This is a genomic window from Microbacterium sp. zg-Y818, assembly GCF_030246905.1.
Taxonomy (GTDB): domain Bacteria; phylum Actinomycetota; class Actinomycetes; order Actinomycetales; family Microbacteriaceae; genus Microbacterium.
This window is the reverse complement of the sequence record NZ_CP126741.1, coordinates 692060-803762: the sequence shown is the minus strand read 5'-3', so window position 1 is coordinate 803762 and position 111703 is coordinate 692060. Positions and strand designations below refer to the sequence as shown.

The 111703-nt window shown below is 71.3% G+C and carries 107 protein-coding genes, 1 tRNA gene and 1 riboswitch (2 of these 109 cut by a window edge); of the genes, 47 read left to right on the top strand and 61 right to left on the bottom strand.

Translation table 11 applies throughout. The annotated features are described in order from the left end of the window. Positions 1 to 904: the 3' portion of a cysteine synthase A gene (gene cysK, locus QNO21_RS03560; RefSeq protein ID WP_257519443.1), read on the top strand. The gene continues 35 nt to the left of window position 1, outside the view; only the last 904 of its 939 coding nucleotides appear in the window; its start codon lies off the left edge, out of view; its stop codon occupies positions 902 to 904. A gap of 127 nt (positions 905 to 1031) precedes the next feature. After that, positions 1032 to 1613 carry a serine O-acetyltransferase EpsC gene (gene epsC, locus QNO21_RS03555; RefSeq protein ID WP_257519587.1) on the top strand — a complete coding sequence of 194 codons (582 nt, stop codon included), beginning with the start codon at positions 1032 to 1034 and terminating at the stop codon, positions 1611 to 1613. 12 nt (positions 1614 to 1625) lie between these two features. On the opposite strand, the gene QNO21_RS03550 is transcribed toward epsC, so the two are convergent. The 12 genes from QNO21_RS03550 to QNO21_RS03495 form a co-directional block, all read right to left on the bottom strand. Next, positions 1626 to 2396 (bottom strand): DUF8692 domain-containing protein, encoded by a 771-nt coding sequence (locus tag QNO21_RS03550; RefSeq protein WP_257519444.1) that lies wholly within the window; start codon positions 2394 to 2396, stop codon positions 1626 to 1628. A 190-nt stretch (positions 2397 to 2586) separates the two neighbouring features. Further along, positions 2587 to 3939: an HNH endonuclease signature motif containing protein gene (locus QNO21_RS03545; protein ID WP_257519445.1), complete on the bottom strand. Its 1353-nt coding sequence runs from the start codon at positions 3937 to 3939 to the stop codon at positions 2587 to 2589. A gap of 217 nt (positions 3940 to 4156) precedes the next feature. Then, positions 4157 to 4567, bottom strand: coding sequence for a hypothetical protein (locus tag QNO21_RS03540; protein WP_257515807.1), 411 nt, complete (start codon positions 4565 to 4567; stop codon positions 4157 to 4159). A gap of 52 nt (positions 4568 to 4619) precedes the next feature. Beyond that, entirely contained in the window at positions 4620 to 5693 is a 1074-nt protein-coding gene (gene prfA, locus QNO21_RS03535; protein ID WP_257519588.1) for a peptide chain release factor 1, read from the bottom strand. A gap of 28 nt (positions 5694 to 5721) precedes the next feature. Continuing rightward, complete coding sequence (rho, locus tag QNO21_RS03530) at positions 5722 to 7926, bottom strand: transcription termination factor Rho (protein ID WP_374211415.1); 2205 nt, start codon at positions 7924 to 7926, stop codon at positions 5722 to 5724. A gap of 157 nt (positions 7927 to 8083) precedes the next feature. Beyond that, positions 8084 to 9058 (bottom strand): homoserine kinase, encoded by a 975-nt coding sequence (thrB, locus tag QNO21_RS03525; protein WP_257519446.1) that lies wholly within the window; start codon positions 9056 to 9058, stop codon positions 8084 to 8086. Then, positions 9055 to 10140 (bottom strand): threonine synthase, encoded by a 1086-nt coding sequence (thrC, locus tag QNO21_RS03520; RefSeq protein ID WP_257519447.1) that lies wholly within the window; start codon positions 10138 to 10140, stop codon positions 9055 to 9057. Before thrC ends, thrB begins: the two co-directional genes overlap by 4 nt. 1 nt (position 10141) lies before the next feature. Then, the gene (locus QNO21_RS03515; protein ID WP_257519448.1) at positions 10142 to 11485 is read right to left on the bottom strand and encodes a homoserine dehydrogenase; all 1344 of its coding nucleotides are present in this window, start codon (positions 11483 to 11485) and stop codon (positions 10142 to 10144) included. Then, positions 11482 to 12894 carry a diaminopimelate decarboxylase gene (gene lysA, locus QNO21_RS03510; RefSeq protein ID WP_257519450.1) on the bottom strand — a complete coding sequence of 471 codons (1413 nt, stop codon included), beginning with the start codon at positions 12892 to 12894 and terminating at the stop codon, positions 11482 to 11484. Before lysA ends, QNO21_RS03515 begins: the two co-directional genes overlap by 4 nt. A gap of 147 nt (positions 12895 to 13041) precedes the next feature. Beyond that, positions 13042 to 13884, bottom strand: a complete 843-nt coding sequence (locus QNO21_RS03505; protein WP_257519451.1) for an LmeA family phospholipid-binding protein — start codon at positions 13882 to 13884, stop codon at positions 13042 to 13044. Between the two features lies 1 nt (position 13885). Beyond that, positions 13886 to 15553, bottom strand: coding sequence for an arginine--tRNA ligase (locus QNO21_RS03500; RefSeq protein WP_257519452.1), 1668 nt, complete (start codon positions 15551 to 15553; stop codon positions 13886 to 13888). A 39-nt stretch (positions 15554 to 15592) separates the two neighbouring features. Beyond that, positions 15593 to 16435, bottom strand: coding sequence for a transglutaminase-like domain-containing protein (locus QNO21_RS03495; protein ID WP_257519453.1), 843 nt, complete (start codon positions 16433 to 16435; stop codon positions 15593 to 15595). 114 nt (positions 16436 to 16549) lie between these two features. Here QNO21_RS03495 and QNO21_RS03490 point away from each other — a divergent pair, with 114 nt between their 5' ends. The 4 genes from QNO21_RS03490 (at position 16550) to QNO21_RS03475 (ending at position 18929) form a co-directional block, all read left to right on the top strand. Further along, positions 16550 to 17353: an SGNH/GDSL hydrolase family protein gene (locus QNO21_RS03490; RefSeq protein ID WP_257519454.1), complete on the top strand. Its 804-nt coding sequence runs from the start codon at positions 16550 to 16552 to the stop codon at positions 17351 to 17353. 80 nt (positions 17354 to 17433) lie between these two features. After that, on the top strand, positions 17434 to 18237 hold the full coding sequence (locus QNO21_RS03485; protein WP_257519455.1) for an SDR family oxidoreductase: 804 nt from the start codon (positions 17434 to 17436) through the stop codon (positions 18235 to 18237). Positions 18238 to 18280: 43 nt separating this feature from the next. Further along, the gene (locus QNO21_RS03480; RefSeq protein WP_257519456.1) at positions 18281 to 18700 is read left to right on the top strand and encodes a glucose-6-phosphate dehydrogenase; all 420 of its coding nucleotides are present in this window, start codon (positions 18281 to 18283) and stop codon (positions 18698 to 18700) included. A gap of 70 nt (positions 18701 to 18770) precedes the next feature. Further along, positions 18771 to 18929 (top strand): hypothetical protein, encoded by a 159-nt coding sequence (locus QNO21_RS03475; RefSeq protein WP_257519457.1) that lies wholly within the window; start codon positions 18771 to 18773, stop codon positions 18927 to 18929. Positions 18930 to 19025: 96 nt separating this feature from the next. Here QNO21_RS03475 and QNO21_RS03470 read toward each other — a convergent pair whose 3' ends face one another. After that, the gene (locus tag QNO21_RS03470) at positions 19026 to 21992 is read right to left on the bottom strand and encodes a DEAD/DEAH box helicase family protein (protein ID WP_257519458.1); all 2967 of its coding nucleotides are present in this window, start codon (positions 21990 to 21992) and stop codon (positions 19026 to 19028) included. Between the two features lie 202 nt (positions 21993 to 22194). Between QNO21_RS03470 and QNO21_RS03465 the strand changes: the two genes are divergently transcribed. The 3 genes from QNO21_RS03465 to QNO21_RS03455 are packed head-to-tail and all read left to right on the top strand — an operon-like array spanning position 22195 to position 23399. Then, the gene (locus tag QNO21_RS03465; protein ID WP_257519459.1) at positions 22195 to 22440 is read left to right on the top strand and encodes a hypothetical protein; all 246 of its coding nucleotides are present in this window, start codon (positions 22195 to 22197) and stop codon (positions 22438 to 22440) included. Further along, on the top strand, positions 22437 to 22997 hold the full coding sequence (locus QNO21_RS03460; RefSeq protein WP_257519460.1) for a hypothetical protein: 561 nt from the start codon (positions 22437 to 22439) through the stop codon (positions 22995 to 22997). The genes QNO21_RS03465 and QNO21_RS03460 overlap by 4 nt, the downstream gene beginning before the upstream one ends. Positions 22998 to 23054: 57 nt before the next feature. Beyond that, positions 23055 to 23399 carry a DUF6804 family protein gene (locus QNO21_RS03455; RefSeq protein ID WP_257519461.1) on the top strand — a complete coding sequence of 115 codons (345 nt, stop codon included), beginning with the start codon at positions 23055 to 23057 and terminating at the stop codon, positions 23397 to 23399. Between the two features lie 4 nt (positions 23400 to 23403). Here the strand turns inward: QNO21_RS03455 and QNO21_RS03450 are convergent, their stop codons facing one another. Continuing rightward, on the bottom strand, positions 23404 to 23808 hold the full coding sequence (locus tag QNO21_RS03450) for a DUF6157 family protein (protein WP_257519462.1): 405 nt from the start codon (positions 23806 to 23808) through the stop codon (positions 23404 to 23406). Between the two features lie 49 nt (positions 23809 to 23857). On the opposite strand from QNO21_RS03450, the gene QNO21_RS03445 reads away from it, so the two are divergent. After that, positions 23858 to 24709 carry a helix-turn-helix domain-containing protein gene (locus tag QNO21_RS03445; protein WP_257519464.1) on the top strand — a complete coding sequence of 284 codons (852 nt, stop codon included), beginning with the start codon at positions 23858 to 23860 and terminating at the stop codon, positions 24707 to 24709. Between the two features lie 146 nt (positions 24710 to 24855). On the opposite strand, the gene QNO21_RS03440 is transcribed toward QNO21_RS03445, so the two are convergent. The 5 genes from QNO21_RS03440 to QNO21_RS03420 all read right to left on the bottom strand — a co-directional run bounded on the left by QNO21_RS03440 (position 24856) and on the right by QNO21_RS03420 (position 28119). Then, positions 24856 to 24931 (bottom strand) — tRNA-Arg (locus QNO21_RS03440). Positions 24932 to 25171: 240 nt separating this feature from the next. After that, on the bottom strand, positions 25172 to 25492 hold the full coding sequence (locus tag QNO21_RS03435) for a DMT family transporter (protein WP_257519466.1): 321 nt from the start codon (positions 25490 to 25492) through the stop codon (positions 25172 to 25174). Between the two features lie 10 nt (positions 25493 to 25502). Continuing rightward, positions 25503 to 25567: riboswitch (guanidine-III (ykkC-III) riboswitch) on the bottom strand. A gap of 42 nt (positions 25568 to 25609) precedes the next feature. Then, positions 25610 to 26482, bottom strand: a complete 873-nt coding sequence (locus tag QNO21_RS03430) for a CPBP family intramembrane glutamic endopeptidase (protein ID WP_257519467.1) — start codon at positions 26480 to 26482, stop codon at positions 25610 to 25612. After that, positions 26479 to 27237 carry a tRNA (guanosine(46)-N7)-methyltransferase TrmB gene (trmB, locus tag QNO21_RS03425; protein ID WP_257519469.1) on the bottom strand — a complete coding sequence of 253 codons (759 nt, stop codon included), beginning with the start codon at positions 27235 to 27237 and terminating at the stop codon, positions 26479 to 26481. The genes QNO21_RS03430 and trmB overlap by 4 nt, the downstream gene beginning before the upstream one ends. Before the next feature lie 42 nt (positions 27238 to 27279). Next, positions 27280 to 28119, bottom strand: a complete 840-nt coding sequence (locus QNO21_RS03420; protein ID WP_257514441.1) for a DUF3097 domain-containing protein — start codon at positions 28117 to 28119, stop codon at positions 27280 to 27282. A 192-nt stretch (positions 28120 to 28311) separates the two neighbouring features. Here QNO21_RS03420 and QNO21_RS03415 point away from each other — a divergent pair, with 192 nt between their 5' ends. The 4 genes from QNO21_RS03415 to QNO21_RS03400 all read left to right on the top strand — a co-directional run bounded on the left by QNO21_RS03415 (position 28312) and on the right by QNO21_RS03400 (position 32491). Further along, a complete protein-coding gene (locus QNO21_RS03415) occupies positions 28312 to 30297 on the top strand; it encodes a TPM domain-containing protein (protein ID WP_257519471.1) in 1986 nt (661 codons plus the stop codon). 68 nt (positions 30298 to 30365) lie between these two features. Continuing rightward, complete coding sequence (locus QNO21_RS03410) at positions 30366 to 31106, top strand: PspA/IM30 family protein (RefSeq protein ID WP_257517129.1); 741 nt, start codon at positions 30366 to 30368, stop codon at positions 31104 to 31106. A 117-nt stretch (positions 31107 to 31223) separates the two neighbouring features. Beyond that, positions 31224 to 32039, top strand: a complete 816-nt coding sequence (locus tag QNO21_RS03405; RefSeq protein WP_257519472.1) for an arginase family protein — start codon at positions 31224 to 31226, stop codon at positions 32037 to 32039. After that, positions 32036 to 32491 (top strand): Fe-S oxidoreductase, encoded by a 456-nt coding sequence (locus tag QNO21_RS03400; RefSeq protein ID WP_257519473.1) that lies wholly within the window; start codon positions 32036 to 32038, stop codon positions 32489 to 32491. The genes QNO21_RS03405 and QNO21_RS03400 overlap by 4 nt, the downstream gene beginning before the upstream one ends. Before the next feature lie 9 nt (positions 32492 to 32500). Here the strand turns inward: QNO21_RS03400 and QNO21_RS03395 are convergent, their stop codons facing one another. The 3 genes from QNO21_RS03395 to QNO21_RS03385 are packed head-to-tail and all read right to left on the bottom strand — an operon-like array spanning position 32501 to position 34209. Further along, positions 32501 to 32962 (bottom strand): SIP domain-containing protein, encoded by a 462-nt coding sequence (locus tag QNO21_RS03395; RefSeq protein WP_257519474.1) that lies wholly within the window; start codon positions 32960 to 32962, stop codon positions 32501 to 32503. A gap of 48 nt (positions 32963 to 33010) precedes the next feature. Continuing rightward, complete coding sequence (locus tag QNO21_RS03390) at positions 33011 to 33736, bottom strand: tyrosine-protein phosphatase (RefSeq protein WP_257519475.1); 726 nt, start codon at positions 33734 to 33736, stop codon at positions 33011 to 33013. Next, entirely contained in the window at positions 33733 to 34209 is a 477-nt protein-coding gene (locus tag QNO21_RS03385) for a carboxymuconolactone decarboxylase family protein (RefSeq protein ID WP_257515322.1), read from the bottom strand. Before QNO21_RS03385 ends, QNO21_RS03390 begins: the two co-directional genes overlap by 4 nt. A 214-nt stretch (positions 34210 to 34423) precedes the next feature. Here QNO21_RS03385 and QNO21_RS03380 point away from each other — a divergent pair, with 214 nt between their 5' ends. The 7 genes from QNO21_RS03380 to QNO21_RS03350 are packed head-to-tail and all read left to right on the top strand — an operon-like array spanning position 34424 to position 40771. After that, positions 34424 to 35929, top strand: coding sequence for an ABC transporter substrate-binding protein (locus tag QNO21_RS03380; protein ID WP_257519476.1), 1506 nt, complete (start codon positions 34424 to 34426; stop codon positions 35927 to 35929). Further along, positions 35926 to 36876: an ABC transporter permease gene (locus QNO21_RS03375; protein WP_257519477.1), complete on the top strand. Its 951-nt coding sequence runs from the start codon at positions 35926 to 35928 to the stop codon at positions 36874 to 36876. The genes QNO21_RS03380 and QNO21_RS03375 overlap by 4 nt, the downstream gene beginning before the upstream one ends. Further along, entirely contained in the window at positions 36873 to 37790 is a 918-nt protein-coding gene (locus tag QNO21_RS03370; protein WP_257515325.1) for an ABC transporter permease, read from the top strand. Before QNO21_RS03375 ends, QNO21_RS03370 begins: the two co-directional genes overlap by 4 nt. After that, positions 37787 to 38575, top strand: coding sequence for an ABC transporter ATP-binding protein (locus QNO21_RS03365; protein WP_257519478.1), 789 nt, complete (start codon positions 37787 to 37789; stop codon positions 38573 to 38575). The genes QNO21_RS03370 and QNO21_RS03365 overlap by 4 nt, the downstream gene beginning before the upstream one ends. Then, the gene (locus QNO21_RS03360; protein ID WP_257519479.1) at positions 38572 to 39396 is read left to right on the top strand and encodes an ABC transporter ATP-binding protein; all 825 of its coding nucleotides are present in this window, start codon (positions 38572 to 38574) and stop codon (positions 39394 to 39396) included. The genes QNO21_RS03365 and QNO21_RS03360 overlap by 4 nt, the downstream gene beginning before the upstream one ends. Before the next feature lie 9 nt (positions 39397 to 39405). Further along, complete coding sequence (locus QNO21_RS03355; RefSeq protein WP_257519480.1) at positions 39406 to 40458, top strand: M4 family metallopeptidase; 1053 nt, start codon at positions 39406 to 39408, stop codon at positions 40456 to 40458. Beyond that, a complete protein-coding gene (locus QNO21_RS03350) occupies positions 40451 to 40771 on the top strand; it encodes a protealysin inhibitor emfourin (protein ID WP_257519481.1) in 321 nt (106 codons plus the stop codon). The genes QNO21_RS03355 and QNO21_RS03350 overlap by 8 nt, the downstream gene beginning before the upstream one ends. Here QNO21_RS03350 and QNO21_RS03345 read toward each other — a convergent pair. Both QNO21_RS03345 and QNO21_RS03340 read right to left on the bottom strand, forming a co-directional pair. Beyond that, positions 40746 to 41369: a GNAT family N-acetyltransferase gene (locus tag QNO21_RS03345; RefSeq protein ID WP_257519482.1), complete on the bottom strand. Its 624-nt coding sequence runs from the start codon at positions 41367 to 41369 to the stop codon at positions 40746 to 40748. The two genes, QNO21_RS03350 and QNO21_RS03345, sit on opposite strands and share 26 nt — an antisense overlap. Before the next feature lie 4 nt (positions 41370 to 41373). Then, complete coding sequence (locus tag QNO21_RS03340) at positions 41374 to 42081, bottom strand: uracil-DNA glycosylase (RefSeq protein WP_257519590.1); 708 nt, start codon at positions 42079 to 42081, stop codon at positions 41374 to 41376. A gap of 165 nt (positions 42082 to 42246) precedes the next feature. Between QNO21_RS03340 and QNO21_RS03335 the strand changes: the two genes are divergently transcribed. Continuing rightward, positions 42247 to 43662, top strand: coding sequence for an HNH endonuclease signature motif containing protein (locus QNO21_RS03335; protein ID WP_257519483.1), 1416 nt, complete (start codon positions 42247 to 42249; stop codon positions 43660 to 43662). A 36-nt stretch (positions 43663 to 43698) separates the two neighbouring features. Here the strand turns inward: QNO21_RS03335 and QNO21_RS03330 are convergent, their stop codons facing one another. Continuing rightward, a complete protein-coding gene (locus tag QNO21_RS03330) occupies positions 43699 to 44502 on the bottom strand; it encodes an alpha/beta fold hydrolase (RefSeq protein WP_257519484.1) in 804 nt (267 codons plus the stop codon). Positions 44503 to 44560: 58 nt separating this feature from the next. Further along, on the bottom strand, positions 44561 to 45343 hold the full coding sequence (locus tag QNO21_RS03325; RefSeq protein ID WP_257519485.1) for an SDR family oxidoreductase: 783 nt from the start codon (positions 45341 to 45343) through the stop codon (positions 44561 to 44563). A 121-nt stretch (positions 45344 to 45464) separates the two neighbouring features. On the opposite strand from QNO21_RS03325, the gene QNO21_RS03320 reads away from it, so the two are divergent. Continuing rightward, entirely contained in the window at positions 45465 to 46787 is a 1323-nt protein-coding gene (locus tag QNO21_RS03320) for a bifunctional o-acetylhomoserine/o-acetylserine sulfhydrylase (RefSeq protein ID WP_257519486.1), read from the top strand. 36 nt (positions 46788 to 46823) lie between these two features. Next, positions 46824 to 47816, top strand: coding sequence for a DUF2332 domain-containing protein (locus tag QNO21_RS03315; protein ID WP_257519487.1), 993 nt, complete (start codon positions 46824 to 46826; stop codon positions 47814 to 47816). Between the two features lies 1 nt (position 47817). On the opposite strand, the gene QNO21_RS03310 is transcribed toward QNO21_RS03315, so the two are convergent. Next, positions 47818 to 48759 carry a hypothetical protein gene (locus QNO21_RS03310; RefSeq protein WP_257519488.1) on the bottom strand — a complete coding sequence of 314 codons (942 nt, stop codon included), beginning with the start codon at positions 48757 to 48759 and terminating at the stop codon, positions 47818 to 47820. A gap of 73 nt (positions 48760 to 48832) precedes the next feature. Between QNO21_RS03310 and metX the strand changes: the two genes are divergently transcribed. Beyond that, the gene (metX, locus tag QNO21_RS03305) at positions 48833 to 50038 is read left to right on the top strand and encodes a homoserine O-acetyltransferase MetX (RefSeq protein ID WP_257519489.1); all 1206 of its coding nucleotides are present in this window, start codon (positions 48833 to 48835) and stop codon (positions 50036 to 50038) included. Positions 50039 to 50042: 4 nt separating this feature from the next. On the opposite strand, the gene QNO21_RS03300 is transcribed toward metX, so the two are convergent. The 4 genes from QNO21_RS03300 to QNO21_RS03285 are packed head-to-tail and all read right to left on the bottom strand — an operon-like array spanning position 50043 to position 53208. Continuing rightward, positions 50043 to 50723, bottom strand: coding sequence for an NUDIX hydrolase (locus QNO21_RS03300; RefSeq protein ID WP_257519490.1), 681 nt, complete (start codon positions 50721 to 50723; stop codon positions 50043 to 50045). 5 nt (positions 50724 to 50728) lie between these two features. Then, positions 50729 to 51061: a thiamine-binding protein gene (locus QNO21_RS03295; protein WP_257514684.1), complete on the bottom strand. Its 333-nt coding sequence runs from the start codon at positions 51059 to 51061 to the stop codon at positions 50729 to 50731. A gap of 15 nt (positions 51062 to 51076) precedes the next feature. Continuing rightward, complete coding sequence (locus tag QNO21_RS03290) at positions 51077 to 52333, bottom strand: glycosyltransferase 87 family protein (protein WP_257519491.1); 1257 nt, start codon at positions 52331 to 52333, stop codon at positions 51077 to 51079. Positions 52334 to 52365: 32 nt separating this feature from the next. Then, the gene (locus QNO21_RS03285) at positions 52366 to 53208 is read right to left on the bottom strand and encodes an ADP-dependent NAD(P)H-hydrate dehydratase (protein WP_257519492.1); all 843 of its coding nucleotides are present in this window, start codon (positions 53206 to 53208) and stop codon (positions 52366 to 52368) included. A 30-nt stretch (positions 53209 to 53238) separates the two neighbouring features. Between QNO21_RS03285 and QNO21_RS03280 the strand changes: the two genes are divergently transcribed. Then, on the top strand, positions 53239 to 54321 hold the full coding sequence (locus QNO21_RS03280; protein ID WP_257519493.1) for an NADH:flavin oxidoreductase/NADH oxidase: 1083 nt from the start codon (positions 53239 to 53241) through the stop codon (positions 54319 to 54321). Positions 54322 to 54341: 20 nt separating this feature from the next. On the opposite strand, the gene QNO21_RS03275 is transcribed toward QNO21_RS03280, so the two are convergent. The 3 genes from QNO21_RS03275 to guaB1 all read right to left on the bottom strand — a co-directional run bounded on the left by QNO21_RS03275 (position 54342) and on the right by guaB1 (position 58276). Further along, complete coding sequence (locus QNO21_RS03275) at positions 54342 to 55397, bottom strand: hemolysin family protein (protein ID WP_257514688.1); 1056 nt, start codon at positions 55395 to 55397, stop codon at positions 54342 to 54344. Continuing rightward, a complete protein-coding gene (locus QNO21_RS03270; RefSeq protein ID WP_257514690.1) occupies positions 55390 to 56715 on the bottom strand; it encodes a hemolysin family protein in 1326 nt (441 codons plus the stop codon). Before QNO21_RS03270 ends, QNO21_RS03275 begins: the two co-directional genes overlap by 8 nt. Positions 56716 to 56806: 91 nt before the next feature. Then, positions 56807 to 58276: a GMP reductase gene (guaB1, locus tag QNO21_RS03265; protein ID WP_257519494.1), complete on the bottom strand. Its 1470-nt coding sequence runs from the start codon at positions 58274 to 58276 to the stop codon at positions 56807 to 56809. Positions 58277 to 58449: 173 nt separating this feature from the next. Between guaB1 and QNO21_RS03260 the strand changes: the two genes are divergently transcribed. Then, on the top strand, positions 58450 to 62118 hold the full coding sequence (locus tag QNO21_RS03260; RefSeq protein ID WP_257519495.1) for a multifunctional oxoglutarate decarboxylase/oxoglutarate dehydrogenase thiamine pyrophosphate-binding subunit/dihydrolipoyllysine-residue succinyltransferase subunit: 3669 nt from the start codon (positions 58450 to 58452) through the stop codon (positions 62116 to 62118). Between the two features lie 66 nt (positions 62119 to 62184). On the opposite strand, the gene QNO21_RS03255 is transcribed toward QNO21_RS03260, so the two are convergent. Continuing rightward, positions 62185 to 62427: a zf-HC2 domain-containing protein gene (locus QNO21_RS03255; RefSeq protein ID WP_257519496.1), complete on the bottom strand. Its 243-nt coding sequence runs from the start codon at positions 62425 to 62427 to the stop codon at positions 62185 to 62187. After that, positions 62424 to 63086, bottom strand: coding sequence for a sigma-70 family RNA polymerase sigma factor (locus QNO21_RS03250; RefSeq protein ID WP_285178414.1), 663 nt, complete (start codon positions 63084 to 63086; stop codon positions 62424 to 62426). Before QNO21_RS03250 ends, QNO21_RS03255 begins: the two co-directional genes overlap by 4 nt. Positions 63087 to 63136: 50 nt before the next feature. Between QNO21_RS03250 and aroA the strand changes: the two genes are divergently transcribed. From aroA to bcp, 3 genes are read left to right on the top strand one after another with little or no spacing between them, the layout of a single operon-like run. Continuing rightward, positions 63137 to 64486, top strand: coding sequence for a 3-phosphoshikimate 1-carboxyvinyltransferase (gene aroA, locus QNO21_RS03245; RefSeq protein ID WP_257519498.1), 1350 nt, complete (start codon positions 63137 to 63139; stop codon positions 64484 to 64486). A 22-nt stretch (positions 64487 to 64508) separates the two neighbouring features. Next, on the top strand, positions 64509 to 65573 hold the full coding sequence (gene rsgA, locus QNO21_RS03240) for a ribosome small subunit-dependent GTPase A (protein WP_257519499.1): 1065 nt from the start codon (positions 64509 to 64511) through the stop codon (positions 65571 to 65573). Positions 65574 to 65582: 9 nt separating this feature from the next. Then, a complete protein-coding gene (gene bcp, locus QNO21_RS03235) occupies positions 65583 to 66047 on the top strand; it encodes a thioredoxin-dependent thiol peroxidase (RefSeq protein ID WP_257516138.1) in 465 nt (154 codons plus the stop codon). A gap of 6 nt (positions 66048 to 66053) precedes the next feature. Here the strand turns inward: bcp and QNO21_RS03230 are convergent, their stop codons facing one another. Continuing rightward, the gene (locus QNO21_RS03230; RefSeq protein WP_257519500.1) at positions 66054 to 66470 is read right to left on the bottom strand and encodes a histidine kinase; all 417 of its coding nucleotides are present in this window, start codon (positions 66468 to 66470) and stop codon (positions 66054 to 66056) included. A 258-nt stretch (positions 66471 to 66728) separates the two neighbouring features. Between QNO21_RS03230 and QNO21_RS03225 the strand changes: the two genes are divergently transcribed. Next, positions 66729 to 66977: a WhiB family transcriptional regulator gene (locus QNO21_RS03225; RefSeq protein ID WP_191718336.1), complete on the top strand. Its 249-nt coding sequence runs from the start codon at positions 66729 to 66731 to the stop codon at positions 66975 to 66977. Positions 66978 to 67050: 73 nt separating this feature from the next. Here QNO21_RS03225 and QNO21_RS03220 read toward each other — a convergent pair whose 3' ends face one another. From QNO21_RS03220 to QNO21_RS03210, 3 genes are read right to left on the bottom strand one after another with little or no spacing between them, the layout of a single operon-like run. Beyond that, positions 67051 to 68544, bottom strand: coding sequence for a sensor histidine kinase (locus QNO21_RS03220; RefSeq protein WP_257519501.1), 1494 nt, complete (start codon positions 68542 to 68544; stop codon positions 67051 to 67053). A gap of 24 nt (positions 68545 to 68568) precedes the next feature. Next, positions 68569 to 69840: a CpaE/TadZ family protein gene (locus QNO21_RS03215; protein ID WP_257519502.1), complete on the bottom strand. Its 1272-nt coding sequence runs from the start codon at positions 69838 to 69840 to the stop codon at positions 68569 to 68571. Then, complete coding sequence (locus tag QNO21_RS03210) at positions 69837 to 70469, bottom strand: hypothetical protein (RefSeq protein WP_257519503.1); 633 nt, start codon at positions 70467 to 70469, stop codon at positions 69837 to 69839. The genes QNO21_RS03215 and QNO21_RS03210 overlap by 4 nt, the downstream gene beginning before the upstream one ends. A gap of 98 nt (positions 70470 to 70567) precedes the next feature. On the opposite strand from QNO21_RS03210, the gene QNO21_RS03205 reads away from it, so the two are divergent. After that, on the top strand, positions 70568 to 70849 hold the full coding sequence (locus tag QNO21_RS03205) for a helix-turn-helix domain-containing protein (protein WP_257516719.1): 282 nt from the start codon (positions 70568 to 70570) through the stop codon (positions 70847 to 70849). 4 nt (positions 70850 to 70853) lie between these two features. On the opposite strand, the gene QNO21_RS03200 is transcribed toward QNO21_RS03205, so the two are convergent. Continuing rightward, positions 70854 to 71450 (bottom strand): hypothetical protein, encoded by a 597-nt coding sequence (locus tag QNO21_RS03200; protein ID WP_257519504.1) that lies wholly within the window; start codon positions 71448 to 71450, stop codon positions 70854 to 70856. Between the two features lie 137 nt (positions 71451 to 71587). On the opposite strand from QNO21_RS03200, the gene QNO21_RS03195 reads away from it, so the two are divergent. Then, the gene (locus tag QNO21_RS03195) at positions 71588 to 72019 is read left to right on the top strand and encodes an Rv3235 family protein (protein ID WP_257516716.1); all 432 of its coding nucleotides are present in this window, start codon (positions 71588 to 71590) and stop codon (positions 72017 to 72019) included. Between the two features lie 23 nt (positions 72020 to 72042). Here QNO21_RS03195 and QNO21_RS03190 read toward each other — a convergent pair whose 3' ends face one another. The 3 genes from QNO21_RS03190 to secA form a co-directional block, all read right to left on the bottom strand. After that, positions 72043 to 72390: a hypothetical protein gene (locus QNO21_RS03190; RefSeq protein WP_257519505.1), complete on the bottom strand. Its 348-nt coding sequence runs from the start codon at positions 72388 to 72390 to the stop codon at positions 72043 to 72045. Positions 72391 to 72460: 70 nt separating this feature from the next. Next, positions 72461 to 73687, bottom strand: a complete 1227-nt coding sequence (locus QNO21_RS03185) for a pyridoxal phosphate-dependent aminotransferase (RefSeq protein ID WP_257516383.1) — start codon at positions 73685 to 73687, stop codon at positions 72461 to 72463. Positions 73688 to 73726: 39 nt separating this feature from the next. Next, complete coding sequence (gene secA / locus QNO21_RS03180; RefSeq protein WP_257519506.1) at positions 73727 to 76540, bottom strand: preprotein translocase subunit SecA; 2814 nt, start codon at positions 76538 to 76540, stop codon at positions 73727 to 73729. A 177-nt stretch (positions 76541 to 76717) separates the two neighbouring features. Here secA and QNO21_RS03175 point away from each other — a divergent pair, with 177 nt between their 5' ends. Continuing rightward, positions 76718 to 78055 (top strand): coiled-coil domain-containing protein, encoded by a 1338-nt coding sequence (locus QNO21_RS03175; protein ID WP_257519507.1) that lies wholly within the window; start codon positions 76718 to 76720, stop codon positions 78053 to 78055. A 74-nt stretch (positions 78056 to 78129) separates the two neighbouring features. On the opposite strand, the gene hpf is transcribed toward QNO21_RS03175, so the two are convergent. The 5 genes from hpf to mtrA form a co-directional block, all read right to left on the bottom strand. Further along, on the bottom strand, positions 78130 to 78798 hold the full coding sequence (hpf, locus tag QNO21_RS03170) for a ribosome hibernation-promoting factor, HPF/YfiA family (RefSeq protein WP_257519508.1): 669 nt from the start codon (positions 78796 to 78798) through the stop codon (positions 78130 to 78132). 65 nt (positions 78799 to 78863) lie between these two features. Further along, complete coding sequence (locus tag QNO21_RS03165; RefSeq protein ID WP_257519509.1) at positions 78864 to 79529, bottom strand: ComF family protein; 666 nt, start codon at positions 79527 to 79529, stop codon at positions 78864 to 78866. Positions 79530 to 79624: 95 nt separating this feature from the next. Continuing rightward, positions 79625 to 81310: an LpqB family beta-propeller domain-containing protein gene (locus QNO21_RS03160; RefSeq protein ID WP_257519510.1), complete on the bottom strand. Its 1686-nt coding sequence runs from the start codon at positions 81308 to 81310 to the stop codon at positions 79625 to 79627. Further along, entirely contained in the window at positions 81307 to 82974 is a 1668-nt protein-coding gene (gene mtrB, locus QNO21_RS03155) for an MtrAB system histidine kinase MtrB (RefSeq protein ID WP_257519511.1), read from the bottom strand. The genes QNO21_RS03160 and mtrB overlap by 4 nt, the downstream gene beginning before the upstream one ends. A 5-nt stretch (positions 82975 to 82979) precedes the next feature. Further along, a complete protein-coding gene (gene mtrA, locus QNO21_RS03150) occupies positions 82980 to 83660 on the bottom strand; it encodes an MtrAB system response regulator MtrA (RefSeq protein ID WP_257516508.1) in 681 nt (226 codons plus the stop codon). Between the two features lie 173 nt (positions 83661 to 83833). On the opposite strand from mtrA, the gene QNO21_RS03145 reads away from it, so the two are divergent. The 8 genes from QNO21_RS03145 to aqpZ all read left to right on the top strand — a co-directional run bounded on the left by QNO21_RS03145 (position 83834) and on the right by aqpZ (position 91513). Beyond that, entirely contained in the window at positions 83834 to 85138 is a 1305-nt protein-coding gene (locus QNO21_RS03145; RefSeq protein WP_257519512.1) for a glycerophosphoryl diester phosphodiesterase membrane domain-containing protein, read from the top strand. Further along, entirely contained in the window at positions 85123 to 85776 is a 654-nt protein-coding gene (locus QNO21_RS03140) for a DUF4129 domain-containing protein (protein ID WP_257519513.1), read from the top strand. The genes QNO21_RS03145 and QNO21_RS03140 overlap by 16 nt, the downstream gene beginning before the upstream one ends. Continuing rightward, positions 85773 to 86945 (top strand): DUF4350 domain-containing protein, encoded by a 1173-nt coding sequence (locus tag QNO21_RS03135; RefSeq protein WP_257519514.1) that lies wholly within the window; start codon positions 85773 to 85775, stop codon positions 86943 to 86945. The genes QNO21_RS03140 and QNO21_RS03135 overlap by 4 nt, the downstream gene beginning before the upstream one ends. A 65-nt stretch (positions 86946 to 87010) precedes the next feature. Continuing rightward, on the top strand, positions 87011 to 87940 hold the full coding sequence (locus tag QNO21_RS03130) for an AAA family ATPase (RefSeq protein ID WP_257519591.1): 930 nt from the start codon (positions 87011 to 87013) through the stop codon (positions 87938 to 87940). 68 nt (positions 87941 to 88008) lie between these two features. Further along, positions 88009 to 89325, top strand: coding sequence for a DUF58 domain-containing protein (locus QNO21_RS03125; protein ID WP_257519515.1), 1317 nt, complete (start codon positions 88009 to 88011; stop codon positions 89323 to 89325). A 70-nt stretch (positions 89326 to 89395) separates the two neighbouring features. After that, a complete protein-coding gene (locus tag QNO21_RS03120; protein ID WP_257516590.1) occupies positions 89396 to 89641 on the top strand; it encodes a helix-turn-helix domain-containing protein in 246 nt (81 codons plus the stop codon). Beyond that, positions 89641 to 90630: an SRPBCC family protein gene (locus tag QNO21_RS03115; RefSeq protein ID WP_257519516.1), complete on the top strand. Its 990-nt coding sequence runs from the start codon at positions 89641 to 89643 to the stop codon at positions 90628 to 90630. Before QNO21_RS03120 ends, QNO21_RS03115 begins: the two co-directional genes overlap by 1 nt. Before the next feature lie 154 nt (positions 90631 to 90784). Further along, positions 90785 to 91513: an aquaporin Z gene (gene aqpZ, locus QNO21_RS03110; protein ID WP_257519592.1), complete on the top strand. Its 729-nt coding sequence runs from the start codon at positions 90785 to 90787 to the stop codon at positions 91511 to 91513. Positions 91514 to 91577: 64 nt separating this feature from the next. On the opposite strand, the gene katG is transcribed toward aqpZ, so the two are convergent. Genes katG through QNO21_RS03095 form a run of 3 tightly spaced genes read right to left on the bottom strand, consistent with a single transcriptional unit; the run spans position 91578 to position 95414 of the window. Next, positions 91578 to 93893 (bottom strand): catalase/peroxidase HPI, encoded by a 2316-nt coding sequence (gene katG / locus QNO21_RS03105; RefSeq protein ID WP_257519517.1) that lies wholly within the window; start codon positions 93891 to 93893, stop codon positions 91578 to 91580. A 47-nt stretch (positions 93894 to 93940) separates the two neighbouring features. After that, positions 93941 to 94369 (bottom strand): Fur family transcriptional regulator, encoded by a 429-nt coding sequence (locus tag QNO21_RS03100; RefSeq protein WP_257519518.1) that lies wholly within the window; start codon positions 94367 to 94369, stop codon positions 93941 to 93943. A 49-nt stretch (positions 94370 to 94418) separates the two neighbouring features. After that, a complete protein-coding gene (locus QNO21_RS03095) occupies positions 94419 to 95414 on the bottom strand; it encodes a stage II sporulation protein M (protein ID WP_257519519.1) in 996 nt (331 codons plus the stop codon). A gap of 16 nt (positions 95415 to 95430) precedes the next feature. On the opposite strand from QNO21_RS03095, the gene QNO21_RS03090 reads away from it, so the two are divergent. Beyond that, on the top strand, positions 95431 to 96273 hold the full coding sequence (locus tag QNO21_RS03090) for an RDD family protein (protein WP_257519520.1): 843 nt from the start codon (positions 95431 to 95433) through the stop codon (positions 96271 to 96273). A 7-nt stretch (positions 96274 to 96280) separates the two neighbouring features. Here QNO21_RS03090 and ahcY read toward each other — a convergent pair whose 3' ends face one another. The 7 genes from ahcY to manA all read right to left on the bottom strand — a co-directional run bounded on the left by ahcY (position 96281) and on the right by manA (position 104498). After that, positions 96281 to 97738 (bottom strand): adenosylhomocysteinase, encoded by a 1458-nt coding sequence (ahcY, locus tag QNO21_RS03085; RefSeq protein ID WP_257519521.1) that lies wholly within the window; start codon positions 97736 to 97738, stop codon positions 96281 to 96283. Between the two features lie 69 nt (positions 97739 to 97807). After that, positions 97808 to 98014, bottom strand: coding sequence for a DUF3499 family protein (locus tag QNO21_RS03080; protein WP_169581656.1), 207 nt, complete (start codon positions 98012 to 98014; stop codon positions 97808 to 97810). A 54-nt stretch (positions 98015 to 98068) separates the two neighbouring features. Next, positions 98069 to 98506 (bottom strand): metallopeptidase family protein, encoded by a 438-nt coding sequence (locus QNO21_RS03075; RefSeq protein ID WP_374113674.1) that lies wholly within the window; start codon positions 98504 to 98506, stop codon positions 98069 to 98071. 62 nt (positions 98507 to 98568) lie between these two features. Continuing rightward, positions 98569 to 99966: a DUF5719 family protein gene (locus tag QNO21_RS03070; protein ID WP_257519522.1), complete on the bottom strand. Its 1398-nt coding sequence runs from the start codon at positions 99964 to 99966 to the stop codon at positions 98569 to 98571. Further along, the gene (locus tag QNO21_RS03065; protein ID WP_257519523.1) at positions 99963 to 102812 is read right to left on the bottom strand and encodes a glycosyltransferase; all 2850 of its coding nucleotides are present in this window, start codon (positions 102810 to 102812) and stop codon (positions 99963 to 99965) included. The genes QNO21_RS03070 and QNO21_RS03065 overlap by 4 nt, the downstream gene beginning before the upstream one ends. A 67-nt stretch (positions 102813 to 102879) precedes the next feature. After that, entirely contained in the window at positions 102880 to 103203 is a 324-nt protein-coding gene (locus QNO21_RS03060; protein ID WP_285178413.1) for a WhiB family transcriptional regulator, read from the bottom strand. A gap of 158 nt (positions 103204 to 103361) precedes the next feature. Next, positions 103362 to 104498, bottom strand: a complete 1137-nt coding sequence (gene manA / locus QNO21_RS03055) for a mannose-6-phosphate isomerase, class I (RefSeq protein ID WP_257519524.1) — start codon at positions 104496 to 104498, stop codon at positions 103362 to 103364. A 63-nt stretch (positions 104499 to 104561) separates the two neighbouring features. On the opposite strand from manA, the gene QNO21_RS03050 reads away from it, so the two are divergent. From QNO21_RS03050 to QNO21_RS03035, 4 genes are read left to right on the top strand one after another with little or no spacing between them, the layout of a single operon-like run. After that, positions 104562 to 105965, top strand: coding sequence for an O-antigen ligase family protein (locus QNO21_RS03050; RefSeq protein ID WP_257519525.1), 1404 nt, complete (start codon positions 104562 to 104564; stop codon positions 105963 to 105965). Then, positions 105962 to 107311 carry an O-antigen ligase family protein gene (locus tag QNO21_RS03045; RefSeq protein WP_257519526.1) on the top strand — a complete coding sequence of 450 codons (1350 nt, stop codon included), beginning with the start codon at positions 105962 to 105964 and terminating at the stop codon, positions 107309 to 107311. Before QNO21_RS03050 ends, QNO21_RS03045 begins: the two co-directional genes overlap by 4 nt. Before the next feature lie 12 nt (positions 107312 to 107323). Next, positions 107324 to 108319 (top strand): glycosyltransferase family 2 protein, encoded by a 996-nt coding sequence (locus tag QNO21_RS03040; protein WP_257519528.1) that lies wholly within the window; start codon positions 107324 to 107326, stop codon positions 108317 to 108319. Between the two features lie 17 nt (positions 108320 to 108336). Next, positions 108337 to 110244, top strand: a complete 1908-nt coding sequence (locus tag QNO21_RS03035; protein ID WP_257519529.1) for a glycosyltransferase — start codon at positions 108337 to 108339, stop codon at positions 110242 to 110244. Positions 110245 to 110247: 3 nt separating this feature from the next. Here QNO21_RS03035 and QNO21_RS03030 read toward each other — a convergent pair whose 3' ends face one another. Together QNO21_RS03030 and QNO21_RS03025 are read right to left on the bottom strand one after the other, a co-directional pair. Next, on the bottom strand, positions 110248 to 110997 hold the full coding sequence (locus QNO21_RS03030; protein ID WP_257519530.1) for an ABC transporter ATP-binding protein: 750 nt from the start codon (positions 110995 to 110997) through the stop codon (positions 110248 to 110250). Then, positions 110997 to 111703: the 3' portion of an ABC transporter permease gene (locus tag QNO21_RS03025; RefSeq protein ID WP_257519531.1), read on the bottom strand. The gene runs 85 nt beyond the window's last position; the window shows 707 of its 792 coding nt (coding positions 86–792); its start codon lies beyond the right edge, outside the window; the stop codon is at positions 110997 to 110999. Before QNO21_RS03025 ends, QNO21_RS03030 begins: the two co-directional genes overlap by 1 nt.

The window sequence follows — 111703 nt, the reverse complement described above, 5'->3', positions numbered from 1 at the left end:
CGGCAATACACCGCTCGTCAAGCTCAACGGCATCACCGAGGGCCTTCCGGGAACGGTGCTCGCCAAGCTGGAGTTCTACAACCCCGCCTCGAGCGTGAAGGACCGTATCGCGATCGCGATAGTCGACGCTGCCGAGGCGTCGGGCGAGCTGCCGCCTGGCGGCACGATCGTCGAGGCGACCAGCGGCAACACCGGCATCGCGCTGGCCATGGTGGGCGCTGCCCGCGGGTACCGGGTGATCCTGGCGATGCCGTCGTCGATGTCGATGGAGCGGCGCCTGCTGCTGAAGGCCTACGGCGCGGAGCTGGTGCTCACCGACCCCGCCGGCGGCATGAAGGGTGCGGTCGCCAAGGCCCAGGAGATCGTCGCCGAGACCCCCGGCGCCGTGCTCGCACGCCAGTTCGAGAACGCGGCGAACCCCGAGATCCACCGCAAGACGACCGCCGAGGAGATCCTGCGCGACACCGACGGCAAGGTCGACTACTTCGTCGCGGGCATCGGCACGGGCGGCACCATCACCGGCGTCGGCCAGGTGCTGCGCGAGCGCGTTCCGGAGGCGAAGATCGTCGCCGTCGAGCCGGCCGACTCGCCGCTGCTGACCAAGGGCACGGCAGGCCCGCACAAGATCCAGGGCATCGGACCGAACTTCATTCCGGCGCTTCTGGATCAGAGCGTCATCGACGAGGTCATCGACGTGGAGTTCACCGACGCCATCGCCACCGCGCGCGAGCTCGGCGTCAAGGACGGCATCCTCGTCGGCATCTCTTCGGGCGCCGCCCTCTGGGCCGCGCTGCAGGTCGCCGCACGCCCCGAGGCGGAGGGCAAGAACATCGTCGTGGTGATCCCCTCGTACGGTGAGCGGTACCTCTCCACCGCGCTGTACGAGGATCTGCGCGAAGACTGAGTCCCTCCGGCCCGGGCGGCAGCGCCGCCCGGGCCGTCATCATTCCCAGAAAGCAGGTGCGCGTGCACGGCATGCCCCTCTTCCCCGTGTCGGCTCCCGTCCTCAAGGCGAGCGCGTGAGCGCGCCGATGCGTGGCCTGATCGGGCTGGCCGGCCGGGTGCGTGAGGACATCGCCGCCGCGCGGCTGCGCGACCCCGCCGCCCGCAACGGGCTCGAGATCGCGCTGCTGTATCCGGGCCTTCACGCCGTGTGGTCGCACCGCGTCGCCCATGCCCTGTGGGTGCGCCGCCTTCGCCTTCCCGCCCGTGGTCTCTCACAGCTCACGCGGTGGCTCACGGGCATCGAGATCCACCCCGGGGCCCGCATCGGGCGCCGGTGCTTCATCGACCACGGAATGGGCGTGGTGATCGGCGAGACCGCCGAGATCGGCGACGACGTGCTGCTCTACCACGGGGTCACGCTCGGCGGCCGGACGCGCAACGGGGGCAAGCGGCATCCCACGCTCGGGGATCGCGTGCTGGTGGGCGCCGGTGCGAAGGTTCTCGGTCCCGTCACGATCGGTGCGGGCACCGCCATCGGCGCGAACGCCGTGGTGACCAAGGATGCCCCGGCCGACAGCGTGCTGGTGGGCGTACCTGCGAAGGCGCGCAAGCGCACACCCGGCGAGGACACCCGCGCGCTGCTGACGGCGCCGGAGTACTTCATCTGACGCGAGCGCGCTTCAGCGCACCTCGATACCCAGGACCCTCCCCGCCAGCGCGTGATCGCGCAGGTGCAGGATGACGGCGGCAGCCATCACCGTGAGTCCAGCGAGTTCGAGGGTCTCCTCGAACGCGGCAAGCGTCCACACGACGGGGTCGTTTTCGTCGCGCAGGAGCGACTCGACCTCGGCACCGGCGGTGGCGCTCGCGATCTCGATGCCGATGGCACCCCCGACGTACATCACCGCAGCGAGGATCATCAGCGCACGCGTGCGAGCGGGAAGACGCAGGACGAAGCCGATGACGAAGGGCGCGGCGATGAGCAGCACGATGCCGACGGGAATGACCCACGCGTACCAGAGCGGCCCGCCGGTGATGCCGAGCATGTTGCGCGTGGCATACATCAGGCTCTCGTGCAGAGCGGCGCCCTCGTCGAGCGAAAGGAAGACGAACACCACGGCGAAGATCACCCACATGCGCCGGTCTCGTCGGTCGGTCGTCGCCTGGGCGATCGCACCGAGCACCGCGCCGATGCCGAGGAGCAGCATCATGTTGAACCATGTCGGGATGCTGGTCTCGGAGTCCATGTCGAACGCGCCGACGACCCGCCCCTCATAGTTGAGCAGGCCGGGCCACGCCGCGCCGTGCACAGCGAAGTGCAGCAGCGCCAAGGCCGCGGTGATCACGCCCAGCACCACGATGACGGTGCGCGCCCGGATCGTCAGCCGCACCGGCGGACGCTGCGCCGCCGTCCGTCCCGAAGCATCCGTCGTGTCGTCGTCGACAGGCATCGCCATTTCATCCCCCAAAAGTCCCCTGACAAGCCCCCGGCGAACAGCTTCTGTTCATCTTCTCGTCACCCTGGGGACACCATAGCGCCACCGCGCGTCGCTGCGGCAACGCTCTGGTGTCCGTGATCGACGCGCATCACGCACCGCGTAAGGCCCTGTCTGCCGGCGGCGACGATCGGGAGGCAACTCCCTAGAAAGGTGCGGGTTCGTCGATGGCAGCGAGGGCCATGAACTCCAGCACCCGTCGGGGGATGTCGGTGTAGACCCTGCCGGTGGGGCTGGTCCATTCCAGGATGCCGTCGACTTTCTGCACCACGCTCCACCCGGTGCCGTGCTTGACGGGGTGATGTCGTCCGGGACACAGGTTCGCGAGATTGGTCACGCAGGTCGGTCCGCCGAGGGCGGCGTCGTGGGTGTGATCGAGGTCGCAGTGTCTGGCCGGTCTTCGGCACCCGAGGAACCGGCAGTGCTCGTCGCGGGCGTCGAGGTGTCGTCGCAACTCCCGGCTGGGTCGGTACGTGAGCACCTGTTCCACGGCGCCGGTGGTCGGGGAGGTGAACACCCGCTCCCACAACTCCGCGGTCGCGGCGAGGTGCCGGGCGGTGTCGGGGTCGATGGGTCCGTACCCAACCAGTTCCGCCGGTTCGCTTCCGATGCCGATGAGTGTGTTCGCGGGGATGACGATCTGCACCTGCGCGACGATCGAGGCACCCTCCGGGATAGCGCCGATCTCGGTCGGGGCGGTGGCGTTTCCGGTGAGGAGCAGGTCGGTGAGCACGTCGGCGCGGATCTGGTCCATGGTGCGCCGGTCCGTCGCGAGGACGTCGGTGGCGGTGGGTGCCGCGGCCGCGGCTGCCGCTTTCGCGGCGGCGGTGCGGTGGGCGTCGGTGATCTCGCGGGCGTGCCGGTTCAGCCGGTCCCGGATCGCGTACGCCAGCTCCGCCGGCAGCAGCGCGGTGATCTCCGCCATCCCCTCATCGAGGTCCCGCACCCATACCCGCCTCCCCGCGGCGGCCTCCTTGTGCCGTTCTTCGAGCGGCACAGGGTTGAGTTTCTGCGCGAGCATCAGGACGATCGGCTTCGCCCGCCCCGGGATGTCCCCCTCGCACACCACCAGCGCGGCCTGCTCGAACCGGGCCCGCGCGTCGGGGTCGGTGATGCGGGCACCGGCGTCCTGGATGATCCGGGCATGGACCCGGTCGATCCGGTCCTCGCGCAATGCCTCGAACGTCGCGGCGAACTCGTCCACCAGCAGGGTGGCGTCGTGCATACGGTCGCGCATGCCGTGGTCCGAGCGGCGCAGCACCGCCGCGATCTCCGCAGCCATCCCTCGTAATGGCAGCTCCCGCTCCCGCCCTTCACTGGACGGGATGCGCGCGGTCTCCGCCTGCGCGACCGCTTCGCCCTGGGAGATGAACCACGCCTCATCGGCATCCACCTCCGCCCGACGCCGCCGCACCCCCTCCAGCCCGGACACCACCTGCTCCCGCGACAAGACAGCCGTCCGTGCGGGGGCGGTGGCGGTGGTGGAGGAGGTGTTCATGCCCCCAATCCTGCCCACACCCACCGACATCAGAACCCTCAGAAAGCACGCGTGACCTGGGCTTGTGGACAACTCATCTCATCAGCACCCTGGGGAGGAAGCGGACCGACCACCCGGCACACCAGCCGTGGCCCACAACCAGGAAGGACCGGCCACCGGCACCCGCGAACCCCCTACCCGCACCGCACTCTTCTTGAACCATGCGCCCCCGCGGCAGCTACTCACGCCGGGCGTCGCGGCGCTCGTCGGCCTTGCGCCGGATGAACACCATCGGCAGCAGCACCGTCGCGACCGCGGTGACCACCCACACCACCACCGGAGCGAGGATCCACGCCAGGCCGCCCGTGATGCGCAATCCTCCGACCGGGAGCAGCACCACGACAAGCAGGGCCACCAGCGTCGAGATGATGCCGATGCCCCCCAGCAACGCGGGGGCATATCGCCGCGCCACCTTCGCGATCCAGGGCGACAGCACGCTCTGCAGGACGGCGAAGATCACGATGCAGACGACGAAACCCCACCAGTCGGCCCACACGATTTGGAAGCCCGACACGGTGACATCGGCCACGATGAGCCCGAGGGCCGCCGATGCCAGGAAGACCAGGGCGCGCAGCAGGAACATGACCATGCGGCGACCCTAGCGACTCCCCCGCGTCCGGCCCAGGGGTCGAAGACCCCCGTCAGGACCCGAGCGCCGCCAGTCGCGCCTCTTCGTCCGCGGCGATCGCCGACTGCACGATCGGCTCGAGCGCGCCGTCCATCACCTGGTCGAGGTTGTACGCCTTGTAGCCGGTGCGATGATCGGCGATGCGGTTCTCCGGGAAGTTGTAGGTGCGGATGCGCTCCGAGCGGTCCATGCCCCGGATCTGCGACTTGCGCGCATCGGAGGCCGCGGCATCCCGCTCCTCCTGCTGCTTCGCCAGCAGCCGCGCACGCAGCACGCGCATGCCGGCCTCGCGATTCTGCAGCTGCGACTTCTCGTTCTGCATCGACACGACGATCCCGGTGGGCACGTGCGTGATGCGCACCGCCGAGTCGGTGGTGTTCACCGACTGACCGCCGGGCCCCGACGAGCGGAACACGTCGATCTTCAGGTCGTTCGGGTCGATGTGCACTTCGTCGGGCTCGTCCACCTCGGGGAACACCAGCACGCCGGTGGTCGAGGTGTGGATGCGCCCCTGGGACTCCGTCGCCGGCACGCGCTGCACGCGGTGCACGCCGCCTTCGTACTTCAGGTGCGCCCACACCCCCTGCGCGGGGTCGCTCGACGAGCCCTTGATCGCGATCTGCACGTCCTTGTAGCCGCCGAGGTCGGACTCGTTGCGGTCCAGCACCTCGGTCTTCCACCCCTTGGATGCCGCGTACTGCACGTACATCCGCAGCAGGTCGGCGGCGAACAGCGCGCTTTCGGCGCCGCCCTCGCCCTGCTTGATCTCCATGATCACGTCGCGGGCGTCGTCGGGGTCGCGCGGGATGAGCAGCCGCCGCAGACGCTCCTGCGTGGCAGTGACCTGCTCCTCGAGAGCGGGGACCTCCTCGGCGAAGGCCTCATCGTCCTTGGCGAGCTCGCGCGCTGCCTCGAGGTCGTCCGCCGCCGCGACCCACGCGTCGTGGGCCGCGACGATGCGCGACAGCTCGGCGTAGCGCCGGTTCACCCGCTTGGCGCGGGCGGCGTCGGCGTGCACCGCGGGGTCGGAGAGTTCCTCCTGCACCGCGCGGTGCTCGTCGATCAGCCCGCGGACGGACTCGAACATGCCGGCGTCGGACACGGTCGACTCCCGCTCAGCGGATGCTGTTGTCGTTCGCGTGGCTGCTGCCGCCGGGGGCGGGCATCGACTTCTGCATCTGCACCAGGAACTCGACGTTCGACTGCGTCTCGCGCAGCTTTCCGAGCACGACCTCCAGGGCCTGCTGCGGGTCGAGCCCGGCGAGGGCGCGACGCAGCTTCCACGTGATCTTGACCTCGTCGGCCGACAGCAGCATCTCTTCGCGACGCGTGCTCGAGGCGTTGACATCGACGGCCGGGAAGATGCGCTTGTCGGCGAGCTGACGACTCAGGCGCAGCTCGCTGTTGCCGGTGCCCTTGAACTCCTCGAAGATGACGTCGTCCATCTTGGACCCGGTCTCGACCAGAGCCGTGGCGAGGATCGTGAGCGATCCGCCGTTCTCGATGTTGCGCGCAGCTCCGAAGAAGCGCTTCGGCGGGTACAGCGCCGAGGCGTCGACACCACCGGTCAGCACACGGCCCGAAGTCGGTGCCGAGACGTTGTAGGCCCGGCCCAGACGGGTGATCGAGTCCAGCAGCACGACCACGTCACGGCCCAGCTCCACGAGGCGCTTGGCGCGCTCGATGGCGAGCTCGGCGACCGTGGTGTGGTCCTCGGCGGGACGGTCGAAGGTCGAGGCGATGACCTCGCCCTTGACGGTGCGCTGCATGTCGGTGACCTCTTCGGGCCGCTCGTCCACGAGCACGACCATCAGGTGCACCTCGGGGTTGTTCGTCGCGATCGCGTTGGCGATCTGCTGCAGCACGATGGTCTTGCCGGCCTTCGGGGGCGCGACGATGAGGCCGCGCTGACCCTTGCCGATGGGGGCGACCAGGTCGATGATCCGCTGGGTCAGCTTCTCGGGGGCCGTCTCGAGGCGCAGACGCTCCTGCGGGTACAACGGCGTCAGCTTGCCGAACTCCACGCGCTCAGCGGCGTCGTCGACGGACAGGCCGTTGATCGAGTCGACCTTGACCAGCGCGTTGTACTTCTGGCGACCGGTCTGCTCGTTCTCGCGGGGCTGCTTGATGGCACCGACGACAGCGTCACCCTTGCGCAGGTGGTACTTCTTCACCTGGCCGAGCGAGACGTAGACGTCGCTGGTGCCGGGCAGGTAGCCGGTGGTGCGGACGAAGGCGTAGTTGTCGAGCACATCGAGGATGCCGGCGATCGGGATGAGAACATCGTCGTCGCCGATCTCGGTGTCGAACTCGTCGTTCTGACCACCCTGCGGGCGACGCTTGTTGCGCTGGCGACCACGGCCACCCTGACCCGACTCGTCGTCGGATTCTGCGGGCTGTGCCTTCTCGGCCGGCTCGGGGGCGTTGCCGCCCTGCGCGTTCTGGCCTGCGGCGGCATCCTTGTTGCGGTTGCGGTTGCGGTTGCGCGAACGGCTGCGCGAGCGCGACGGCGTCTCACCATCGGACTGCTCGCCCTCGGAGGACTTGTCGCCCTCGGAGTTCTGGTCGCCGTCGCTGCGGCTGCCAGCGTCGGCACGGTTGCCCGCGTCGGCACGGTTGCCCGCGTCGGCACGGTTGCCCGCGTCGGCACGGTTGTCGTCGCTCTTGTCGGCGTCGGCCTTGTCCACCCGAGCCTCGGCCGCGGGTGCGGCGTCGCTCTCGGGAGCCGCAGTGCCGGCGTCGTCGGTCTTGGCGTCCTCCGCCGGTGCCTCGGCGACAGCCTCGGCCGCCTTGGCGGTGCGGCTGCTGGCGCGACGCGAGCCGGTCTTGCGAGCCGTGCTCTTCGCGGGCGGCGCCTCGACGGTCTCGGCGGCGGGCGCCTCGACGGTCTCGGCAGCGACATCGGCGGATGCCGCGGCGGGCGCGGCCTGCGCAGCGTTGCTCGCCGCCGGAGCTTCGACCGGAGCTTCGACCGCGGCGTCGGCGGACGGCTCTGCGGCCTTCTCGGCCAGGTCGCTGCTCTTGGCACGGCGCGGAGCGCGCTTGCGCGGCGCCTTCGCCGGCTTCTCTTCCGCGGGGGCGGCTTCAGCCGGAGCCTCGGTCGCGCCGTTCTCGACGGCGGAGACGGACTCGAGCACGTCGGCGGTCTCGGTCTCAGCAGGCGTCTGGGCGGCGGCCTCGTCGCCCTCCGCCGGCTCCGCGGCAACCTCGCCGTCGGCAGCAGGTGCGCCCTCTTCAGGTGCTGTGGTCACGGCCTCATCCACGGGCGTGCCTTCGCCCTCGGTGTCGCCGTCGGTACGGATCTCGGAGATGGACTCCACGAGTACTCCCTTGCGTGTTATCGGATATGCCGGATCGCGTTCGATCCTTGCGGCCGGTGTCCGGTTCCCGGATTGAACATGGGAAACGGCGCAGCGCAATCAGATCGGGATGGATGCAGCAGTTCGCAGAATTGCGACGGAGGCCAGATTCACGGGTTTACGTGGAACCCTCCGTTTGGTCCCTCACTGTACCACCCCTGACATCGACGGCGAGCATGAGGGGCTCCCACGGAGTGTCCGTCACGCGCGCGGCGATGTCCGCCGCGACCAGGCGTCGTCCTGGCCCGTCGGCGAGCACCAGCACGCTGGGGCCGGCGCCCGACACCACGGCCGCGAATCCCTCGGAGCGCAGCGCCCGGACGAGCCGATCGGTCTCGGGCATGGCCTGGGCGCGGTAGGACTGGTGCAGCTTGTCCTCGGTCGCTGCGAGCAGCAGTTCGGGGCTCTGGGTGAGCGCGGCGATCAGCAGGGCAGAGCGCGAGACGTTGAACACCGCATCCTCCCGCGGCACCTGCAGGGGCTGCAGGCTGCGGGCCAGCGACGTCGACATCGTGAAGCCGGGCACCAGCACCAGCGGCGCAACGCCGCGGTGCACGAGCAGCTTCTTGTGCTGGGGTCCGGACTCGTCGAGCCACGCGATGGTGAGCCCACCGAACAGCGCCGGGGCGACGTTGTCGGGGTGCCCCTCGAGTTCGGTCGCCAGCCGCAGCAGGGCGTCGGGCCCGATCTCGACGTCTCCGGCGAGAAGTCCCTTCGCCGCGAGCAGGCCCGCGACCACCGCCGCCCCCGAAGACCCCATGCCCCGCCCCTGCGGGATGACGTTGTGGGCGCGCAGGCGCACACCCGGCATCCGACGGGCGTAGGCCTCGTAGGCGTAGGCCATGGCCCGCACCACCAGGTGAGACCCATCGCGCGGCACGTCCGCCGCACCCTCGCCCGTGACCTCGATGTCGAGTTCGCCCTCGGGGAGCGCCGTGACCGTCAGCTCGTCGTACACGCTGAGCGCGAGGCCCAGCGTGTCGAACCCGGGACCGAGGTTGGCGCTCGTGGCGGGCACGCGCACGACGACCGTGCGCCCTTCGACAGGCTCCGGGACCGCGCCGCCCCCCACCCCTGCGGCGGATGTGGTCACGCGGTGGCCCCGGCGACCAGTCCCAGCACCGAGGCGACCTCGCTCGTTGCGGCATCCACGACGATCGGCTCGACCGCGGAGCCGTCGGCGGTGCGCAGCGCCCACTGCGGGTCCTTCAGGCCGTGACCGGTGACGGTGAGCACGACGCGCGCGCCGGCGGGGATGATGCCCGCCTCGGCACGGTCGAGCAGTCCCGCGACGCTGATGGCGGATGCCGGCTCGACGAAGATGCCGACGGCGCCGGCCAGCAGCTTCTGCGCGGCGAGGATGTGGTCGTCGTCGATGGCGCCGAACCACCCGTCGGTGGCATCCCGAGCCTCGAGCGCCAGCTCCCACGAGGCGGGGTTTCCGATGCGGATGGCGCTGGCGATCGTCTCGGGGTGGCGCACGACCTCGCCGCGCACGAGCGGGGCGGAGCCCTCGGCCTGGAAGCCGAACATGCGGGGCACGCGGGTGGCGGCGCCACGGGCGGCCTCCTCGCGGTATCCCCGCGAATAGGCGGTGTAGTTGCCGGCGTTGCCGACGGGGATGAAGTGGAAGTCCGGGGCGTCGCCGAGCTGCGAGACGACCTCGTACGCGGCGGTCTTCTGACCCTCGATGCGGTCGGGGTTGACCGAGTTGACCAGGTGCACCGGATAGTGGTCGGCCAGCTCGCGGGCGATCTCGAGGCAGTCGTCGAAGTTGCCGCGGATCTGGATGAGGCGGCCATTGTGGGCGACGGCCTGGCTGAGCTTGCCCATCGCGATCTTGCCCTCGGGCACGAGCACGGCGGCGGTGATGCCGGCGTGCGCGGCGTAGGCGGCCGCCGACGCCGACGTGTTGCCGGTCGACGCGCAGATGACCGCCTTCGCACCGTGCTCGACGGCGCGCGAGAGCGCGACGGTCATGCCGCGGTCCTTGAAGGAGCCGGTGGGGTTCATGCCCTCGTACTTGACCCACACGTCGGCCCCCGTCATCTGCGACAGCGCGGGCGCCGGCAGCAGCGGCGTGCCGCCCTCACCGAGGGTGACGACGGTCGACGTTCCGGTGACTCCGAGACGGTCTGCGTATTCGCGGAGCACTCCGCGCCAGAGATGTGCCATGTCAGTTCCCCTCCACGCGCAGCACGGACACGACGCGTTCGACGACGCCGCTCTCGGCGAGGCGGGCCACCGTCTCGCTCAGGTCGCGCTCACGTGCTGTGTGCGTTCCGATGACGAGCCGGGCGACGCCCGACTCCTGGCCTGCCTCCGCGGCTTCGCCGCCGGACAGGATGTTCTGCTCGACCGTGGCGATGGAGACGCGGCCGTCACTGAGGATGCCGGCGACCGTCGCCAGCACGCCCGGGAGGTCGTCGACCTCCAGGGTGATCTGGTAGCGGGTGCACACCTCGGCGATGGGGAGCACCGGCAGGTTCGCCCGGGTGGACTCCCCCACCCCGACCCCGCCGGCGATATGCCGGCGCGCGGCCGAGACGACGTCGCCGAGCACCGCGGAGGCGGTCTGTATGCCGCCGGCACCGGCGCCGTAGAACATGAGGTCCCCGGCCGCCTCGGCCTGCACGAAGACGGCGTTGTTCGCGCCGTGCACGCTCGCGAGCGGGTGGGCGCGCGGGACGAGGGCGGGGTACACCCGCACCGAGATCGCGTCGCCCGTGGGCGAGGTCTCACTGTCGACGCTCATGCGCTCGCACACCGCGAGCAGCTTGATGACGTAGCCGGCGTTCCGCGCGGCATCCATCATCGCCTTGTCGATGCCGACGATGCCCTCGCGGTGCACCGCGTCCAGCGGAACGGCGGTGTGGAAGGCGAGGCTCGCGAGGATCGCGGCCTTCTGCGCGGCGTCGTAGCCCTCGATGTCGGCGGTCGGATCGGCTTCCGCGTAGCCGAGCTGCTGCGCCTGGGCGAGCACGTCGTCGAACTCGGCGCCCTCGGCATCCATCCGGTCGAGGATGTAGTTCGTGGTGCCGTTGACGATCCCCATGATGCGGCGCACGCGGTCACCGGCGAGGGAATCGCGCAGCGGCCGGATGATCGGGATGGCACCGGCGGCGGCGGCTTCGTAGTACACAGACGCACCCACCTGCTCTGCCGCCTCGAAGATCTCGGGGCCGTGCGTGGCCAGCAGTGCCTTGTTGGCGGTGACGACGTCGGCGCCGGAGTTGATGGCGTGGAGGATGAGGCTGCGGGCCGGCTCGATGCCGCCCATCAGCTCGATGACGATGTCGCTGCCGACGATGAGCGGCTCGGGGTCGGTGGTGAACAGCTCCCGGGGCAGGTCGACGTCGCGCGGCGCGTCGATGTCCCGTACCGCGATGCCCGCGAGTTCGAGCTCGGCTCCGGCGCGGTCGGCGAGCTCGGCGCCGTGTTTGAGCAGTAGGCCGGCGACCTGGGAACCCACGGCTCCGGCTCCCAGCAGCGCGACACGCAGGCGGCGGTAGTCGGTCATGCGGTTCCCTTCGTCGATGACACCCCGGCGTCGCGGGCGAGCAGGTCGTCGATGGACTCGCCGCGCACGATGACGCGGGCGGAGCCGTCGGCGACCGCCACGACCGGCGGGCGGGGCACGTAGTTGTAGTTGCTCGCCAGGGAGAAGCAGTACGCCCCCGTGGCCGGGACGGCGAGCAGGTCGCCGGGAGTGACGTCGCCGGGCAGGTACTCGGCGTCGACGACGATGTCACCGGACTCGCAGTGCTTGCCGACCACGCGCGCCAGGGCCGGTTCGGCGTCGCTTGCGCGCGACACCACCCGCGCGGAGTACTGCGCGCCGTAGAGGGCAGGGCGGGCGTTGTCGCTCATTCCGCCGTCGACGCTCACGTACAGTCGGCGCAGCTCGTCGGTGGCCTGCACCGGCTTGACGGTGCCGACCTCGTAGAGGGTGACGCCGGCGGGCCCCACGATGGAGCGTCCCGGCTCGAAGGCGAGGGAAGGGAGCGGGATGCCGCGCTGGGCGCACTCCCCTGCGACCGCGTCGACGATCCCCGCGGCGAGCTCTTCGATCGGCGTCGGGTCGTCGGCCGAGGTGTAGGCGATGCCGAAGCCGCCGCCCAGGTTGAGCACCGGCACCGGGCCGCCGGCGATCAGCTGCGCGTGCACCTCGACCAGCCGGGCGGCGGATTCCCGGAAGCCGGCCACGCCGAAGATCTGCGAGCCGATGTGACAGTGCAGTCCGTCGAAGCGCAGGCTGGGCAGTTCGCGGATGCGACCGACCACGTCGACGGCGCGGGCGAGCGGAAAGCCGAACTTCTGGTCCTCGTGCGCGGTCGCGAGGAAGTCGTGGGTCTCGGCGTGGACCCCGCTGTTGACCCGCACCCGCACCGACTGCACGATGCCGCGCGCGGCAGCGGCCTCGGCGACGCGGGTGATCTCGGCGTCGCTGTCGATGACGATCGATCCGACGCCCACCTCGACGGCGCGGGAGATCTCGGCGACGCTCTTGTTGTTGCCGTGGAAGCCGATGCGCGCGGGGTCGGCGCCGCCGGCGAGGGCTACGGCGAGCTCTCCGCCGGTGGCGACGTCGACGGCAAGACCCTCTTCGGTCACCCAGCGCACGACCTGGGTCGACAGGAACGCCTTGCCTGCGTAGTAGACCTCGGCGGTGGTGCCGTGCTCGGCGGCGGCAGCGTCGAACGCGGCGCGGGTGCGACGGGCGCGAGCACGCACCTCGGTCTCGTCCAGCACGTACAGCGGGGTGCCGAAGCGCTTCTTCAGCTGGGTCACCGGCACTCCCCCGAGGCGCACGACGCCGTCGTCGTCACGAGCCGCCGATGCGGGCCACACGGCCGCGACGAGGTCGTTGGCCGTGTCGGGCTTCGCGAGGCGATCGGACGCGGGGACACGAGCGGGCGAGGCGGACACGGAGCAGACCAATCGGGTGGGGTGCAAGAAGCTGCGCCTTGCGGAACAGCGGCCGGATGCCGGGCGGATCATCCACGCTCCGACGTGCAAGCAGTCTAGGGCAACGCCGCCCGCGGGGCGGTGAGTGTGACGCCGCGATCGCGGCGGTCAGGCGCAGGTGCCGTCGGCCAGCAGCGTGTCGTCGACGAGGAGGCGACCGTCGACGTCGAAGCCGGCACGCAGCCGGTCGCCCTCCACGGTGACGTCCGCGAGAGTCAGCCCCTGCGGGAGGTACTCGGCGATGCACACCGGCCAGTCGCGCAGCACGGCGTTGGAGACGATGCCGAACTGGCGCCGCAGCTCGTCGGCGGTGATGTCGGAACCGGCGACCTGGATCGACGTGGGGGTCAGCACCAGCTCCCCCTCCTCGGCGCTGGGGGTCAGCGACAGCCCGACGGGGACCTTCGCTCCGAACAGCGACAGCTCGATGCTCGCGGTGATGTCGGGGGCGGCGATGCCGACCGTCTCCACGGGAAAATCCTCCACGGCAGAGAGCAGCCCGCGCAGCTGAGACTCGTCGAGCGTGACGACGGCGTGGGCGTCGCGCATCTCGCCGTCGCCGCGGATGGGGACATCGCGGGCTTCGACGACGATGTCGGCTGAGAAGGCCCCCTGGCGCACGTCGTCGGACGAGATGCGGATGCTCGTCAGCGCGCCGCCGATCAGCTGCGGCAGCACGGCGCCCTCCAGCGCCACGTCGATCTGCTGGTCCGCAGGCAGGGCGAGCTCCGTGATGATGCGCTGGCGCACCGTGTCGATGACGATGTTGCGCGCAACAGCCTCGGCCACGAACCACGCGGCGACGGCGAGGGCGACGACGATCACGGCCGCGATGACCCACGGCAACGCGCCCCGCCGGCGCTTGCGCGGCGCGGCGGGCTCGGGCGACGACAGCACCCACTGCGCCGTCGGGTCCGGCAGCGGCCGGGTGGGATGCGTGTCGCCCGTCATGTCACATGCGCTCGGGCGCACTCACCCCGAGCAGGTCCAGGCCGTTGCGCAGCACCTGGCCGGTCGCGTCGTTCAGCCACAGCCGGGTGCGGTGCAGGTCGGTGACCGGGTCGTCGCCGAGCGGGATGACGCGGCAGTTGTCGTACCAGCGGTGGTAGACCCCCGCGAGCTCCTCGAGGTAGCGCGCCACGCGGTGCGGCTCGCGCACCTGGGCGGCGAAGGCCACCGTGCGGGGGAACTCCTGCAGCACGCCCAGCAGCGCCGACTCGGTCTCGTGCTCGAGCAGCTCGGGGGCGAAGGCGCTGCGGTCGACGCCCGACTCCGCGGCGTTGCGCGCGACGTTGTGCGTGCGCGCGTGGGCGTACTGCACGTAGAAGACGGGGTTGTCGTTGGTGCGCTTCTGCAGGATCTCGGGGTCCAGCGTCAGCGGGGAGTCGGCGGGGTAGCGCGCCAGGGAGTACCGCAGCGCGTCGGTGCCGAGCCAGTCCCGCAGGTCGTCGAGCTCGATGATGTTGCCGGCGCGCTTGGAGAGCCGGGCGCCGTTGATCGACACCAGCTGGCCGATGAGCACCTCGACGTCCTTGTCGGGATCGTCGCCGGCGGCACCGGCGAGGGCCTTCAGACGGTGCACGTAGCCGTGGTGGTCGGCGCCGAGCAGGTAGATCTTGTGCTGGAAGCCGCGGTCGCTCTTGTTGAGGTAGTAGGCGGCGTCGGCGGCGAAGTAGGTGAACTCGCCGTTGGAGCGCCGGATGACGCGGTCCTTGTCGTCGCCGAAATCGGTCGTGCGCACCCACACCGCGCCGTCCTGGTCGAAGACGTGGCCCTGGGCCCGCAGGCGCTCCACCGCCTCCTCCACGAGGCTGGGTCCGCCGTCGGCGGCGGGGGCGTGCAGCACCCGCTCGCTGAAGAAGACGTCGAAGTGCACGTTGAACTTCGCCAGCGACGCCTGGAGCTCACCGAGCTGCAGCTCGTATGCACGGTCGCGCGCGGCGACGAGCTGCTCGTCTGCGGGGAGGTCGAGGATGCCGGGCTCGGCAACCCGCACTCGGCGGGCAAGCTCCTCGATGTACGAGCCGGCATAGCCGCCCTCGGGCGTCGGCTCGCCCTTCATCGCGGCGAGCACGGAGGCCCCGAACCGGTCCATCTGCGCACCGGCGTCGTTGATGTAGAACTCCCGCACGAGCGTCGCGTCGCACGCCAGCAGCAGGCGCGCCATGGCGTCGCCCAGCGCAGCCCACCGGGTGTGCCCGATGTGCATGGGGCCTGTCGGGTTGGCGCTGACGAACTCGAGGTTGATGGTGTTGCCGCGCTGGCTGTCGTTGCGGCCGAAGGCGGCACCCGCGTCGACGATGGTCTTCGCGAGGGCGCCGGCGGTCGCGGCATCCAGGCGGATGTTGATGAATCCGGGGCCTGCGACCTCGACCGACGCGATGCCGTCTACGGCACCGAGCGCCTCGGCGATCTCGGCGGCGAATTCGCGCGGGTTGGCCCCCACGGCTTTGGCGAGCTTGAGCGCGGCGTTGGACGCCCAGTCGCCGTGGTCGCGGTTCTTGGGCCGGTCCAGCGGCAGATCGGCCGGCGTCAGCCCTTCGGTCGAGCCCGCGCGTCGCGCCTCGGCGGCAGGGCGGACGACGTCGAGCAGGACAGCGGAGAGGGCTTCAGGATCCATAACCCTCCGATTCTACGCGGGGCAGGTGCTGGGTCCCGCTCAGGCCAGCTGCACCAGCTGCGACGGATCGTCCGAGGCGGGGTCCGATGCCGCGGCGGCGGCCTGAGCGCCGGCGTCTCCGGCGTCTTCGGGGACGAGCCAGGCGTCCACGTACATGCGGGTGAGCCCGACGTAGCCGCCGTGGTAGCTGAGGAACGCGCAGTCGGCGGCATCCCGTCCGGTCGCGATGCGCACGAGCGACCCGCGGTGCGACAGCCGGGTGGCGTCGATGACGTACCAGGCGCCGTCGAGGTAGGCCTCGGCGACGGCGTGGAAGTCCATCGGGCGAAGGCCGGGGGCGTAGCAGGCGGCGTAGCGGGCGGGCACATCCATGGCCCGCAGGAGTGCGATCACCAGGTGCGCGTAGTCGCGGCACACCCCCTGGCCGGTGCTGAGGGTCGTGACCGCCGAGTCGGTTCCCTGACTGAGCCCCAGCGTGTAGGTCGTGCTCGTGGCCACGAAGTCCTCGACGGCGGCGACGAGGTCGCGCCCCGAAAGCCCTCGGAACTGTCGCCGCGCCTGCGCGAACACCTCGTCGGACTGGCAGTAGCGGCTGGGGCGCAGATAGGCGATCGTCTCGAGTTCGCTGTGCGGCGCCGCTTCGGGCACGACGTCCAGCACCGCCTCGTAGCGCACGCGCAGCTCGCCCGGTTCGCCGCGCAGCCGGTGCAGCCGGCCGCCGGCGGGGTCGACGATCTCGCTGGGGGTGCGGTCCCGGCCGGCCTGGTGAAGGGTCAGCTGCTCGGTCACGAGATGCGCCGTACGCGCCGCGGAGATCTGAAGGATGAGGTCGACGTCGGAGCCCAGTTCCAGGTCGAGTTCGGCGGTCACTTTGCGCTGCACCGGGCTATCCTCGCACGGCCGATCGACCCCTCGGTCGCAGCGCCGTCGGCGGCCGTCGGCGGCGGCGTCGGCGCCCGTGTCGGCACCGGCTGCGGTGTGCCTTACCCTCAGAGCGTGACGGTACACACCCACGCGCGATCCCGACGCCCCGCGTGGCCGATCGTGCTGCTGGCCGCCGCCGTCGCCGCGATCTGCGTCCTCGCGATCTGGCGGCCGTGGCAGACGGCGTCGGCGCCCGCAGCCGGCGCCCCGGGAGTGGTTGCCGCCGTCGCACCGGCGGCCCTCGCGCTGCCGCCGACACCCCGTGTGCTGGTCTTCGGCGACTCGTGGACCTACGGGTCTGCGGCGAGCGACCCGACGCGCGGCTACGCCTACGTCGCCGCCGAGACGCTCGGGTGGGAAGCCGTCGTCGACGGCGTCCGCGGCAGCGGCTACCTCAAGCCCGGGCTCGACGGCGGCTCGTACGGCGAGCGCATCGCGGCGCTGGACCCGGCGCTGGAGCCCGACCTCGTGATCCTGCAGGGATCGATCAACGACCGCCGCCTGGGCGCAGAGGGCTACCGCGAGGCGGTCGACGCGGCGTGGGACGACGTCAGGTCCACCTACCCGGACGCGCAGATCGTCGTGCTGGGACCTGCACCGCAGGTGCTGCCCGTCGAGCGTGCGACCGCGCGTATCGACGCCGATCTGCAGGATCTCGCCGCCGCGCGCGGCTGGTGGTACATCTCGCCTCTCGCCGAGGACTGGATAACCCCCTCCCGGTATCCGGAAGTGATCGACACCTCCGACGTCGGCCGCGATCACCCCTCCACCGCCGGCCACGCCTACCTGGCATCCCGGCTCGTCGAGGCGCTCGCGGGCATGTCGGTGACGACGGATGCCGCGGCCGAAGGCACCCTGAGCCCCCTCGTGCCCTGACGCCGGGCGGTGTCATAACGCAGCGGCATCCGCCTGTAAAGCCCCGTGATCGGGGCGGAATCCGTGCCTAGCTTCGAGGCATGGACTCGACCTTCTCCCCCACCCACGCCATCGTGACCGCGTCGGACTCCGGCATCGGAGCCGCGACCGCCATCGCTCTGGCCGAGGCCGGCCTCGATGTCGGCATCACGTGGCACAGCGATGAAGAGGGGGCTCAGCAGACCGCCGAGGCCGTACGCGCTCGCGGCGGGCGGGCCGTCGTCACGCAATTCGACGCGACCGACCTCGAGGGCGCGTCCCAGGTGCTCGAGCGGCTGGCCGACGAGCTCGGCGGCGTCGACGTCTTCGTCAACAACGCCGGGGGCGGCGGCGGCACCGGGGTGCTGGACCTGTCGCTGGAGGAGTGGCGCTCCACCGTGGCACTCAACCTCGACGGCGCCTTCGTCGGCATGCAGTGGGCCGCGCGACGCATGGCCACCGCCGGCCGCGGCGGCCGCATCGTGGCGATCACGAGCGTGCACGAACACCAGCCGCGGGTGGGCTCGGCCGCGTACGTGGCCGCCAAGCACGGTCTGGGTGGACTCGTGAAGACGATGGCGCAGGAGCTCGGCGACCGGCAGATCACCGTCAACGCCGTGGCCCCGGGCGAGATCGCCACCCCCATGAACGACATGGAGTCGGGGGACGCGGAGCAGACCCACCGCCCCGGTATTCCGCTGGCGCGCCCGGGCCGCCCGGAGGAGATCGCGGCAGTCGTCGCCTTCCTGGCATCCCCCGCCGCGTCGTACGTGACCGGGGCCAGCTGGCCGGTCGACGGGGGCATGCTGCAGATGGGTCCGCAGGCCGGATCGCACCTCGAAAGCGATGAGTGGCGTCGACCGTGACCAGACGAGCGTAGGCTCGGAGGGTAGAAAGAGGCCTCTGAGCATGAAGATCGTCGCATCAGCAGACTGGCGGGACGCCGTTCCCTTCGAGACCCCGGTGGTCGTGGCAGACGTGGTTCCGGGAGATCCGGCGCACTGCGTCGCCTGCCGCACCGAGGCCGACCCCATCCCCCGCACCGAGCTGTGGGCGATCAAGCACCGGCATCCCAAGCACCATGACGGCTTCGTGCGGTTCTACTGCGCGCAGCACCTTCCCGAGATCCAGAAGCCGGCCCCGGCTCCCGTCGCGGCGCCGGCGCGCAAGTCCCGTTCGACCGCACGCCCGGCGGCGCGGCCCGAGCGCACGCCTGCGGTGCGCCGCAGCTCTTCGGTCGACGAGGCACCGCGGGCCATGTGCCCGAACTGCTTCGTGGAGGTGTCGGCGACCGGCCTGTGCGGCATGTGCGGCACCTCAGTGGCCTGACCCGGTAGGGCACCCGTACCCGGCTGTCAAGCGGTCGAGCCTGCCAGGGCGGGCACGCCAAGATCGGCGGATGACCGGACTCGCTGTACTCCTTCTCATCATCGGAATCGTCCTGCTGCTGCTGGGCGTGTTCGTGCAGACCGTGCAGTTCCTGCTGTACGTCGGCATCATCCTGATCGTCATCGGCATCATCGCGTGGCTGATGAAGTTCATCCGCCGTCAGGCGTGACCCGGCGGCGCTGATCCGTCGGGTGAGCGCCGCGCTTCGGTCGTCGCATGCGGCCCTTCACGGGGCGTAACGACGGCCACTTGCGTCCACCGAACGTCAGCGCCACTGTTCGCGGGAGGTGGCGGGCACAAGCCCGCCACCCCCGCGACGGGCGCGGGCCATGAGCGCGAGTTGCTCGGGCCGGTCCATCGCGTGCAGCACGCAGGGCCCGAGCTCTCGCTCCCACGCCGCGGCGAACGCCTCGGCATCCCGTCGGCGACGCCCGATGAGCGACGGCACCGGCACGAAGTGTCCCTCGGCCCGTCGCCGGGCGGCGCGGCGCAACACGCCCCGCACGAGCGCCGACCGGCCACCGCTGCCGGTCTCGAGCAGGAAGCGCGGCGTGCGCACGGGGCCGAACAGCTCCCCCAGCGCGTCGGCGAGCGTTCGCTGATCGGCGAAGGATGCCGACACGGCCTCGATCGAGATCTCTCCGGTCCCGTCGTCGGGCTCCGTCTGCGTCGCGGCGATCGTCACCGGCTCGTCGGCAACCCGGCCTGCGCGGCGCAGCGCCCCCCACACGATCCCCGCGACGCGCCGGTACGGCTCGGTCCCGCCGGAGAGCTGCCCACGCGCGCGCCGCCAGCTGCGGCCGAGTTCGACGGCCGGCACGATGCCGGCCAGCAGCAGAGCGGCGCCGGCGACCATCCCCACCTCCGGTCCCGCTGCGGCACCCAGCGCGAGCCCGAGGGTCGCGCTCCCCGCGCCGGCTGCCGCGGCCGCCCCAGCGAACGCGCCGCCCAGCGCACGCGACACCGGCCGGCTCGTGCGGAACATCGGAGCCTCCCGGCGGCGCGGAACGAGCGCGCTCACACTCTCGCGGTCGACGTACCGCTCGCCGATCCGCCAGTGCGCCCGCGTGACGGATCGCGGCGGCGGCGTGCCGAGGGAGTTGAGGGCGGCGACGGATGCCGCGGCATCCTTCGCCACGAACGCCGCCAAACCGGCCCGCTGGCCCGCGGGCATGACGATCGACGTCCCGCGCACCACCCGCGAGGCGTCGTCGGCGTCGAGTCCCCACAGGCGGGCGTGCTTGCGACGCAGTCGCGCGGCATCCGGCTGCGCCGACAGCGGGAACGTCGGCGGCAGCAGCGCCGTGACCGTCCAGTTGTGGGCGACTTTCTCGGGCCAGGCGGGGTCCAGGCGCAAGGTGCGTCCCCGCAGCTGCTGCGTAGCCGACGCCGTCGATACGGCGGTCAGGTCGATGAGGGTGTTGACCGCGGGGCAGTCCCACCCCTCGCCGAAGAGGCCACGGGTGCCGACCACCACCTGCACGGACCCTCGTGTGAGCAGCACGGACACCGCACGCACGATGGCGGCGACGCCGGCGCCCGGCGCATGAAGCTCCGACACCTCTGCCGCCTCCATCAGCGGGGCCGCCGCGACCGGCACGCCGAGCTCGTCCCCGAGCGCTGCGACGAGCACGTCCGCGTCGCGCGTGGCGATGCGCGCGTGGCTGCCGGTGACGAGGATCGCACGCAGTCGGGAGGTCGCGGTGTCGTTCACCAGAGATGTGAAGGTGCGCAGCGCCCCCGATGTGCCGACGAGCCCGCCGTGCTTGTTGCCGTGCGACGCGAAGTCGGTGACCACCAGTGCACGCAGCCGCTCGTCGCCCAGTGCCTCGCGCTCCAGTCGCAGGATGTCGCAGGCGGCGTGGTCCTTCGCCAGCGACGACGCCAGCATCGTGTCCACAGGGTCACGGGTGCGGCGCACGCCCCGGTCGCTCAGCGAGTATCCGAAGTCGGCGAGCATGCGACGGATGCGGTGCCACTGTCGTTCGGCAGCCGGGTCGGGCAGCAGCCGGTCCAGCGCGAAGCGCGCGAGCAGCCGCATCGTCTCGTCGGCGCTGGGCGGCCGCCGAGCCACGTCGGGCAGATGCTCGACGAGCGGATGCCGCGGCGCTGCGGTGGCCAGCATCGCCGCCGCGGCCTCGGCGGCGGCGAAGTCGTGGGCGAACGCCGCAGCCAGGCGTGCGTCCACCGCGGCGTCGTCGTCCTCGTCGGTCGCGGGCGGCGGGGGCTCGAGCGCGCCGCGCGGCGCTTCGGGCGGCGCGGGCGGCTGCAGCGTGTCGAGCAGGAACTGCAGACCGGTGTCGCCCGCGAAAGTCGTGCGCAGCAGCACGTCGAGCCCCTCGGCGTGGCCGGAGAGGAACGCGAGCTCCTCGCGGGTCGGCTCGGCGAAGCGCACGAGGTCGCGGTAGGGGGCGAGGTTGCCCTCGCGTACGACCGCCGGCACTGGCACCTCGTAGTCGACGTCGCCGAGCAGCGAGGTGTAGTTGTCGTACTCGTCGGCGTCATCGGGTGACGGCAGCGTCGCGGTGAGCCCGATCAGCAGCGGCTCGCGCCCCGCCTCGCGCAGGCGCGCGACGAGGGTCGCCACCACGAGCGCCCAGTGGTCGAGCAGGTGGTGGCATTCGTCGAGCACGACGGTCTCGACACCGTGCGCGACCAGCCGGTCGATCAGGGCGAGGGCGTTGGGATGCAGGGCCGACGCGAGCACCTCGGGATCCTCGCGCACCAGACGCCGTCGCAGCGTCCGCGAACGGCTCGCGATGCCGCGGCGGTAGGCGGCGGGGTTCCGAGACGCGAGGTCGTCGAGCCACTGCGCGGCGGCATCCCGCGATCGGCCGTCCGACTCGAGCTCGTCGCACCACCGGCTGCGGGCGAGCCCGGCGAACGGGTTGGCGGCGTCCAGCACGCTGAGGGCCTGGTAGGTCAGCGCCGTGAAGTCCCCCGGGCCGTCCGGGTCCTCGGACACCGCGCGCCGGTCGGGCGCGAGGGTCGCCGCGGTGGCGGCCCACTGCGCGCGGATCGTCGTGGTCGGGGTCAGCACGACCGCACGGCGGCCACGGCGGGCGGCCAGCAGCAGACCGAGCAGGGTCTTTCCCGACCCGGGCGGCGCGACGATGTGCAGCGCCGAACCCCCCGCGACGTCGACGCGGTCGAGGACGTCGGCCTGGTAGTGCCGCAGCGTTCCGGCGAACCGCCACGACGCGAGCGGTGCGGTCGCGGTCGCGTGTGGCATCCATTCAGCTTATGAGTGCCGGGCCGCCCCACTCGGTCGCGTAACCCCCGCCCCGCCGCCGCATCACCGTGAGACCCCATCTGGCGGACGAGACGGCGGGTGTCACCCACGGTCTCGTCCGCCAGTTGCGGTTTCATCGACCGCGGCAGCGGATGGGCAAGGAGAGCTTGCCCCCGGCCGCGGTGCAAGCTAGCCTTGCCACATGAATGCAGAAGCGCAGGTGCAGAAGACCCGCCGTCTCGTGATCGCAGCCATCGTGGCCGGCATCGTCTTGGCCGTCATCGGGTTGCTCGTAGGAATGAACATCCCGGGACTCGTGATGAGCGTGGCGGGCTGGTCCGCGGTGATCGCCGGGCTCGTGTGGCTCTTCACCGCTCAGTCACAGCGGTCGGCGGCGACATCCCGCGCCGGATCGTGGCGACCCGGTGACGAGAAACCGCGCCCGTGACCGGCGACGCCGACGCCGATCTGGCCGTCGAGCTGTCCCGACTGGCGGCGCGACACGGCGCTGTCTCAGGGCAGCCCGCCACGACCGATGAGCTGCTGACCGCCGTGACCGCGTTTCACGACATCGCCCGCGTTGCGGCGGACCTGCAGGGGCAGGCCGTGCGCGCCGCGCACGACGCCGGCGTGAGCTGGGCGAAGATCGGCGCACTCCTGGGCACGTCACGGCAGGCAGTGCAGCAGCGTTTCGACCCGCACTACGTCCGGCGCGACGACCCGGAGGGATCCAGTCGCATCCTCGGCCCGGTGACGCGCGCCGAAGAGATGCACCACCTCGCCGAGGCGGGGGCGCAGGGGTGGCGACTCGTCCTCGCCCGCCACGGTGAACACGTGCTCGAGCGGGACGACACCGCGTGGGAGATCACGCGGGTCTCGGTCTTCTCGGCACGGCCGATGCCCTCCCCCGCGGAAGGTTGGCAGGCGGCGGCCACACGGTTCCCGGACTGCTTCTACATCCGCCCCGCCCGAGGGGATGCCGGGGCGGTGCACGGCCGGAAGTGAACCAGACCCTCGGCGGGACGCGTCACACTGGGTAGGAGCACGACGAACGGATCCCCCATGCCCTCACCGCAGACCCGCGCGCCCTCGGAGTACCAGCGCAACGCACTCGCCCCGGCGATCCTCGCCGCGACCGCGTGCCTGGCCGGCACCGCACTCCTCAGCCACGAGTACTACCTCGCGATCCGCTTCATCGTGGCGATCCTCGCCGTGATCATCGGATGGTTCGCCCTGCAGGCCCGGCAATGGTGGTGGATGCCGGTCATGCTCGCGATCGCGATCGTCTGGAACCCGCTCTACCCGTTCGAACTCTCCGGCCCGTGGTGGGTGGGCGCCCACGTGGCCGCGGCGGCGGTGCTCCTCACCGCCGGCGCGCTGATCCGCTCCCCGCGGACGGGCGCCTAGCCGCTCACCCCCGTGACGAGCGCATCGCGGGCTTCTGTGTGAGATCAGCGCGTTCGGCGAGGGACGCGTACTCGGCGCTGCCGAGCGCGACGAGCGCGACGCGGCCCTGCTCGTCGTGGTGGAACCCCCAGCCGTACCGCTTGGCCAGCGGAGAGGCGCGCAGGCACGCCTGATCTTTCGCGAAGAAGCGATCCCATTCCGCGGGGCGCTCGGACTCGCTGATCCCGGCGCGCATGGCGTGCACCTCGAAGAGGATCTCGTCCGACGTCCTCTCGTACGGGTGATCGTGGATCAACTCGTACTGCAGGGACGCCACACTCGGCTTCGCACCCGCGGGCGGCACCTCTGCGACAGGCACGGGACAGTCGGGCGCCGTGGTGATGAAGGTACTGCGGTAGTTCGTCGTCATGACCGCATCCTGCGCCCCGCGGCCCGCGCCGGTATTGCAGAATTGCGCCATGGAGGGCACGCGCACGAGAGCCATCGGCCCGGCCGAGCGCTCCGGAGTGCTGCAGCCGCAGAATCTCGAGCGGTTCTCCGCCCGGTGGATCCCGCCGACCGAAGACCTCCGAGACGTGGTCGACACCTACTGGGCGGTGCAGTGGCGGCTCGAGCCCGGCGAGTCCATCGAGCAGCGGATCATCGACCACCCGTCGATCACGCTCAGCATCGAGAGCGGCGACGTCGCGGCCCCGCTCGTGGTGACGTCCGCTCGATCCACGGCGTGGACGCGCACGATCAGCGGCAGCGGGGACGTCTTCGCGATTCGGCTGCGTCCCGCCGGCCTCGCCGTGCTGTCCGACCTCGAGGCTTCGTCGCTCCCCTACGAGCGAGAGGTCACCGCGGACCTCGACGGGCGCACGCACCGGCTCCTCCAGCAGATCGCGTCGGCGCCGGACTCGACCGCCAGGTCCGAGGCCGCAGACGCCCTCGTGCGGGCGCTCCTCGCCGAGCGTCCGCTGAGGCCGTCGCAGCGGTTGGCGAATGCCGCCCTCGATGTCATCGCCGACCGACCGCACGTGCGGAAGACGTCGGACGTGGCCACCGCGCTCGGAGTGGGCGTGCGGACCCTGCAACGGACAGTGCGGGAGAGCATCGGGCGCAGTCCCGGTGAGATCGCTCGCCGCGTGCGCCTGCAGGAGGTCGTCCGGCGCCTCTCAACCGAAGACGGGAGCCTCGCCGCCATAGCCGTCGAACTCGGCTACGTCGACCAGGCGCACCTCACCAACGACTTCCGCTCCGTCGCCGGGGTGACACCCGGTGCCTACCTCCGTGCGCTGGCGCGGGCGAACGAGGCGCTGGCCGGTTAGGGCGGGGTCCCGCCGGGGTGGACATTCGGAACGCCAGTGCCCGTTTCCCGCGACCGGCCCGAGACTCTGGCGAAACACGCGAGAGCGAGCCGAAACGACAAGATCGCCGCCCAGAGCTGGACGGCGATCTTCGTTTTCAGTGGTGGTGGTGCCCCCGACAGGAGTCGAACCTGCGACCTACGGTACCGGAAACCGGCGCTCTATCCACTGAGCTACGGAGGCGTACCGAACGAGACTATCACTGGCCGGACGGCCCTCCGGACAACGCAGATCGCCCCGGAGCCTAAGCTCCGAGGCGATCAGTTGCGTGTGTCGGTTTCCGTATCCGGTCACCTCTCGGTATCCACGTTTCCGTTTTCTTCTCGCAGGACCGAAGCTACTCCGATCCCCCGCCGGGTCAAGGGGCGCCGCGCAGATCGACTCACCCTCGGGTTGAACGTGAAGGATGCCGGCATCCGCCCCTCACTCGGGGCTGACCAGCTTCAGCCCGACGATGCAGCCGACCAGGCCCAGGATGAGCAGGAACTTCACGAGCGAGAAGTCCTCATCCCCGGTGATCATCGCGTAGACGACGGTGATCGACGCGCCGATGCCCACCCACACGGCGTACGCGGTGCCGGTCGAGATCTCGCGCATCGCGTACGCGAGGCCCCCCATGCTCATCACGAGGGCGACGCCGAAGACCACCGAGGGCCAGAGCTTGGTGAAGCCCTCCGATTTGCCCAGGGCGGTCGCCCAGACGGCCTCGAGGACTCCGGACACGATGAGAACGAACCACGACATGACACAGCCTCCTGGCCAGTCTTGTCGCTCACCGGGTACTGAACCGTCGTCCGGGGATCCGGTCGGGATCCGCCTCGATGCTACCGCCGCGCTCCGGGTGACGGGCCGCAGCGGCCGTCAGGGCGAGACGAAGAAGATCGCGTCGAGCAGCCCCGGGTTGTGGGCGTGCACGAGCACGGCGAAAACCACCGCGTCGAAGAGCAGATGCACCGTCACGACGTAGGCGAGCGAGCGCGTGCGCAGGAAGATGTAGCCCTGCAGAAGCGCGAACGGGATCGTCAGCGCCGGCCCCCACTCACGGTAGCCGAGCTCCCACAGGAACGACACGAACACGATCGCCTGCAGCAGGTTCGCCGACAGATCGGCGAAGTGCCGGCGCAGCAGGGCGAACACGGTGCAGATGAAGAACAGCTCGTCCCAGATGCCGACGGCCCCGACGCCGACGAACAGGCGCGCGATGAGGTCGGGGGTGTCCACCACCGGCCAGTTCATGTAGACGCCCGAGGTGATGAAGTAAAACGGCAGGATCAGCCAGCCGAGCACCAGCACGAGCAGAAGCCACACCCACTGGAAGGTCGTCCACCGCCCTCCCCCGCGCCACGGGAACGAGATCGCGCGGTCCCGGTACACCCAGCGCGAGATGACGTAGGGCACGACCACGGCTCCGCCGAGGGCGAGCGTGAACCGCACCATCGCGGCGTTGTCGAGCTCGGCCTTCAGATCGATGAGGCTGACGATGACCATGCCGAGGGCGATGAGCGACAGATCACGCACGAGGCTCGGCGGACGGGTGTCGGATGCCGCGGGCACGGCATCGCGCTCGCCACGCCGTTCCACGAGAGCGGCCACCACGAGCCCCGCGATGAGCAGCGCCCACCCGAGCAGGGGCTGCAGCAGCACGAAGAACGCGGGAGCGGCCAGACACACCAGCAGCGCGGGCACAGTGGCGAGGGAGACGAACGGCCTGGTGGCCGGGACGACCGTCTTCACGCGCGCGCCTTCCGCCGGTAGACCAGATCGCGGATCTCGCGGCCCTTCGCGGCGCCCTTGCGCTCGAATGCGGTCACGACGCGCCCCTCGAACCGCGGGGCCCACGTGCCGGCGAACGCGGGCTCGAAGTCGGCGGCGTCGTCCATGACCGCGTGCATCTGCAGCGCGTAGTCCTCCCAGTCGGTCGCGAGGCGCAACAGACCGCCGTCGCGCAGCACGCGCGCGGCGAGCGCGGTGAAGGGCGGCACGACCAGTCGGCGCTTGGTGTGCTTCTTCTTGTGCCACGGGTCGGGGAAGAACACCCAGAGCTCCTGGACCGACGCTTCGGGCAGCAGGTGCTCGAGCACTTCGGGGGCGTTGGCATCGACGACGCGCAGGTTCCGCAGGCCCTGGCGGCCGGCGTCGAGCATGGTGCGGGCAAGGCCCGCCTTGAACACCTCGACTGCCAGGAAGTCCACCTCGGGGTGCGCCGCTGCCGCGTGCACGATCGCGTGCCCCTGACCGGAGCCGATCTCGACGACCAGCGGGGCGGTGCGCCCGAACACCTCTGCCGGGACGACCTCGGACCCGGCTCTCACGCTCGTCGTCGCACCGTCACGTTCCAGCGGCAGCGCGTAGAAGGGGGCCAGCTCGCGCCAGGCGCGCTCCTGCGCCTCGGACATGCGTCCGCTGCGGCGCACGAACGATACCGTGCGCTTTCGGAACGGGGCTTCGGAATCGGCGGTCGGGTCCGCGTCGGGCTCAGGGTCCGGCATGGGACAAGGCTACCGGTGTCGACCGGCGCGCCCCGCGACGGATCAGTCGTCCTGGGTGACGAAGTCGATGAGCCGCTCCACCGGCCCGAGCAGACTCGGGTCGAGGTCGCGGAAGGTGTGGACGCTCCCGAGAATCCGCTGCCACGCCCTCGCGGTGTCGGCCTGCTCCTCCGCGGGCCATCCGAGCGCCCGGCACACCCCGGTCTTCCAGTCGGTGCCGCGGGGAACCGTGGGCCACGCCGGGATGCCGACGGCGCGCGGCAGCACGCACTCCCAGACGTCCACGTGGGGGTGCCCGACCACCAGCACGTGCGCACCGTGCGGGCCGCGCGCGACGGCATCCGCGATGCGCTGCTCCTTCGAGCCGGGCACGAGGTGGTCCACGAGCACGCCGTACCGGCGACCGGGTCCCGGCGGCTCGTCACGCAGCGTCTCTTCGAGCAGATCGATGCCCTCGAGGTACTCCACGACCACCCCTTCGACGCGCAGGTCCGCTCCCCAGACCTTCTCCACGAGCTCGGCGTCGTGGCGCCCCTCGACGAGGATGCGGCTGGCGCGCGCGACCCGGGCGCGCTCCTGCGGGGCGGCGAACGACCCGGAAGCGGTGCGCATGCGCGGTTTCGGCCCGGCCGTCGGCACGACGAGTCGCACGGGGTCGCCGTCGATCAGGAAGCCGCCGCCCAGCGGGAACTGCCGGCGCCGGCCGACGCGGTCCTCGAGCTCGACCAGTCCCGCCTGCACGCCGGTGACGGCGCCGCAGAAGCCGTCGCCGGCCACCTCGACGACGAGGTCGCGTGCCGCCGGCACGTTCGGGATCTCGCGTCGTCCGGCGTTGCGCCAGCCCGACGCGAGCACGTCGCTGCCGTATCGGTCGTGGTCCATGTGTCCTCCGAGGGCCCGAGCGTACCCGCGGCGCCCACGGCGCCATGGGCGACCCGCCGCCCGGTGGCGCACCCCGCTTCATCGTCATCTCCCAGCCGCCGGACTACCACGGGCGGGGGGCCGGATGCATAGACTCGAAACGAGGTGCTTCGTCGCGCCTCGGAAGGGGACGCGATGCGCAGGCGCTGGGCCATGATTATCACGGCCGTTGCTGCCGTGCTCCTGTCCGCCACAACGCTCAGCGCGGCGGCCACCGACCCTATGCAGCTGGGGGCGTCGCGCTTGCTCGACCAGGCCGACGTGCTCACCGGTGGCGAGACGTCCGCGGTGGAGGACCGCCTCGACGGACTCTACGACGCGACCGGGGTCGACCTCTTCGTCGTCCTCGTGGACGAGTTCACCAATCCCTCGGACCGCCAGGAGTGGGCGGATGCCGTCGCGTTCGGCAACGGCCTGGGGCAGACGCAGTACCTGCTGGCCATCGCCACAGAGGGCAGGCAGTACTACATCTCCGCCGACGACGGCGGCCCCCTCAGCGACAGCGAGCTGACCGCCACCGAACAGGCGATGCGGCCGCTGCTGGGAGCCGATGACTACAGCGGCGCCATCGAGCTCGCCGCGGACCGCTTCGAGTCCGACCTCGAGCCCGGCGGGAGCGGCGCCTGGCTGTGGATCGCCCTGGGCGCCATCGCCATCGCGGTCGTCGTCCTTCTCGTCGTGCGCTCACGCCGCTCCAAGGCCGCGGGAGGCCGCGCCAAGAAGGACGACACCGTCGAGCAGATCCCCCTCCCCGAACTGGAACGACGTGCCGCGTCGGCGCTCGTCGCCACCGATGATGCCGTCCGCACCAGCGAGCAGGAGCTCGGCTTCGCGCGCGCGCAGTTCGGCGACCAGGCCACGGTGGAGTTCCAGCAGGCCCTGGCGACGGCGAAGGACAACCTCACGAAGGCCTTCACGCTTCAGCAGCGCCTCGACGACTCCGAACCCGACACCGAGCAGCAGGTGCGGGAGTGGAACACCGAGATCTTGCGGCTGTGCGAGCAGGCGGATGCCGGACTCGACGAGAAGGCCGCCGACTTCGACGAGCTGCGCAAGCTCGAGCAGAACGCACCCGAGGCCCTCACCCGCGTGCAGGAAGAGCGCGCGGCCGTGGCCGGACGACTGGATGCCGCAGAAGCTGCGCTGCAGGCGCTGCACGCCCACTACGCGCCCGAGGCTCTGGCGACGGTCAGCGACAACCCGCTGCAGGCCAGGGAGCGCATCGCGTTCGCGGACGAGCAGCTGGCACAGGCGGCCCGTGCCATCGCCGCCGGCGACGGCGGCACCGCGGCCGTCGGCATCCGCGCAGCCGAAGACGCCGTCGAGCAGGCTGCCCTGCTGGAAGACGCCATCGGTCGGCTGCAGACCGACCTCGGCAACGCCGAGAAGGATGCCGGCGCCCTCATCGCCGACCTCGAGCACGACATGGCCGTCGCCGCCTCGCTCCCCGACCCCGACGGCCAGGTCGCCGCAGCGGTGGCGGCGACCCGCCAGCAGGTCGACTCTGCGCGGCAGAACCTCGCGACGGCGGCCAAGCGTCCGCTGGCCACCCTCGAGGCCCTCGAGACCGCCAACACCCGCATCGACGGGGTCGTCGCCGCCGTCCGCACCGCGCAGGAGCGCGCCCAGCGCGCGCAGCAGATGCTCGGACAGCAGCTCGCGCAGGCCCAGGCTCAGGTGTCGGCGGCCGAAGACTACGTGTCGGCACGCCGTGGCGCCGTCGGCGCGCAGGCCCGCACCCGGCTGGCCGAGGCGTCCGCGGCGCTCGCGCAGGCGCAGCAGCTGGCGGCGACCTCGCCCGAGCAGGCACTTCCCCTGGCCCAGCGCTCGCACCAGCTGGCCGCGCAGGCCATCCAGTACGCCCAGACCGACGTCGGCGGCTTCGGCGGCGGCTACGGCGGCGGGGGTTACGGCGGCGGCGGAGGCGGCAACGGCATGCTGGGGGCCGTGCTCGGCGGCATCGTCATCAACTCGCTGCTCAGCGGCGGCGGAGGTGGCCGCTCACGGGGCGGCGGCGGCTTCGGCGGCATGATGGGCGGCGGCGGCAGCAGCCGCGGTCGCAGCGGTGGCGGCTCGTTCCGCCCCGGCAGTTTCGGCGGCGGGGGCACCCGCGGCCGCCGCGGAGGGGGGCGCTTCTGATCCTCCGGGCCCGCCGCACCGCGGCATCCCAGACCACTCCACGTCAACGTGATAGGAAGGCAACACCCATGGCAAAGCAGTCCATCTTCGGTCGCATCTCGACCCTTATGAAGGCGAACATCAACGCGCTCCTCGATTCCGCCGAGGACCCGCAGAAGATGCTCGACCAGCTCGTCCGCGACTACAGCAACTCCATCGCCGACGCCGAGTCGGCCATCGCCGAGACGATCGGCAACCTGCGCCTGCTGGAGCGCGACCACCAGGAGGACGTGCAGGCGGCCGCCGAGTGGGGCAACAAGGCCCTCGCCGCCAGCCGCAAGGCCGACCAGCTGCGCACGGCCGGCAACCTCGCCGACGCCGACAAGTTCGACAACCTCGCCAAGATCGCCCTGCAGCGCCAGATCAGCGAAGAGAACGAGGCACGGGCGATCGCGCCGACCATCGCCACCCAGAGCGAGGTCGTCGAGAAGCTCAAGGACGGCCTCAACGGCATGAAGGGCAAGCTGGAGCAGCTGAAGTCGAAGCGCTCCGAGCTGCTGGCCCGGGCGAAGACCGCCGAGGCCCAGACCAAGGTGCACGACGCGGTGCGGTCGATCGACGTGCTCGACCCCACCAGCGAGCTCGGTCGCTTCGAAGACAAGGTGCGCCGCCAGGAGGCCCTGGCCGCCGGCAAGCAGGAGCTCGCGGCATCGAGCATCGACGCCCAGTTCAACCAACTCGAGGACGTGGGCGAGCTCACCGAGGTCGAGGCGCGCCTGGCCGCGCTGAAGTCCGGCGCCCCGGCGAAGGCGATCGACGCCGGAGCCTGATCCCGAACGACCACGGGCGCCGTCTCCTCACGGAGCGGCGCCCGCTGTCGTCACAGCCAGGGGTTTACACGGCGCGGCCGGTCGTTTCGGCACGCCGCTTCAGGGGAAGATGGGCACATGACCCGGTTCATCGTCGTTCCGCAATGGCAGGGCTCGCCGTCTGCGCGCGCCATGCTGCTCGTCGACGGTGCGGAGGCGATCGAGGGCGATCTCCCCCGCGCCGCCTGCACCCGTGTGGATGTGCCCCTCGAAGCCGGCGAGTCGCTCGACACCGGCGTACACCGGCTGAGCGCGCTGGAGCGCGTCCAGACGCTGGTCGCCGAAGCGCTCGCCCCGGTCCACGAGCCGTTCGTCGTCGTCGGCGGCGACTGCGCGGTCGCCGTCCCCGCCATCCGGCACGCCGCGGCCCGGCATCCCCACCTCGCGGTGGTCTGGCTCGATGCCCACGGAGACCTGAACGACCCGCAATCCTCGCTCTCGGGCGCCTACGCCGGCATGGCCCTGCGTGCCGTCGTCGGCGACGGGGAACTCGCCCTGCCCGCGGGCACCATCCCGCCCGAGCGCGTCGTGCTGGCCGGAGCCCGGGAGCTGGATGCCGCAGAGACGGCGTACCTGCAGACCTCCGCGATCACCCATCTCTCGCCTGAGGCGTTCACCGACTCCGCCGCGCTCGCCCACGCCGTCGCTGCGACCGGGGCCGACGCCGTGTACGTGCACGTCGATCTCGACGTGCTGGACCCGGCGGCGATCACCGGTGTCGGCAGCGCCGTCCCCTTCGGCATCGAGGTGCCGCAGCTGGTCGCCGCCCTCGCCGAACTGCGACGGCGCGTACCGCTCGCCGGCGCGTCGCTGGCGGGGTTCTCACCCGTCTCGCCGCGAGCCGCGGTCGACGACATGGGAGCGATCCTGCGCGTGATCGGCGCGCTCGCGTGAGCCCGACCCGCACCCCGCCGGCAGGCTGGCGAGAAGCAGCGCACGAGGCATTGGCCCGCGGCCGGCGGTGGGACCGCTGGATCCCGAGCGTGCTGCTGGATTCGCCGGTGAGCCGCCTGGGCTACCTCTGGGGCACCGCCGTCGGCCTGGTGTGGGGCACGCTGTGGTCCACCGGCCGCGTCGAGAAGCGGCAGGGTCTGTGGGTGTTCCGGGGCATGCCGGGCTGGACGTTCGGCCGCGGCGGCGTCTGCGTGGGCGGGTGCTTCCTGACCGGCAGCGGCCGCGTCACCACCGGCCTGCTGCGGCACGAGGCGGTGCACAAGCGGCAGTGGCAGCGCTATGGCGCGCTCATGCCCCTGCTCTACCTGCTGGCGAGACGCAACCCGCTGACGAACCGCTTCGAGATCGAGGCGGGACTCGAAGACGGCAGGTACGTGCCGCGCGGCTCGTGAGTGCGCCGCTCAGCGCGCGGTCGCGAGGCCGAAGCGCTCCGGCGTGCGGATGTCATCGGCCGGCATGCCGATGCGACCGGTGAGGTGGTCGACGATGTCGGCGGTGCCGAGGTAGCCGCCCAGCAGGAACACGCGGGTGCCGCCCTCCTGTCCGCACAGCATCTCGTCGGCCCACGCCGCGACCGCCCGCGCGAGCGCCTCGCCCGGCGCGCAGGACCGGCCGGTCCCCGGTGCACCGGAGCGGCGGGAACGGTCGAGCCAGGTCAGCGTCATGCGCGGGGGCACCGCGATGTCGGCACACCAGGTGTCGTCGGGGACCTCGATGAAGACGCGTCCGGTCGAGCACAGCGGCAGCGTGGCGAGAAGCGCCTCGAGATCGGTGAGCGAGTGCTCGTCGGCGGTGACGAGGTGCTGCACGCGTGTGTGCTTGGAGGCCCGGCAGGCGGTGGCGTTGTGGTCGAGGGAGGTCATGACACTGCCACGATACACCGACATAGGGTTGCCTAACCTGAGTAAGGGTCAGCTATGCCGCACGAGCAGCGCGGTCAGCTCGCGGATCTCGTCGTCCCCTAGGCCGTGCGCGCGCAGGAACTCCACGGGAGCGCCGTAGCGGCCCCGCAGATCGTCGAGGAGGGTGCGCATCGCGGCGGCGGGCGACTTGGTCGCGAGTTCCTCGAGAAAGCGCGCCTCAGGATGCTGCGAGCGCAGATACCGCAGCACGCGGGCGTTGCGCTGTGCGGGCAGCAGCGCCTCGGTGCGCGCATAGTCCGCCACCACGGCATCCTCGTCGACGCCCGCCGCGGCCAGCGTGAGTCCCACGGTGACTCCGGTGCGGTCCTTGCCGACGGTGCAGTGAACGAGCACCGGCTGATCGGCCAGCACTCCCCGCACCACCTCGACGACGCGGTCGGCGGCCTCATCGAGCATCGCGCGGTAGAAGCCGTCGAGATCGATGTCCTTCTCCAAGAACGACGCGGCCGAGCCGAGGAGGAGGGGAACGCGCATCGTCTCGAGCCCCAGCCCATCGACCAGCGACGGCTCGAGGGCCACCTCGTCGTCCGCGCGCAGGTCGATCACCCGCCGCAACCCCAGCTCCCGCAACGTGCGCCTGCCGACATCGTCCAGGCGCGCGAGGTTACCCGAGCGGAACAGCACGCCCGAGCGCGTCACTCCGCCCTGCGCCGGCAGGCCCCCCACATCACGGAAATTGAGCGCGCCGGAGACGGCCCAGGTGGCATCCGTCATGCCTGCTCTCCGTCGCGTGCGGGCACGGGGTAGCGACCGGCGATGGCGACGCGGTTGAACGCGTTGATCGACACCAGGATCCAGCTGATCGCCACGTACTCCTTCTCCGACAGGATGGCGCCCACCCGGTCGTACACATCGTCGGGAACTCCGCCCAGGTCGATGCGCACGTGGGCCTCGGTCAGTTCCAGCGCCGCGCGCTCACGCTCGCTGAAGACGCCCGAGTCCCGCCACACCGCGACCTGCGCGATCACGTCCGCGGTGAGTCCGGCGGCCGTCGCCCGGTCGACGTGCACCCGCACGCAGAACGCGCATCCGTTCAGCTGCGACGCGTGGATCTGCACGAGCTCGCGCAGGCGGGGCTCGACGCCGGCTTCATCGGCGAGCGCGCCGACGGTCTTGGCCACCGCGTCGAGGGCGCGGTAGGCCGCAGGTGCGGAGCGGGACAGGTGCACGCGCGCTTCATCGCTCATGATCTGACCCTAGCCCGGCCCGGAATCTGCGCCCGGAGCGGCATGATCGCCCTTCTGCCTCGGCGGAGGCCGAAAAAATCCTGATCCCGGGCTCACAATGGGCGGCCCCGATGCGCGACCTGCGTCGGGCGGACCATAGGCTGTTAGGCGCACAAGAGTACGCGGAGGCCACGGACAGCGCCGACGCCCCCGCCCTTGCGAAAGGATTCCCTCCATGCTCCGCCGTACCCCCCTGGCCGCCGCCGTGCTCATGGCCGGCGCTCTGGCCCTCACGGCCTGCACCGCAGAGCAGACGCCCGCCCCGTCGACCAGCGCCGTCGCCGACCCGAACGCCTCCGTCACGGTGCGCATGGTCGCCGAGCCCGGCAACCTCGACATCCGTGAGACAGCCGGCGCCGCGCTCGACCAGCTGCTCATCGACAACGTCTACCAGGGCCTGGTGTCGCGCACCCCCGAGCAGGACATCGTCCCCTCCCTGGCCAGCGACTATGAGGTGTCAGAAGACGGGCTCACCTACACCTTCACCCTGCGCGAGGGGGTGGTCTTCCACGACGGCCAGCCGCTCACCCCGCAGGACGTGGTGTGGTCGCTCACCCAGGTGCGGGACACCCCCAGCTACCGCGATGCCGAGCGGCTCGCCGGCATGACCTCGGTCACCGCCGACGGCCAGACGATCACCATCACCCTGAGCCAGCCTGATTCGAGCTTCCTGTGGAACCTCACCGGTCGCGCGGGCCTGGTGCTCAAGGAAGGGGATGCCACAGACCGCAAGACCGCCGCCAACGGCACCGGACCCTTCACCCTCTCGTCGTGGCGTCAGGGCGACAGCGTCACCCTGCAGCGGTTCGACGGCTACTGGGGCGACCCCGCCGGCGTCTCCGAGGTGATCTTCGCGTACATCCCCGAGACGCAGGCGGCCCTCAACGCCGCCCTCGCCGGTGAGGTCGACGTGGTGACCGGCTTCGACGCGAACCTCTCGGAGCAGATCGAGGCCAACGGCGACTTCACCGTCGAGGTCGGTGCGTCGACCGACAAGGGCACCCTGGCGATGAACGCGGCAGCGGAGCCGCTGGCCGACGTGCGCGTGCGCCAGGCGATCCGCCAGGCGATCGACCACGACGCCATCGTCGAAGCGATCGGCGCCGGCCAGACGCAATACGGCCCCATCCCCGAACTCGACCCCGGTCACGAAGATCTCTCCGACGTCGTGCCGCACGACCCCGAGGCCGCGCGCGAGCTGCTCGCTGAGGCGGGCGCGGAGGATCTCGAGCTGACGCTCACGATCCCGTCGTTCTACGGCACCACCGTGTCGCAGATCCTCGTCTCGAACCTGCACGACGTCGGCGTGACGCTCGAGATCGACCCGGTGGAGTTCTCGGCCTGGCTCAACGACGTCTACGTCAACCGGGACTACGAACTCAGCTTCGTGCTGCACACCGAGGCGCGAGACTTCGAGAACTGGGCGGACCCGTCCTACTACTTCGGCTACGACAACGCCGAGGTGCAGGAGCTGTTCGCACAGTCGCTCGCGGCGACGGACGAGGCCGAGGCCGACGAGCTGCTGGCGCAGGCCGCACGCATCGTCTCGGAGGACCACGCCGCCGACTGGCTGTACAACGGCGCCTCGGTGGTCGCGGTCGGCGATAGCATCGCCGGTATGCCGACGGTCAACGTGAACGAGCGCCTCAACCTCGCCGAGATCACCAAGAGCGAGGGGTGATCCGCTACGCGCTGACGCGGCTGGTCCTGCTGCTGGTGGGTCTCGTCGTTGCCAGCGTGTTGATCTTCGTCACCCTGCGGGTGCTGCCCGGCGACATCGCGCAGATGATCGCGGGCGTCGGAAGCACCCCCGCGCAGGTCGAGGCCATCCGGTCGGGCCTGGGTCTTGACCGACCGCTGCCGGTCCAGTACTTCGACTGGATGTCCGGGGTGGTTCGCGGAGACCTCGGCACGTCGCTGCTGACCGGAACCCCGGTGGCGACCGAGCTCGCGCAGAAGGCCGAGGTGACCGTTCCGCTCGGCCTGCTCGCCATGGCCATCGCGCTGGTGTTCAGCGTGCCCCTGGGCGTTGCCTCAGCGCTGCGGCGCGGCCGCGCCGACGGAACGATGATCACCGTCGGCGCCCAGGCTCTCGCCGCCGTTCCCGTCGTCTGGGCCGGCATGATGCTCGTCGTCGTCTTCGCGGTGTGGCTCGGCTGGCTGCCCGCCCAGGGCTTCCCCCGCTCGGGCTGGGCGGACCCTGCCGCTGCCTGGCGCGCCCTGCTGCTGCCGGCGATCACGATCGGCATCGTCGAAGGCGCCATGCTGCTGCGATTCGTCCGCTCGGCGACCCTGCAGGCGGTGGGCCAGGACTACGTGCGCGCCGCCGCGGCGAAAGGGCTCACCCGCACCCAGGCGATGCTGCGTCACGGGCTTCCCAACGTCGGGTTGTCGATCATCACGGTGCTGGGCCTGCAGGTCGCCGGCATCATCGTCGGGGCCGTGGTCATCGAGCAGCTGTTCTCCCTCCCCGGCATCGGCCGCATGCTCGTCGTCGACGTCGGCCAGCGCGATCTGCCCAAGGTGCAGGGAGAGCTGCTCGTGCTCACCGGGTTCGTGCTCGTGGTCGGTTTCGCGGTGGACCTGTTCCACCGGGTGATCGACCCGCGGCAGCGGGAGGCGCAGTGAAAGGCGCATCTGCCCAGGCACGACCCGCACGCGCCGCTGACCGGTGGGGCTGGCTGCGCCGCCTCACCGCCCTCACCACCGGCCGCATCGGGCTGGCCGTGTTCGCCGGCGTCGGCCTCACCGCCGTCGTATCGGCGTTGTGGACACCGTTCGACCCGCAACGCGTGGACATCGCCCAGCGGTGGATGCCGCCGGGCTGGCCCCACCTGCTCGGCACCGACGGCACCGGCCGCGACATCCTGAGCCTGATCATGGCGGGTTCTGTCACCACTGTCTGGGTCGCCCTCGGCGCGGGCCTCGTGGCCACCCTCATCGGCCTCGTGCTGGCATCGCTCGGGGCACTCACGGCACGGTGGGTGCGCGAGTCGGTCGCTGTGCTCGTCGACATCCTCATCGCCTTTCCGGTGCTGCTGATCGCCATGATGATCTCGGCCGTGTGGGGCGGGTCGCTGTGGGTGGTGATCCTCTCGGTGGGGATCGGCTTCGGCGTCAACATCGCCCGCGTGACCCGCCCCGAGCTCCGCCGGGTGCTGCACAGCGAGTTCGTGCTCGCGGGCCGCGCTGCGGGACTCACCCCGACGCAGAACCTGCTGCGCCACCTCTTCCCCAACGTTGCACCGGTGTTCATCGTGCAGCTGTCGTGGGGCATGGCCGTGGCGGTGCTCGCCGAGGCGGGTCTGTCGTACCTCGGGTTCGGCGCACCGCCGACCCAGCCGTCATGGGGAGGGCTGCTGAGCGAGCTGCAGAGCTACATCACGGTGCACCCGTTGTCGGTGGTGTGGCCGGGCCTGGCCATCACGCTCACGGTGCTCGGTCTCAACCTGCTCGGCGACGGACTGCGCGAGGCAACGGACCCGACCCTGTCTCGGCGCGTCAACGCAGCGCGCGCACACGTGCCGGAGGTGGTGGCATGAGCCTCGAGGTCCGCGATCTGGTGATCGAGCTGGGCGGCCGGCGCGTGGTCGACGGCGTCTCGTTCGACGTGCCCGATTCGGCACGCGTGGGCCTCATCGGCGAATCGGGCTCCGGAAAGTCGCTCACCGCGCTGGCGATCATGGGCCTGCTGCCGGACGCCGCGACGACGTCGGGCAGCATCCGCTGGAACGGCCGCGAGCTCATCGGCATGAAGGACCGCGATCTCGCCCGCTTGCGCGGCGACGAGATCGGCATCGTCTTCCAGGAGCCACGGACCGCCCTCAACCCCATCCGCAACGTGGGTCGGCAGATCTCGGAGTCGGTGCGCATCCACGAGCGCGTGTCCCGCCGCGAGGCCAAGGCCCGCGCGGTCGCCGAGGCGAGGCGGGTCGCCCTCCCCGACCCGGAGCGCATCGTCGCCCGATACCCCCACCAGCTGTCAGGCGGACAGCGGCAGCGCGTGGCCATCGCCATGGCGCTGGCCTGCCGGCCGCGCCTGCTCATCGCCGATGAGCCGACGACCGCGCTGGACGTCACGATCCAGGCAGACATCCTGCACCTGCTCGGCGACCTCGTCTCCCGCGACGGCATGTCGCTGGTGTTCATCACCCACGACCTCGCCGTGCTCTCGCAGATCGCCACGCACGGCGTCGTGCTCGAGCACGGCCGCGTCGTGGAGGCGGCGCCCGTGCCGACCCTGCTGAGTTCGCCGGCGTCGCCGGTGACCCGGGGGCTGCTGCGCGACGCCACCGCCACCCTGTGGCGTCCGGGAGGCGGCGCATGACGACGCTGCTGCGCGGCCGCGGCCTCACCCGCCGTCATCTCGCCCCCCGCACCGCGCTGTTCGAGCCGCGGCGCTGGACGACGGCGCTGGAGGACGCCGACGTCGACGTGCGGGAGAACTCCGCCCTCGGTGTCATCGGCGAGTCCGGCTCCGGAAAATCCACACTGGTGCGGCTGCTGCTGGGGTTGGACAGCCCCACCGCCGGCACCGTCGAGTTCGACGGCCGGCCGGTGGTGGCATCCGCGCCCGCCCGCTCACTCCACTGGCTGCGGCGACAGACCGGCATCGTGTTCCAGGATCCTTACGAGTCGCTGGATCCGAGGATGAGCATCGGGCGCATCGTCGGCGAGCCGCTGTGGGCCCTCGGAATCGACGGCGACCACCGCGCCCGGGTGCGGCAGGTGCTGGCTGACGTGGGTCTCGAGCCCGACATGGCCGACCGCTTCCCGCACGAGTTCTCGGGCGGCCAGCGCCAGCGCGTCGCCATCGCCCGCGCCATCGTGCACCGGCCCCGCCTGCTGGTGGGCGACGAGCCCCTGTCTGCACTGGACGTGACGGTGCGAGCCCAGATCCTGGAGCTGCTGCGCGACCTGCGGCGCCGCGAGGGCCTCGCGCTCGTGCTCGTCTCCCACGACATCGGCGTCGTGCAGAATCTCTGCGACGAGGTGATCGTGATGAAGGACGGCCGCATCGTCGAAGAAGGCCCGACTGAGAAGGTGCTACTCACGCCGCAAGTGGCGTACACCCGGCGGCTGCTGGCATCCATCCCTGCGATCGACCCCGGCAGCGGGGGCGTGACGGATGTCGGCGCCGCCCCCTAGCCTCATGGCATGAACGCCATCGTCCCGCCCTACCTGCTCGCTCGACTCGCAGCGACCGAGGCCCCTCATCTGGCGCGGGCGGCCCAGGCGGCGCGCGCCACCCTCGGGGCCCAGCGCGGCTACCACCCCGACCTCACGCGCCTGCGCCTGTCGATCGACGAGAACGGCTCGCTCGTCGCCGAAGGGGGACCCTCCCCCGATCGCGCCATCTCCGACGCGCAGCATCAGGAGACGCTGCCCGGTGTGCTCGTGCGCGCCGAAGGCGACGACCCCACCGGCGACGACGACACCGACGAGGCGTACGACGGCCTCGGGGTCACGTTCGACCTCTTCTGGGACGCCTTCGGGCGCGCGGGGATCGACGCCGTGGGCGGCACGCTCGCGGCCACCGTGCACTACGGCGTCGATTTCGACAACGCCTTCTGGAACGGCGAGCGCATGGTCTTCGGCGACGGCGACGGCGAGGTGTTCACCGGGTTCACCGACTCGCTCACGGTGATTGCACACGAGCTCACGCACGGCGTCATCGAGTACTCCGGCGGGCTGGTGTACGAGGGGCAATCCGGCGCCCTCAACGAATCCATCGCGGATGTGTTCGGAGCCCTCGCCGAACAGCACCATCTGCGGCAGCGCGCCGACGAGGCGTCGTGGCTCATCGGCGCCGGCATCTTCACCGACGCGGTGCAGGGCAGGGCGCTGCGCTCGCTCGCAGCGCCGGGCACCGCCTACGACGACGACGTGCTGGGGCGCGACCCGCAGCCCGGCCACATGCGCGACTACGTCGAGACGACCGACGACAACGGCGGGGTGCACATCAATTCCGGCATCCCGAACCGCGCCTTCCACCTGGTGGCAACCACCCTCGAGGGCTTCGCGTGGGAGCGCGCCGGGCGCATCTGGTACCTCACGCTCACCGGCGGCTCCCTCTCCCCCACGACCGATTTCGCCGCGTTCGCCCGTGCCACGCTGGCGGTCGCCGTCGCGGAGTACGGTGAGGACTCAGAGGAGGTCGCCGCCGTCCGAGCCGGCTGGTCGGGCGTGGGCGTGATCGACGATGCCTGAGTGCCTTGAGCCCGCCCTCTCGGTGACGGTCGTCCGCACCGGCGGTATCGCAGGACTTCGCCGCACGTGGCGCGCTGCGCCCGCCGGCGACGACGCCGAGCGGTGGCTCGAACTCATCGATCGCTGCCCGTGGAACGACGGAAGCCACGATCCTTCCGGCGCCGACCGCTTCTGCTGGCGAGTGAGCGCAGAGACGGGGCGGGAGCACCACGAGGCCGAGCTGCCGGATGCCGACGTGACCGGCCCGTGGCGCACGCTCATCGACGCGGTGCGGGCCTGGCCAGACGTCACCCTTCCCGCAGGCGACCGATAAGGCCCTTCTTCTTCACCGGTTTGAGCGACTTCTGCAGGTAGACCGTTCCGAGCCACCGGCCGAACTTGTGCCCGACGCGGCCCATGCGACCCACCTCGACGAAGCCGAGCTTCTCGTGCAGCGCGATGGAGGCGTCGGCGCCTCGGTCGCTGATGATGGCGACCATCTCGCGGATGCCGGCCTGCTCCGACGCCGCGATGAGCGCCTCGAGCAGCGCGCGTCCCAGACCCTTGCCGGTGGCGGCCTGGCCGAGGTAGATCGTGTCCTCGACGCTGTAGCGGTAGCCCGATTTGCTCGACAGCGGCTGCACGTAGGCGTAGCCGAGGATCTGCCCCGACGGGGACGCGGCGACCAAGAAGGGAAGGCCCAGCTTCTGAGCGTGGGCGAGCTTCTCGCGCCACTGCGCGTTGGTCCACTTCTTCTCGTCGAATGTCACCACCGAGTTCGTGACGTAGTGGTTGTAGATCTCGCGGATGTCGGGCACGTCCCGCTCCTGCGCAGGGCGGATCTCGTACGAGAAGGGACGCTCCGGCTCGGGGCGGCGACGCAGGTGTCGGGGCAGTCGGCGCCGGTCTCGCTCGTACTCGTCCTCCAGCATGCCGTCAGCCTAGGGCCGCGGGGTCGGGGAGCCGCCAATCCACCGGCTCTGCGCCCTGTTCCACGAGCAGGGCGTCCGCGCGCGAGAAGGGACGGGAGCCGAAGAACCCCCGGGACGCCGACAGCGGCGACGGGTGCGGCGACTCGATGCGGGGCGTGTCACCGAGCATCGGCGCGAGCGCCGCGGCATCCTTCCCCCACAAGATCGCCACGAGGGGCTGTTCACGCTGCACGAGCGTCCGGATCGCGTGCTCGGTCACCTTCTCCCACCCCCACCCCCGATGCGATCCGGCCGCGCCCGGCGCGACGGTCAGCACGCGGTTGAGCAGCATGACGCCCTGGTCGCTCCACGCCGAGAGGTCACCGTGGGCGGCCGGCGGGATGCCGAGGTCGTCGGAAAGCTCTTTGTAGATGTTGCGCAGGCTTCGCGGGATGGGGCGCACGTGCGCGTCGACGGCGAACGACAGCCCGATCGGGTGCCCGGGCGTGGGGTACGGGTCCTGCCCCACGATCAGCACGCGCACGTCCTCGAGCGGCCGCTGGAACGCGCGGAGCACGCGGTCGCCGGCGGGCAGGTATTCGCGCCCTGCGGCCGTCTCGGCGCGAAGCCGCTCACCGAGCGCGGCGATGTCGGGGGCGACCGGCTGCAGCGCCCGCGCCCACCCGGGGTCCACCATTCCCGCCTCCGCGAGTTCGGGCAGGGTCATCGCCATCCGCTCCTCCGTCCACACCCGACCAGCCTACGGAGGGGGCGCTTCGGGTGCGGTACGTCGCCGTTTCCTCCCCAGCCCGGAGCGACGTCGAGTTATCCACAATCACCGTTTGGTCTGGGGTTTGTGGCGCTCTCGATGTCGGAGGGGGTCACCAGAATCAGGGGTATGAACACCTCCCCGGCCACCGGTTCGATCGCCACCTCGATCGCCACTGCCTCGCACGGCGCGGTGATCACCGGCGTGGAAGACACGCGCCAGGCGATCGCGGCGCTGCAGGCGGAAGAGCTGCAGTGGCTGGCCCGGGCGGAGGCGATCGCCGCGGAGGAGACCGCGCGGGTGCCGTCGAGCGAGGGGCGGGAGCGGGAGATGCCGCGGCGGGCCATGGCGGCCGAGCTCGCGGCGGTGCTGCGGCGATCGGACCGGGGCATGCAGGAACGGATGCGGGACGCGGCGGTGCTGGTGGACGGGTTCCCGGCAACGCTGGCCGCGCTGGAGTCGGGCCGCATCGACGTGGCGCATGTGCGGGTGATCCAGGATGCCGGCGCCCGCATCACCGACCCCGACGCCCGGGCCCGGTTCGAGCAGGCCGCGCTGGTGGTGGCGGAGCGGGAGACGCCGGGGCGGGCGAAGCCGATCATCCTGATGCTGGCGCAGAAGCTCGACCCGGTGCCGCTGGAAGAACGGCACGCGGAAGCGACCGCCGGGCGGCGGGTGTGGGTGCGCGACCTCGACGACGGCATGGCGGAGCTCGCCGCGGTGCTTCCCGCACCGCTGGCGTACGCGATCCGGGACCGGCTCACCGCGCACGCCCGAGAGATCGTTGCGGCGGCACGGGCCGCGCGGGCCGGGTCTTCGGCCGGCGGCGGCCCGGGCGAGAACCGCGTTGGCGCGGGTGGTGCCGGTACCGGAGCAGATCGTGTCGCCCGCGACGACGTCGCCGAGACGGATGTCGTCGCGACCGACCTCCGCACCACCGACCAGGTCCGCGCCGATGTGCTCGCCGATCTGCTCCTCACCGGGCACGCAACCGCCCCGGTGTCAGCGGGCAGCATCCCCGAGACGGCGGCGATCACCGCGCACGTGCAGATCACCATCCCCGCCGCCACCCTCACCGGCGACAGCACCGAACCCGCCGAACTCATCGGATACGGACCGATCGACCCCGACACGGCCCGACGTCTCGCCGCGACCGCCGACGTGTGGGAGCGACTGTTCACGTCCCCCACGACCGGGGCGGTGCTGCAGGTCGACACCTACCGGCCCAGCGCCCAGATGCGCCGGCTCCTCGATGCGAGGGACGAGCACTGCCGGTTCCCCGGCTGTCGAAGGCCCGCCCGGCTGTGCGACGGCGACCATACGATCGACGCCGCGCTCGGCGGGCCGACACGGGTCAACAACCTCGCGAACCTCTGCCCCGGCCGGCATCACCCCGTCAAACACGGGACAGCATGGAGCGTGGTACAGAAACCCGACGGCATCCTCGAATGGACAAGCCCGACAGGGCGGGTCTATGTCGACATCCCGAGGCGGGTGCTGGAGTTCATGGCCCTCGCCGCGGCGGAAGAACCCGCACCGTTCTAGACACCGGCCGACACCCGCCGACACCGGCGCATCCGCTCACTCAGGTCCGTGGGTCGCGTGCTCCGCGGTGGCGAGAAACTGCACGAGCCGCGCTGCCATCGCTTCCGAGTCCCACGTGTGCTCCGCGCCCCGCACCTGTTCGTGCGATCCTCGCGGCGCGGCGGCGGCGATGTCCACGGCGGCGCGTGCCATGCCGGGAAAGGACTCCGTGCCGTACACCGCGAGGACGGGCGCCGAGATGTCGCGCAGCGACGACTCCAGGCCCCGGGATTCGACGAGGGCAAGAGCGGACCCGTCCGGAATCCAGCTGAGGATGAAGGCGGGGTACTCCGGCGATCCCTTGAGGTACTCGATCCATCCCGGCGGCATGTCGACCATGTACGCGGCGACGGCGTCCTCCAGCCTCCCCGCGTCGATGTGGCCCTGGACACTCTCCCACCACGCCGTGGCTCCGCCGTCGAACTGCCCGAACGGCGCCTCCCACAGGACGAGGCCCTTGAGCCCGGCGATCGACGGCGCCGCCTGGATCGCGATCGCGCAGCCGGAAGAGTGGCCGACGAGCACCACCGGGACGTCCAGGTTCTGTGCGAGCGCGCGGAGGGCCTCCACCTCCCGCTCCAACGAGATCGGCCCCGATGCCGCCGAGTCCCCTCGGCCGACCCGGTCGTGCACCGTCGCCTGAAAACCGGCCTCTCCGATGCGTCTCGCGGTATCCGAGGTCACGTCGTCACCCGCCCGAGCGAGGCCCGCACCGGCGACGAAGATCACCGCAGGCGCCGACTCCGGCCCGTACCGGTCGAAGACGATCCGGTCGCCCAACGCCGTCCGCACTTCGCCCATGGCTCCACCGCCTCAGTCGAGAACCGCCTCGACTCACACGCTAGACCGCGTTCGTCGCTCACTCCACCCGTCGACGTGGGCGCAGCGGACCGCGCGCGAGCAGGTGCTGCGCCGACTGCGCCACCGGGCGCATCGTGACGAGGTCGAGGTTGACATGCCCCGGTGCGTTCAGCGCGTAGGCGATGACGTCGGCGACGTCGGATGCCACGAGCGGCTGCTCCACGCCGTCGTAGACCCGCTCCGCCGCGGCGCGGTCGCCGCCCAGGCGGTTGAGCGTGAACTCCTCGGTGTAGACCATGCCGGGAGCCACCTCGACGACCCGGATCGGCTCGCCGTTGAGCTCGAGGCGCAGCGCCTCGGCGAGCATGGACTCCCCAGCCTTGGCGGCGTTGTAGCCGCCGCCGCCGGGGTACGCGCGCTGTGCCGCGGTGGAGGTGACGAAGAGCGTGTCGGCGTGCCCGTCGACGGCCGCGGCGGCGCGCAGCTGCGGCAGCAGGGCCGCCACCAGCATCTGCGCCGACAGCACGTTCACCTCGAACATCCAGCGCCAGTCCGCCGGATCGCCGTCCTCGACACGATCGGTCCCCCGCGCCCCTCCTGCCACGTTCACGAGCGCGTGCACAGGCCCGGTGTCGGCGAGCCACCCGGCGAGCGCGTCGACGTCGGCCTGCTGCGTGAGGTCGGCCGCATAGGCCGCCGCGCCCGTCTCCTTCTCCAGCGCCGCCAGCCGCTCCGCGCGACGCGCGACGCCCACCACGTCCCATCCGGACTTGCGGAGGGCACGCACCGTGGCCTCGCCGATCCCCGAACTCGCTCCCGTGACCACCGCGCGTCGTGTCATGGCACCCACCGTACCGCGCAGGTTACGTCACATTTCCGACCCGTTGTTGACAAGCGCGCCCAGTCCGTAGCCTCAGACCAGGCCGCGGCAGCCGCGGTCGGCCCGAGATCCAGGAGTCATCATGTCCGCACCCGAGAATTGGCGCTTCGAGACCAAGCAGATCCACTCCGGTGCCGCCCCGGACCCCGTCACCAAGGCTCGCGCCACGCCGATCTACCAGACCACCTCCTACGTGTTCGACAACGCCGACCACGCCGCGAACCTGTTCTCGCTGGCGGAGTTCGGCAACATCTACACCCGCATCCAGAACCCGACCCAGGATGTCGTCGAGCAGCGCGTCGCCGCGCTCGAGGGCGGCACCGGCGCGCTGCTGGTCGCCAGCGGCCAGGCGGCCGAGACGTTCGCCGTGCTCAACATCGCTCAGGCCGGCGACCACATCGTGTCGTCGAGCTCGATCTACGGCGGCACCTACAACCTGTTCAAGTACACCCTCGCCAAGCTCGGCATCGAGACGACGTTCGTCGAGAACCAGGACGACCCCGAGGAGTGGCGCCGCGCCGTGCGCCCGAACACGAAGCTCTTCTTCGCCGAGACGATCGGCAACCCGCAGATCAACGTGCTCGACATCCGCACCGTCGCCGACATCGCCCACGAGTCGGGCGTGCCGCTCATCGTCGACAACACGATCGCCACGCCCTACCTCATCCGCCCGTTCGAGCACGGCGCCGACATCATCGTGCACTCCGCGACGAAGTTCCTCGGCGGCCACGGCACGACGATCGGCGGCGTCATCGTCGACGGCGGACGGTTCGCGTGGTCGCAGAACGTCGAGAAGTTCCCGGGCCTCACCGAACCCGACCCGTCGTACCACGGTGCCTCGTACACCACCGCCGTCGGCGACGGCCTGGCCTACATCATCAAGGCCCGCGTGCAGCTGCTGCGGGACCTCGGCGCGGCCATCGCCCCGATGAGCGCCTGGCTGCTGCTGCAGGGCATCGAGACGCTGTCCCTGCGCATGGAGCGTCACGTGCAGAACGCTCAGGAGATCGCGGAGTGGCTGGAGAACCACGACGACGTCGCCGCCGTGAACTACTCGGGCCTTCCCACCTCGCCCTGGTACGCCGCAGCCAACACCTACGCCCCGAAGGGCGTCGGCGCCGTGCTGTCGTTCGAGCTCAAGGGCGGCGTCGCGGCCGGCCGCGAGTTCGTCAACTCGCTGACGCTGTTCAGTCACCTCGCCAACATCGGCGACGTGCGCTCACTCGTCATCCACCCCGCCTCCACGACGCACTCGCAGCTGACACCTGAGCAGCAGCTGACCTCGGGCGTCACCCCGGGCCTGGTGCGCCTGTCTGTGGGCATCGAGGCCGTCGAGGATCTGAAGGCCGACCTCGCGCAGGCTCTCGCCGCCGCCCGCCGCCTGTCGGAGGCCGCCCGCGCCTGACCGGCCGGTGAGGGGGGTGCGCCGTACCCTGATGCCGTGACCGACGCGCTCGCCGCGACCTACGACGATTTCGGGCGCCGATGGGCGCACGGTACGTCTCCGCTGTACGAGCACTGGGCCACCGGCATCGCGAAGGACCCCGGCATCCTCGCCCTCATCGCCGCCCTCCCACCCGCCGTGCGGCAGCCGAACCGCATCTTCGCCGCCGCTCGCTGGGCGGGAAGCCCCCTCGAGCCGTTCCCGCAGTGGCGGGAGTGGCTCGAGGGGAACTGGGATCGGGTCGCCGGGATCGCACGGTCCCGCACCACCCAGACCAATGAGCCCGCGCGATGCGCCACGCTGCTGCCGCAGCTGGCGCGCATCGCCGGCCCCCTCGCGCTGCTGGAGGTCGGCACCGCGGCGGGGCTGTGCCTGCTGCCGGATCGCTACGCATACGAATACACCGCCCCCGGCGGCATCCATCGCATCGGTGACGCAGCTGTCGTGATGCCGTGTCGCGTGGACGACGACGAAGCGGTGCCCGAGCGCATTCCCGAGGTCATCTGGCGGCGCGGCATCGATCTGGCCCCGATCGACCCCCGGGACGCCACCGCGATCGACTGGCTCGCGACCCTGGTGTGGCCCGGTCCCGACCACGACGGTCGCGTGGCGCGGCTCCGCGCAGCGGCGGAGATCGCGGCGGCAGATCCGCCCGGCATCGTCCGCGGCGATCTGCTCGAGGCCCTGCCGGAGGTCGCCGCCTCGGCACCGGCGGATGCCACCCTCGTCATCTTCCACAGCGCCGTGCTGCTGTACCTCGATCAGGACGAGCGACGTCGCTTCGTCGAGCTGGTGGACCAGGTGCGCGCTACCCACCGCGGCGTTGTCGTGTGGATCTCGAACGAGACGTCAGGGGCGCTACCGGGGGTGGACGCGCGCGTTCCCGAGGGAACGTACACCGATCACCGCTTCGTGCAGTCGGTCAACGGAGTGCCGGTGGCCCTCGCCGGCCAGCACGGCGCCACCTACGAGGTCCGACCGTTCTTCTGAATCAGGCGCCGTCCCACCACCGCAGCACCCGCAGCGCGCGCAGCGTCACCCAGCGGCTCGGGAATCCCTCGTGCTCTGCCTCCAGGTCGAACAGCGTGGGCCCCTGGTGGGTCAGCTCGAGCTTCCACATCCCGAACGGGAGCATCTTCGCGCGCAGCAGGTCGATGGCCTCCGCACAGCGGGCGTCACGCTCCGGACGCGCCTCCCGCATGTAGTCCAGAGCACGCAGCACGTCGTAGTACCACCGGGTGGGGAAGGACGCCATGGCGAAGCGGGGATCGATGACCTCACCGTTGGAGACGCGGCGGAGCAGGCGCCGCGTGAGCAGATACTCCTCACCGCGCGCGCGGGCGGCGGCCACGGCATCCGATCCGCCGTCGGCCTGCTCCCACGCCCACAGGCCCTCCAGCGCGCAGATCGTGGAGTGGAACGACGAGCGGCTCGTGCCGTCGTCGTCCCAGCAGTTCCACCCGCCGTCGGCCAGCTGCCCCGACAGCAGCGTCTCGACGATCATGCGGCCGTCCTGCCCGAAGTAGGCGGCATTGGCCAGCGCGCCCCCGTTGATGCACGGCTCGACCTCGCCGTCGAAGTAGGGCTGCCCCTCGTGATCCCAGCGGACGTGCTCGCGCACCCGCGTGATCGCGCGGACGACCTCGGGCGCCGCCGGGTCGGGCCCGAACGCGCGCAGCAGTTCCAGCGACGGATGCGTGGCCGACCACGCGTCGTAGAACGGGCGGCTCTCATCCACCCAGCCGGGGCGATAGGTGCCCCCATCCCACAGCCCGTCCTCGGCCTGCTCGGCGAGCAGCCGGGCTCCCCAACCCTCCGTGGCCACCCGCGCACGCTCCGCGGCGACCTCTTCGGGCGCGACATCCGTCAGATCTCGCAGGACCTGCCAGCGGATGGCCGGATCGGCGTCCAGAAGATAGTCGATTGCGCTCATGGGCGGACCCTACCGCGACCTCCGGACACGTAACACGGGGTACTCTCTCGGCCGCACCGGCCAGAATGGGGACGTGGACTGGCAGACCTCCGAAGACACCGTGCCCTCGGCGCCGGTGACCGAGGCCGACGCGCGCCTGCTGCTGGGCCGCCCTCCCGCGACCGGCGCCTGGCGCGACGGAGATCCGCCGGGTGACCGCAGGTTCGAAGCGTTCGGAGCCTTCCGCACCGAGAGCGGCCGCGAACTGTCCGCGATGCGCCTCGCGTACGAGACCTGGGGCGAGCTGAACCCCGCCCGCGACAACGCCGTGCTGATCCTGCACGCCCTCACCGGTGACTCCCACGTGCGCGGGCCTGCCGGCCCTGGACACCCCACCGCCGGCTGGTGGAGCGACATCGTCGGTCCCGGCGCCCCGATCGACACCGATCGCTGGTTCGTCGTCGCCCCGAACATGCTGGGCGGATGCCAGGGATCGACCGGCCCGGCGAGCATCGGTCCCGACGGTTACGAATGGGCCTCGCGCTTCCCGTACCTCACCATCCGCGACCAGGTGGCCGCGCAGGTGCGCCTGGCCGACACCCTCGGCGTGGGCAGCTGGGCGGCGGTCGTGGGCGGATCGATGGGCGGCATGCATGCGCTGGAGTGGGCGGTGTCCGCTCCCGACCGCGTCGAACGTCTGGCGGTGCTCTCGGCTCCCCCGGCGAACACCGCCGACCAGATCGCGCTGAACTCGGTGCAGCTGGAGGCGATCCAGATCGACCCGAGATTCCAGGGCGGGGAGTACTACGACGCCGGCGACGGCGACGGTCCGCACCGGGGCCTCGCGCTGGCGCGCCGCATGGCGCTGCTGAACTACCGCTCCCCCACCGAACTGAACTCGCGCTTCCAGCGCTCGTGGCAGTCCGGCAAGAGCCCGCTCGGCCACGGCGGCCGGTTCGCCGTGGAGTCCTACCTCGACTTCCACGGCAACAAGTTCACGCGCCGCTTCGACGCCAACAGCTACCTGGTGCTGGTGGAGGCGATGGACTCGCACGACGTCGGCCGTGACCGCGGCGGCATCGAGGACGCCCTGGCGCGCGTGAGCGCCACGACCCTGGTGCTCGGCATCGACAGCGACCGGCTGTTCCCCGTCGACGGGCAGCACCGCATCGCCCGCGGCATCCCGCACACGCTCGACGGCGACGCCGCGGTGGTGCTCTCCAGCGACTTCGGCCACGACGGGTTCCTGATCGAGACTGCCGCCGTCGGCCACCACCTGCGGCGTCTGCTGCAGAGCTGAGCGCTCAGCCGGCGGCGCGCGTGTAGCGCCACGGCAGGGCGCCGACCTCGAGGCGGTGGCGGGCCGCACCGCCGGCACCCGACGGCTCGTACTCGGCGTCTTCCTGCCACAGCAGCAGCGGTCCGTCGGTGCCCCGGTGCGCGACGGTCTCGAAATGCTGGATGCCGCCCAGGCGCGCCGCGGCGAGCGCGCTGCCCGCGTCGTCGTGGCCGAGAAGACCGTGCAGCGCGACCCACGTCGGCGGATAGAGGATCATCTCGTCCCGGCCGTGCGCCGCGAGCGCGTCGGCGGGCCGGAGCCACCGCGCCGCGACGGCCTCGTCGGGCGCCGGACGCACCTCGCCGCCGGGGTCGGGAGCGAAAAAGAACCAGGTGCGGATGCGCAGCGGCAGCGCGGGCGGCGGGTCCCAGACCGACAGGGTGACCAGCTCCGCCGGGTCGATGCACAGCCCCACCTCTTCGCGGGTCTCGCGCACTCCGGCAGCGCGGGCGACGTCCTCCTCGGAGTCAGTGGGGCCGACGCGGTCGTCGGCATCCACCTTGCCACCCGGGAACACCCACGCGCCGGCGAACGACCCCCGGTCCGGCCGCTCCAGCATCAGCACCTCGAGCCCTGCGTCGCCGTCCCGCAGCAGCACGACGGTCCCGGCCACGGGAACGGCGGGGTCGATCGCGTCCTCCGGCACGCCGGTCAGTCCTCGGTGCCGGCGGACTCGTTCGCGGCGGCATCCAGCGCCTGCTCGAGGCGCTGCACCTTGCCGTCGATCTCGCCGGTGTGGCCCGGCCTGATGTCGGCCTTCAGCACGAGCGACACCCGCGACCCGAACGGCAGAACGGCCTCGGTGGCGCGCTTGACCACGTCGAAGACCTCGTCCCACTCGCCCTCGACCTCGGTGAACATCGAGGTCGTGCGGTGCGGCAGGCCAGAAGCGCGCACGACGGCCACGGCCGCCGCGACCGCGTCATGCACCGAGCCGTCGGCTCGGCCGGTGCCGCTGGGAGCGACGGAGAAGGCGATGAGCATGGGAACCTCCAGGAATCAGATCGACACGAATCGGGCGGATGCCGCACGGCGCGGCGCTCCGGCGGGCACGGGCACACGCGCGATGCGCACGAGCGCCCACACCCACAGCACGACAGAGAGCAGGTTGCGAAGGGTGAGCACCGTGACCGGCCAGGGCGCCGCAGCAAGCACGCCGCCGTAGAGCAACGGGTAGATCAGCTGCGTGAGCAGGGCGATCACCAGCGCCAGCACGGCCGGCCGCCACCAGCGGCGCCGGTCGAGCACCAGCCCGAGCACGAGCGGGGCCACCATCCACGTCGCGAACTGTGGAGAACCCACCTTGTTCACCACGACGAAGGTCATCACGAGGCTGAGCGCCAGCGGCGGCAGCAGCGCCACCACGTGGGCACCCCGACGCACCTTGACCACTCCGATGCAGGCCACCGCCAGCATCACGGCCGCCATGAGCGGCGTCATCGCCGCGCTCAGCCCCTCGACCCCGGGTCCGGTCACCTGGAAGGTCAGCATGTCGCGGTCGTAGTAGAGCTGAGAACCCGGCACCCCGAGCGCCGTGAGCCACATGTGCACTGTGCTGACCGGCGCCTCGATCTGCAGTCCGCGCTCGGTCTGACCGCGGACGAAGCCGAAGAGGTACGCGCCACCTCCCGCCGCGAGCACGGCCGCCGCCGTGACGGCCGAGACGGCCACGGCGCCGGCGACCACCCGCATCCGGGCGCGCAGGGCGATGACGGCCGCGGCCAGGAGCGCCGCCGGCCACACCTTGATCCAGGTGCCCACCGACAGGAGCACGGCGGCGAGGAGCGGCCGGCCCGAGAGCCACAGGCATCCCATCACCGCGAGGGCGGCCGTCAGTCCGTCGAGGCGGTACATCCCCACGGGTCCGAGCAGCGCGATGAACGCGAGCCAGAACCAGGCGCCGGCCACGCGGCCGCGGGAGCGCCCCCCGCCCACCAGCAGCGCGAACGCCACCGCGTCGGCGATCGTGACCACCACAGCCCAGCCCACCGTGTAGCCGCCGGGCCCGGCGAACAGCCACCCCGCCAGCATCGGGACGAGCGCCAGCTGGGGGTACACCCAGGGCGCCGTGACACCCATGACCTCGCGCCCGTCGGGGCAGTACGACGACGTGCCGCCCCACAGCGCACAGGACGACCAGGGCTCGTACACCAGGTACACATCGCCCATGGGCTGGTTCGGCATGACGAAGCCCAGCACTGCGACGCCGACGTGCACGACGGCGAAGGCAAGCCACAGCAGCGCACGCGTCGACACGGTGCCCATCCTACGGACCGGGGCCGTGCCGGTCAGAAGCGCCCGGACAGCACGGCGCCGACCACGCGAGGGAGCGCCGCCGCGACATCCAGCGCCGTGATGGGTCCCCCGCCCGCGTCACGGGATGCCAGGGCGCCCGCCTGCCCGTGCAGCCACGCGCCGGATGCCGCCGACGCCACGAGCCCCGTCGGCTCGACGTCGCCGCCGGCCGCCCGTGCGGCCACGAGCGCGGCGACCACGCCGCCCAGCACGTCACCGGTTCCGGCCGTCGCGAGCCACGGCGTGCCCGCCCTCACCCGCACCGCCGTCCCGTCCGGCGACGCGACGATCGTCTCGGCGCCCTTGAGCAGCACGACGCCCCCGAGCGCCGCAGCGGTGTCGAGGGCGGCTGTCACGCGATCGGCTCCGACGGGCTCGTCCCGTCCGAGCGCCGCCCAGAGCATCGCATGCTCGCGCTCGTGGGGCGTGACGACCAGTGGCGCCGTGGCACCGGGCGCCAGGTCCAGCGCACCCGCGTCGGCCACCACCGGCACGTCGCCGGCGAGCAGGTGGCGAAGCGCCGCTGTCTCGGCGCGGGTGCGCTCCACGGCATCCGTCCCCGAGCCGATCAGCCAGGCCTGCACGCGCCCGTCGCCGGTCACCGTCTCGGGGCGCCTGGCCAGCACCGCGGCGGCGGCGGTCTCGGTTCCGACGTAGCGGACCATGCCGATGCCCGTGCGCCACGCGGCCTCGACGCCCAGCACCGCGGCGCCCGGATAGCGGTCCGAGCCGGTTCGCACCCCCACGACGCCGCGGGAATACTTGTGGTCGGCGTCCGTTGGCATCCACAGGGACGCCGCGACATCCGTATGCGTCCACGCCCGCGCTCCGACCATGGGCGCCACCCTACCCGTGCCGGAGGCACCGTGACCCTGCTGTTCCAGCCCTTCATCCTCGGCACCGACCCCGCCACCGCCGTCACCACCCGCAACCGGCTGTGGGTCGCCCCGATGTGCCAGTACTCGGCCGAGGACGGCGTGCCAGGGGAATGGCACCACGTGCATCTCGCGCAGTTCGCCTCCGGCGGGGCGGGCCTGGTCATGGCCGAGGCGACCGCCGTCTCGCCGGAGGGCCGGATCTCACCCGAGGACGTCGGACTGTGGAACGACGCCCAGCGCGACGCGTGGGCCCCCATCGCCGCCGCCATCCGCCGCCGCGGCGCGGTGCCGGCCGTGCAGCTGGCCCACGCCGGACGCAAGGCCTCGACCTGGTCGCCCTTCTCCGGGCACCGTGGCAGCGTCCCTGCCGCCGACGGCGGCTGGCGCACCGTCGCACCGTCCGCCGTCGCGTTCGAGGGCTTCGCCACGCCCGAGGCGCTGGATCCGGCCGGCATCGACCGCATCGTCGACGCGTTCGCCGCTGCCGCCGCGCGCGCCGTGGATGCCGGCTTCGAGGTGCTGGAGATCCACGCCGCCCACGGCTACCTGCTGCACCAGTTCCTCTCGCCGCTGGCGAATCTGCGCGACGACGAGTACGGCGGTTCCCTCGAGGGACGCGCCCGCCTGCTGCTGCGGGTCTGCGATGCTGTGGCCGCCGCCGCGCCCGGCGTGCCCGTGATCGTGCGCTTCTCGGCGACCGATTGGGCCGAAGGCGGGTGGGACGTGGAAGACACTGCGACCGTCGCCGGCTGGGTGGCCGAGCGTGGCGTCGCACTCGTCGACATCTCCAGCGGCGGGCTCGTCGCACATCAGCGTATCACCACGGGCCCCGGCTACCAGGTGCCGCTGGCCGCGCAGGTGCGGGCGGCGGCGCACGTGCCGGTCAGCGCCGTGGGCGAGATCACGGATGCCGCACAGGCGGAGCGCGTCCTCGTCGAGGGCGACGCCGACGTCGTCATGGCCGGACGGGAGTGGCTGCGCGACCCGCACTTCGCGCTGCGCGCCGCGGGCGAGCTGGGCGAGGACATCGGATACTGGCCGCCGCAGTACGTGCGGGCACGCCGCCTCTGAGGTGGTTCGCCGTCATCACCTCACCGCAGGCGCCGGGTGGCGTCCTGCACTTCGCCGACCAGCTCTTCGATGATGTCCTCGAGGAACAGCACCGCGGTGGTGCGGCCGGACTGGTCGCGCACCTGCGCGAGGTGGCGGCTGGAGCGGCGCATGATCGCGAGCGCGTCTTCGAGATCGGTCGTCTCGGCCACCGGCACCATGTGGTGGATCCGCTTGGGCTTCACCGGTGCGGACGCGGCCGTTGCGGCATCGGGGCCTTCCGCCTCGCGCAGCACATCCTTCAGGTGCACGTATCCCAGCGGCGCCCCCTCGGCGTCGACGATCACGTAGCGCGAGAAGCCGTGCTTGGCCACCGCCCGCTCGATCTCGTCGGGCGTGGTGGATTCCGGCAGGGTCACCAGTGACGACAGCGGCACCGCGACGTCTTTGGCCTTCTTGTCGGTGAACTCCACCGCCGCCGCCACCGTGCCCGAGGCATCGTCGAGCACGCCTTCGATGCGCGACTGGTTCACGATCGTCGCGACCTCGTCGAGTGTGAAGGTCGAGGCGGCCTCGTCCTTGGGCTCGACGCGGAACAGCCGAAGCACGTGGTTGGCGATCCAGTTCAGGGTCACGATGATCGGGTGGAAGAGCCGCGACACCCACACCAGGGGCGTCGCCAGCAGCAGCACGGCGCGGTCCGGCAGCGAGAACGCCAGGTTCTTCGGCACCATCTCGCCGAAGACGACGTGCAGGTACGACACCAGCAGCAGGGCGATGACGAACGCGATGACGTCGACGACCCCCTCACCCAGCCCCGTCAGCCCCAGCGGGACCGCCAGCAGGTGGTGGATGGCGGGTTCGGAGACGTTGAGGATCAGCAGGGAGCAGATCGTGATGCCCAGCTGACACGTCGCGAGCATGAGCGTGGCGTGCTCCATGGCCCACAGCGCCGTCTTGGCCGGCCGGGATCCCTTTTCTGCCAACGGCTCGATCTGCGAGCGGCGCGCGGAGATGACGGCGAACTCCGCGCCCACGAAGAACGCGTTGAACACCAGCAGCACGACGAGCCATGCGATTCCGGCCCAGTCACTCATCGCGTGCCCTTTCTTCGGTGCCTTGCACGATCGGGCGCGGGGTGAACCTCACGCGTCCGACCCGTCGTCCGTCCATGCGCTGCACCGTCAGCGTGCCGTCTTCGAGTTCGATGCTGTCGCCGACGACGGGGATGCGCTCCAGCACGCTCATGACGTACCCGCCCACGGTGTCGTACACGTCCCCTTCGGGCACGCGGATGCCGGTGCGGTCACGCAGTTCGTCGGGGCGCAGCTCGCCGGGGAACGTCACGAGACCGGCCGTGCGCACGATCCCCGCGCGGCTGCGGTCGTGCTCGTCGAGCACCTCCCCGACGATCTCCTCGACGAGGTCCTCCAGGGTCACGACGCCGGCAGTGCCGCCGTACTCGTCGACCACGATGGCCATCTGGTAGCCGCGCGCCCGCAGCTCGGACATGAGGGCGTCCAGGTGCACGGCCTCGGGCACACGCAGCGGCTCCGAGGCGATCGCGGCGGCCGGCACGTCGACGCGGCGGTCGCGCGGCACGCTGACGGCGGCCTTGAGGTGCACGACGCCCGTGATGTCGTCCATCGAGTCGTCGTACACCGGGAACCGGCTGTGGCCGGTGCGCCGCGCGAGCTGGATGACGTCCTCGACCGAGTCCGACGCGGCGACGGCGTGCACGCTCGGTCGCGGCGTCATGACGTCGGCGGCGGTGAGGCGCGAGAAAGTGAGGGTGCGCTGCAGCAGCGAGGCGGTGTCCTGCTCGAGCACACCGGCGCTGGCAGACCGCCGCACGAGGCTCGACAGCTCCTCGGCCGTGCGGGCGCCGGAGAGCTCCTCCTTCGGCTCCACTCCCATCGCGCGCAGGATGCCGTTGGCGCTGCCGTTGAGCACCGAGACGGCGGGGCGGAACACCGTGGTGAACCCGACCTGGAACGGCATCACGAGCTTCGCAGTCTGGCGCGGGATGGCGAGGGCGAAGTTCTTCGGCACGAGCTCGCCGAGGATCATCGAGAAGATCGTCGCGATCGACATGCCGACCACGGCGGCCACCGGACGCGAGACGGCCTCCGACCAGCCCCACCCGTCGAAGACGGGAGCGAGCAGGTTCGATATCGCCGGCTCCATGGTGTAGCCGGTGAGCAGCGTCGTCAGCGTGATGCCCAGCTGAGCGCTCGACAGGTGCGTCGAGGTGATGCGCAGCGCCGAGATGGTGATCGACAGGCGAGTCTCGCCCGCGGCCTGGCGCGACTCCAGGTCCGCTCGGTCCAGGTTCACCAGGGCGAACTCACTGGCGACGAAGAGGCCGGTGCCGACTGTCAGAAGCAGCCCCACGCCCAACATCACGTAATCCATCACGCGTCACCCCCCGTCAGGGGGAGAAAGGGTCGGTGGGGCGAGCATCTACTACTGGGAGGGTCGTCCATCGTAGGGGAATTCTACGGGATCACCAGCTGACGGGCAGGGCCTTTCCCTCTTCGTAGCCGGCGGCGGACTGCACGCCGACCATGGCGCGCTCGTGGAACTCGGCGACGCTGGCCGCACCGGCGTAGGTGAACGACGAGCGCACCCCGGAGGTGATCATGTCCAGCAGATCCTCCAGCCCTGGCCGCAGCGGATCGAGGTAGATCTTCGACGACGAGATCCCCTCGGCGAACAGCTCCCTGCGGGCCAGCTCATAGGGGTCCAGCCGCCCGAAGCGCTCGTGCACCGCCTTGGTCGAGGCCATCCCCCACGACTCCTTGTAGGCCCGCCCCGCGTCGTCTGTCAGCAACTCTCCCGGCGCCTCGATCGTGCCGGCGAACCAGGAGCCGATCATCACCGATGCCGCGCCCGCCGCCAGCGCGAGGGCCACGTCCCGCGGGTAGCGCACGCCGCCGTCGGCCCACACGTGTCCGCCGTGCTCGGCGGCCGCCTGCGCCGTCTCGAGCACGGCCGAGAACTGGGGGCGCCCGACGGCGGTCATCATGCGCGTCGTGCACATCGCACCCGGTCCCACGCCGACCTTCAGGATCGACGCGCCCGCCGCCATGAGATCCGCCACTCCCTCGGCCGTCACGACGTTGCCGGCGGCGATGGGGATGCCGAGATCCAGGGCTGACACGGCGTGCAGCGCCCGCAGCATGCCCTCCTGGTGCCCGTGCGCCGTGTCCATGACGAGCACATCCACACCCGCGGCGGCGAGCGCCTTCGCCTTGGCGACCACGTCACCGTTGATGCCGATGGCCGCCGCGACGATGAGCCTTCCGTCGGCGTCGACGGCGGGCCGGTACAGCGCGGAGCGCAGGGCGCTGCGCCGGGACAGGGTGCCCACGAGCAGCCCGTGGTGCAGCACGCAGACGACGTCGGCCTCGGCTGCCACGATGAGGTCGAACGCCTGCCGCGGGGTCTCGACGTCGTCGGCGTCGATCGCCGCGGCGGGTCCCCTCACCAGATCGCCCAGTCGGGCGTCGGCGAGGGCGGTCCCCAGCCGCGGCGCGGGGACGATCCCCAGCACGTCGTTCCTCATGAGACGACCGCCGGGGCCGGAGCCGGGGGTGGATGCGACGAGGATGCCGTGACCCTCCGTGACCGGCAGCAGCCGCCGAGCGTCGGCGACCGTCGCCTCGGGCGGCAGCACCAAGGGGGTGTCCCACCGCACCGGCTGGTCCTTGACCCAGCGGATCGCGGCATCCAGCTCCTGCAGCGGCATGTCCTGCGGCAGCACCCCCAGCCCTCCGCGGCGCGCGAGGACGGAGGCCAGCCGGGCACCGGTGACCGAGTTCATGTTGGACGACACCAGCGGGATGGTCGTGCCGGTGCCGTCGCCGGGTGCCAGGTCCACCTGCAGCCGGCTCTGCACGGCCGATCGCCGCGGCACGAGGAACACGTCGGAGTACGTCAGATCGACGGCAGGCCGCTCCCCGGAAAATCGCATGCTCCTACGGTAACCGCGGGCGACGCGCTGAGCTCGGAGTTCGCCGAATGCCCGAAACGGCGCTTCCACCGGAAGACACCGGCGAAAAGGGACTAACCTAGAGAGCTGTGCGCGCAGGCGACGACGATGCCGCGCGCGATCGGAACTTCACCGAAGAAAGCAGGCGATCCAGCGTGTCCAGCCAGGTGACCGGCGTCGGAACCTCGAGCGAAGGCGAGTTCGGGGCCAACGCCTGGCTCGTTGATGAACTCTACGAGCAGTACAAGGCGGACAAGAACTCCGTGGATAAGGCCTGGTGGCCTGTTCTCGAGGCATATCAGCCGGAGGATGCCGCGGCTCCGGCCGCACCCCCGGCGGGCGCCGAGCCGCACCCCGTCACCGCGCCCATCCCCGTGATCGGCGCCCAGCCGGTTGCCCGCACCACGGCCAAGCCGGCGGCGCCGCAGCCGATCCCCGCGCAGGCGCAGGACCGCAAGGCCGTCGAGCCGAGCGAGGCAGGCGAAGACGTCGTCACGCCGCTGCGCGGCATGACGAAGACGCTCGCGGCCAACATGGACCAGTCTCTGACCGTCCCCACCGCGACGAGCGTGCGCACGATCCCGGCCAAGCTGATGATCGACAACCGCATCGTCATCAACAACCACATGGCCCGCACGCGGGGCGGCAAGGTCAGCTTCACGCACCTCATCGGCTGGGCGATCGTCCAGGCGCTGAAGACCTTCCCCAGCCAGAACGTGTACTACGCCGAGGTCGACGGCAAGCCGTCGGTGGTGGCCCCGGCCCACATCAACCTCGGCATCGCGATCGACGTCCCCAAGCCCGACGGCTCGCGTTCCCTGCTCGTCCCGAGCATCAAGCGCGCCGAGACGCTGACCTTCGGGGAGTTCCTCTCCTCCTACGAGGACCTGGTCACCCGAGCGCGCGCGAACAAGCTCACCGCCGCCGATTTCCAGGGCACGACGATCTCGCTGACCAACCCCGGCGGCATCGGCACCGTGCACTCGGTTCCGCGCCTCATGAAGGGCCAGGGCTGCATCGTCGGCGCCGGCGCCCTGGAGTACCCGGCGGAGTTCCAAGGGGCGAGCGAGAAGACGCTGGTCAACCTCGGCATCGGCAAGACGATCACGCTCACGAGCACGTACGACCACCGCGTCATCCAGGGCGCAGGTTCCGGCGAGTTCCTCAAGATCGTCCACGAGATGATCACCGGGCGACGCGACTTCTACAGCGACATCTTCGCGGCGCTGCGCATCCCGTACGCGCCGATCCACTGGGCCAACGACATCAACGTCGACCTCGCCGAGCGGGTGGACAAGACCGCGCGCGTGCAGGAGCTGATCAACTCCTTCCGGGTGCGCGGCCACCTCATGGCCGACATCGACCCGCTGCAGTACATGCAGCGTACGCACCCCGACCTCGAGATCGAGAGCCACGGCCTGACCTTCTGGGACCTGGATCGCGAGTTCGTCACGAACGGCTTCGCCGGCAAGCGCACCATGAAGCTGCGCGAGATCCTGGGGGTGCTGCGCGACTCGTACTGCCGCACCCTCGGCATCGAGTACATGCACATTCAGGACCCCGATCAGCGCACCTGGTTCCAGAACAACGTCGAGGCCAAGTACCAGAAGCCGAACCACGACGAGCAGCTGCGCGTGCTCAGCAAGCTGAATGAGGCAGAGGCGTTCGAGACGTTCCTGCAGACGAAGTACGTCGGCCAGAAGCGCTTCAGCCTCGAAGGCGGCGAGTCTCTCATTCCGCTGCTCGACCAGGTGCTGCGCGGGGCCGCCGACGCAGGTCTCGACGGTGCGGCGATCGCCATGGCCCACCGCGGCCGGCTCAACGTGCTCAGCAACGTCGCCGGCAAGACGTACGGTCAGGTCTTCCGCGAGTTCGAGGGTTCGGTGGCGATCGGCTCGAAGAGCGGTTCGGGCGACGTCAAGTACCACCTCGGCACCGAGGGCACCTTCGTCACGGACGACGGCACCGAGCTGCCGGTCGTCCTCGCCGCCAACCCGTCGCACCTCGAGACGGTCGACGGCGTGCTCGCGGGCATCGTCCGCGCCAAGCAGGACCGCAAGCCCATCGGATCCTTCTCGTGGCTGCCGATCCTCGTCCACGGCGACGCCGCCTTCGCCGGCCAGGGCGTCGTGGTGGAGACCCTGCAGATGTCCCAGCTGCGCGGCTACCGCATCGGCGGAACGATCCACGTGGTCGTCAACAACCAGGTCGGATTCACGACCCTCCCCCAGGACGCCCGCACGTCGGTGTACGCCACCGACGTGGCCAAGACCATCCAGGCGCCCATCTTCCACGTCAACGGGGACGACCCCGAAGCGGTCGTGCGCGTCGCCGAGCTGGCGTTCCGCTACCGCGAGGAATTCCACCGCGACGTCGTGATCGACCTCGTGTGCTACCGCCGCCGCGGTCACAACGAGGGCGACGACCCTTCGATGACGCAGCCGCTCATGACCAACCTCATCGAGGCGAAGCGCTCGGTGCGTCGCCTCTACACCGAGGCGCTCGTCGGTCGCGGCGACATCACCGAGGAGGAGTACGAGCAGGCGAAGAAGGACTTCCAGGACCGCCTCGAGGTCGCCTTCGCAGAGACGCATGCGGCCGAGACGGGATCCTCTCCCGTCGTGGCAGCCGGCGCGGGCGCTGTCGAGCCGGCGGCCGGTGAGCCGGAGACGACCGGTGTCCCGCGCGAGGTCGTTCAGCTGATCGGCGACGCCTTCGTCAACAAGCCCGAAGGCTTCACGGTGCACAACAAGCTGCAGCAGCTGCTGGAGAAGCGCCATGACATGAGCCGCAACGGCGCCATCGACTGGGCGTTCGGCGAGCTGCTGGCGTTCGGCTCGCTGCTGCTCGAGGGCACCAACGTGCGCCTGGCCGGTCAGGACGCCCGCCGCGGCACGTTCGTCCAGCGGCACTCGGTGTTCCACGACCGTGCGAACGGCCAGGAATGGCTGCCGCTGACGAACCTGTCCGACAACCAGGGCCGGTTCTGGGCGTACGACTCCCTGCTGAGCGAGTACGCGGCGATGGCGTTCGAGTACGGCTACTCGGTGGAGCGCCCCGACGCGCTCGTGCTGTGGGAGGCCCAGTTCGGCGACTTCGCCGACGGCGCCCAGACGGTCATCGACACCTACCTGTCGTCGGCCGACCAGAAGTGGGGCCAGCAGTCGAGCGTCGTGCTGCTGCTGCCGCACGGCTATGAGGGCCAGGGACCCGACCACTCCTCCGCGCGCATCGAGCGCTACCTGCAGCTGTGCGCCCAGGACAACATGACCGTCGCGCGTCCGTCGACCCCCGCGTCGTACTTCCACCTGCTCCGCCGGCAGGCCTACCAGCGGCCGCGGCGTCCTCTCGTGGTCTTCACTCCCAAGGCGATGCTGCGCCTGCGCGGGGCGACGAGCCCCGTGGACGACTTCCTCACCGGCAAGTTCGAGCCGGTCCTGGACGACAGCCGGCAGCTGGACAAGTCCGCCGTGAAGCGCGTGCTGCTGCACGCCGGCAAGATCCACTGGGACCTGCGCGCGGAACTGGAGAAGAACCCCAACCCCGAGATCGCCCTGGTGCGGATGGAGCAGTTCTACCCGTCCCCCGTGGCCGAACTCAACGCGGTGATCGACAGCTACCCGAACGCCGAACTGGTGTGGGTGCAGGACGAGCCCGAGAACCAGGGCGCCTGGCCGTTCATCGCCCTCGAGATCGTCAAGCACCTGCACGGGCGCACCATCTCCCGCGTCTCGCGCGCATCTGCGGCATCCACCGCGACGGGGTCGAGCAAGGTCCACGCCCTCGAGCAGGCCGAGATCCTGCGGGCAGCGCTCACGCTCTGACGTGCGCAACGACGAAGGGGGTGGATGCCGCGGCATCCACCCCCTTCGTCGTTGAGAGTCCGACGGTCAGTGCGCCGCCTGTGCCTCGCGCAGCCGGGCCAGCACCTGGTCACGCAGCTGCTCGGGTGCGGTCTCCTTGCAGGCGCGCGCCACGACGTCGGTGAGCGTCTTGGCAACCAGCGCCTCTTCCTGGCATGCCGGGCAGTTCTCCAGATGCTCGCTGATGTCCGCGTGCTCGGTTTTGCAGACCTCGTGGCGCAGATACTCCTCGAGGTCGCGACGGGCCTTGTCGCAGCCGCAATCGGTCATTTCGCACTCCTTGTCGGGGTCGTGTCGATCCCGCGTTCGCTCGCATAATCGGCCAGCAGTTCACGAAGCATCCGCCTGCCACGGTGCAGGCGGCTCATGACCGTGCCGATCGGGGTTTTCATGATGTCCGCAATTTCCTGGTAAGCGAATCCTTCGACGTCGGCGAAGTAGACAGCAAGGCGGAAATCCTCGGGGATGGACTGCAGCGCGTCTTTGACGACCGATGCCGGCATGCGGTCGATCGCCTCGGCCTCGGCCGAACGGGCGCTGGTGGCGGTCGTCGACTCCGCGCCGCCCAGCTGCCAGTCCTCGAGGTCGTCGAGCGTGCCCTGGTAGGGCTCACGCTGCTTCTTGCGGTAGGTGTTGATGTAGGTGTTCGTGAGGATGCGGTACAGCCACGCCTTGAGGTTCGTCCCCTGGGTGAACGACGACCACGAGGCGAACGCCTTCACGAACGTCTCCTGCACGAGATCAGCGGCATCGGCGGGGTTACGCGTCATCCGCATGGCTGCCGCATACAGCTGGTCCATGAAGGGCAGCGCCTGCTCCTCGAACTGGGCGCGTGCGCCTGCTGCGGCATCGACCTGGTCGCTCATCACGGGCAAGTCTACGTCCGCGTCGATCGCACCCCGCAGGGGGGCGTCGAGCGTTGCAGTCATCTTTCTCCATTTCCTGGCGTAAACCGGCAGGTTCGTTAGGGTAGAACGCAATGAGTGTCGCCGAATATTCCGCCGTACCTTCAGCCGCTGACGGCGACTGGCCCGCGCCCACTGTGCGCGAGCCCCTCGACGCAACCCTGAGCGTTCCCGGATCGAAGTCATTGACCAACCGGGAGCTGATCCTGGCCGCCATCGCGGATGGGCCGGGCCGATTGATATCGCCCCTGCACTCGGACGATTCCGCCCGCATGATCGAGGCCCTGCGCATGCTCGGCGTCGAGGTGCAGGAGGTGGCCGGCACGGGTTCTTTCGGCCCCGACCTCGTCGTGACGCCGGCGAGCCCGATGTCGGGCAACACCGTCGTGGACTGCGGCCAGGCCGGCACCGTCATGCGCTTCGTCGCGGCCATCGCCGGGCTCGCCTCGGGCGAAGTGACGCTGACCGCCCACGAGACGGCACTGCACCGCCCCATGGGCGAGATGATCAAGGCCCTGCGCGCTGTGGGCAGCGACATCGACGACGAGGGGAAGTGGTCGCTCCCCTTCATCGTCCACGGACACGGGCACATCCGCGGCGGCGACGTCGAGATCGACGCGAGCGGCTCGAGCCAGTTCGTCTCGGGTCTGCTGCTGGCCGCTCCCCGCTTCGACGTCGGGCTCACGCTTCGGCACAAGGGCCGGCGGCTGCCGAGCCTGCCGCACATCGACATGACGGTTGAAGCCCTGGGGCACCGCGGCGTGCACGTCGAGCGCCCCAGCCCCAACGAGTGGATCGTGCCGGCAGGGCCGGTACGGGCCAAGGACGTGGCGATCGAGCCGGACCTGTCCAACGCCGCCCCGTTCCTGGCGGCCGCGATGATCGCCGGGGGTCACGTGTCGATCACCGGCTGGCCGGCCCACTCCACGCAGCCCGGGGCCCTCCTCACCGAGATCCTCCCCGTCATGGGTGCCCGCACCCAGCGCCGCGGCGGCGCCCTCACCGTGACCGCAGGCAGCAGCGGCATCCACGGGGTCGACCTCGACCTCTCGGCCGCCAGCGAGCTGACGCCCACGCTGTGCGCGCTGGCCGCCTTCGCCGACGGCCCCACCACCATCACCGGCGTCGGGCACATCCGGGGCCACGAGACCGACCGCATCGCAGCAATCATCTCGAACCTGCGGGCCCTCGGCGGCGAGGCGCACGAGCTCCCCGACGGCATCCGCGTCGTCCCCCGCCCGCTCACCGGCGGTCTGTGGCGCGCGCATCACGACCACCGGATGGCCACGGCGGGGGCCCTCATCGGCCTGGCCGTGCCCGGTGTGCTCGTCGACGACATCGGCACCACGCGCAAGACCCTGCCCGAGTTCCCGCAGCTGTGGGCTCACATGGTGGGATCCGCCGCCGGGAACCCCGAGCAGTGACCGGCAGCGGGCGGAGCCGGCGATGAGCTGGCTGGACACCGGCGACGACGACGACGAGTTCGACGAGGCCTCCATCCGGATGCGGCCGAACCCGAAGGCGAACCGTCCACGCACCAAGCGGCGCCCGGCCCACAGCGATGCGCGCATCGCCCGGGTTCTGGGCGTCGACCGAGGCCGCTACACGGTGCTCGTCGACGAAGACGGTCCGAACGAGCACACGGCACTGGCAGTGCGCGCCCGGGAGCTGCGCAAGACCCCCATCGTCACCGGCGACCAGGCCCGCGTGGTCGGCGACACCTCCGGCAGCGAGGGCACGCTCTCGCGGATCATCGGATTGCAGGAACGCACGTCGCTGCTGCGACGCTCCGCCGACGACACCGACCAGGTGGAGCGGGTCGTCGTCGCCAACGCGGACCAGATGCTCGTGGTCGTGGCCGCTGCCGACCCGGAGCCGCGCGAGCGTCTCGTCGACCGGTACCTCATCGCCGCCCTGGATGCCGGCATCCGCCCCCTGCTCGTGGTCACCAAGACCGACCTCGCCGATCCTTCAGGGTTCTTGTCGCACTTCGAGGGCGTCGAGGGACTGCAGGTGTTCACCAGCGCTCAAGGCGCGATGCCGATCGAGGAGATCGGGCGCCAGCTGGTCGGCCACTCGACCGTGTTCGTCGGGCATTCCGGAGTCGGCAAGTCCACCCTCGTCAACGCCCTCGTGCCCGACGCGCACCGCGCCACCGGTCACGTCAACCAGGTGACGGGCCGCGGCCGCCACACCTCCAGCTCCACGGTCTCGCTGCGCTATCACGGCGCCGAGGGCAACGGCTGGGTCATCGACACCCCCGGCGTGCGTTCGTTCGGCCTCGGCCACGTCGACCCGGCGAACATCTTGGCCGCCTACACCGACCTCGCCGCCGCGGCCGCCGAGTGCCCACGCGGCTGCACGCACCTGCCCGATGCCCCTGACTGCGCCATCGTCGAGGCGCTCGCCGAGGGCCGGCTCGGTCCGAACGGCGCGGCACGGCTCGACTCGCTGCAGCGACTGCTGGCCACCTTCGCCGAGCGGGACAGGAACGCCGCCTCGCGTCCGTAGGCTGGAGGCATGACGCTTCAGCCCGGCTCCCCCGCCCCCGATTTCACCCTGCTCGACCAGGACGGCAAGAAGGTCACACTGTCGTCGCTGCGCGGACGCCCCGTGATCCTGTACTTCTACCCCGCGGCGATGACCCCCGGCTGCACGACGCAGGCATGCGACTTCCGCGACAGCATGCCGGCATTGCAGGCCGCCGGCTACACCGTGCTGGGCATCTCGCGCGACACGCCCGAGAAGCTCCGTGCCTTCCGTGAGCGCGACGGCCTGACGTTCGAGCTGCTCAGCGACCCCGACCACGCCGTACACGAGGCGTACGGCGCCTGGGGGGAGAAGATGAACTACGGCAAGCGCGTCGAAGGCGTGATCCGCTCGACCTTCGTGATCAGCGGCGACGGCGTGATCCAGCACGCCCTGCACAACGTGCGCGCCACCGGCCACGTGGCCCGGCTGCGCACCCTGTTGCAGTTGGCCTGAGCCTGATCAGTGCGGCCGGGCGTCTGGCTCCCCGGGCTCCCGGCGCGCGGCCGCACGCACGCTGAGCACCAGCAGAACCAGCACGACGAACGCGGGCGCCGCCAGCGCCAGCGCCACGCCGCCGTCGGCGTAGGTGCCGCTCACCGCGCCCAGCGCCACGGCCAGCAGCAGCAGCTGCACGACGATCGATCCCGACCGGCCCCAGGACTGCCCGCGGAGGATCGCCACCGCGAAGGAGCCGACCGCCACCGCGCCCACCACGGTGAGCACGATGAGAGCCAACGCGCTCGCCACCGAAACGGTGTCGCCCGCACCCAGCGCCACGACCTGCCACCCGGCGAGAGCGGCGACGCCCAGCGCCTCGAAGGCGACGAGCGCCCCGGCGATGCGTTCGACGGGCGTGAGAGCGGGTGTTGTCGGCATCCTCGTGTCAGCTTCCGGAGAGTGGGCGGTCTTTGTATCAAACCTCCATGGTGTCCGGCAGACCCTCAGCAAGTTCCGCAGAAGACTCAGGAATGACCCTTGCCGGGACTCACCGCACTGTGAAACCATTGTGAGGTTGTGTGCTCCCACAGCGCCGTGGGGCGAGCACGAAGCTCGCACATCCCCAGAGTACCGGAACCCGAATCGGCACCCTGAAACGCACGTGAACAATTCCCCCCCATCAAGGAGCACCCCAATATGGATTGGCGCGACAAATCCGCCTGCCTGACCGTCGACCCCGAATTGTTCTTCCCCGTGGGCAATACCGGCCCCGCGGTTGAGCAGATCGAAAAGGCCAAAGCGGTGTGTGCTCGATGCACCGTGACAGAGATCTGCCTGCAGTACGCCCTCGAGACCGGCCAGGACTCCGGAGTGTGGGGCGGTCTTTCCGAAGACGAGCGCCGCGCCCTGAAGCGCCGCGCCGCACGCGCCCGCCGCGCCAGCTGACGGCCGCACGCCGTGCGCGCCGGAAGGCGCGCACGGCCACTGGCGCCAGAGCGCCCGCGCACCCCCGAACGGACTAGCCCGCGCTGCGCGCGATGTAGCGCAGCGGAATGTCGATGGTCACCTCGGTGCCGCTGCCCATGATGGTGTGCCAGTCGATGGTGCCGCCCAGCTCCCCCTGAATGAGCGTCCGCACGATCTGCGTGCCGAGCCCGCGGCCGACCTGCCCCTCGGGCAGCCCGCTGCCGGTGTCGCGCACACTCACCTCCAGCCGCTCGCCGGTGCGCTCCGCGGCGATCTCCACATCGCCCTCCTTGCCGGCGAGGCCGTGCTCGACGGCGTTGGTGACCAGTTCCGTGAGCGCCAGCGCCAGCGGCGTGGCATATTCACTCGGCAGCGTGCCGAACTGTCCGGTCGTGCGCGTGCGCGCGCGGGTGTTCGGCGCCGCGGCCACCTCGGCGACCAGCTTGAGCACGCGGGCGAAGACGTCATCGAAGTCGACGTTCTGCGCGAGCCCCTCTGACAGCGTGTCGTGCACCACCGCGATCGCCGACACCCGGCGCATCGCCTGAGTCAGGGCCTCGCGGGCCTCATCGGAGTGCGTGCGCCGCGACTGGATCCGCAGCAGCGATGCCACCGTCTGCAGGTTGTTCTTCACGCGATGGTGGATCTCACGGATCGTCGCATCCTTCGTGATGAGCTCCTGCTCCTGATGCCGGATCTCGGTGACGTCGCGGCAGAGGACGATGGCGCCGATGCGCTTGTCGTGGTCGCGCAGCGGAATGGTGCGCAGCGACACGGTCACCCCGCGCGCCTCGACGTCGGCGCGCCAGGGCGCGCGCCCGGTGACGACGACCGGGAGCGACTCGTCGAACTGGCGGTTCGCGGGCAGGATGCCGGTGGTCACCTCCACGAGCGACTCGCCCTCCAGCTCCTCCTCGAAGCCGAGCCTGTTGAAGGCGGACAGCGCGTTGGGGCTGGCGAACGTGGTCACACCGTCGGGATCGAGCCGGATGAGGCCGTCCGACGCGCGCGGCGCACCGCGGCGCGGCGACGTCGGCGCGGTGAGGTCGGGGAAGTCGGCGGAGGCCACCATGGCGAACAGGTCGTCGGCGCAGTCGTTGAAGGTGATCTGCTGTCGTGACGGAGTGCGGGTCTCACCCAGGTTCGTGTGACGGGTGAGCACCCCGATCACGCGCGGGGCGACGTCGTCGTGGGCCCGCTCACGCACGATCGGCACGGCGCGCACACGGGTGGGGGTCTCTTCGAACCAGTCCGGCGACGCGGAGTCGACGATGCGCACCCCGGTGAACGCGTCGCGCACCTGGGTACGCCACTGGGGACGCACCCGGTCGCCGACGATGTCACGGTAGAACAGGGTCGCCGCGCCGCTCGGGCGGGTGTGGGCGACGGCGATGAACGAATCGTCCGCGGTGGGAACCCAGATCACGATGTCGGCGAACGCGAGGTCGGCCAGAAGCTGGCCGTCGCCGGCGAGGCGGTGCAGCCACTCCACATCATCGGCGGAGGACCGCCCCTGGGCATAGACGATATCGCTGAGGGTGGACATCCTTTCACCCTAACCGGGCGGCGCTCACGCGGTCCGCGCGAAGAGGCCCTGCCGTCGGCCCGATCCGGCGCGCCGCCGCCGCCCGACGGGTGGCGGCGGTGCGACGGGAGCGATGGCCTCGCCCACCAGGCGCCGCACCGCGGCGGACAGCGGGCTGCGGGCGGCGACTTCCTGCGCGGGCCGGGCCGCGAGCATCGCGGCATCCGCCGCCTTGATGTCCATCGGCAGGAACCAGACGTCGCGGATGCCGCAGAAGCGGTCGAGCGTCGCGCGCACCTGACCGCGTGGATCGATGCCCAGCGCGCCGGCGCGCAGGCGATTGACGACGACGACCACGGGCGTAGCGCCCACCGTGGCCCGGAGGTCGGCGTGGCCGCGCACGAACCGCGCCATGCCCACGGGGTCCGCCGACGCCACGGCCACGATGAGGTCCGCCGCCCGCACCGCGGCCAGGGATGCGGCGTTGCGCCGCGGCCCCGCCAGGTCGCTGACGATCTCCTCGTCCTGCTCCAGCGACGCCGCCACGTCGACGATCGTCTCGTCCGCCCACGCACGGCAGACCTGCAGAGCTCCGCCGACCCGCTCCGCAGTGAGCTCGGGCCAGCGCCCCGGGCGGTTCAGGCCTGTGAGCACCTCGACCCCGCGCCCCAGCGGCACGCTGATGCGGCTGAGCTCCGCCGGGGTCAACCCATCGTGATCGACCTGCCGGCAGGCCGCGGCGAAGCCCGGTCCCTCGTCGGCGAGGCCGAGCGCCAGCGCGAGCGACGGGGCGTGGGTGTCCGCGTCGACGAGCCCCACCCGCCTGCCGTCGCGGGCGAGTTCGGCCGCCAGCTCGACGGCCACGGTGCTGCGCCCTGGCGCCCCGGTCGGCCCCCAGACCGCGATCACCCGCCCGGTCGGCGTGGGCGGCGCCGGCACCGACGCGAGACGCACGTGCAGAGCCTCTGCGACCCGACCGCCGTCTCGCAGCGGCAGCGGTGGGGGAAGTCCGTACAGCTGCGACAGCCGGTCCTCGCCCGGCACCTCGCTCAGCGGCACGATCCGCACGCCGTGGCGGTCGCACAGCGACACGAGCGCCGGCGCGATGGTGTCGCGTCGCAGTTCCAGCATCAACAGGTCCGCGGCGGTGATGACGCCGAGCAGATCACGTCCCTCGGCGGCGAGCATCGCGTCGGCCGCCGCGCGCGCAGGCGCGTCGGCGGCGACGGCCGCCGACGCGGTGATGCCCAGCCGCCCCAGGTGCAGCGCGATGTCCGAGGCGGCGGTGCCGTCCACGGCGACGACGGCCGTGGTCACCGCGCACCGCCCACGGCCGGCACGACCGAGAGGGCAGCGCCCCCGGCGATCGCCGAGAGGGTCGCAGCCACGTCGGCGCGCGGGATGATGAGCTCGAGGGCCGGACGGCCCGCTCCCATGACGGAGTCGTCGCGTGTCACCGTGGCCACGGTCGCGTCGGGCACGAGGATGCGCGGCTCGTCGAACGCCCCGTGCTGCAAAGCGGGCGCCGCCCACAGCTCCACCGCCGTTCCGGCGCCGACGGCTGCGGGCACATCCGTGGCCGACCGCAGCACCACTGAGGTCAGGTCACTGGCCGACGCCTCGCCGACGGCGCTGAGGGGCACCAGCTCTCCCACCGAGATCGTGCGTACGGCGATCGCGCCCGGCTGGAGCAGCCCGGGTGCGGCGTAGACGTCGTCGCCCACCTGACCGAGGGCGACCTCGACGACATGCAGGGCGTCGGCCTCCACCGCTTCACCCGGCACGATCGTGCGCGCCGCAGCGAACACGGGAACGGTCTGCCGCGCCGCCGCGACCACGAACCAGACGCCGGCGATCGAGGCGACGATGAGCACGATGCCGAGGACGAACCGCATGTCCGCCCAGAACGCCCGCCTGCGGACGGGAGCGGGTTCGGGCGCGGTCATGGGCACCATGGTGGCCCAACCCGCGGGCCTGGAGCGTCGTTTATCCACAGGCCGGCGCGGAGCGGGCAGGCTGGGTCTACGCGGCTGATAATGGGTGGATGCCCAGCGCAACCCCCCCAGATGCGCGCCTGCTCGCCCCTGCACAGGTCGCCGAAGTGCTCAGCGTGTCGGTCGAGGAAGTGGTGGCGCTGGTGCTCGATGGAAGGCTGCGCGGCATGAAGGTCGGTTCCCCCGCCCGCTGGCGCATCGAAGGCGACAGCGTGGAGCGCTACCTCGACGACCAGGCGGAGGAGGCGCGCCGCATGGCGCTGTGGCGCCAGTCCAACGCCGCAAGCTTCCCGGAGCTGTGGGGCCGCGGCGCGGTGCAGCGCCCCGACTGACACCTCACGCCAGCGCGGCCGGGGAGTCCAGTCGCACCCAGAGCACGGCATCGGTCGGAACGAGCCGGTGACCGCCCACCGCCGCCGCGCGCCGGGGCGCGTCCAGGTCGTGCAATGCCAGATCGACGTGATCAGCGCCCGCGCGATCGATCGTGCCCGACAGCAGCCGCCCACCGGCGAGGCCCGCCGTGATCGGGATGCGCCGGCGGGAGAGGTCGCGCAGCACGAAGCCGAGGGTCATGCGGTCGGCCAGGCGTGCGGCGGACGTCACCGGACGGGCGCTGCGCAGCAGGTCCGCGTGCGGCACGCCGATCGCCGCGGTGCCGGCGAAGGGCACGAGCAGTGCTCCCCCACGCCGGGTGTGGGTCGTCATGGCGAACCAGTCCGCGCCGACGGCTGAGACGGTGCCCGTGGCGACGGTGCCGTCGACGAGGTCCACCGACACCGCGGGCTCGGTTCCCACCAGGGCCCTCAGCCGCTCACGCAGCGACAGCTTGGACAGTCGAAGTCGCTCGGCCTCGGTGTCCAGCGCTGCCCGCTCCGCCTCCCACTCCGACGCGAGCTGGTCCTCGAGGTCCTCGAACAGCCGATCCCAGCGCATCCCGCGAATGTATCGCCCGCCCCCGCAGGGCCCGCGGCGTTGTCCACAGGTTGGAGGATTCTCATCCCGCGCGACCGGCGCGCTGTGGTTCACTCATGCCACTTGCCCCCGCGCGACGCCCAGAGAAGGGACACCGCATGGTCCCCCACCCCTCACCGGCGTCGCGGCCCGAGCACATGTCGGTGGCGGTCGAGGATTTCCTCGCGCCGCAGCGGACCCCCTCGGCCGAACTCCCCGATCCCGAGCCGCTCCTGCGCAACCTCACCCGCGGCGTTCTCGAAGTGCTCGCCGGTGTGCGCGAGGTCGACCAGCTGGCGCGCTGGTTCGCCGAGGAGCCGTACCGCGCCCTCGTCACCCGCGCCAACCTCGCCGCTCGCGCCCGCAGCGCCCGAGGCGTCCCCGCAGCCCGACCCGTGCACGCCATCGGCACGATCGTGCAGTCCTCTCCCCTGGACGGGGTGATCGAAGCGGTCGTGATCGTCTCGGGACCCGCGCGCACCCGCGCCGTCGCGATCCGGTTGGAGGGAATGGATCGCCGATGGCGGGCGACGTCGCTCGCGCTGCTGTGACGTCCGATCCGGCGTGAGCGCCGCTACTCGGCGTCGATCAGCTCGAGCAGCGACTTCAGCGCGTCGCGGATCTCGTCGTGGTCGAACTGTCCGGCGCGGCTCTCGCCCGAGATCACGCCCGACCGGTGCACCTTGCGGAAATCGCCGAAGGGAAAGGAATAGGCCTTCTTGGTGTGCCCGTTCTCATCACGGTCGACGCCGAGGTGCCAGTGGGAGTACTCGGTCCATCCCTCGCGGTCGATGAAGGCGTTCTCGTCGTCGGCGCTCGGGGCAGCCTCCGACCAGTCGTCGCGTTCGTCGCGGACGACCTTGCCGTCGCGGATCAGGGCGCGCGCATGACGCAGGGCGGGTCGGTTCAGTTCGATGGCCATGGCGGCACGATACGGATCGCCGCCCGCCCGCCGCAGGGACTTGACGAGCAGGCATCCGCCACCCGCACCGTCACTGCCGGTACGAGGACAGGAAGTTCCCGAGCCGTTGCACGGCCTCGCTCAGCACGCGCGCCTCGGGCAGCGTCACGATGCGCAGGTGATCGGGCGTCGGCCAGTTGAAGCCGGTGCCGGGAACCAGCAGCACGTGCTCGGCGACGAGGAAGTCGTAGACGAGCTTGCTGTCGTCGTGGATCTCGTAGACCTCCGGATCCAGCCGGGGGAAAGCGTAGAGCGCGCCGGCGGGCTTATGGCACGTGATGCCGGGAATGGCTTCGAGGCCCTCCCACGCGGCATCCCGCTGCTCGTGCAGTCGCCCGCTCGGAGCAATCAGCAGGTCGATGGACTGCACACCGGACAGGGCCGCCTGCACGGCGTGCTGCGCCGGCACATTGGGGCAGAGCCGAGTGGATGCCAGCAGCTGGATGCCTTCGAGGAACCCGGCCGCGTGCTTCTTCGGCCCGGTGATGACCATCCAGCCCGAGCGGTAGCCGGCGACGCGGTAGGTCTTGGACAGTCCGTTGAACGTCAGGCAGAGCAGGTCCGGAGCGAGGGTCGCCAGCGGAATGTGCTCGGCGCCGTCGAACAGGATGCGGTCGTAGATCTCGTCCGACAGCAGCAGGAGCGAGTTCTCTCGCGCGATGTCGACGATCCCCTGCAGCACCTCGCGGCTGTACACCGCTCCCGTGGGGTTGTTGGGGTTGATCACCACGATGGCCTTGGTGCGGGGGGTGACCTTAGAGCGGATGTCATCGAGGTCCGGCTCCCAGCCGGCGGCGCTGTCGCATCGGTAGTGCACCGGCGTGCCGTCCGCGAGGCTCGTCATCGCCGTCCACAGCGGATAGTCCGGCGCGGGGATCAGCACCTCGTCGCCCTCGTCGAGCAGCGCCTGCATCGTCATCGTGATGAGCTCGGACACCCCGTTGCCGAGATAGACGTCATCGGGGTCGAACGAGGGGAAGCCGGGCGTCTCCTCATAGCGGGACACCACCGCCCGCCGAGCCGACATGATCCCGCGGCTGTCGCTGTAGCCGTGCGAGTGCGGGATGGCCTCGATCATGTCGCGCACGATCTGGAAGGGGGCTTCGAACCCGAACACCGCGGGGTTGCCGGTGTTGAGCTTGAGGATGGTGTGCCCGTCGGCCTCGAGCCGGTCGGCTTCGGCGAGCGCCTGGCCGCGGATCTCGTACAGGACGTTCTTCAGCTTGCTCGACTGGTCGAGGTTGCGCAGCGGACTCATCGGTTCAGGATATCCCCGTCGCGACGCCGCCCCCGCCGGCTACTTCTTCTTGCCGGAGGCGCGGCGCTGCGCGCGGTTCTGGGGGCTGGATGCCGCAGCCGGAGCCGCACCCTCGGTGCGCTGGCCGAAGGCACCGCGCGAGGGCTGCTGCACCTGCGTGTCGACGCCGCCCGCGCTGACGCCGCCCGAGGCGCGCGCCTCCCGCAGCTTCGCCGTGGCCGCCTGCTGCACCTGGCCGCGCTCGTTGCGCACCTCCACGTCGCCAGAGTCGCTCGGGGCGGAGTACTCCAGGCGCGGCTGCTCGGGGGCAACGAGTCCCTTGGCGTCGACCTCGGCCTCCTGGCCATCGGTGCGACGCACCTCGACCTCGAGGTTGTAGAGGAAGCCGACGGACTCCTCCTTGATCTGGCCCATCATCGCCTGGAACATCTGGTACCCCTCGCGCTGGTACTCGATGAGGGGGTCGCGCTGCGCCATCGCCCGCAGGCCGATGCCGTCCTTGAGGTAGTCCATCTCGTAGAGGTGGTCCCGCCAGCGGCGGTCGAGCACCTGCAGCACCACGCGCCGCTCGAGTTCGCGCATCGCGGGGGAACCGAGCGACTCCTCGCGTCGCTGGTAGGCGATCTTGGCGTCGGAAAGGATCTCGCGCTTGAGGATCTCGGGGGTGATCCGGCCCTTGTGGCCGGCCTCGGAGACGACCTCGTCGATGGTGACCGACACCGGGTAGAGGGTCTTCAGCTCGGTCCAGAGTGCGTCGAAGTCCCAGCTCTCGGTGTGGCCCGACGACGTGTGGTCGTCGATGACCGAGCTGATGGCATCCTCGATGAAGTGCTCGATGCGCCCCGACAGGTCATCGCCTTCGAGCACGTGGCGACGGTCGGCGTAGATGGCCTCACGCTGACGGTTGAGCACATCGTCGTACTTGAGGACGTTCTTGCGGATCTCGGCGTTGCGGGACTCCACCTGGGACTGGGCGCTCTTGATGGCGCGCGAGACCATGGTCGACTCGATGGCGACGTCGTCGGGGAAGTTCGTGCGCGCCAGGATCGCCTCGGCGGCGCCGGACTGGAACAGCCGCATGAGGTCGTCGGTCAGGGACAGGTAGAAGCGGCTCTCGCCGGGGTCTCCCTGACGGCCGGAGCGACCGCGCAGCTGGTTGTCGATGCGGCGCGACTCGTGCCGCTCGGTTCCCAGCACGTACAGGCCGCCCGCTTCGACGACCTTCGTCGCCTCTTCGGCGACCGTGTCGCGCATCGAGGCGTACACGGAGTCCCACGCGGCCTCGTACTCCTCGGGAGTCTCGACCGGGTCCAGGCCCTGGGCCTTCAACTCCTGCACCGCGAGGAACTCGGCGTTGCCGCCGAGCATGATGTCGGTGCCGCGGCCGGCCATGTTGGTGGCGACCGTCACCGCGCCCAGCCGCCCGGCGCGGGCGACGATCTCGGCCTCACGGGCGTGGTTCTTGGCGTTGAGCACCTCGTGCTTGACGCCCTTCTTGGCCAGCAGCCGCGACAGGTACTCGCTCTTCTCGACGCTCACCGTGCCGACCAGCACGGGCTGTCCGGCGGCGTGGCGCTCGGCGATGTCCTCAACCACCTGCGCGAACTTCGCCTGCTCGTTCTTGTAGACGAGGTCCGGCTGGTCCTTGCGGATCATCGGCTTGTTCGTCGGGATCGGCACGACGCCGAGCTTGTAGGTCGACATGAACTCCGCCGCCTCGGTCTCGGCGGTACCGGTCATGCCGGCGAGCTTGTCGTAGAGGCGGAAGTAATTCTGCAGCGTGACGGTGGCGAGGGTCTGGTTCTCTGCCTTGACCGGCACGCCCTCCTTCGCCTCGATCGCCTGGTGGATGCCTTCGTTGTACCGGCGTCCCACGAGGATGCGGCCGGTGTGCTCGTCGACGATCATGACCTCGTCGTTCATGACGACGTAGTCCGCGTCGCGCTTGAACAACGCGAGCGCCTTGATCGAGTTGTTGAGGAAGGAGATGAGCGGCGTGTTGGCCGACTCGTACAGGTTGTCGATGCCGAGGTAGTCCTCGACCTTCTCGATGCCGGGTTCGAGCACACCGATGGTGCGCTTCTTCTCGTCGACCTCGTAGTCGACCCCGGGCTCGAGGGTCTTGGCGATCTTCGCGAACTCGACGAACCAGCGGTTGGCCTCGCCCGAGGACGGGCCCGAGATGATGAGCGGGGTGCGCGCCTCGTCGATGAGGATGGAGTCCACCTCGTCGACGATGGCGTAGAAGTGGCCGCGCTGGACGAGATCGTCCTTGCGCCAGGCCATGTTGTCGCGCAGGTAGTCGAAGCCGAACTCGTTGTTCGTGCCGTAGGTGATGTCGGCGGCGTACTGCTCGCGACGCACCTGCGGGTTCTGGCCGGCCACGATCGTGCCGTAGGTCATCCCGAGCGCCCGGTAGACGCGGCCCATGAGCTCGGCCTGGTACGAGGCCAGGTAGTCGTTCACGGTGATGACGTGCACGCCCTTGCCCGCGATGGCGTTGAGGTAGACCGGAAGCGCCGCGGTCAGGGTCTTGCCCTCACCGGTCTTCATCTCGGCGATGTTGCCGAGGTGAAGTGCCGCACCGCCCATCACCTGCACGTCGTAAGGACGCTGGCCGAGAGTGCGCTTGGCCGCTTCCCGCACAGCGGCGAAGGCCTCGGGCATGAGCTGGTCGAGCGTCTCGCCCGCGGCGTAGCGGGCGCGGAGCTCCGCAGTCTCGCCGCGCAACTCCTCATCGGTGAGCTGCGCGTAGTCCTCTTCGAGGGCGGCCACGGCCTTGACGACCTGCTGCAGGCGCCGCAGCACCCGCCCCTCACCGGCACGGAGCAGTTTCTCGAGAGGGTTGGCCACGGGGCATCTCCATCTGTCGTTCGGGCGCGGATTGCGCCGGCGCCCGCACGCTCGGGCGCGCGGGCATACACCGCCATGTTATCGGCCCGTGACCTCATCGTCGCCTGAAGGGGCCCTCTGAACTCTCGCCCTGAGCGAACCCGCGCACCGGGCAACGGTGCGCCGTAGGATCGGCGTATGGCCGGATTCTGGGGCAAGCGCAAACGCGAGCAGCAAGAACTGCAGGAGCACGACGCGGATCTTGCGCGCCGGGCGGGTGCCGCTCTGGTGGCCACTGATGAGCGACTGCGGGTGACGAGCGACGAACTGGTGTTCGCGGATGCCGAGCTCGGCTCCGACGCGACCGCCGAGCTGCGCGAGGCGCTCGCGGCGGTGCGTCACCACCTGGGCGAGGCGTTCCACCTCAATCAGCTCAACCACGACGACATCCCCGACACCCTCGAAGAGCTGCGCACCCGCAACGCCCGCATCATCCAGCTGTGCGAGTGGGCCGACGATTTGATCGAGGACCGGACCAGCGCGCTGGCCGAGCGCATCGAGCGCGCCCGACGCGCCCCTGAGATCCTCGCCGGCATCCGCTCGGACGTGGAGCGCCTCACCGCCCGCGTTCCGGCGGCGCGCACGGTGATCGAGCGGGTGAGCCTGCGCTACGCCCCCGCGGCTGCACAGCGCGTCGCCGGCAACGCCGATGAGGCGGCCGGGCTGCTGGACTTCGCCGCGCACGGCGCCGACGTCGCCGAGCGGCGTCGCGACGCCGGCGAGCGCGGCGCCGCCAACATCGCTCTGGAGACCGCCATCGAGGCCGTGCGGCGGGCGGGCACCCTGCTCGACGCCGTGGACGACTTCGAAGTCGAGGCACTGCGCGCCCAATCGACCCTCGCCGCGGTCGTCGCCGACTCGCGCGAGGACATCGTCGCAGCCCGCGACGCGCCGCAGGTGCCCGCGGTGACCACGGCTGTCGCCGAGCTCGAGCGCGCACTGGCGAGCCTGACCCCCGCCGGCGGCAAGGCGGACCCGTTCGCAGAGCTCACCGTGCTGCGCGAGAAGAACGCGGCCCTGGACGCGGTGATCGCCAAGGCGCGCGAGCGCGCGGCGCGGCCGATCCCCGCCGAGGCGCACGTGCGTCACGCCGTGGACGATGCCGACCGTCAGCTGTCGGTCGCACGCTCGGTGATCGCCGGCCACCGTGGGTGGATCGGCGCCGACGCCCGCACGCGCCTGGCCGAGGCGGAGAGCCTGCGGCTGGCGCTCAGCCCCGTGATCGCCGGCCCGATCGCCGAGGACGACCGCGAGAAGGCCATGGCCGACGCGCGGCGCTGCGGCATGCTCGCCTCGGAGGCGCTGCAGTACGCCCAGCGGGACATCGACGCCTCGCGGCCCGACGACCCGGGCTGGGGCGGCCCGCAGGGCGGATGGGGCGGCGGTCGCAGTGCCGGCCCCGGCGGCAACAACATCATGGGGGGCCTCCTCGGCGGCCTCGTCATCGGCAGCCTGCTGGACGGCATGTTCGACTGACCCGAGAGGGCACAGAAAAAGCGGATGCCGCGTGTAGGCGATGGTCCACGCGGCATCCGCTGAGCAAGAAGAGGTTATGAGGCGACGCGCGCCGCCGGCGGTGCCGCCGTGGTCAGCGAGATCACACCGTAGTCCCAGCCCTTGCGTCGGTAGACCACGCTCGGGTGGTCGGTGCGGGCGTCGATGAAGAGGAAGAAGTCGTGGCCGACCAGCTCCATCCGGTCGACGGCCTCTTCGACGGTCATCCACTCGGCGTCGAACTGCTTCGTGCGGATGACGACGGGCGTGTAGTCCGCTTCGTCGGCGCTCTCGGCCTGCACCGGAACGGTGCCGGTGCCGGTGGCGACGGCTTCGAGCACGTCCGCCGAAGCGGGCTGCACGTCGATGCCCTCGAGCGCGCCGTTCTCCTTCTTGAAGGTCGCCCCGCGCGGCTTGTCACGCGCGTCGAGGCGCTTCTCCTTGGCACGGCGCAGCTGCTCGGCGAGCTTGTCGACGGCCAGATCCAGCGCGGTGAACTTGTCACCGTCTGTCGCCTCGGCCCGCACCAGCGGACCCTTGCCCGTGAGGGTGAGCTCGACCGTCTCGTCTTCCATACGCCCGTTGTGGTACGCGCGGTGGGTCACCTTGACGTCCAGCCGCTGGGCCCGCGGAGCGAGGTGCTCGACGCGCTGGGCCTTTTCTTCGACTACGGTGCGGAATCGATCGCTGATTCCCACTCCCACGCCGACGATGCTGGTATCCATCCTTGACCTCCTTGTTCCGGTCCGCCCGGCCAAGGGCGGACCATGTGTCGCCTTGTCCTCCAACGCTATCGCCCTCGCCGCCCGATGTCATCTCGGCGCCCGTACGTGCGGGCCGTCACGGCCACGGTGGCAGCGCCCATGACGCGCATACCGCCGGCCCGGAGCACCCTCGCCGCCTCAGCGAGGGTGGCCCCTGTGGTCACCACGTCGTCCACGAGCACCACCGGCAGGTCGACGACCGCGCGCAGCGTCATGCTGCCGGCGACGTTGGCGCTGCGTGCCTCGCGCGTCAGCCCTCGCTGATCGCGTGTGGCCCGGGCGACCTGCAGCAGCCGGTGCGGATGCACGCCGCACCGGCGCGCGATGAGCTCGACGGGGCGATATCCCCGCCGACGCACCGAGGCGCGCGATGCGGGCACCGGGACCACCGCGACCGGCGAGTCGTACGCCCCGAGAGCCGCGGCCAGCGCCGGCGCGAGCGCCAGCGCCAGCGACGTGCGCCCGTCCTCCTTGAAGGCGCGCAGCACCCGCGCAGGGACCCCCTCGAAGCCCAGGCCGCTCCAGATCTGCAGACCGCCGGCGCTGTGGCGGCGCGGCCGGGGTGCGAGCTGCGCCCGGCACGGCGGGCACAGCGCCGTGTCGGCCAGGTCGCAGCCGGCACACCAGGTCGGAAACGCCAGCGACAGCGCATCGGCGAGCGCGCCGCGCATGAGGGACGGAACCGCGATCATGGTGCGAGTCTGCACGGGGGCCGCCGACCCCGCGGAGGATGCCGGGGGCGTCGGGGACGGATCGGCTCCGTCGGCGGTTGGGGAGGGCGGGGCGCTCAGCCGGGAGTGCCCTGCACCGTGCCGAGCACGATCACGCGCAGGTCGCCGGAGGCATTGCCCCAGTTGGTCCCCCGGCGGACATACAGCACGCCGCGGGTGTCGAGCAGCCGCGGGACGAAGGCCTGGTTGGTCGGGGCGATCGTCGTCACCGCCGCCGGTGCGGTGACGACGTCCGCCGGTCCCCCCACGAGCTGCTCCACCACGTTGGTGTCACCGGCGACGTCGGCCACGATCCCCACGTGCGTGGCGTCGAGCCAGGCCATGTCCGTTCCCGGCCCGGCCAGCGAGCCGAGCATCCACGGTTCACCGAGGCGCACCGGCACCCCGCCGTCACGGACGATGCCGGCCACCCACACGGCCGGCGGTCCGCCGTCGCTGACGACCGCCGCCACCCGCGTCCCGTCGCGCGATACCTCCATCGCGCTGATCCGGGTGGCATCGGGCCACGCGCCCGCGACGTCGACCCTCGTGCCGTCCGGACCGAAGGCCTGCAGCCCCTGCGGATTCGAGCGCGGCACGCTCCACACCCAGTTCCCGGTGTCGATCGTGGGGGCGATGAGGTCGGGGCGGGTGTCCACGTCGGCCCAGCCGTTGGTCGCATCCACACGCGCGACGGCCCCCGTGCCGCGCAGCAGCGCCGCGGCATCCTGATCGGCCGACACCTGCACCGCCGTCGGGCCTGCGTCCACGATGGCCTCGGAGAGCTCGGCGATCGGCTCGAGCGACTCACCCGCCAGGAAGCCGAAGCCCTCCTCCATCAGCACGAGGGGCTGCGGCGGAACCCGTGTCGAGCGGGTCTCCACCCGCGAGGCCGGCAACGGCTGGCCGTCGACGGTCAGCTGAACGGCGGAGACGCCGGCGCCGGAGAGGCTCTCGAGCAGCTGTGTCTGCACGCGGTCCAGGGTCTCTCGGTCCAGGTCCAGCGCCCCGGGTGTGAGCTCGACCTGCGCCGTGCCGTCGTCCTGCACGGGCACCGTGCGTGCGGCGAGGGTGACGTCCTCGGGCACGGCGTTGGCGACGGCCCCCGTCAGCCAGGGGCTGGGCCCGCTCTCGAGCAGCGCGCTGGCCACGCTCGTGGCGGGGTTCGTCGTCGTGAACCACCGGACATCGGGGACGAGGTAGGTCCAGGTGGGGTCGAAGTACGCCAGCGCATAGCTGCGGAACACGACGTCGAACCGGGCGTCGTCGAGCACGATGCCGTTCGGGGCCTCGCTGATGCGCCACTGCCCGTCCTCCTGCGCCAACCCGAACCTCAGCTCGAGGTCGTCGCCCCCGAGGTCGTCGTAGGAGCCGGCCTCGTCAACGGTCGCCTGGGCCGTGACGTTCAGCACGATGGTGTCGTCGCCCGCCTCGATGTACTCCCGCTGCGAGAAGTCGTCGATCGTGACATTCGCGGACGGGTCCCACGTCTCACGGGCCGCGGCGGTGAGGTATTCGCGCGCCGTGGCCCACTCCCCCCGAGTCCCCGAACCCGCGCGGATGAAGCCCTCAACGATCTCCCGCGGGGTCGCACCCGGCTGCGGGGGGTCGGCGACGAAGGAGATGTCGGGCGGCTGCGTGTCACCCTCCAGCGGCAGGCCGGGGTTGACCGGGCCGCTCGTGGGCAGCCCGGCGCACGCGGACAGCATGAGGGCGGATGCCGTGGCGATCGCGACGGCGAGCGCGCGGATCGGCGATCTCATCGCTTCTCCCTCCGGTCTGCGGGCGGTATCTCGATCGGCTGGGTGAGTCCGAGCGTGTCGAAGGCGGCGTCGTCGCCGGGGTCGGCGGCGATCGGCGAGACCCCGTTCAGTTCACTGCCGTGCCGGGGGATGGTCAGCACGAAGTGGGTGCCCCGACCCAGCGCCGACCACACCGCCAGGGTGCCGCCGTGCAGCCGCGCATCACCCAGCGCGATCGACAGGCCCAGCCCCGTGCCGCCGATGGTGCGCCTGCGCGACGGATCGGCGCGCCAGAAGCGATCGAACACCCGCTCCGAATCGGCTGCGGTCATGCCCAGTCCGTAGTCGCGCACCCCGAGCGCAACCGCGTGCTGGTCGCTGTCGACGGTCACCACGATCGGGCGGCCCTCCCCGTGCTCGATGGCGTTGCCCAGCAGGTTGCGGACGATGCGGCGCACGCGCCTCGGATCCATCTCCACGGGCGAGTAGCCGCCGGGGGCGATGAGTCGCACATCGGAGCCGTGCTGGTCCGCGAGCTGCTGCATCGACGCGATCACGTCCTCTGCCAGCTGCGTCATGCTGGTCGGCTCGATCTCCAGCTGCACGGAACCGGCGTCGTACCGGCTGATCTCGAGCAGGTCGGTCAGGAGCGTCTCGAACCGCTGCACCTGGGCGTGCAGCAGCTCCGCGGCGCGTGCAGTGGCGGGGTCGAACGCCTCGCGCCGGTCGTTGAGCATGTCCGAGGCCAGGCGGATCGTGGTCAGGGGCGTCCGCAGCTCGTGGGAGACGTCCGACACGAACCGCTGCTGCACGAGCGAGAGGTCGGCGAGGTCCTTGATCTGCGATTGGATGCTGTCGGCCATCGCGTTGAACGAGCGCGCGAGCGTGGCCAGCTCGTCGTCGCCGCGCACCTCGAGCCGCACGCCGAGGTCGCCGTGCGCGAGGCGCTCGCTGGTCTCGGCCGCCTCGGCGATGGGGCTCGTCACCGACCGCAGCACCACCCACGAGATCGCGCCGATCAGCAGCACGAGTGCCGCACCCACGATCCACAGGGTCACCTGCACGAAGCTCAGCGTCTGCGACGCATCGGCGAGGTCGTAGCCGAAGTAGAGCTCGTACGAACCGGCTTCGGGCACCTGCAGCTGCTGGCCCACCACGATGCCGGGCACGGTCCCGCCGTCGCCGTCCGGCAGGGCGACAGACTGCCACCACTGCAGGTCGGCCCCGTCCTGCACCGCCGCGCGCAGGCCCTCCGAGAGGTAATCCTCGGTCAGCCCGCCCGTCGTGAAACCCTGAGGCGCCAGCGGCGACGCGGGGTCGCTGCGCAGCGCCGCCGTCATCTCGGTCGCCCCCTGCCGGGCGACCGTGCTGACGTTGACCAGCAGGTTGTCCACCGCGACCAGGTCGCCGCCGACCTCGGCGGAGTCCAGCGTCGCCTGAGCGGCCTGCGTGGTGCGTTCGGCATCTTCCAGCACCTGCGCGAGGCGCGATTGGAAGAGGTCGTTCTGGATCGCGAGCGCCATGAAGACGAAGGCGCCCAGCACCGCCAGGGCGCTGAGACCCAGAGCGAGCAGCACCGTGCGGAAGCGCAGCGAGCGCCGCCACGCATAGCGGACGTTCCGGGGCCAGGAGCGCCAGTCCCGCAGGCGGGCCGGCACACGCCGCGGCGCGTGCGCGTGGGACATGGACCTCAGACCACCGCGCCGGCGCGATAGCCCACGCCGCGCACGGTCGTGACGATGCGCGGGTTGTCGGGGTCGAGCTCGACCTTGGCACGCAGCCGCTGCACGTGCACGTTGACCAGGCGGGTGTCGGCCTTGTAGTGATAGCCCCACACCTGCTCGAGCAGCATCTCGCGCGAGAAGACGTGCTGCGGCTTGGATGCCAGTGCCACCAGCAGCTCGAACTCCAGCGGCGTCAGGGCGATGATCTCGTCGCCGCGGCGCACTTCGTGGGCCGATACGTCGACGGTGAGGTCGCCGATGCGCAGTGTCTCTCCGGCGGGCTCGGTCGTCGGCCGCAGCCTGGTGCGGATGCGGGCGACGAGCTCTTTCGGGTTGAAGGGCTTCACGATGTAGTCGTCGGCCCCCGATTCGAGGCCGCGGACGACATCGGCGGTGTCGGTGCGTGCGGTGAGCATGATGATGGGCACACCGGATTCGGCTCGGATGCGCGTGCAGATCTCGATGCCGTCCACTCCGGGGAGCATGAGGTCCAGCAGAACGAGGTCGGGGCGCTCGGCGCGCCACACGTCGACAGCGGCCGCGCCGTCGGCGCAGAAGACCGTGTCGAAGCCCTCGGTGCGCAGGACGATGCCGATCATCTCGGCCAGCGCGGTGTCGTCATCGACCACCAGGATGCGTGAGGTCATGGGTGCGTGCTCGTCCTCCGGGTTCCCCAGCCCGCTCCGCAGTCAGGGCCGGCGGGCTCCGCCCAGAGTAGCCGACCCCGCCGCAAGGTCGCCGCACCGCTCCGTGGAGCCGCGTCGCGGCATCCGCGCGTTATGACACGATAGGACCCACCCCAGCCTGCTCAGGGAGAGTCATGACCGCATATCCGGCCTGGACACCCGCCACCCGCCCGGGCATCGTCCCGCTGCGCCCGCTGTCGTTCGGCGTCATCCTCGGACGTTCGTTCTCGGCCCTGCGCCAGAACCCGCGAGTGCTGCTGGGGTTCGCGCTGACCGTGCAGTCGGTGGTCACGCTCATCGGATCGCTCGCGATCGTCGCGATCGTCCTCGCGGCGTTCCTGCGCCTGGACACGCTGCGACCGGGCACGCAGGAGTTCGACGAGGTGATGGCGGGCTCGATCGCCATCGGCGTCGGCGGCAGCGTGCTGGTCAGCCTCGTGCTGGCGGCTGTGAGCGTGATCGTCCAGGGCGTGGTGGTCGGAGAGGTGGCCCGCGCCGTCGTGGCCGAGAAGCTCACCCTCCGCGCGCTGTGGGCGCAGGTGAAGCCCGTCATCTGGCGCCTGGTGGGCTATACCCTGCTGCTGACCCTCGTCGTGCTGGTGGCCATGGGCATCGTCGTCGCCGGCGCCGTCGCGCTCGTCCTCAGCGAGCCCATCAGCGGGCTGGCGCTCTCGGTGGGCCTGGCGCTCGCGGCGATCCCGCTCGCGCTGTGGCTGACGGTGAAGCTGCTGCTCGTGCCCCCGGCGATCATCCTCGAACGCGCGACGATCACCGGCGCCATCGCACGGTCGTGGTCGCTCACCCGCGGCCGATTCTGGTCGACGCTCGGCATCGTCGTCCTCATCTCGACCGCCTTCGGCTTCATCGGCCAGGCGGTGAGCCTGCCGTTCTCGCTGGCGACCACCGCCGTCTCCACGGTGCTCTCCCCCACCGGGGACCCCGACACCGGCTTCTTCGTCGCCCTCATCGTCGGCGGCGTGCTGACGCAGGTGGTCACGGTGCTCGTGCAGTCCGTCGCGATCATCGTGCAGTCCACGGCGACATCGCTCATCTACGTCGACTGCCGCATGCGGCGAGAGGGTCTGGACCAGGACCTGCTCGCCTACGTCGAGCGGCGCGACGCCGGAGTCACGGACCTCGAGGATCCGTACACACTCCACATCGGCCGCACCGTGGCCCCGCGGGCGGCCGGCCCGGCGCCCTACGCCGCTTACCCGCCGCCTGCGGGCGCGTATCCTCCGCCCGCGGGCGCTTACCCGCCGCCGGCGGGCGCGTATCCCCCGCCCGCGGGCGTGTACCCGCCATACGCGGCAGGTGCGTATCCCCCGCCGCCAGGCGCGTACCCGCCGCCGGCGCCGACCACGCCCGCCCCTGCGGCGCCGCGGACCGAGCCCGGCGCGCCGAGCGAAGAGGGATCGCACCCGTGGGTGAAGCCCTGACCGCGGACGTTCCGCTGATCCCCGACGGGGAAGAGGCACGCCGCTGGGCCGAGACGGAGCTGTCCGACCCCGCCTACGCGATCACCGAGCCGACGGCCCTGGACCGCTTCGCGTACGGCGTGGAGCGCTTCTTCCGCGACCTCTTCGCCACCGAGCTCCCCGAGGGATGGGGTCCGTGGCTGGCGATCGGGGTGTCCGTGCTCATCGTCGCCCTGGTCGTGGTCGCGCTCGCCATCTGGGGGATGCCGCGGACTCCGGCCCGCTCGCGCACCGCCGCGGACCTCTTCGGAGATCCCGAGCAGCGCACCGCCGCCCAGCTGCGGGCCGCGGCCGCGCAGCACGCCGATCGCGGCGAATGGGATGCGGCCGTCGTCGAGCGGTTCCGCGCGCTGGCCCGCGCGCTCGACGAGCGCGGCATCGTGGACGTCACCCCCGGGGCCACCGTGCACGCCTTCGCGCGCGACGCCGGCGCTGCCCTGCCCGCGCTCGCCGAGCGCCTGGAGCGGGCGGCGAGCGCCTTCGACGATGTGCGCTACCTGCGTCTGCCGGGAACGCCTGAGCTTTACCGCGCTGTCGCCGCGGTCGACGACGACGCCGTCGTGTCCTCCCCCCGGCGCGACCCGGTGCCCGCACCATGACGGCGCCCGCCCAGCCCGACACCGCCACACGCCGCCGACGCTTCGGCGGATGGGCGGCGATCGCCGCCGCCCTCGTGATCACCGGGGCGGGCTCAGCGGCCCTCCTCTCCCTCGGCGACTGGACCGAGCGCGATGCGCTGGATCCGGAGTCCGTGGGGCCCGGGGGCACGCGCGCGGTCGCGGAGGTGCTGCGCGACCAGGGCATCCGCGTCGACGTCGTCCGCGACCGGCCGTCGGCAGAGCGGGCCCTGGCCGGCAGCGATGACACCCTCGTGCTCACCGACACCGCCGCACTCGACGACGAAACGCTCGAGAGCCTCACGCGCATGGCCGACGACGTCGTGCTCGTCGACCCCCGTTCGCGCGACGTCCGGGTGCTCCTCGACGACGCCGCAGCCGCCGGGATCGGCGACGGCGCCCGCGCCGAACCGGAGTGCACCCTCGCCGAGGCGCAACGTGCCGGCGCGATCGCACCGGGAGCCGTCTTCACCCCGGGGGCGGGCGTCATCGCCTGCTACCCGTCTGGCGACGGATACGCCCTCCTCGCGGTCGAGCGCGACACCGGCCGCATCGCCGCACTCGACGCCGGCGAGCTCTTCACCAATGCGCACCTCGCCGATGACGGCAACGCCGCACTCGCGGCGAACCTGCTGGGGCGCCAGCCGAGGCTGATCTGGTACCTGCCTGCCCTCGGCGACGGCGCTCTCCCCGACACCGCCCCGACACTGGGCGAGCTCACGCCCGACTGGGTGACGCCCGCGATCGTCGTGGTGCTGGCATCGGCGGTCGCCGCCATCGTGTGGCGCGGCCGCCGGTTCGGCCCGCTCGTCACCGAGGACCTGCCGGTGACCGTGAGGGCCTCGGAGACCACCGAGGGGCGATCGCGCCTCTACGCCCGAGCCCGGGACACCGTCCACGCTGCCGACCTCCTGCGCTTCGGCGCCCTGGAGCGTCTGGCCCGCACGCTGGGCCTCGGTCCCGCGACCCCCGCCCCCACCATCGCCGACGCCGCAGCCGGTCTCGTCGGGGCGGACCGCGGCCGCGTGCGCGGCATCCTGATCGACGACCTGCCCGCCACCGACGCCGAACTCGTCGCGCTCGCCGACGCCCTGGATGATCTCGAGACGGCCGTCCGTCTCGCCGTCCGACCCGAGAGGAACCCGCAGTGACCCACCTCGAGCCCTCCGCCGCCGCACCCGCGACGCCGATCGACGACGACGCCCTGCGCGAGGCGATGAACCGCGTGCGCCTGGAAGTAGGCAAGGCCGTCATCGGCCAGGACGGCGCCGTGACAGGGCTGCTGATCGCCCTGCTCGCGCGCGGCCACGTGCTGCTGGAGGGCGTGCCCGGCGTCGCCAAGACGCTGCTGGTCCGCTCGTTCAGCCGGGCGATCGGCCTGGACACCAAGCGCGTGCAGTTCACGCCGGACCTCATGCCCGGCGACGTGTCCGGGTCGCTGGTGTACGACGCGCGCTCGGGCGAGTTCGAGTTCCGCGAGGGACCGGTGTTCACCAACGTGCTGCTGGCCGACGAGATCAACCGCACGCCCCCCAAGACCCAGGCCGCACTCCTCGAGGCCATGGAGGAGCGCCAGGTTTCGGCCGACGGGGTCACCCGCCCGATCCCGGACCCCTTCCTCGTCGCTGCGACGCAGAACCCGGTGGAGCACGAAGGCACCTACTCGCTCCCCGAGGCCCAGCTGGACCGCTTCCTGCTGAAGCTCGTCATCGGCGTCCCCGCCCGCGACGCCGAGCTCGCGGTGCTGCGCCGCCACGCCGACGGGTTCCGGCCGGGTGACCTCGATGCGGCGGGCCTGAGCGCAGTCGTCGGGGCCGACGAGATCCGCGCCGCCCAGCGCGCCGCGGCATCCGTCGCCGTCGCCGACGATGTGCTCGGCTACGTCGTCGACCTCGCCCGGGCCACCCGGCAGGCGCCGTCCGTGCAGCTGGGTGCGAGCCCGCGCGCCGCGACGGCGCTGCTGGCGGCGGCCAAGGTCTGGGCGTGGCTGGGCGGCTACCCCGCCATCACGCCCGACCACGTGCAGGCCATGCTGATGCCCGCCTGGCGGCACCGGCTGCGGCTGCGACCCGAGGCGGAGATCGAGGGCGTGTCGGTGGAGGCGATCCTCGCGTCGGTGCAGCAGCAGACCCCCGTGCCGATCTGAGCCGGCGTCCGCCCGCCGCATCCCGCGTCCCCCGCCCCACGTCTCCGACCCGCGTCTCCGAAGGAACCATGTACGTCACCGGCCGTCTTCCTGCACTGGTCGCCCTCGGCGTCGTGCCCGTGGTGCTGCTGGGCTCGGCCGGCATCGCCCCGTGGGCGGTCGCCGGGGTGTGGCTCGTGCTGTGCGCGCTGGCGACGGGCGTGGATGCCGCAACCACGCCGGACCCCCGCGGGTTGAGCTTCACGCGCACCGGTCCCACCCGCACCCGGCTGGGCGAGCGCGTGGACACTTCGCTCGTCGTGCACAACGGCGGCCCACGGCGGGTGCGCGGCCACCTGCGCGATGCCTGGCAGCCCACGGCTGGCGCGCCGGAGGGCCGCGCTGCGCTGGACGTCCCGGCCGGCGAGCGCCGGACGATCCCGATGCCGCTGCGGCCACGGCGGCGGGGCGAGCTGCGCAGCGACTTCGTCGTCGTCCGCTCCGGCGGCCCGCTCGGCATGGCGGGGCGGCAGGCGCGCCTCGAGGCGCCCGGCGCCGTGCGGGTGCTCCCGCCGTTCGCGTCGCGGCGTCACCTGCCCTCACGATTGGCGCGGCTGCGCGAACTCGACGGCAACACCAGCGTGCAGGTGCGCGGGCAGGGCACCGAGTTCGACAGCCTGCGCGAGTACGTCCGCGGCGACGACGTGCGCTCCATCGACTGGCGCGCCACCGCTCGCGCCGGCACGACGATGCTGCGCACCTGGCGCCCCGAGCGGGACAGGCACGTCGTGATCATCGTCGACACCGGGCGCACCGCCGCCGCGCGGGTCGGGGACGGCGTACGCCTGGATGCCGCGATGGAGGCGGCCCTGCTGCTGGCCGCCCTCGCCTCGCGCGCCGGCGACCACGTGCATCTGGCGATGTTCGACCGGGTGCTGCGGGCGCGGGTCACCGGCATCGACGGCCCAGCGCTCCTGCCGGCGATGGTCGACGCGATGGCGCCCGTGGAGGCGCAGCTGATCGACACCGACTGGGATGCCGCCTTCGCGCAGGTGCGCGCCCTCACCTCCCGGCCGTCGCTGGTGGTGCTGCTGACCGCGCAGGACTCCCCCGAGTCCTCCCGCGGGTTCCTGGGCTCGCTCGGCGCCGTCGCGCGGCGGGCGCACGTGCTCGTCGGCACCGCCACCGACGCCGCGCCCGATCCCTCCGACGAGGCCACCGGCGGGCGACGGACCGCCGATGACGTGTACCGCGCGGCGGCGGTGCAGCGCAGCGCGCGCGACGCTGCCAGGGTGGCCGCGGCCGTCGCCCGCGCGGGCGGAGACGCGCTCAGCGCCTCGCCCGATGACCTGCCGCCGCAGATCGCCGACCGGTACCTGGCGCTCAAGGCGGCCGGCCGGCTCTGAGCCGCCGGTGCGCGTCACACCTTAGCAACTCAGGTTGACCCCCCCTTTGTTAGCAACGTATGTTGACAGCATGCAAGCTTCTCAGATCGCCGACGCAGCCAGCGACACGGCCGACCCTCGCGCTGGGCTGCGCGCCGTGGCATCCCTGCGGACCCTCACCGACCGACTCGAGCTGCGGCAGGTCGAGGCCGCGCTGCGCGCGGGCATGACGTGGCAGACCATCGCCGATGCCCTCGGCGTCAGCCGTCAGGCTGTGCACAAGAAGTACGCCAAACGCGTCGACCCGGCCATCCCGGTGCCGCGGAGGCACGGCTGATGGCGACGTTCGGCGAGGCGGTCGCCACGAGCCACGTCCTGTCGCTGATGGCCATGGAGGAGGCCTCCCGTCAGGGCCTGCGCGAAGCGGACTGCGAGCACCTGCTCATCGCCCTGACCCTCGACGGCGGCGTGGCAGGTCAGGTGCTGCGCAGCCTCGGCGTGACCGTCGAGAACACGCGGGCCGCCCTGTCGGCGCAGCACACCGCGCAGCTGGAGTCTCTCGGGGTCGAGGCGCCGGCGGTGGAGCCCGGACGGATCGTCTTCCACGAGACGCAGGGGTACCACTGGAGCGGGCGGGCGCTGCAGGTCATGAAGGATGCCTCCCGCGCCGGCCGGGGCGGCGATGCGCCTGCGATCCTGCGCGCGCTGGTCGCCGAGCCGAGCGGGTTCATCGCCGCGACCCTGGAGCGCCTGGGGGCGAGTGCTGACGAGGTGGCACGACGCCTGGACGACGCCGACCGGCTGCCGACGGCACCGCGGCGACGACGAGACCAGGCTCCTTTGTCGACCTCGACGACGGCGTTCGTCCCGGCGCCGCCCGAGCAGGTGTGGGCGCTGGTGTCCGACGCGGAGCGGATCCCCGAATGGGATGCCGTCATCGGCAGCGTGACCCGACCGCACGGCGGGGCCGGCGGCGACGTCTGGATCGGCCGGCCCCGCACGCACGCCCCCGACGGGCGACCGCTGCGGATCACACCGGCGATGCGGCAGCAGGAGATGCATCTCGTGTCGACACAGGAACCGGTGTCGGTCCAGTGGCGCTTCCGGTATCCGGACGTCGCCCGCAGCCACGCCCGTCGCGTGACGCTCTCGCTCGAGCACGCCGCCGGCGGCACGCACCTGGGCATCTCCTTGGCCTGGGAGCCACCCGCGGGGCGCCGGCCGCGCCCCCTCGCCGCTCTCGTGCTTCGCCCCCTGTATCGCGCCATGCTCTGGATGCAGGTCTCCGTGCTGGCCGCCGCCATCAGTCGCGTCTTCCGGCAATGACCGACGCGCTCTCTCGCAGTGGCGCTATCGAGGCCCGCGGCGGCGGGCTACTGTGAGCCCGAAAGGAGGCACAGCCATGAGCAATGATCCTCGTCCGGAAGAACACGTCGCCCCCACGCCTCTCGACCACGCCGCCGCCCCCGGGGGACCGAGCATGGCCCTGCGGATGTCCGCGGAGGCGATGGGCACGTTCCTGCTGGTGTTCGGCTCCATCGGCGCCGCGCTCTTCGCCGCGGACTACGGCGTCGGCCCCGAGGGCACATCCCTCGGCATCGGATTCGTCGGGGTCGCCCTCGCCTTCGGCCTCACGGTGGTCGCGGGCGCCTATGCCTGGGGCCCGATCTCGGGTGGCCACTTCAATCCGGCGGTGACCCTCGGGCTGGCCGCGGCGGGTCGCTTCCCGTGGCGCGAGACCCTCGCCTACATCGTCGCGCAGCTCGTGGGCGGCGCCGTGGGGACCACCCTCCTCGTGCTCATCGGGCTCTTCGGACCCGACGGCTGGCTGCGCTCCGCTCAGGACGGCGGCTTCGCCAGCAACGGCTTCGACGAGCACTCCCCCGGCGGGTTCGGTCTGGGCGCCGCGATCATCGCCGAGATCCTGTTCACCGCGATCTTCGTGCTCGTCATCCTGGGGGTGACCCATCCGTCCCGGGGAACGAAGCTCGCCGGACTGGTGATCGGTCTGACGCTCACCCTCATCCACCTGGTATCCATCCCGATCGACAACACGTCGGTCAACCCCGCCCGCTCCATCGCCACGGCCCTCTACGGCGGTCCTGACGCGCTGCTGCAGCTCTGGGTGTTCATCGTCTTCCCGATCGTCGGGGCCCTCATCGCCGGCTTCTGCCATCGGGCGCTCTTCGACGGACGCGAACTGGGCTGAGCGCACGGCAGCACAGCGGCCCGCCCCCGAGGGGGACGGGCCGCTGTGCTGCCGTGCGGGTGGATCAGCGCAGGTCGAAGCGGTCCAGCTCCATGACCTTGCCCCACGCGGCGACGAAGTCGCGCACGAACTTCTCCTGCGCGTCATCGCTCGCGTAGACCTCCGCGAGGGCGCGGAGCTCGGAGTTGGAGCCGAACAGCAGGTCGACGCGCGTGCCGCGGCCGACGCGCTCGCCCGAGCCGTCCTTGATGCCCTCGAACGCCTGCGAACCGGGGTCCAGCGGCGTCCACGTGGTGCCGAGGTCGAGCAGGTTCACGAAGAAGTCGTTCGTCAGCACACCCGGCCGGTTCGTCAGTACGCCGTACTCGGAGCCGTCCCAGTTCGCCCCGAGCACCCGCAGGCCACCCACGAGCACCGTCATCTCGGGCGCCGTGAGGGTCAGCAGGTTCGCCTTGTCGACGAGGTGGTGCTCCTGCGGGAGGAACGCCTTGGGTCCGTAGTAGTTGCGGAACCCGTCGGCGGCAGGCTCGAGGTACGCGAACGAGTCCGCGTCGGTCTGCTCCTGCGTGGCGTCGGTGCGGCCCGGGTGGAACACCACGTCGGCGTCGACACCGGCGGCGTGGGCTGCCTTCTCGACCGCCGCGTTGCCGGCGAGCACGATGATGTCGGCCAGCGACACCTTCTTGCCGTCGGTGCGCCCCTCGTTGAAGGCGCTCTGCACGCCCTCGAGGGCGTCGAGCACGAGCTTCAGCTGCGGCGGGTTGTTGACCTGCCAGTCCTTCTGCGGCGACAGGCGGATGCGGGCGCCGTTGACGCCGCCGCGCTTGTCACTGCCGCGGAACGACGATGCCGCCGCCCAGGCGGTGGACACGAGCTGCTCGGTCGTCAGACCGGTGGCGAGGATCTGCTGCTTCAGCGCTGCGGCGTCTGCCGCGTCGATCAGCACGTGGTCGACCGCCGGCACCGGGTCCTGCCAGATGAGCTCTTCGGTCGGGACCTCGGGGCCGAGGTACCGGGCGATGGGGCCCATGTCGCGGTGGGTCAGCTTGAACCATGCGCGGGCGAAGGCGTCACCGAAGGCCACCGGGTCTTCGAGGAAGCGACGCGAGATCTTGTCGTACTCGGGGTCAACGCGCAGCGCCAAGTCACTGGTGAGCATGCGGGGCTCGCGACGGGTCTGCGGGTCGTGGGCCATCGGCACCATGTCGGCGCCGCCGCCGTTCTTCGGGCGCCACTGGTGCGCACCGGCGGGGCTCTTCATGAGCTCCCACTCATAGGCGTAGAGGATGTGGAAGAACTCGTTGTCCCAGCGGGTGGGGTGGTAGGTCCACGTCACCTCGAGGCCCGACGTGATGGTGTCGTCGCCCTTGCCGGTGCCATAGTTGTTCTTCCAGCCCAGGCCCTGCATCTCCAGACCCGCCGCCTCGGGGTTGTCCTCGAGGTTGGAGTCGGGGGCTGCGCCGTGGGTCTTGCCGAAGGTGTGGCCGCCGGCGATGAGCGCGACGGTCTCCTCGTCGTTCATCCCCATGCGCGCGAAGGTCTCGCGGATGTCGCGTGCCGAGGCGAGCGGGTCGGGGTTGCCGGCCGGGCCCTCGGGGTTGACGTAGATGAGGCCCATCTGCACTGCGGCGAGGGGCTTTTCGAGGTCCCGCTCACCGGTGTAGCGCTCGTCGCCGAGCCATGTGGTCTCGGGGCCCCAGTACACGTCGTCGTCCGGCTCCCAGACGTCGGCGCGGCCGCCGCCGAAGCCGAAGGTCTCGAATCCCATGCTCTCCAGCGCGACGTTTCCAGCGAGGATCATGAGGTCGGCCCACGACAGCGCCTGGCCGTACTTCTTCTTGACCGGCCACAGCAGACGACGTGCCTTGTCGAGGTTGACGTTGTCGGGCCAGCTGTTCAGCGGCGCGAAGCGCTGCTGACCGGCGCCGCCACCACCGCGACCGTCGGTCGCACGGTAGGTGCCGGCGCTGTGCCAGGCCATGCGGATGATGAGCGGGCCGTAGTTGCCGAAGTCGGCCGGCCACCAGTCCTGCGACGTGGTGAGGGTCTCTGCGATGTCCGCCTTGACGGCGGCGAGGTCCAGGGATGCGAAGGCCGCCTTGTAGTCGAAGTCGCCGCCGAGGGGGTTGGCCTCGGCCGGGTTCTTCTTGAGGATGCGCAGGTTCAGCTGGTTGGGCCACCAGACGTTGTTGGCAGAACCCGTGGTGGGGTGCGGCTGGCCGGCGGGGTGCGCCGCGCCGGCGCCGGCGCCGTGCACGACGGGGCATCCGCCTGCCTTCGCTGCCTGCTCAGCGTGTGCCTTGTCGGTGTCGGTGACGGTGACGGACTGGTCGATGTCGGTCGCGTCGGCGCCGATCTCGGAAATCGTGTCGTCGGTCATGGGGGTCCTTCCAATTGCGGGTTCGGGATGAAAGCGAGTCAGGGAGATCAGGCGGCGGCGCAGGAGTCGCAGCGACCCCAGAACGTCACCTCGGCGGAGGTGACCGCGAAACCGTGGGTCTCGGAGGGGTGCATGCAGGGGGCATGGCCCACCGTGCAGTCCACGTCCTCGATGCGCCCGCACGATGTGCAGACGAGGTGGTGGTGGTTGTCGGCCACGCGCAGCTCGAAGAGCATCGGCCGCCCCGCGGGCTCGATACGGCGCACCAGTCCGGCATCGGCGAAGTCGCCGAGGGCGTTGTAAACCGACTGCTTGCTCGTGCGCGGGGCTACCGGCGCGACTCGCGCGTAGACGTCGTCGGCGCTCGCGTGCGGCTGGCCGGCGAGCGCGTCGTAGACCGCGCGGCGGGAGTCGGTGAGGCGCAGTCCGGCGGCGCGGATCGCGTCCGCGGCATCCGGGGTACTCTGCTGCGTCATGTCTTCATTCTAGCGTTGTTTTGAATCATCCAAAACACGCGTGAAGGCGTCAGCCGGCGATGAGGCGGGGGGTGCCGCTTTCGTACTCGGTGAGATCGCCGGTCTCGCCCAGGCGCTGCGCGCGGCCGCCGACGACGAGCATGTACACGAGGAAGAGGGCGAGCGCTGCGGCCCCGATGCCGATCTTCAGGGGCCAGGGCCACGGCTGCGCGGTGACGAACCCCTCGATCAGTCCCGAGAGCGCAAGGGCGAACACCAGCCCGATGGCCACCGTCGCCAGCGACCGTCCCGCTGCAGCGACGGCCTCGCCCCTCCCCCGCCTGCCGGGGGCGACCCACGCCCAGAAGATGTGGAGCCCTGCCGCACCGGCGACGAAGATGCTCGTCAGCTCCAGCAGTCCGTGCGGCGCGATGTGGAGGAGGAACACGTCGCCCCGGTCGAAGGCGAAGAGCACAGCCGCTGCCGTGCCGACCCCGACGGCGTTCTGCACCAGCACCATGACGGGCCACAATCCCGTGATGCCGAAGAGCACGCACTGCGCGGCGATCCAGGCGTTGTTGGTCCAGACCGTGCCCGCGAACACCGCCGCGGGATTCTCGCTGTAGTACTGCGTGAAGTCGTTCTCGGCGTACTGCTGCAACTGGGCCTGGCTGCCCATCGACGCCAGCGCCGCGGGGTCCCGCGCCACCCAGGCCGCCACCAGCGCGGCGACCGCGACGAATCCGACCGCGATCGCGAGAGTCGTGTAGCGCAGGCGGTAGAGGCCAGCGGGCAGCTGGCGCAGGAAGAACCGGGGCATCTGACGCAGCACATTGTCGGGTGTGCCGGTCAGCCGCAGTCGGGCCCGCGAGAGCAGGGTCGAGAGGTAGTCGCCCTCGGGGGTGCGGCCGGCCGACGTCTTCAGCTCCGCGAGATCGGCCGAAGCCGCGCGGTAGCGCGTGACCAGCTCGTCGGCCTCGGCCCCGCCGAGCCGGCGACGACGGCTCAGCTCGTCGAGCCGCGCCCACTCCTCGCGCCGGGCGGCGGTGAGTGCGTCGGCATCCATGTGATTCACTGTAGCCATGCCGACGCCCGGGCCCGCCGTGGAGATCCAGCAGGACGAGATCCTCACGGGTGAAGCCGTCGCCCTCGATGTGCAGCCGGTCGGCTACTTTCTGCGCGCGGTGGGCGCGCTCATCGACATGCTCGCCGGAGTGGCACTGTTCCAGCTGCTCGCGGCGGCCGCTTCATGGGCCGCCGGCCGCAGCGTGCTCGGCGGCGACCTCACAACCGTCTACACGATCGTCGTGCTCGTCCTCGTGACCGTCGTGATCCCGACGACCGTCGAGACCGCCACCCGCGGGCGCAGTCTCGGCAAGCTCGCGATCGGCGCCCGCATCGTGCGCACCGACGGCGGAGCGGCCGGCTTGCGGCAGGCATTCATCCGGGCCCTCGTTGGCGTGTTCGAGCTGTGGTTCACCCTCGGCGCCGTGGCCGGGATCGTCGCGGCCTTCACCCCGCGGGCGGAGCGCCTCGGCGACCTGCTGGCCGGCACCTACAGCGAGCGCACTCGCACGCCCAAGCTGCCGCCGGAGCCCCCAGGGGTGCCGCCGGCGCTCGCGGGGTGGGCGACGATCGCCGACGTCGGCCGGCTGCCCGACGGCCTCGCCCGGCGCATCGCCCAGTTCGCGCGGCAGGCGCGGGATCTCGAACCCGCCGCACGCGCGCGCACAGCGGTGTCGCTGGCCGCCGAGACGCGATCGTTCGTGGCGCCTGTGCCCGCGGTGGATCCCGAGACCTTTCTGCTCGGGGTCGTGGCTGTGCGCCGGGAGCGCGAACTGCGGGCGCTGAGGGGCGAGGACGAGCGCGCGGCCGCACTCACCGCCGGCGTCGGTGTGGCGCCGCGGGGGTTCCCGGTCCGCTGAGGGCGGCTCAGTACCGGTAGTGGTCCAGCTTGTACGGCCCCTCGACCGGCACGCCGATGTAGGCGGCCTGCGCCGGGGTGAGGGTGGTCAGCTGCACGCCGAGGGCATCCAGGTGCAACCGCGCCACCTTCTCGTCGAGGTGCTTGGGTAGGGTGTACACGGCCGTCGGGTACGCCTCACGGCGCGTGAACAGCTCGATCTGCGCGAGCACTTGGTTGGTGAAGGACGCGCTCATCACGAAGGACGGGTGGCCGGTCGCGTTGCCGAGGTTCATCAGCCGGCCCTCGCTCAGCACCAGCACGCTGCGCCCCGTGGGCAGTCGCCACTCGTGCACCTGCGGCTTGATCTCGACGCGCTCGGCCCCGGGGAGCGCCTCGAGCCCCGCCATGTCGATCTCGTTGTCGAAGTGTCCGACGTTGCCGACGATCGCGAGGTGCTTGAGAGCCAGCAGGTCGTCGACGGTCACGACGTCCTTGTTGCCGGTCCCGGTGATCAGGATGTCCACCTGGCCTGCGACGTCGGCCAGCCGCGCCACCTGGTAGCCGTCCATCGCCGCCTGCAGAGCGCAGATCGGGTCCACCTCGCTCACGATGACGCGGGCGCCCTGGCCGCGCAGCGCCTCGGCCGCGCCCTTTCCGACGTCGCCGTAGCCGCAGACGAACGCGACCTTGCCGCCGATCAGCACGTCGGTGGCACGGTTGAGGCCGTCGGGCAGCGAATGACGGATGCCGTACTTGTTGTCGAACTTCGACTTGGTCACCGAGTCGTTCACGTTGATCGCAGGGAACAGCAGGCGATCGGATGCCGCGAGCTCGTACAGCCGGTGCACGCCGGTCGTGGTCTCCTCCGTGACGCCGAGCAGCCCCTCGGCCATACGCGTGAAGCGCTGCGGGTCCCTGGCGAGGCTGCGCCGCAGCACGTCGAGGACGACGCGGTACTCTGCGGGGTCGTCGGGCGCGGCATCCGGCACCGCCCCGGCCTTCTCGAACTCGACGCCCTTGTGGACGAGCAGGGTGGCATCTCCCCCGTCGTCGAGGATGAGGTTCGGGCCATCGAAGCCCTCGTCGCTCCAGTCGAAGACGCGGTCGGCCAGGTCCCAGTATTCCTCGAGAGTCTCGCCCTTCCACGCGAACACGGGCACACCCCGGGGGTCGTCGACCGTGCCGTCGGGCCCGACGACGACAGCCGCAGCGGCCTCGTCCTGCGTGGAGAAGATGTTGCAGCTGGCCCAGCGCACCTGCGCGCCGAGGGCCACTAGCGTCTCGATCAGGACCGCCGTCTGCACGGTCATGTGCAGCGACCCGGCGATGCGGGCGCCGGCCAGCGGCTGCGACGGCCCGAACTCCGCACGCAGTGCCATGAGGCCCGGCATCTCGTTCTCGGCCAGGCGCAGCTGATGGCGCCCCGCCCCGGCGAGCGACAGATCGGCGACGGCGTACGTGAGGGCAGGCGTCTGGGTCGGCATGCCGTCATTGTGCCACGCGTGGTCTGGCACCGGCCGGGACCGGACGCGCAGCGTCACGCGGGACGCGGGTCAGACGCGCAGCGTCTCGTGGCGCACGACCACCCATCCCTTGGGCACCGAGAGCCGATCGGTGTGGATGGCGCAGAGGTCGTGGGCGTGCGGGTCTCCCCCGCCGCCCAGGGGCCCGAGGGCCGCCATCTGGTCGCCGTAGTCGAACGTGAGCGTCGTCACGGCTTCCCGGGCGCACCCGACCTTGGAACACAGTCTCTCGCGCATCGCCCCCACGCTATCCGCCGCGATACCCACGGGACGTACGCCGCGCGGGATCGTTCAGAAGCGGAACCGCTCCGGACCGAGGTCCCAGGGGTCCTTGTCGAGGTACTCCGCGGCGGCACGGAACACGCAGCTCTCGATGATCATGCGCCGGTGCAGCTCGTCCTCGCGGTGCGGGCGGCTGAGCCGCTCGATCGGCAGGCGATACAGGATGATGCGCTGCTGGTCGGGCAGCACGCTCCAGCGCGGGATGCCGCCGTCGTCCGTGGCATCCGGCATCTCGCCGATCTCGAACCGCACATCCCGCAGCTCCTCCCAGGCGCTGCGCAGGAACTCCGCTGCAGCTCCCACCGCCAGATCGAACCGTTCGGCGCGGGTATCCAGCGGGGGAAGCGGCGGACGCACCACCGGGCTCCGCCCGTCGCGTCCGTGGCGGCCGTGGCGGGACGGCCGGGGGCGGGCGACGGTCTCAGGTCTCAGACGGCGCCGCATCATGTGCCCATCCTAGGCGTGGCGGCCCGCGCCGGCACCGCAGCGAGGCCGGGCGGCAAGCGCGCTCACGGGTGGACGACGAGCGGGGATGCCGCAGCGTCGGCGGGCCAGACCGGGTAGGCGGCCAGGGCGCCCTCGCCCGCATAGCCGACGGCGGCGCGGATCGGCTCGGGGGCTTCGAGGCGGTAGAGCGCACCTTCGGACACCTCGACCCTGGCAGTTCCCCCCGCGGGCACGACGATCTGCTGCGCGGGGCCCGCGCCGGCGTCGGCGGTGAGCGTCACCGTGACGGCCTCGCCTGCGGGAGACGCCAGCGTCAGTACCGGCGACGGCCCCGCCGCCACTGCCACGAGCGCGGGCCCTTCCAGCCGCGGCGCGGGCATGTGCCAAGCGAAGTCGTCACCCTCGCCGAAGCCGGTGGTCGTCCACACCCCGCCGACGACGGCGGCATCGGCTGTGACGTGCACACTGTACTGCCCGATCGCGAGAGCGCCGAGGTCGAGTTCCAGCGGCAGGCCCGCCTCGAGGGGAACCTCTCTCGTGGCGACCTCGCGGTCGCCGCTGCGCACCGTCACCGTCGCGGTGGTCGAGGTCGACGGGGCGAGCAGTCGCACGATGGCGGTGGGGTCCGATGCGCCTTCCACCCCGGGCGGAGCGGTCACGGCGACACCCGGGAAGGCCAGCTCGGTGTCGGGGACGATGACGGCGCCGACCTGGTCCACGCCGCCGGCGAGGAGCGTGCGGGTGATGCTCGCCTGCAGCGAGGCCTGCACGGGGGCGCCCGTGGACACCAGATGCAGCACAGGGCTCTGCTCGTCGCGGACGAGACCGGCCAGGGGCAGTACGCGCTGCGTGCCGGGGGCGACGATGAGCTGCCCCGCGGGCGGCGTCCGGGCACCGGTCGCACCGTAGGCGGTGATCTGGACTGTCGCGGGGACCGTGCCGGGGTTGGCCAGCAGCAGAAGGCCTGACGACCCGGTGGTGGTGGATCCGCTGACGATCCAGGATTCCAGCAGCGGCGGCGCGCAGGATGCCGCGGCGAAGCCGGAGAGGTCCTCTGCGGCCACCGACGCCGAGGAGGCGGCGGCGAGGTCGGTGCGGGTGTCGCCGGCGGGAGGTGCGGCGAACACCGCGGGCGCGGACGCCTCGATCCCCGGGACCGTCAGCACACCGGGTGTGGCCTCGGTCTGCCCGGCGGCGGTGCCGACGGTGGTCGTGGCGTCGGCGACCACCGACACCGAACCCGCCAGTGTCGCGTCCCGGCCGATGGCCAAGAGGCCCCCCGGGCAGGCGACCACCGACTCCGACGGCGCGGGCGTCGCGACCACGCTGACGGGTGCCCGCTCGTGGACGGGCCACGTCACGGCGGCGGCGGTGACCGTGCCGGCGACGAGCGCGACCGCCGCGAGCGTGCCGCCGGCCAGCCGGGCGCTCGTGGCCCAGCGGAACCTGGTGGTGGTCATCGTCCCTCCCCTGCCCGCAGGCCGACGACCCGCGGCACCCGGCGGGCGTCGCGGCGGGTCTGCGCCGTCGGGATCGCCAGCAGCACGGCGATCATGAGCACCACCGCCTGGCTGGCGAACACCCAGCGGGCGATCGCAGCGACCTGCGGGTCGGCAGCGGGCCGCGCCTCGACCTGGCCGGACACGCGCCAGAGCGATCCGCGCGCCGTCTCGCCGACCGGCTCCAGCCGGTCGCGCTGGTCCAGCGCGATCGCGGCCGTGCGGCGCAGCGACTGCGCCGCCTCGGTGGCGGGCTCGACGGCCGGGGCGAGCAGCACGAAGCCGATGCCGCGCTCGGCGAGCGGGGCCACGGCGTCATCGGCTGCATCTGTGACGAGATCGGCGATCAGCTCGGCCGTCTCACGGTCGGCGGGGGTGGCATCCACACGCGTCGCGCGCACCGTGCTCTGGCCGCCGAGCGTTTCGCTGGCGCCCCACACGACGTCGGCGGCGACCGAGCCGTCCGCGAGCGGGGCGATCACGATGGTGCCCAGCGACGGCGATCCGCGACCCTCGGCAGCCACATACGCGGGCAGGGTGCTGGCCGTGCCTTCGGTGAGGGCTGCCGCATCCCGCGCCTGCGCGGTGAGGGCGGGGACCGCGCACACGGTGAGCGCCGCCACGACACCGGTCGCAGCCAGCACACGCACCGTCGACATCGTCGGCACGACGTCGAGGGTGATGAGCGCGGCGCCGATGACGCCGAGCCAGGCCAGGCTCAGCCCGGCGCCAGGCCACACGACGACGGGCTCGGCGGCGGCGGTCACGGCCACCGAGACGGCCACGGCGGCGTAGGCGGTGGCGAGTCCGAGGGCCCCGATAGACAGCAGCACCACGCCGGCCGCCCAGCGCACTGTCAGCGGTGCGATGAGGCCGAGAAGCGCCGGCAGCGCAACGAGCAGCGGCACCCACCAGGTCGGACCGCCCCCGAGCATCTGCCCCCAACCGCCCGGGTCCGGGGTGGGGAAGCCGGCGGCGAGGAGGGCGCGTCCGGCCGCATCCGCTGTCGCCACCGGCCCTGCCCACGGCACGCCGGGGTCGGCGAGGAGGCCCCACGGGTTTCCGGCGGTGAGCTGCTCCCACACCAGCGGGGCAGACATGGCGGCGGTGGGCACCACCAGCCACCCCACGCGTGCCGCGCCACGACCGGTACCGCGTCCGGCGGCGATGGCGAGGGCGAGGACCCACAGCACGAGGAGGGCGGGAACGAGCGACGGGGCGCACGCGGCGACGCCGACGAGCACGAGGGATGCCATCCCCGCGGCCGCCCACGAACGGTGCGCGACCGAGCCGGCGTAGAAGAGCCAGGGCAGCAGCAGGTGCAGGATCACCGCGGCCGGCCGCGGCTCCACCAGGACGTTCAGGAAGGTGGGCGCCAACGCCCACGCGACGCCGCCGGTGATGCGCAGCAGCGAGCGGTCGGTCACGCGGGTCGCGGCGAACCAGCCGCCCAGCACCGCCAGCGGCAGGGCGAGCACCCAGAGCACGACGAGCGCCTGCGAGGGCGCGGCCGGCGACAGCGTGCCGATGAGAGCCACGACTGCCGAGAAGGGGTCGGCGGCGGCGACGGTATCCAGCCCCAGGGGTCGCTGACCGTAGGCGGCATCCGCCCACAGCTGCGCCACGGTGTCGCGCAGCGGCGCCAAGGCGCCTCCGCCGACAACCGGCCACGCCAGCAGCGCCGGGAAGGCGGCGACCGACACGACGAGGGCCGCCAGCACCGCCCACGCCCCACCGCCGCTGAAGAAGCGCAACTCGGTGCGCCGGGCATCGGCGAGGCGATCGGAGTCGTCGGTGAGCGCCAGGTTCGTGCGCAGATCGGCGCGCCCGATGCGTAGCGCCGCGAGGCTCTGCCACGACACCCTCCTGGTGTGGCGGATGCCGGCGCGGGCGCGGGCGACGGCGGGGATGCGCACCATTGCGGTGACGGCCGCCGCCCACTCCGGCCAGATCTGGCCGGGCCGCTTGGCCACGAGGTGAACGATCGTGCGCCAGAGGGCGATGGGGAGAATGGCCAGCCACTGCAGCGGCAGCACCGGCGCGGGGGCATAGACCAGTCGACGGTGCAGCTGCGCCGTGCGGATGGCGAATGCGCGGCGCATGCGCCTGCGAGAGCCGTAGACGTCGGGAAGCCCGGCCACGCCGTCGCCGGCGACGGCGACGATGGCGTTCGGCACGAGCGTGACGCGGCCGCCCGACAGTCGCGCGCGGACTCCGAGGTCCAGCCCTTCGTCGGCGCCCGACAGACCGCGATCGAGTCCGCGCAGCTCGCGCCAGACCGCGGTGCGCACGAGTACGCCGCGGACGTCGGCGGCCAGCACGTCCTGGCCTGCGTCGTGCTGCCCCTGATCGAGCTGGCCGTCGGCGAGGCCGACCGCCCGCCCCAGGGTGGTCATCGACACCCCGAGCGAGACGATCTCGCCCCGATCGTCCCAGCGCACCAGCTTCGGTGCGGCGAAAGCCACCGAGGGCGCGAGCTCCAGGGCGCCGGCGAGCCGAGCGAGCGCCTGCGGCTCGGGAGCGGTGTCCTGGGCCAGCAGCCACACTGCGTCGCCGCTCACCCGGTGCGTGGCCAGAGCTGCGGCTTCGGCGTAGCGGGTCGTGCGTGGTGCGGAGATCACGCCCTCGGCGCGGGAGTCCGCCGCCAGCTGACGGAGGTTGTCGTCCTCGCCGCACAGCACGATCGTCAGAGCGTCGACGGGGCGGGTCTGCGCATCGAGCGCCGCGAGCGTGCGCCGGAGGTGGAAAGCGGCGGGGGTGCGGCCGTCGGGGCGCACGACGAGGATGGCGTGGACTCGGGCGGGCATGACGCAGACAGCCTAAGCGCGCGAACGTCGCATGCCGCGCCGCCGCGCGCGGGTCGCGCCGATCAGGTCAGGAAGCCTGGCGCTTGAGCTTGCGCCGCTCGCGCTCGCTGAGTCCGCCCCAGATGCCGAAGCGCTCGTCGTTGCGCAGCGCATACTCGAGGCACTCGGTGCGCACGTCGCACGAGGCGCAGACGCGCTTGGCGTCGCGGGTCGATCCGCCCTTCTCGGGGAAGAACGCCTCGGGGTCGGTCTGGGAGCACAGCGCGTCGCTCTGCCAGGCGAGGGTGCCGTCGTCGTCCTGGACGGGGCGGCGCACACCGGGAACACCGAGCTGCACAGGGTCTACGAACCAATTGTCGGGAACACCCGAGCGATACTGCGAACCAGTCATCTCGTCTCCCGCCCTGACCGATGTACGCACGATGCGTGCGCTTGCCTAATTACACCGGTGTGATTCGCCGCGGTCAAGTCGCAGATCGTAAACCCTCAACCGCCAGTTCAACCTTTACGGCGTGTCTTCGGCGTGTCGCGAAGATTTTTTGGGGGCGTTCAGTGGGCGCCGGGCTGGGCGAGGAAGACCTCGCCGGCTCCGCTGAAGGTCAGCACACCCTCCTCAGCGTCGGCGAAGACGGCGGTGCCGGCGACCAGCCCGACCGCGGCCGACCGGCTGCCCCTGACGGACACCGGGCCGCGGACCGCCAGCGCGACAGCCGGTCCCGTCACGGTCGCAGTCGCCTCACCGTCGACGACGACGTGGGTGAGCGCGAAGTCGGGCATGCCCACGTCGAACACACCGTCCTCGGGGATCACGACCGGCGCCGGCGCCGGCGTGGTGTCGACGATGCGCAGCAGCTCGGGCACGTCGATGTGCTTGGGGGTGAGTCCGCCACGCAGCACGTTGTCACTGGCGGCCATGAGCTCGACGCCCAGACCGTCCTGGTAGGCGTGCAGCACGCCCGCCGGCGCGAAGAGCGCTTCGCCGCGGCGCAGCTCGACGAGGTTCATCAGCAGCGCCACCACGACACCCGGGTCCCCCGGGAAGTCCGCGGCGATGGTGCGGAGCAGGGCGAACTCGGCGGCGAACTCCGGGTCGGAGGCGCTGCCCACCGCCTCGATCACCCCGTCGACCTCGACCTGCGCCTGCCCCGAGAGGAGCCACTCGAGGGTCGCGCGCAGCGCCGCCGCCTCGTCGTCGCCCTGCAGGTGCGAAGCGAGCGCCGACGGGCCGAGCCCGTCGCCGAGCGCGGCGACGAGACGACGGGTGGCGGCAAGGGGCCGCAGCCCCACCAGCGCACGGAAGACGTCGCTGACGGCGACGATGATCTCGGGCTTGTGGTTGTCGTCACGGTAGGTGCGCTCTGCGGCGTCGCGGGCGATGCCGGCCGCCTCCTCACGGGCGAACCCGGCCTCGGCCTGCTCCTTGGACGGGTGGGCCTGGATCGACAGGGAAGACCCCGCGGCCAGAAGCTTCATGAGGAACGGCAACGGCGGCTCACCGCGCCGGCGCAGCCAGACGTCCAATGTGGCGCCGGAGCCGTCGCCGACGACACTCGGATCGCCGGGGTGGTCGCCGAACCAGATCTCTGCCTCGGGTGCGCCGGAAGGCGTCCGCCCGGTGAGTTCGGCCAGCAGCGTCGTCGAACCCCAGGCGTAGTCGCGCGGGGTATTGAAGAGAGGGACCAGCACGCTCCCAGCCTAGGCGGGCGGCCGCCCTGCACGCGCAGGGGCGGGCGGTAGCCTGAACACACCATGGCCGTCCACACCCAGCATCCGGTCTCGGCGCCGCCGGCCGCGCCGCCGCGCGAGCGCACCGGGGTGCTGCTGCTGCGCGCGTGGTGCGTGATCGTGCTGTTCACCACCATCACGGGCACGGCGTGGGTGCTGGCAGTCGGCGAGCTCGGCGCCGCGCTGATCGGGGTGGGGTCGGCCCTCGTGTCGGCGGTCATCTGGCTCGCGACGCGTCCTCCCGTGCAGTGGCGGCGCCTCCCGTGGTTCGTCCTGGCCTACGTCGCCTTCGCCACCGCCTCGCTGCTGTGGACCCAGTGGCCGGCGACGACCCTGCTGACCGTCGCGCTGCTGCTGGTCACCACATTCCAGGGCCTGTTCGTCGCGGCGACCCTCACCTGGCAGGAGCTGGTGCGCGCCGTCGCGTCGGCGTGCAAGTGGGTCGTGGCCCTCTCGCTGCTGTTCGAGCTGTGGGTGTCGGTGTTCGTCGGCGGCCCCTTGCTGCCGCGCTTCATCGTGCCCGAGCGACCGGCGCCCGACCCCATCGTGTACTGGTCCCGCGACAACCTCTTCGACGGCGGACGTATCCAGGGGATCTTCGGCAACGCCAACCTGCTCGCGTACGCGGCGCTGTTCGCCCTCATCGTGTTCGCGATCCGCTATGCCGCCCGCGCACCCCACCGCCCCCTGCTGCTCGGATGGATGGCCGCGGCGCTGTTCCTCTTCGTCCGCGCCGGGTCGGCCACCGCGTACGTGGCCGCAGCCCTGGTGCTCGTGGTCCTCGTCACGGTGCTGCTGATGCGCACCACCCGGCGACCGGGCGAGCGCACGCGCTACTACATCGTGTATGCGGCGGTGGCCCTGGGCGGACTCACGGCGGCGTGGCTTCTGCGCGACCGCGTCTTCTCCCTGCTCGGCCGCTCCAGCGACCTCACCGGCCGCGAGACGATCTGGAATGCCGTGCTCGCCAGGGCGTCCGAGAGGCCCGTGGCCGGGTGGGGCTTCGCCACCCCGTGGCTGCCGTGGGAGCCTGCGTTCGACGGCTGGATCGTCGACCACGGCGAGACGGTGATGCAGGCGCACAACATGTGGCTCGACGTCTACCTGCAGCTGGGCATCGTGGGCGTCGTGCTCATGGCGACCACCTACCTCGCGTTCATCTGGCGCTCGTGGTTCTTCGCCGTCGACCGCCCCCGGTGGGACCTGCGTGCCGACCGGCCGTACTCGCCGCTGACGCTGCTGCCGACGCTGACGGGGGCGGTGCTGCTCGTGCAGGGGCTCGCCGAGTCCGGACCGCTGCTGCTGTGGGGTTGGCTCGCGGTGGTGATGTTCGCGTTCAAGATCAAGCAGGCGCCGCTGGTCGGGGTCGGCCCGGCCGAGCAGACCCTCGCGCTCGAGCGCGGCGAGCTGCCCCAGCGGGCGGAGTGACCGGCGTGGTGCGGGCGGGCGACCGTGGCCGAGGCCACGGTCTGGTGGCGCTGCTGTCGTCTGCGGCGATGGCCAGCGCCTTCACGCACGCCGCGCTCGGCGCCGTCTTCGCCGGGTACCTCATCGAGCGTGTGGCCGGCCGCGTCACCTACGTCACGATCGTCGCGGGACTGTGCGTCGTGGGTGCGGCGATCCTCACCGCGCGCCGCCGCGAGATCTCAGCCCTGAGGCTCGTCCCCACGACCCTGCTGGTGTTCCTGGGATGGCTCCTGGCGAGCGTCAGCTGGAGTCAGGATGCCGCGGGCACGATCGCCGGCTGGCTGGGGTTGTCGGGGCTCGCCTTCATCGCCGTCGTCATCGGGCACGTGCGCGACACGCTGCAGACCGCCCGCGCGCTCGGCGACGTCATGCGGGTGCTGCTCACCGTGTCACTCGGGCTCGAGATCCTCTCCGGCATCCTTCTCGACCTGCCGCTGCGCTTCCTCGGGATCGACGGCAACATCGCCATGCTCGGTCCCGTCCAGGGCATCTTCGGCACCCGCAATTCGCTCGGGTTCGTCGCGGTGCTTGCGCTCATCACCTTTCTCGTGGAGTACCGCGCGATGTCGGTGCGCCCGGGAGTGTCGCTCTACTCCGCGGTGCTCGCCGGCTCGCTCGCCGCGCTCTCGGACTCCCCCACCGTTCTGGTGCTGGCCCTTGCCGTGGCCACCGCGACCGGGGCGCTGGCCCTCGTGCGGCGCACCCGCAGCGACCACCGCCGCTCGGTGCAGTGGCTCTTCGGCGGCGCGCTGGTCGTGGGGATCGCCGTGGCGTACCTGGCTCGGCATTCGATCATCGCGTGGATCGGCGCAGCGCGGGATTTCTCCACCCGCGCGGACCTGTGGGCGCAGATCGTCGTGTTCGTGCGCGCACGGCCCGTTCAGGGCTGGGGATGGAGCGGCACCTGGACCGATGAGTTCCCGTTCGGCACGATCAACTACATCCTGCGCGACTCCCACCGCTCAGCGCTCAGTGCCTACTTCGACGTGCTGCTGCAGGTCGGCTGGGTGGGGCTCGTGCTCTTCGGCGTGTTCGCCGGCCTGGCATTCGTGCGGGCGTGGCTCGTCGCCAGCGAACGCCGGTCGATCCTCTACGCGTGGACGCCGCTCATCCTCGTGGCGCTGCTGGTCGAGTCGGTCTTCGAGAGCTTCACCCTGGCCGGCTACGGCTGGCTCATGCTCGTGCTGTGCGCGGTGCGCGCCGGCCAGTCCCGGTCATGGCGGGAGCGTATCGACGAGGCCTCGCAGGGGTCGGACCTGCCACCGGCGACGGGCCTCACGAGGGGTTCCCTGGGCGGGGCGGGGTAGGATCGAGGCGCCATGCCCTCCGCTTCCGACGCCTCCGCCTCCGCGCTCTTCGACCCCGCGACGGCGACGATCGTCGTCGTCACGTACAACCGCTCGGGCCTGCTGACCCGGCTGCTGGAGAGCATCACGACGATGGACCCCAAGCCCGGGCACCTCGTCATCGTCGACAACGCCTCCACCGACGACACGACCGAGGTGGTCGAGTCCTTCCGCGACCGCATCGGCACCGAGATCGTCTACCGCCGAATGGAGACCAACACCGGCGGCTCCGGCGGGTTCAGCGAGGGTATGCGCATCGCGTACGAGCTGGGGTCGACGTGGATCTGGCTCATGGACGACGACGTCGAGGTCATGCCCGACGGCCTCGCCCGCATGGGCGCCTGGGCACCGCGGTTCAAGTCCATCCAGGGGCGACGCTACGACTACGACGGCAGCGAGTTCTACTGGCAGTACCGCATCGCAGAGCCGCTGGCGATCCCAATCCCCTTCGCGCCGGCGGGCTTCGACGAGTCGGGGTACAAGGAGATGAACTCCGGCTGCTTCGAGGGGATGTTCATCCACCGCGACATCGTCGCGCAGATCGGTCTGCCCGATCCCCGGTTCTTCATCTACTGGGACGACCAGATGTACGGCTGGCTCGCCTCGCGCAAGACCACCGCCGTCATCGTGAACGAGTTCGTGCTGCGCCGCACCCGCGAGATCAAGCAGTGGGACATGGGCATCCGCCACATGAACGCGTCGAGCAACGCGTACCGCTACTACATCATGCGCAACCGCGGGCACATGAAGCAGTACTACCGCAGGCTCGGTGTCTACAACCCGGTGCTCTTCGGACTCGGCACGGCGCTGACCTTCGGCAAGGAACTCATCAGGCTGCTGTTCGTCGAGCGCACCGTGCGGGGAACGTCGAACCTCTTCCGCGGCATCCGCGACGGGCGCAAGATCGCCAAGGATGCCGCTTGGGAGCCCATGCCGCCGCTGACCGTCTCCGCTCCGACCAACCACTGACCCTCAGGAGGCCCCTCGTGGCGCACGTGCTCCAGACCGCCGTCCTGCCGTTGGACCGGGACCCCGACCTGCTCCCCCTCTACATCGACCCCGAGACCTGGACGTCGATCGATGAGGAGCCCGTGCGGGTGACGTCCGTCGCACAGCTCGGCAACATTCTGGGGCGCCACCGGGCCCGCATCGTCGCCGGCCGCCGCGTGTCGTTCGGAACCTACTTCAACGCCTTCCCGGCCTCGTACTGGCAGCACTGGACCGCAGTGCGCGACGTGACGCTGACCGTGCGCACCGACGGCCCCGCGACCATCCTGGTCTACCGATCCAACGGCACCGGGGTACGACAGCGCATCGAGACCCGAGAGGTCACGGGCGCCTCGACCACGCAGTTCGCGCTGCGACTGGATCAGTACAGCGACGGCGGCTGGATCTGGTTCGACATCGCCGCCGACGAGACCGATGCCGTGTTCGAGGGGGCCGACTGGTCCACCGAGCAGGAGCCGGTCCGCAACGGCCGAGCATCCATAGGCATCACCACCTACAACAAGCCCGACTACTGCGTGGCCACGCTGCGCGACCTCTCCGAGTCCGTGGATCTCCTGGACCTCGTCGACCGCGTCTTCCTCGTCGACCAGGGTACGCAGCTGGTCGCCGACGAGGAGGGCTACGACCAGGTCGCAAGCGATCTCGGGGACACCCTGCAGGTGATCCGTCAGCCCAACCTCGGCGGATCGGGCGGATTCGCGCGCGCGATGATCGAGACCCTCGAGCGCCCGGAAAGCGACTTCGTGCAGCTGCTCGACGACGACGTTCGCATCGAACCGGAGTCTCTCCGCCGGTCGATCGTGTTCGGCCGCTTCGCGTCGACGCCGACGATCGTGGGCGCGCACATGTTCGATCTGCTCGACCGCGCCAAGCTGCACGCGTGGGCGGAGGTCGTCGACGACGAGCCGTTCATGTGGCGCACGCTCTACCAGGAGCGCATGCCGCACGACTTCTCGGTGGCCAACCTCCGTCAGTCCCCGACGCTGCATATGCGTCTGGATGCCGACTACAACGGCTGGTGGATGTGCCTCATCCCGGTCGAGGTCATCCGTGAGGTCGGGCTGTCGCTTCCCGCGTTCATCAAATGGGACGATGCGGAGTTCTGCCTGCGGGCACGGGACGCCGGCTACCCGACCGTGTCGCTGCCGGGGGCCGCGCTCTGGCACGTGTCGTGGGTCGGCAAGGACGACTCGATCGACTGGCAGGCGTACTTCCACGCACGCAACCGCATCGTCGCGGGCTTGCTACACTCGCACGCGCCGCACGGCGGCACGCTTCCGCGCCACAGCCGGCGCGTGGACCTGAAGCACCTGATGATGATGCAGTACTACCCCGTGGCACTGAGACACAAAGCCCTGCGCGACGTGCTCTCCGGCCCGGCCCACATGACCCGGACGCTTGCCACCGCGATGCCGGAGGCCCGAGCCCTGGCGTCGGCGTTCCCCGAGACCGTGGTCCACAAGGATGAGGGCGTCCCGCTGCGCTCCCGGCGCGGCCGGCAGGTCTTCCGCTGGACACGCCGGCACGACTTCGACAGCCCCACCGGTTGGCGCCTCCGACTGTTCACGGCGTCGACGCTGGTCGCACACTGGCTGCACGCACCGCGCCCCGAGAATCTGACGATGCCCGAGGTGGAGTTCGGCAAGAACGACGCCCATTGGTGGCGGCTTCCCCGCTACGACAGCGCCCTGGTCAGCGCCGCCGACGGGTCAGGGAAGAACATCTACACCCGGGATCGGGCGAAGTACCGTCGCATGCTCGTGGACACTGTCCGGCTCCACCGGCGGCTGCGGCGCGAGTGGCCGCGACTGTCGGCGCAGTATCGCAGCGCACTCGCCGAGATCACGAGCGAGCAGTCGTGGCGCGAGGTCTTCCGGGCCGGATGACCGTCAGCGCTTCGGCGTTCCGTAGTCCTCGTCGTAGCGGGCGAGCACGTCCTCGATGGGCGCGTCCATGACCAGCTGCCCTCGGTCGAGGTAAAGGCCGCGGGTGCAGAAGCGGCGCAGGTCGCGCTCATTGTGGCTGACGAAGAAGAGGGTGCGGCCGCTGGCGAGCAGTTCGTCGATGCGCCGGTAGCACTTCTCGCGGAAGGCCTTGTCGCCGACGGCGAGCACCTCGTCCACCAGCAGGATGGGCTCCTCCAGCTGCGACACGACCGCGAACGCCAGGCGCACCTTCATGCCGCTGGAGAGGTGTTTGTACGGGGTGTCCACGAAATCTTCGAGTTCGGCGAAGGCGATGATCCCGTCGAACCTGCGGTTGATCTCCGCCCGCGTCATGCCGTGAAGGCCGGAGGTCAGGCGGACGTTCTCCCGCACGGTCAAATCGCCCACGAATCCGCCGGTGATCTCGATGAGCGGCGCCACTCCCCCGTGCACGACGACCTGGCCCACGTCGGGCAGCAGCACCCCCGCTACCAGCTTGAGCAGTGTCGATTTCCCCTGCCCGTTGCGGCCGACCACCCCGATCGCCTCGCCCGGACGCACCCGGAACGACACGTCGCGCAGCGCCCAGAACTCATCGGCACGGACACGCCGCGATGCTCCCCCGAACAGGTCCTTGAGGTTGCGACCACCGCGCCGGCCACGGCGGAAGCGCACCCCGAGATCGGTGGCCTCGATCGCCCAGTCCGAATCCATCACAACTCCTTCAGCACGGCAGGCTCAAGCCGGCGGAACACCAGCACCCCCACCGCCAGCACCAGCACGCTGACGATCACCGATCCCATGACCGCGGCCGTATCCCACTGGTCGGGGAAGAAGCCGGCTCGATACAGCGTGAAGATGCCCGCGAGCGGGTTGATCACGGCGAGGTCGGCGAACGCGCCGGGAAGATCCTTCACGCCGTAGATCACCGGCGACGCGTAGAAGAGCGCCCGCAACACCAGTCGCGTGGTCCGCTCCAGGTCCGCCCACAGCACGCACAGCGGCGCGATGATGAGGCCCAGCCCGACGAGAAGCATCGCCTGCAGCAGCACCGCCAGCGGGAACCACAGCAGTCCCCAGCCGACCTGGGCACCGGCGAACACCGCGAACCCGATGAGCACCGGCAACGAGCAGAGGAACTCGATTCCCTTGCTCAGCACGATGCGGTTGACCCAGATCGACCGCGGGATGGCGGTGGAACGCACCAGCCGCGCATCCTTGTTGAACGCGCGGGTGAAGTCGCTCACCGCGGCGTTGAACCACACCCAGGGCAGCAGCGCCGTGATGAGGAACACGATGTACGGGTTCTCACCGACGCCGCGGTTGAAGATCTGCGTGAAGACGAACCAGTAGATGCCGCTCATGACGAGCGGATCGAGGACCGACCAGAGGTAGCCCAGCGCGCTGGTGGCGTAGCGCA

What these genes read in the sequence shown, in the direction of transcription:
- thrC (WP_257519447.1), bottom strand. Translation starts at nt 10,140, where the DNA reads ATGGCACATCTCTGGCGCGGAGTGCTCCGCGAATACGCAGACCGTCTC.
- QNO21_RS03195 (WP_257516716.1), top strand. Translation starts at nt 71,588, where the DNA reads ATGGTCCCCCACCCCTCACCGGCGTCGCGGCCCGAGCACATGTCGGTG.
- QNO21_RS03210 (WP_257519503.1), bottom strand. Translation starts at nt 70,469, where the DNA reads ATGACCGCGCCCGAACCCGCTCCCGTCCGCAGGCGGGCGTTCTGGGCG.
- QNO21_RS03445 (WP_257519464.1), top strand. Translation starts at nt 23,858, where the DNA reads ATGGAGGGCACGCGCACGAGAGCCATCGGCCCGGCCGAGCGCTCCGGA.
- QNO21_RS03145 (WP_257519512.1), top strand. Translation starts at nt 83,834, where the DNA reads ATGACCGCATATCCGGCCTGGACACCCGCCACCCGCCCGGGCATCGTC.
- QNO21_RS03480 (WP_257519456.1), top strand. Translation starts at nt 18,281, where the DNA reads ATGAAGATCGTCGCATCAGCAGACTGGCGGGACGCCGTTCCCTTCGAG.
- QNO21_RS03385 (WP_257515322.1), bottom strand. Translation starts at nt 34,209, where the DNA reads ATGAGCGATGAAGCGCGCGTGCACCTGTCCCGCTCCGCACCTGCGGCC.
- QNO21_RS03205 (WP_257516719.1), top strand. Translation starts at nt 70,568, where the DNA reads ATGCCCAGCGCAACCCCCCCAGATGCGCGCCTGCTCGCCCCTGCACAG.
- QNO21_RS03360 (WP_257519479.1), top strand. Translation starts at nt 38,572, where the DNA reads ATGACGACGCTGCTGCGCGGCCGCGGCCTCACCCGCCGTCATCTCGCC.
- QNO21_RS03040 (WP_257519528.1), top strand. Translation starts at nt 107,324, where the DNA reads ATGCCCTCCGCTTCCGACGCCTCCGCCTCCGCGCTCTTCGACCCCGCG.
- hpf (WP_257519508.1), bottom strand. Translation starts at nt 78,798, where the DNA reads ATGGATACCAGCATCGTCGGCGTGGGAGTGGGAATCAGCGATCGATTC.
- QNO21_RS03405 (WP_257519472.1), top strand. Translation starts at nt 31,224, where the DNA reads ATGACCCGGTTCATCGTCGTTCCGCAATGGCAGGGCTCGCCGTCTGCG.
- QNO21_RS03060 (WP_285178413.1), bottom strand. Translation starts at nt 103,203, where the DNA reads ATGACTGGTTCGCAGTATCGCTCGGGTGTTCCCGACAATTGGTTCGTA.
- QNO21_RS03415 (WP_257519471.1), top strand. Translation starts at nt 28,312, where the DNA reads ATGATTATCACGGCCGTTGCTGCCGTGCTCCTGTCCGCCACAACGCTC.
- mtrA (WP_257516508.1), bottom strand. Translation starts at nt 83,660, where the DNA reads ATGACCTCACGCATCCTGGTGGTCGATGACGACACCGCGCTGGCCGAG.
- QNO21_RS03410 (WP_257517129.1), top strand. Translation starts at nt 30,366, where the DNA reads ATGGCAAAGCAGTCCATCTTCGGTCGCATCTCGACCCTTATGAAGGCG.
- QNO21_RS03295 (WP_257514684.1), bottom strand. Translation starts at nt 51,061, where the DNA reads ATGCTCATCGCCTTCTCCGTCGCTCCCAGCGGCACCGGCCGAGCCGAC.
- QNO21_RS03540 (WP_257515807.1), bottom strand. Translation starts at nt 4,567, where the DNA reads ATGGTCATGTTCCTGCTGCGCGCCCTGGTCTTCCTGGCATCGGCGGCC.
- QNO21_RS03390 (WP_257519475.1), bottom strand. Translation starts at nt 33,736, where the DNA reads ATGACGGATGCCACCTGGGCCGTCTCCGGCGCGCTCAATTTCCGTGAT.
- QNO21_RS03340 (WP_257519590.1), bottom strand. Translation starts at nt 42,081, where the DNA reads ATGGCGATGACCCTGCCCGAACTCGCGGAGGCGGGAATGGTGGACCCC.
- QNO21_RS03320 (WP_257519486.1), top strand. Translation starts at nt 45,465, where the DNA reads ATGTCCGCACCCGAGAATTGGCGCTTCGAGACCAAGCAGATCCACTCC.
- QNO21_RS03355 (WP_257519480.1), top strand. Translation starts at nt 39,406, where the DNA reads ATGAACGCCATCGTCCCGCCCTACCTGCTCGCTCGACTCGCAGCGACC.
- QNO21_RS03130 (WP_257519591.1), top strand. Translation starts at nt 87,011, where the DNA reads ATGAACCGCGTGCGCCTGGAAGTAGGCAAGGCCGTCATCGGCCAGGAC.
- ahcY (WP_257519521.1), bottom strand. Translation starts at nt 97,738, where the DNA reads ATGCCGACCCAGACGCCTGCCCTCACGTACGCCGTCGCCGATCTGTCG.
- QNO21_RS03470 (WP_257519458.1), bottom strand. Translation starts at nt 21,992, where the DNA reads ATGCCACACGCGACCGCGACCGCACCGCTCGCGTCGTGGCGGTTCGCC.
- QNO21_RS03285 (WP_257519492.1), bottom strand. Translation starts at nt 53,208, where the DNA reads ATGGTCGGAGCGCGGGCGTGGACGCATACGGATGTCGCGGCGTCCCTG.
- QNO21_RS03095 (WP_257519519.1), bottom strand. Translation starts at nt 95,414, where the DNA reads ATGGATGCCGACGCACTCACCGCCGCCCGGCGCGAGGAGTGGGCGCGG.
- QNO21_RS03050 (WP_257519525.1), top strand. Translation starts at nt 104,562, where the DNA reads ATGGCCGTCCACACCCAGCATCCGGTCTCGGCGCCGCCGGCCGCGCCG.
- QNO21_RS03350 (WP_257519481.1), top strand. Translation starts at nt 40,451, where the DNA reads ATGCCTGAGTGCCTTGAGCCCGCCCTCTCGGTGACGGTCGTCCGCACC.
- QNO21_RS03465 (WP_257519459.1), top strand. Translation starts at nt 22,195, where the DNA reads ATGAATGCAGAAGCGCAGGTGCAGAAGACCCGCCGTCTCGTGATCGCA.
- QNO21_RS03550 (WP_257519444.1), bottom strand. Translation starts at nt 2,396, where the DNA reads ATGCCTGTCGACGACGACACGACGGATGCTTCGGGACGGACGGCGGCG.
- QNO21_RS03075 (WP_374113674.1), bottom strand. Translation starts at nt 98,506, where the DNA reads ATGATGCGGCGCCGTCTGAGACCTGAGACCGTCGCCCGCCCCCGGCCG.
- trmB (WP_257519469.1), bottom strand. Translation starts at nt 27,237, where the DNA reads ATGCCGGACCCTGAGCCCGACGCGGACCCGACCGCCGATTCCGAAGCC.
- epsC (WP_257519587.1), top strand. Translation starts at nt 1,032, where the DNA reads ATGCGTGGCCTGATCGGGCTGGCCGGCCGGGTGCGTGAGGACATCGCC.
- QNO21_RS03325 (WP_257519485.1), bottom strand. Translation starts at nt 45,343, where the DNA reads ATGACACGACGCGCGGTGGTCACGGGAGCGAGTTCGGGGATCGGCGAG.
- aqpZ (WP_257519592.1), top strand. Translation starts at nt 90,785, where the DNA reads ATGGCCCTGCGGATGTCCGCGGAGGCGATGGGCACGTTCCTGCTGGTG.
- QNO21_RS03420 (WP_257514441.1), bottom strand. Translation starts at nt 28,119, where the DNA reads ATGGACCACGACCGATACGGCAGCGACGTGCTCGCGTCGGGCTGGCGC.
- QNO21_RS03185 (WP_257516383.1), bottom strand. Translation starts at nt 73,687, where the DNA reads ATGAGTCCGCTGCGCAACCTCGACCAGTCGAGCAAGCTGAAGAACGTC.
- QNO21_RS03135 (WP_257519514.1), top strand. Translation starts at nt 85,773, where the DNA reads ATGACGGCGCCCGCCCAGCCCGACACCGCCACACGCCGCCGACGCTTC.
- aroA (WP_257519498.1), top strand. Translation starts at nt 63,137, where the DNA reads ATGAGTGTCGCCGAATATTCCGCCGTACCTTCAGCCGCTGACGGCGAC.
- QNO21_RS03230 (WP_257519500.1), bottom strand. Translation starts at nt 66,470, where the DNA reads ATGCCGACAACACCCGCTCTCACGCCCGTCGAACGCATCGCCGGGGCG.
- QNO21_RS03275 (WP_257514688.1), bottom strand. Translation starts at nt 55,397, where the DNA reads ATGAGTGACTGGGCCGGAATCGCATGGCTCGTCGTGCTGCTGGTGTTC.
- QNO21_RS03115 (WP_257519516.1), top strand. Translation starts at nt 89,641, where the DNA reads ATGGCGACGTTCGGCGAGGCGGTCGCCACGAGCCACGTCCTGTCGCTG.
- mtrB (WP_257519511.1), bottom strand. Translation starts at nt 82,974, where the DNA reads ATGTCCCACGCGCACGCGCCGCGGCGTGTGCCGGCCCGCCTGCGGGAC.
- QNO21_RS03070 (WP_257519522.1), bottom strand. Translation starts at nt 99,966, where the DNA reads ATGACCACCACCAGGTTCCGCTGGGCCACGAGCGCCCGGCTGGCCGGC.
- QNO21_RS03270 (WP_257514690.1), bottom strand. Translation starts at nt 56,715, where the DNA reads ATGGATTACGTGATGTTGGGCGTGGGGCTGCTTCTGACAGTCGGCACC.
- QNO21_RS03100 (WP_257519518.1), bottom strand. Translation starts at nt 94,369, where the DNA reads ATGACGCAGCAGAGTACCCCGGATGCCGCGGACGCGATCCGCGCCGCC.
- rsgA (WP_257519499.1), top strand. Translation starts at nt 64,509, where the DNA reads ATGAGCTGGCTGGACACCGGCGACGACGACGACGAGTTCGACGAGGCC.
- QNO21_RS03030 (WP_257519530.1), bottom strand. Translation starts at nt 110,997, where the DNA reads ATGGATTCGGACTGGGCGATCGAGGCCACCGATCTCGGGGTGCGCTTC.
- QNO21_RS03080 (WP_169581656.1), bottom strand. Translation starts at nt 98,014, where the DNA reads ATGCGCGAGAGACTGTGTTCCAAGGTCGGGTGCGCCCGGGAAGCCGTG.
- QNO21_RS03090 (WP_257519520.1), top strand. Translation starts at nt 95,431, where the DNA reads ATGCCGACGCCCGGGCCCGCCGTGGAGATCCAGCAGGACGAGATCCTC.
- QNO21_RS03435 (WP_257519466.1), bottom strand. Translation starts at nt 25,492, where the DNA reads ATGTCGTGGTTCGTTCTCATCGTGTCCGGAGTCCTCGAGGCCGTCTGG.
- QNO21_RS03160 (WP_257519510.1), bottom strand. Translation starts at nt 81,310, where the DNA reads ATGAGATCGCCGATCCGCGCGCTCGCCGTCGCGATCGCCACGGCATCC.
- guaB1 (WP_257519494.1), bottom strand. Translation starts at nt 58,276, where the DNA reads ATGCGATTTTCCGGGGAGCGGCCTGCCGTCGATCTGACGTACTCCGAC.
- QNO21_RS03225 (WP_191718336.1), top strand. Translation starts at nt 66,729, where the DNA reads ATGGATTGGCGCGACAAATCCGCCTGCCTGACCGTCGACCCCGAATTG.
- QNO21_RS03175 (WP_257519507.1), top strand. Translation starts at nt 76,718, where the DNA reads ATGGCCGGATTCTGGGGCAAGCGCAAACGCGAGCAGCAAGAACTGCAG.
- QNO21_RS03120 (WP_257516590.1), top strand. Translation starts at nt 89,396, where the DNA reads ATGCAAGCTTCTCAGATCGCCGACGCAGCCAGCGACACGGCCGACCCT.
- QNO21_RS03220 (WP_257519501.1), bottom strand. Translation starts at nt 68,544, where the DNA reads ATGTCCACCCTCAGCGATATCGTCTATGCCCAGGGGCGGTCCTCCGCC.
- QNO21_RS03545 (WP_257519445.1), bottom strand. Translation starts at nt 3,939, where the DNA reads ATGAACACCTCCTCCACCACCGCCACCGCCCCCGCACGGACGGCTGTC.
- QNO21_RS03475 (WP_257519457.1), top strand. Translation starts at nt 18,771, where the DNA reads ATGACCGGACTCGCTGTACTCCTTCTCATCATCGGAATCGTCCTGCTG.
- QNO21_RS03165 (WP_257519509.1), bottom strand. Translation starts at nt 79,529, where the DNA reads ATGATCGCGGTTCCGTCCCTCATGCGCGGCGCGCTCGCCGATGCGCTG.
- QNO21_RS03255 (WP_257519496.1), bottom strand. Translation starts at nt 62,427, where the DNA reads ATGACCGATTGCGGCTGCGACAAGGCCCGTCGCGACCTCGAGGAGTAT.
- katG (WP_257519517.1), bottom strand. Translation starts at nt 93,893, where the DNA reads ATGACCGACGACACGATTTCCGAGATCGGCGCCGACGCGACCGACATC.
- QNO21_RS03200 (WP_257519504.1), bottom strand. Translation starts at nt 71,450, where the DNA reads ATGCGCTGGGATCGGCTGTTCGAGGACCTCGAGGACCAGCTCGCGTCG.
- QNO21_RS03065 (WP_257519523.1), bottom strand. Translation starts at nt 102,812, where the DNA reads ATGCCCGCCCGAGTCCACGCCATCCTCGTCGTGCGCCCCGACGGCCGC.
- QNO21_RS03450 (WP_257519462.1), bottom strand. Translation starts at nt 23,808, where the DNA reads ATGACGACGAACTACCGCAGTACCTTCATCACCACGGCGCCCGACTGT.
- QNO21_RS03395 (WP_257519474.1), bottom strand. Translation starts at nt 32,962, where the DNA reads ATGACCTCCCTCGACCACAACGCCACCGCCTGCCGGGCCTCCAAGCAC.
- QNO21_RS03485 (WP_257519455.1), top strand. Translation starts at nt 17,434, where the DNA reads ATGGACTCGACCTTCTCCCCCACCCACGCCATCGTGACCGCGTCGGAC.
- QNO21_RS03455 (WP_257519461.1), top strand. Translation starts at nt 23,055, where the DNA reads ATGCCCTCACCGCAGACCCGCGCGCCCTCGGAGTACCAGCGCAACGCA.
- QNO21_RS03380 (WP_257519476.1), top strand. Translation starts at nt 34,424, where the DNA reads ATGCTCCGCCGTACCCCCCTGGCCGCCGCCGTGCTCATGGCCGGCGCT.
- QNO21_RS03365 (WP_257519478.1), top strand. Translation starts at nt 37,787, where the DNA reads ATGAGCCTCGAGGTCCGCGATCTGGTGATCGAGCTGGGCGGCCGGCGC.
- QNO21_RS03310 (WP_257519488.1), bottom strand. Translation starts at nt 48,759, where the DNA reads ATGAGCGCAATCGACTATCTTCTGGACGCCGATCCGGCCATCCGCTGG.
- prfA (WP_257519588.1), bottom strand. Translation starts at nt 5,693, where the DNA reads ATGTTCGAGTCCGTCCGCGGGCTGATCGACGAGCACCGCGCGGTGCAG.
- QNO21_RS03190 (WP_257519505.1), bottom strand. Translation starts at nt 72,390, where the DNA reads ATGGCCATCGAACTGAACCGACCCGCCCTGCGTCATGCGCGCGCCCTG.
- QNO21_RS03345 (WP_257519482.1), bottom strand. Translation starts at nt 41,369, where the DNA reads ATGCTGGAGGACGAGTACGAGCGAGACCGGCGCCGACTGCCCCGACAC.
- QNO21_RS03330 (WP_257519484.1), bottom strand. Translation starts at nt 44,502, where the DNA reads ATGGGCGAAGTGCGGACGGCGTTGGGCGACCGGATCGTCTTCGACCGG.
- QNO21_RS03515 (WP_257519448.1), bottom strand. Translation starts at nt 11,485, where the DNA reads ATGACCGACTACCGCCGCCTGCGTGTCGCGCTGCTGGGAGCCGGAGCC.
- bcp (WP_257516138.1), top strand. Translation starts at nt 65,583, where the DNA reads ATGACGCTTCAGCCCGGCTCCCCCGCCCCCGATTTCACCCTGCTCGAC.
- QNO21_RS03505 (WP_257519451.1), bottom strand. Translation starts at nt 13,884, where the DNA reads ATGACGGGCGACACGCATCCCACCCGGCCGCTGCCGGACCCGACGGCG.
- QNO21_RS03125 (WP_257519515.1), top strand. Translation starts at nt 88,009, where the DNA reads ATGTACGTCACCGGCCGTCTTCCTGCACTGGTCGCCCTCGGCGTCGTG.
- QNO21_RS03335 (WP_257519483.1), top strand. Translation starts at nt 42,247, where the DNA reads ATGAACACCTCCCCGGCCACCGGTTCGATCGCCACCTCGATCGCCACT.
- QNO21_RS03250 (WP_285178414.1), bottom strand. Translation starts at nt 63,086, where the DNA reads ATGACTGCAACGCTCGACGCCCCCCTGCGGGGTGCGATCGACGCGGAC.
- QNO21_RS03500 (WP_257519452.1), bottom strand. Translation starts at nt 15,553, where the DNA reads ATGGATCCTGAAGCCCTCTCCGCTGTCCTGCTCGACGTCGTCCGCCCT.